The sequence below is a fragment of the Streptomyces sp. NBC_00647 genome, assembly GCF_045207245.1.
In the GTDB taxonomy this organism is placed as follows: Bacteria; Actinomycetota; Actinomycetes; order Streptomycetales; family Streptomycetaceae; genus Streptomyces.
Genome location: NZ_CP109040.1, coordinates 1,199,467 through 1,312,852, shown reverse-complemented (window position 1 = coordinate 1,312,852; position 113,386 = coordinate 1,199,467). Strand labels below are relative to the sequence as shown.

At 71.1% G+C, this 113,386-nt stretch carries 104 protein-coding genes, 2 tRNA genes, 3 pseudogenes and 1 riboswitch (2 of these 110 running past the window's edge); of the genes and pseudogenes, 61 read left to right on the top strand and 48 right to left on the bottom strand.

Going from position 1 to position 113,386, the window contains the following annotated elements:
• Window positions 1–652, bottom strand: partial view of a cation:proton antiporter gene (locus OG788_RS05840; RefSeq protein WP_406369390.1) — the 5' end (the start) only. It extends 1,106 nt beyond the left edge of the window; 652 of the gene's 1,758 nt are visible here — the first part of the coding sequence; it begins with the start codon at window positions 650–652; its stop codon lies beyond the left edge, outside the window.
• A 548-nt stretch (window positions 653–1,200) separates the two neighbouring features.
• Between OG788_RS05840 and OG788_RS05835 the strand changes: the two genes are divergently transcribed.
• Together OG788_RS05835 and cydB are read left to right on the top strand one after the other, a co-directional pair.
• On the top strand, window positions 1,201–2,721 hold the full coding sequence (locus OG788_RS05835) for a cytochrome ubiquinol oxidase subunit I (protein WP_406369389.1): 1,521 nt from the start codon (window positions 1,201–1,203) through the stop codon (window positions 2,719–2,721).
• A 27-nt stretch (window positions 2,722–2,748) separates the two neighbouring features.
• Entirely contained in the window at window positions 2,749–3,789 is a 1,041-nt protein-coding gene (gene cydB / locus OG788_RS05830; RefSeq protein ID WP_406369388.1) for a cytochrome d ubiquinol oxidase subunit II, read from the top strand.
• A 193-nt stretch (window positions 3,790–3,982) separates the two neighbouring features.
• Here the strand turns inward: cydB and OG788_RS05825 are convergent, their stop codons facing one another.
• The 3 genes from OG788_RS05825 to OG788_RS05815 form a co-directional block, all read right to left on the bottom strand.
• Window positions 3,983–5,347, bottom strand: a complete 1,365-nt coding sequence (locus OG788_RS05825; RefSeq protein ID WP_406369387.1) for a glutamate decarboxylase — start codon at window positions 5,345–5,347, stop codon at window positions 3,983–3,985.
• Between the two features lie 328 nt (window positions 5,348–5,675).
• Window positions 5,676–6,119, bottom strand: a complete 444-nt coding sequence (locus OG788_RS05820; RefSeq protein ID WP_351541952.1) for an SPW repeat protein — start codon at window positions 6,117–6,119, stop codon at window positions 5,676–5,678.
• 183 nt (window positions 6,120–6,302) lie between these two features.
• Window positions 6,303–6,905, bottom strand: a complete 603-nt coding sequence (locus OG788_RS05815) for a TetR/AcrR family transcriptional regulator (protein WP_406369386.1) — start codon at window positions 6,903–6,905, stop codon at window positions 6,303–6,305.
• Window positions 6,906–7,029: 124 nt separating this feature from the next.
• On the opposite strand from OG788_RS05815, the gene OG788_RS05810 reads away from it, so the two are divergent.
• The 6 genes from OG788_RS05810 to OG788_RS05785 all read left to right on the top strand — a co-directional run bounded on the left by OG788_RS05810 (window position 7,030) and on the right by OG788_RS05785 (window position 13,458).
• Window positions 7,030–7,866 carry an MBL fold metallo-hydrolase gene (locus OG788_RS05810; protein ID WP_406369385.1) on the top strand — a complete coding sequence of 279 codons (837 nt, stop codon included), beginning with the start codon at window positions 7,030–7,032 and terminating at the stop codon, window positions 7,864–7,866.
• Between the two features lie 199 nt (window positions 7,867–8,065).
• Complete coding sequence (locus OG788_RS05805; RefSeq protein WP_406376679.1) at window positions 8,066–9,346, top strand: NAD(P)/FAD-dependent oxidoreductase; 1,281 nt, start codon at window positions 8,066–8,068, stop codon at window positions 9,344–9,346.
• The gene (locus tag OG788_RS05800) at window positions 9,346–10,074 is read left to right on the top strand and encodes a DUF1365 domain-containing protein (RefSeq protein ID WP_406376678.1); all 729 of its coding nucleotides are present in this window, start codon (window positions 9,346–9,348) and stop codon (window positions 10,072–10,074) included. The genes OG788_RS05805 and OG788_RS05800 overlap by 1 nt, the downstream gene beginning before the upstream one ends.
• Complete coding sequence (locus tag OG788_RS05795; RefSeq protein WP_406369384.1) at window positions 10,071–11,339, top strand: class I SAM-dependent methyltransferase; 1,269 nt, start codon at window positions 10,071–10,073, stop codon at window positions 11,337–11,339. The genes OG788_RS05800 and OG788_RS05795 overlap by 4 nt, the downstream gene beginning before the upstream one ends.
• On the top strand, window positions 11,336–12,655 hold the full coding sequence (locus OG788_RS05790; RefSeq protein ID WP_406369383.1) for a class I SAM-dependent methyltransferase: 1,320 nt from the start codon (window positions 11,336–11,338) through the stop codon (window positions 12,653–12,655). Before OG788_RS05795 ends, OG788_RS05790 begins: the two co-directional genes overlap by 4 nt.
• On the top strand, window positions 12,652–13,458 hold the full coding sequence (locus OG788_RS05785; protein ID WP_406369382.1) for a DUF1295 domain-containing protein: 807 nt from the start codon (window positions 12,652–12,654) through the stop codon (window positions 13,456–13,458). Before OG788_RS05790 ends, OG788_RS05785 begins: the two co-directional genes overlap by 4 nt.
• A gap of 129 nt (window positions 13,459–13,587) precedes the next feature.
• Here the strand turns inward: OG788_RS05785 and OG788_RS05780 are convergent, their stop codons facing one another.
• The 3 genes from OG788_RS05780 to OG788_RS05770 form a co-directional block, all read right to left on the bottom strand.
• Complete coding sequence (locus tag OG788_RS05780) at window positions 13,588–14,343, bottom strand: anti-sigma factor domain-containing protein (protein ID WP_406369381.1); 756 nt, start codon at window positions 14,341–14,343, stop codon at window positions 13,588–13,590.
• Window positions 14,340–14,924, bottom strand: a complete 585-nt coding sequence (locus OG788_RS05775; RefSeq protein WP_406369380.1) for a sigma-70 family RNA polymerase sigma factor — start codon at window positions 14,922–14,924, stop codon at window positions 14,340–14,342. The genes OG788_RS05780 and OG788_RS05775 overlap by 4 nt, the downstream gene beginning before the upstream one ends.
• A 159-nt stretch (window positions 14,925–15,083) precedes the next feature.
• The gene (locus OG788_RS05770) at window positions 15,084–15,701 is read right to left on the bottom strand and encodes a sigma-70 family RNA polymerase sigma factor (RefSeq protein WP_351541942.1); all 618 of its coding nucleotides are present in this window, start codon (window positions 15,699–15,701) and stop codon (window positions 15,084–15,086) included.
• Between the two features lie 111 nt (window positions 15,702–15,812).
• Here OG788_RS05770 and OG788_RS05765 point away from each other — a divergent pair, with 111 nt between their 5' ends.
• Window positions 15,813–16,811 carry a MerR family transcriptional regulator gene (locus OG788_RS05765; protein WP_406369379.1) on the top strand — a complete coding sequence of 333 codons (999 nt, stop codon included), beginning with the start codon at window positions 15,813–15,815 and terminating at the stop codon, window positions 16,809–16,811.
• A 56-nt stretch (window positions 16,812–16,867) separates the two neighbouring features.
• Here OG788_RS05765 and OG788_RS05760 read toward each other — a convergent pair whose 3' ends face one another.
• From OG788_RS05760 to OG788_RS05750, 3 genes are all read right to left on the bottom strand, one after another.
• A complete protein-coding gene (locus OG788_RS05760) occupies window positions 16,868–17,617 on the bottom strand; it encodes a DUF4142 domain-containing protein (protein ID WP_406369378.1) in 750 nt (249 codons plus the stop codon).
• A gap of 231 nt (window positions 17,618–17,848) precedes the next feature.
• Window positions 17,849–19,222 carry a cryptochrome/photolyase family protein gene (locus OG788_RS05755; RefSeq protein ID WP_406369377.1) on the bottom strand — a complete coding sequence of 458 codons (1,374 nt, stop codon included), beginning with the start codon at window positions 19,220–19,222 and terminating at the stop codon, window positions 17,849–17,851.
• Window positions 19,223–19,300: 78 nt separating this feature from the next.
• Window positions 19,301–20,830 carry an SDR family oxidoreductase gene (locus OG788_RS05750; protein WP_406369376.1) on the bottom strand — a complete coding sequence of 510 codons (1,530 nt, stop codon included), beginning with the start codon at window positions 20,828–20,830 and terminating at the stop codon, window positions 19,301–19,303.
• Window positions 20,831–20,981: 151 nt separating this feature from the next.
• On the opposite strand from OG788_RS05750, the gene OG788_RS05745 reads away from it, so the two are divergent.
• The 3 genes from OG788_RS05745 to OG788_RS05735 all read left to right on the top strand — a co-directional run bounded on the left by OG788_RS05745 (window position 20,982) and on the right by OG788_RS05735 (window position 24,255).
• Entirely contained in the window at window positions 20,982–21,503 is a 522-nt protein-coding gene (locus tag OG788_RS05745; protein WP_406369375.1) for a MarR family winged helix-turn-helix transcriptional regulator, read from the top strand.
• A 148-nt stretch (window positions 21,504–21,651) separates the two neighbouring features.
• A complete protein-coding gene (locus tag OG788_RS05740) occupies window positions 21,652–23,775 on the top strand; it encodes an MMPL family transporter (protein ID WP_406369374.1) in 2,124 nt (707 codons plus the stop codon).
• Between the two features lie 312 nt (window positions 23,776–24,087).
• Window positions 24,088–24,255: a hypothetical protein gene (locus OG788_RS05735; RefSeq protein WP_266755282.1), complete on the top strand. Its 168-nt coding sequence runs from the start codon at window positions 24,088–24,090 to the stop codon at window positions 24,253–24,255.
• A 62-nt stretch (window positions 24,256–24,317) separates the two neighbouring features.
• Here OG788_RS05735 and OG788_RS05730 read toward each other — a convergent pair whose 3' ends face one another.
• Window positions 24,318–26,300, bottom strand: a complete 1,983-nt coding sequence (locus tag OG788_RS05730; protein ID WP_406369373.1) for a hypothetical protein — start codon at window positions 26,298–26,300, stop codon at window positions 24,318–24,320.
• A 285-nt stretch (window positions 26,301–26,585) separates the two neighbouring features.
• Window positions 26,586–27,513, bottom strand: a pseudogene (locus OG788_RS05725) (LysR family transcriptional regulator).
• A gap of 137 nt (window positions 27,514–27,650) precedes the next feature.
• Here OG788_RS05725 and OG788_RS05720 point away from each other — a divergent pair.
• The 5 genes from OG788_RS05720 (at window position 27,651) to OG788_RS05700 (ending at window position 32,103) form a co-directional block, all read left to right on the top strand.
• The gene (locus OG788_RS05720; protein ID WP_351542021.1) at window positions 27,651–27,734 is read left to right on the top strand and encodes a putative leader peptide; all 84 of its coding nucleotides are present in this window, start codon (window positions 27,651–27,653) and stop codon (window positions 27,732–27,734) included.
• Window positions 27,735–27,907: 173 nt separating this feature from the next.
• Window positions 27,908–29,032, top strand: a complete 1,125-nt coding sequence (sfnG, locus tag OG788_RS05715) for a dimethylsulfone monooxygenase SfnG (protein ID WP_406369372.1) — start codon at window positions 27,908–27,910, stop codon at window positions 29,030–29,032.
• An 87-nt stretch (window positions 29,033–29,119) separates the two neighbouring features.
• Complete coding sequence (gene ssuE / locus OG788_RS05710) at window positions 29,120–29,674, top strand: NADPH-dependent FMN reductase (RefSeq protein WP_351541931.1); 555 nt, start codon at window positions 29,120–29,122, stop codon at window positions 29,672–29,674.
• A gap of 4 nt (window positions 29,675–29,678) precedes the next feature.
• Complete coding sequence (locus OG788_RS05705; RefSeq protein ID WP_406369371.1) at window positions 29,679–30,863, top strand: SfnB family sulfur acquisition oxidoreductase; 1,185 nt, start codon at window positions 29,679–29,681, stop codon at window positions 30,861–30,863.
• A 97-nt stretch (window positions 30,864–30,960) separates the two neighbouring features.
• On the top strand, window positions 30,961–32,103 hold the full coding sequence (locus OG788_RS05700; protein ID WP_406376677.1) for an LLM class flavin-dependent oxidoreductase: 1,143 nt from the start codon (window positions 30,961–30,963) through the stop codon (window positions 32,101–32,103).
• On the opposite strand, the gene OG788_RS05695 is transcribed toward OG788_RS05700, so the two are convergent.
• Window positions 32,093–33,157, bottom strand: coding sequence for an acyl-CoA dehydrogenase family protein (locus OG788_RS05695; RefSeq protein ID WP_406369370.1), 1,065 nt, complete (start codon window positions 33,155–33,157; stop codon window positions 32,093–32,095). The two genes, OG788_RS05700 and OG788_RS05695, sit on opposite strands and share 11 nt — an antisense overlap.
• Before the next feature lie 103 nt (window positions 33,158–33,260).
• Here OG788_RS05695 and OG788_RS05690 point away from each other — a divergent pair, with 103 nt between their 5' ends.
• Entirely contained in the window at window positions 33,261–33,614 is a 354-nt protein-coding gene (locus OG788_RS05690) for a YciI family protein (RefSeq protein WP_356757956.1), read from the top strand.
• The gene (locus OG788_RS05685) at window positions 33,614–34,813 is read left to right on the top strand and encodes an RNA polymerase sigma factor (protein ID WP_406369369.1); all 1,200 of its coding nucleotides are present in this window, start codon (window positions 33,614–33,616) and stop codon (window positions 34,811–34,813) included. The genes OG788_RS05690 and OG788_RS05685 overlap by 1 nt, the downstream gene beginning before the upstream one ends.
• Before the next feature lie 99 nt (window positions 34,814–34,912).
• Here the strand turns inward: OG788_RS05685 and urtE are convergent, their stop codons facing one another.
• From urtE to OG788_RS05655, 6 genes and pseudogenes are all read right to left on the bottom strand, one after another.
• A complete protein-coding gene (gene urtE, locus OG788_RS05680) occupies window positions 34,913–35,605 on the bottom strand; it encodes an urea ABC transporter ATP-binding subunit UrtE (protein ID WP_406369368.1) in 693 nt (230 codons plus the stop codon).
• Window positions 35,605–36,408, bottom strand: coding sequence for an urea ABC transporter ATP-binding protein UrtD (gene urtD / locus OG788_RS05675; RefSeq protein ID WP_406369367.1), 804 nt, complete (start codon window positions 36,406–36,408; stop codon window positions 35,605–35,607). Before urtD ends, urtE begins: the two co-directional genes overlap by 1 nt.
• On the bottom strand, window positions 36,405–37,520 hold the full coding sequence (gene urtC / locus OG788_RS05670) for an urea ABC transporter permease subunit UrtC (protein WP_406369366.1): 1,116 nt from the start codon (window positions 37,518–37,520) through the stop codon (window positions 36,405–36,407). Before urtC ends, urtD begins: the two co-directional genes overlap by 4 nt.
• Window positions 37,517–38,413, bottom strand: coding sequence for an urea ABC transporter permease subunit UrtB (urtB, locus tag OG788_RS05665; protein ID WP_351557505.1), 897 nt, complete (start codon window positions 38,411–38,413; stop codon window positions 37,517–37,519). The genes urtC and urtB overlap by 4 nt, the downstream gene beginning before the upstream one ends.
• A 61-nt stretch (window positions 38,414–38,474) precedes the next feature.
• Window positions 38,475–39,731, bottom strand: a complete 1,257-nt coding sequence (gene urtA / locus OG788_RS05660; RefSeq protein ID WP_351557096.1) for an urea ABC transporter substrate-binding protein — start codon at window positions 39,729–39,731, stop codon at window positions 38,475–38,477.
• Window positions 39,732–39,979: 248 nt separating this feature from the next.
• Window positions 39,980–40,510, bottom strand: a pseudogene (locus tag OG788_RS05655) (ABC transporter substrate-binding protein); the annotation flags it as partial.
• A 151-nt stretch (window positions 40,511–40,661) separates the two neighbouring features.
• On the opposite strand from OG788_RS05655, the gene OG788_RS05650 reads away from it, so the two are divergent.
• The 3 genes from OG788_RS05650 to OG788_RS05640 all read left to right on the top strand — a co-directional run bounded on the left by OG788_RS05650 (window position 40,662) and on the right by OG788_RS05640 (window position 43,046).
• Complete coding sequence (locus tag OG788_RS05650; protein WP_406369365.1) at window positions 40,662–41,108, top strand: MarR family winged helix-turn-helix transcriptional regulator; 447 nt, start codon at window positions 40,662–40,664, stop codon at window positions 41,106–41,108.
• A gap of 155 nt (window positions 41,109–41,263) precedes the next feature.
• Entirely contained in the window at window positions 41,264–42,586 is a 1,323-nt protein-coding gene (locus tag OG788_RS05645; RefSeq protein ID WP_406369364.1) for an aldehyde dehydrogenase family protein, read from the top strand.
• An 85-nt stretch (window positions 42,587–42,671) separates the two neighbouring features.
• Entirely contained in the window at window positions 42,672–43,046 is a 375-nt protein-coding gene (locus OG788_RS05640; RefSeq protein WP_406369363.1) for a hypothetical protein, read from the top strand.
• On the opposite strand, the gene OG788_RS05635 is transcribed toward OG788_RS05640, so the two are convergent.
• On the bottom strand, window positions 43,043–43,801 hold the full coding sequence (locus OG788_RS05635) for a hypothetical protein (RefSeq protein ID WP_406369362.1): 759 nt from the start codon (window positions 43,799–43,801) through the stop codon (window positions 43,043–43,045). The genes OG788_RS05640 and OG788_RS05635 overlap by 4 nt on opposite strands.
• A 317-nt stretch (window positions 43,802–44,118) precedes the next feature.
• Here OG788_RS05635 and OG788_RS05630 point away from each other — a divergent pair, with 317 nt between their 5' ends.
• Window positions 44,119–44,385 carry a DUF6959 family protein gene (locus tag OG788_RS05630; protein ID WP_406369361.1) on the top strand — a complete coding sequence of 89 codons (267 nt, stop codon included), beginning with the start codon at window positions 44,119–44,121 and terminating at the stop codon, window positions 44,383–44,385.
• A 351-nt stretch (window positions 44,386–44,736) separates the two neighbouring features.
• Here OG788_RS05630 and OG788_RS05625 read toward each other — a convergent pair whose 3' ends face one another.
• The 4 genes from OG788_RS05625 to dhaM form a co-directional block, all read right to left on the bottom strand.
• Window positions 44,737–45,255, bottom strand: coding sequence for a hypothetical protein (locus tag OG788_RS05625; RefSeq protein ID WP_406369360.1), 519 nt, complete (start codon window positions 45,253–45,255; stop codon window positions 44,737–44,739).
• 304 nt (window positions 45,256–45,559) lie between these two features.
• Complete coding sequence (locus OG788_RS05620) at window positions 45,560–46,015, bottom strand: ATP-binding protein (RefSeq protein ID WP_406369359.1); 456 nt, start codon at window positions 46,013–46,015, stop codon at window positions 45,560–45,562.
• A gap of 75 nt (window positions 46,016–46,090) precedes the next feature.
• Complete coding sequence (locus OG788_RS05615) at window positions 46,091–46,390, bottom strand: HPr family phosphocarrier protein (protein WP_266760985.1); 300 nt, start codon at window positions 46,388–46,390, stop codon at window positions 46,091–46,093.
• Window positions 46,374–46,766, bottom strand: a complete 393-nt coding sequence (gene dhaM / locus OG788_RS05610) for a dihydroxyacetone kinase phosphoryl donor subunit DhaM (RefSeq protein WP_406369358.1) — start codon at window positions 46,764–46,766, stop codon at window positions 46,374–46,376. Before dhaM ends, OG788_RS05615 begins: the two co-directional genes overlap by 17 nt.
• Window positions 46,767–46,826: 60 nt before the next feature.
• On the opposite strand from dhaM, the gene OG788_RS05605 reads away from it, so the two are divergent.
• The 8 genes from OG788_RS05605 (at window position 46,827) to OG788_RS05570 (ending at window position 56,721) form a co-directional block, all read left to right on the top strand.
• Window positions 46,827–47,606, top strand: a complete 780-nt coding sequence (locus OG788_RS05605; RefSeq protein ID WP_351552173.1) for an IclR family transcriptional regulator — start codon at window positions 46,827–46,829, stop codon at window positions 47,604–47,606.
• 372 nt (window positions 47,607–47,978) lie between these two features.
• The gene (locus OG788_RS05600; RefSeq protein ID WP_406369357.1) at window positions 47,979–48,755 is read left to right on the top strand and encodes an MIP/aquaporin family protein; all 777 of its coding nucleotides are present in this window, start codon (window positions 47,979–47,981) and stop codon (window positions 48,753–48,755) included.
• Entirely contained in the window at window positions 48,752–49,750 is a 999-nt protein-coding gene (gene dhaK, locus OG788_RS05595; RefSeq protein ID WP_406369356.1) for a dihydroxyacetone kinase subunit DhaK, read from the top strand. The genes OG788_RS05600 and dhaK (OG788_RS05595) overlap by 4 nt, the downstream gene beginning before the upstream one ends.
• Before the next feature lie 168 nt (window positions 49,751–49,918).
• Window positions 49,919–50,542 (top strand): dihydroxyacetone kinase subunit DhaL, encoded by a 624-nt coding sequence (gene dhaL, locus OG788_RS05590; RefSeq protein ID WP_406369355.1) that lies wholly within the window; start codon window positions 49,919–49,921, stop codon window positions 50,540–50,542.
• Window positions 50,542–52,227, top strand: a complete 1,686-nt coding sequence (locus OG788_RS05585; RefSeq protein ID WP_406369354.1) for a phosphoenolpyruvate--protein phosphotransferase — start codon at window positions 50,542–50,544, stop codon at window positions 52,225–52,227. Before dhaL (OG788_RS05590) ends, OG788_RS05585 begins: the two co-directional genes overlap by 1 nt.
• 61 nt (window positions 52,228–52,288) lie before the next feature.
• Window positions 52,289–53,281 (top strand): dihydroxyacetone kinase subunit DhaK, encoded by a 993-nt coding sequence (dhaK, locus tag OG788_RS05580; RefSeq protein ID WP_406369353.1) that lies wholly within the window; start codon window positions 52,289–52,291, stop codon window positions 53,279–53,281.
• A 46-nt stretch (window positions 53,282–53,327) separates the two neighbouring features.
• Window positions 53,328–53,996, top strand: a complete 669-nt coding sequence (gene dhaL / locus OG788_RS05575; protein WP_406369352.1) for a dihydroxyacetone kinase subunit DhaL — start codon at window positions 53,328–53,330, stop codon at window positions 53,994–53,996.
• Window positions 53,997–54,456: 460 nt separating this feature from the next.
• Window positions 54,457–56,721 (top strand): nitrate- and nitrite sensing domain-containing protein, encoded by a 2,265-nt coding sequence (locus OG788_RS05570; protein ID WP_406369351.1) that lies wholly within the window; start codon window positions 54,457–54,459, stop codon window positions 56,719–56,721.
• Between the two features lie 254 nt (window positions 56,722–56,975).
• Here the strand turns inward: OG788_RS05570 and OG788_RS05565 are convergent.
• Both OG788_RS05565 and OG788_RS05560 read right to left on the bottom strand, forming a co-directional pair.
• Window positions 56,976–57,059 (bottom strand) — tRNA-Ser (locus OG788_RS05565).
• Between the two features lie 321 nt (window positions 57,060–57,380).
• A tRNA-Trp gene (locus OG788_RS05560) sits at window positions 57,381–57,455 on the bottom strand.
• Window positions 57,456–57,799: 344 nt separating this feature from the next.
• Between OG788_RS05560 and OG788_RS05555 the strand changes: the two are divergent.
• Window positions 57,800–58,314 (top strand): annotated as a pseudogene (locus tag OG788_RS05555) (DinB family protein).
• Between the two features lie 118 nt (window positions 58,315–58,432).
• Here the strand turns inward: OG788_RS05555 and OG788_RS05550 are convergent.
• A complete protein-coding gene (locus OG788_RS05550; protein WP_406369350.1) occupies window positions 58,433–58,849 on the bottom strand; it encodes a DUF6234 family protein in 417 nt (138 codons plus the stop codon).
• Between the two features lie 585 nt (window positions 58,850–59,434).
• Between OG788_RS05550 and OG788_RS05545 the strand changes: the two genes are divergently transcribed.
• Together OG788_RS05545 and OG788_RS05540 are read left to right on the top strand one after the other, a co-directional pair.
• Window positions 59,435–59,773 (top strand): cyclic-phosphate processing receiver domain-containing protein, encoded by a 339-nt coding sequence (locus tag OG788_RS05545; protein ID WP_406369349.1) that lies wholly within the window; start codon window positions 59,435–59,437, stop codon window positions 59,771–59,773.
• Between the two features lie 827 nt (window positions 59,774–60,600).
• Window positions 60,601–60,906 (top strand): hypothetical protein, encoded by a 306-nt coding sequence (locus OG788_RS05540; RefSeq protein WP_406369348.1) that lies wholly within the window; start codon window positions 60,601–60,603, stop codon window positions 60,904–60,906.
• Window positions 60,907–61,109: 203 nt separating this feature from the next.
• Here OG788_RS05540 and OG788_RS05535 read toward each other — a convergent pair whose 3' ends face one another.
• Window positions 61,110–61,376 (bottom strand): hypothetical protein, encoded by a 267-nt coding sequence (locus OG788_RS05535; protein WP_406369347.1) that lies wholly within the window; start codon window positions 61,374–61,376, stop codon window positions 61,110–61,112.
• 357 nt (window positions 61,377–61,733) lie between these two features.
• Between OG788_RS05535 and OG788_RS05530 the strand changes: the two genes are divergently transcribed.
• From OG788_RS05530 to OG788_RS05510, 5 genes are all read left to right on the top strand, one after another.
• On the top strand, window positions 61,734–62,066 hold the full coding sequence (locus OG788_RS05530; RefSeq protein ID WP_406376676.1) for a DUF6193 family natural product biosynthesis protein: 333 nt from the start codon (window positions 61,734–61,736) through the stop codon (window positions 62,064–62,066).
• Window positions 62,067–62,705: 639 nt separating this feature from the next.
• On the top strand, window positions 62,706–62,966 hold the full coding sequence (locus tag OG788_RS05525; RefSeq protein WP_406369346.1) for a hypothetical protein: 261 nt from the start codon (window positions 62,706–62,708) through the stop codon (window positions 62,964–62,966).
• A gap of 133 nt (window positions 62,967–63,099) precedes the next feature.
• Window positions 63,100–64,005 (top strand): universal stress protein, encoded by a 906-nt coding sequence (locus tag OG788_RS05520; protein WP_406369345.1) that lies wholly within the window; start codon window positions 63,100–63,102, stop codon window positions 64,003–64,005.
• Window positions 64,006–64,068: 63 nt separating this feature from the next.
• On the top strand, window positions 64,069–65,091 hold the full coding sequence (locus tag OG788_RS05515) for a zinc-dependent alcohol dehydrogenase (protein WP_351556096.1): 1,023 nt from the start codon (window positions 64,069–64,071) through the stop codon (window positions 65,089–65,091).
• Window positions 65,092–65,096: 5 nt separating this feature from the next.
• Window positions 65,097–65,984 (top strand): universal stress protein, encoded by an 888-nt coding sequence (locus OG788_RS05510; RefSeq protein ID WP_406369344.1) that lies wholly within the window; start codon window positions 65,097–65,099, stop codon window positions 65,982–65,984.
• 5 nt (window positions 65,985–65,989) lie between these two features.
• On the opposite strand, the gene ppk2 is transcribed toward OG788_RS05510, so the two are convergent.
• On the bottom strand, window positions 65,990–66,793 hold the full coding sequence (ppk2, locus tag OG788_RS05505; protein ID WP_351556102.1) for a polyphosphate kinase 2: 804 nt from the start codon (window positions 66,791–66,793) through the stop codon (window positions 65,990–65,992).
• A gap of 85 nt (window positions 66,794–66,878) precedes the next feature.
• Here ppk2 and OG788_RS05500 point away from each other — a divergent pair, with 85 nt between their 5' ends.
• Window positions 66,879–69,263 carry a phosphoketolase gene (locus tag OG788_RS05500; protein ID WP_406369343.1) on the top strand — a complete coding sequence of 795 codons (2,385 nt, stop codon included), beginning with the start codon at window positions 66,879–66,881 and terminating at the stop codon, window positions 69,261–69,263.
• 72 nt (window positions 69,264–69,335) lie between these two features.
• On the top strand, window positions 69,336–71,714 hold the full coding sequence (locus OG788_RS05495) for a glycoside hydrolase family 65 protein (RefSeq protein ID WP_406369342.1): 2,379 nt from the start codon (window positions 69,336–69,338) through the stop codon (window positions 71,712–71,714).
• A gap of 126 nt (window positions 71,715–71,840) precedes the next feature.
• Here the strand turns inward: OG788_RS05495 and OG788_RS05490 are convergent, their stop codons facing one another.
• The 3 genes from OG788_RS05490 to OG788_RS05480 form a co-directional block, all read right to left on the bottom strand.
• Window positions 71,841–72,296: a universal stress protein gene (locus tag OG788_RS05490; RefSeq protein ID WP_406369341.1), complete on the bottom strand. Its 456-nt coding sequence runs from the start codon at window positions 72,294–72,296 to the stop codon at window positions 71,841–71,843.
• 358 nt (window positions 72,297–72,654) lie between these two features.
• Window positions 72,655–73,359, bottom strand: coding sequence for a response regulator (locus OG788_RS05485; RefSeq protein ID WP_406369340.1), 705 nt, complete (start codon window positions 73,357–73,359; stop codon window positions 72,655–72,657).
• A 125-nt stretch (window positions 73,360–73,484) separates the two neighbouring features.
• Complete coding sequence (locus tag OG788_RS05480; RefSeq protein ID WP_406369339.1) at window positions 73,485–73,949, bottom strand: Crp/Fnr family transcriptional regulator; 465 nt, start codon at window positions 73,947–73,949, stop codon at window positions 73,485–73,487.
• A gap of 497 nt (window positions 73,950–74,446) precedes the next feature.
• On the opposite strand from OG788_RS05480, the gene OG788_RS05475 reads away from it, so the two are divergent.
• Both OG788_RS05475 and OG788_RS05470 read left to right on the top strand, forming a co-directional pair.
• Complete coding sequence (locus OG788_RS05475; RefSeq protein ID WP_406369338.1) at window positions 74,447–75,070, top strand: hypothetical protein; 624 nt, start codon at window positions 74,447–74,449, stop codon at window positions 75,068–75,070.
• A 449-nt stretch (window positions 75,071–75,519) separates the two neighbouring features.
• Entirely contained in the window at window positions 75,520–76,404 is an 885-nt protein-coding gene (locus tag OG788_RS05470) for a universal stress protein (RefSeq protein WP_406369337.1), read from the top strand.
• A 192-nt stretch (window positions 76,405–76,596) separates the two neighbouring features.
• On the opposite strand, the gene OG788_RS05465 is transcribed toward OG788_RS05470, so the two are convergent.
• Both OG788_RS05465 and OG788_RS05460 read right to left on the bottom strand, forming a co-directional pair.
• The gene (locus OG788_RS05465) at window positions 76,597–77,262 is read right to left on the bottom strand and encodes a DUF4389 domain-containing protein (protein WP_406376675.1); all 666 of its coding nucleotides are present in this window, start codon (window positions 77,260–77,262) and stop codon (window positions 76,597–76,599) included.
• Between the two features lie 58 nt (window positions 77,263–77,320).
• The gene (locus OG788_RS05460; RefSeq protein WP_406369336.1) at window positions 77,321–77,905 is read right to left on the bottom strand and encodes a hypothetical protein; all 585 of its coding nucleotides are present in this window, start codon (window positions 77,903–77,905) and stop codon (window positions 77,321–77,323) included.
• Window positions 77,906–78,074: 169 nt separating this feature from the next.
• Here OG788_RS05460 and OG788_RS05455 point away from each other — a divergent pair, with 169 nt between their 5' ends.
• The 5 genes from OG788_RS05455 to OG788_RS05435 all read left to right on the top strand — a co-directional run bounded on the left by OG788_RS05455 (window position 78,075) and on the right by OG788_RS05435 (window position 83,832).
• Entirely contained in the window at window positions 78,075–79,145 is a 1,071-nt protein-coding gene (locus OG788_RS05455) for a zinc-dependent alcohol dehydrogenase family protein (RefSeq protein WP_406369335.1), read from the top strand.
• 53 nt (window positions 79,146–79,198) lie between these two features.
• A complete protein-coding gene (locus OG788_RS05450) occupies window positions 79,199–80,179 on the top strand; it encodes a helix-turn-helix domain-containing protein (protein WP_406369334.1) in 981 nt (326 codons plus the stop codon).
• A gap of 214 nt (window positions 80,180–80,393) precedes the next feature.
• Complete coding sequence (locus OG788_RS05445) at window positions 80,394–80,837, top strand: pyridoxamine 5'-phosphate oxidase family protein (protein WP_406369333.1); 444 nt, start codon at window positions 80,394–80,396, stop codon at window positions 80,835–80,837.
• Window positions 80,838–80,872: 35 nt separating this feature from the next.
• Window positions 80,873–82,384, top strand: coding sequence for a hypothetical protein (locus OG788_RS05440; protein WP_406376674.1), 1,512 nt, complete (start codon window positions 80,873–80,875; stop codon window positions 82,382–82,384).
• A 281-nt stretch (window positions 82,385–82,665) separates the two neighbouring features.
• The gene (locus OG788_RS05435) at window positions 82,666–83,832 is read left to right on the top strand and encodes an ATP-binding protein (protein ID WP_406369332.1); all 1,167 of its coding nucleotides are present in this window, start codon (window positions 82,666–82,668) and stop codon (window positions 83,830–83,832) included.
• A gap of 190 nt (window positions 83,833–84,022) precedes the next feature.
• Here OG788_RS05435 and gndA read toward each other — a convergent pair whose 3' ends face one another.
• The 3 genes from gndA to OG788_RS05420 form a co-directional block, all read right to left on the bottom strand.
• Window positions 84,023–85,465 (bottom strand): NADP-dependent phosphogluconate dehydrogenase, encoded by a 1,443-nt coding sequence (gene gndA, locus OG788_RS05430; protein ID WP_351546566.1) that lies wholly within the window; start codon window positions 85,463–85,465, stop codon window positions 84,023–84,025.
• A gap of 526 nt (window positions 85,466–85,991) precedes the next feature.
• On the bottom strand, window positions 85,992–86,789 hold the full coding sequence (gene thiD, locus OG788_RS05425) for a bifunctional hydroxymethylpyrimidine kinase/phosphomethylpyrimidine kinase (RefSeq protein WP_406369331.1): 798 nt from the start codon (window positions 86,787–86,789) through the stop codon (window positions 85,992–85,994).
• A 108-nt stretch (window positions 86,790–86,897) separates the two neighbouring features.
• A complete protein-coding gene (locus tag OG788_RS05420) occupies window positions 86,898–88,298 on the bottom strand; it encodes a purine-cytosine permease family protein (protein ID WP_406369330.1) in 1,401 nt (466 codons plus the stop codon).
• A riboswitch (TPP riboswitch) is annotated at window positions 88,290–88,384 on the bottom strand. (Overlaps the previous gene by 9 nt.)
• A gap of 275 nt (window positions 88,385–88,659) precedes the next feature.
• Here OG788_RS05420 and OG788_RS05415 point away from each other — a divergent pair.
• Window positions 88,660–89,493, top strand: a complete 834-nt coding sequence (locus tag OG788_RS05415; RefSeq protein ID WP_351546558.1) for an alpha/beta hydrolase — start codon at window positions 88,660–88,662, stop codon at window positions 89,491–89,493.
• 333 nt (window positions 89,494–89,826) lie between these two features.
• Here the strand turns inward: OG788_RS05415 and OG788_RS05410 are convergent, their stop codons facing one another.
• A complete protein-coding gene (locus tag OG788_RS05410; RefSeq protein WP_406369329.1) occupies window positions 89,827–90,654 on the bottom strand; it encodes a hypothetical protein in 828 nt (275 codons plus the stop codon).
• A 308-nt stretch (window positions 90,655–90,962) separates the two neighbouring features.
• Between OG788_RS05410 and OG788_RS05405 the strand changes: the two genes are divergently transcribed.
• Window positions 90,963–92,339: a phospholipase gene (locus OG788_RS05405; protein WP_406369328.1), complete on the top strand. Its 1,377-nt coding sequence runs from the start codon at window positions 90,963–90,965 to the stop codon at window positions 92,337–92,339.
• 771 nt (window positions 92,340–93,110) lie between these two features.
• Window positions 93,111–93,506, top strand: coding sequence for a DUF5994 family protein (locus OG788_RS05400; RefSeq protein WP_406369327.1), 396 nt, complete (start codon window positions 93,111–93,113; stop codon window positions 93,504–93,506).
• A gap of 154 nt (window positions 93,507–93,660) precedes the next feature.
• On the opposite strand, the gene OG788_RS05395 is transcribed toward OG788_RS05400, so the two are convergent.
• Window positions 93,661–94,254 carry a hypothetical protein gene (locus tag OG788_RS05395; RefSeq protein ID WP_406369326.1) on the bottom strand — a complete coding sequence of 198 codons (594 nt, stop codon included), beginning with the start codon at window positions 94,252–94,254 and terminating at the stop codon, window positions 93,661–93,663.
• Between the two features lie 129 nt (window positions 94,255–94,383).
• Window positions 94,384–94,959, bottom strand: a complete 576-nt coding sequence (locus OG788_RS05390; RefSeq protein WP_406369325.1) for a DUF5994 family protein — start codon at window positions 94,957–94,959, stop codon at window positions 94,384–94,386.
• Window positions 94,960–96,020: 1,061 nt separating this feature from the next.
• On the opposite strand from OG788_RS05390, the gene OG788_RS05385 reads away from it, so the two are divergent.
• Window positions 96,021–96,944, top strand: coding sequence for an aldo/keto reductase (locus tag OG788_RS05385; RefSeq protein WP_406369324.1), 924 nt, complete (start codon window positions 96,021–96,023; stop codon window positions 96,942–96,944).
• Between the two features lie 41 nt (window positions 96,945–96,985).
• On the opposite strand, the gene sph is transcribed toward OG788_RS05385, so the two are convergent.
• A complete protein-coding gene (gene sph, locus OG788_RS05380; protein WP_406369323.1) occupies window positions 96,986–97,972 on the bottom strand; it encodes a sphingomyelin phosphodiesterase in 987 nt (328 codons plus the stop codon).
• 301 nt (window positions 97,973–98,273) lie between these two features.
• Window positions 98,274–99,074: a phosphatase PAP2 family protein gene (locus OG788_RS05375; RefSeq protein ID WP_406369322.1), complete on the bottom strand. Its 801-nt coding sequence runs from the start codon at window positions 99,072–99,074 to the stop codon at window positions 98,274–98,276.
• A gap of 420 nt (window positions 99,075–99,494) precedes the next feature.
• Here OG788_RS05375 and OG788_RS05370 point away from each other — a divergent pair, with 420 nt between their 5' ends.
• Both OG788_RS05370 and OG788_RS05365 read left to right on the top strand, forming a co-directional pair.
• Entirely contained in the window at window positions 99,495–99,887 is a 393-nt protein-coding gene (locus tag OG788_RS05370; RefSeq protein WP_406369321.1) for a VOC family protein, read from the top strand.
• 52 nt (window positions 99,888–99,939) lie between these two features.
• Window positions 99,940–101,004 carry an adenosine deaminase gene (locus OG788_RS05365; RefSeq protein ID WP_406369320.1) on the top strand — a complete coding sequence of 355 codons (1,065 nt, stop codon included), beginning with the start codon at window positions 99,940–99,942 and terminating at the stop codon, window positions 101,002–101,004.
• Window positions 101,005–101,028: 24 nt separating this feature from the next.
• Here OG788_RS05365 and OG788_RS05360 read toward each other — a convergent pair whose 3' ends face one another.
• Together OG788_RS05360 and OG788_RS05355 are read right to left on the bottom strand one after the other, a co-directional pair.
• Complete coding sequence (locus OG788_RS05360) at window positions 101,029–101,535, bottom strand: DinB family protein (RefSeq protein ID WP_406369319.1); 507 nt, start codon at window positions 101,533–101,535, stop codon at window positions 101,029–101,031.
• A gap of 218 nt (window positions 101,536–101,753) precedes the next feature.
• The gene (locus tag OG788_RS05355) at window positions 101,754–102,647 is read right to left on the bottom strand and encodes a LysR family transcriptional regulator (RefSeq protein WP_351546527.1); all 894 of its coding nucleotides are present in this window, start codon (window positions 102,645–102,647) and stop codon (window positions 101,754–101,756) included.
• Window positions 102,648–102,793: 146 nt separating this feature from the next.
• Between OG788_RS05355 and mgrA the strand changes: the two genes are divergently transcribed.
• A complete protein-coding gene (gene mgrA / locus OG788_RS05350) occupies window positions 102,794–103,786 on the top strand; it encodes an L-glyceraldehyde 3-phosphate reductase (RefSeq protein WP_406369318.1) in 993 nt (330 codons plus the stop codon).
• Window positions 103,787–103,989: 203 nt separating this feature from the next.
• Here the strand turns inward: mgrA and OG788_RS05345 are convergent, their stop codons facing one another.
• Window positions 103,990–104,277, bottom strand: coding sequence for a DUF1905 domain-containing protein (locus OG788_RS05345; RefSeq protein ID WP_351546522.1), 288 nt, complete (start codon window positions 104,275–104,277; stop codon window positions 103,990–103,992).
• A gap of 85 nt (window positions 104,278–104,362) precedes the next feature.
• Entirely contained in the window at window positions 104,363–104,740 is a 378-nt protein-coding gene (locus OG788_RS05340; RefSeq protein ID WP_406369317.1) for a nuclear transport factor 2 family protein, read from the bottom strand.
• 365 nt (window positions 104,741–105,105) lie between these two features.
• Between OG788_RS05340 and OG788_RS05335 the strand changes: the two genes are divergently transcribed.
• The 4 genes from OG788_RS05335 to OG788_RS05320 all read left to right on the top strand — a co-directional run bounded on the left by OG788_RS05335 (window position 105,106) and on the right by OG788_RS05320 (window position 109,761).
• A complete protein-coding gene (locus tag OG788_RS05335; RefSeq protein ID WP_351546517.1) occupies window positions 105,106–105,516 on the top strand; it encodes a hypothetical protein in 411 nt (136 codons plus the stop codon).
• Window positions 105,517–105,584: 68 nt separating this feature from the next.
• Window positions 105,585–107,927, top strand: a complete 2,343-nt coding sequence (locus OG788_RS05330) for an FHA domain-containing protein (protein ID WP_406369316.1) — start codon at window positions 105,585–105,587, stop codon at window positions 107,925–107,927.
• Between the two features lie 6 nt (window positions 107,928–107,933).
• Window positions 107,934–108,722, top strand: coding sequence for a hypothetical protein (locus tag OG788_RS05325; RefSeq protein WP_406369315.1), 789 nt, complete (start codon window positions 107,934–107,936; stop codon window positions 108,720–108,722).
• A gap of 34 nt (window positions 108,723–108,756) precedes the next feature.
• Entirely contained in the window at window positions 108,757–109,761 is a 1,005-nt protein-coding gene (locus OG788_RS05320; RefSeq protein WP_406369314.1) for a serine/threonine-protein kinase, read from the top strand.
• Between the two features lie 61 nt (window positions 109,762–109,822).
• On the opposite strand, the gene OG788_RS05315 is transcribed toward OG788_RS05320, so the two are convergent.
• Window positions 109,823–111,115: a streptophobe family protein gene (locus OG788_RS05315; RefSeq protein WP_406369313.1), complete on the bottom strand. Its 1,293-nt coding sequence runs from the start codon at window positions 111,113–111,115 to the stop codon at window positions 109,823–109,825.
• A gap of 162 nt (window positions 111,116–111,277) precedes the next feature.
• Here OG788_RS05315 and OG788_RS05310 point away from each other — a divergent pair, with 162 nt between their 5' ends.
• Together OG788_RS05310 and OG788_RS05305 are read left to right on the top strand one after the other, a co-directional pair.
• Window positions 111,278–112,651, top strand: a complete 1,374-nt coding sequence (locus tag OG788_RS05310; protein WP_406369312.1) for a DUF6777 domain-containing protein — start codon at window positions 111,278–111,280, stop codon at window positions 112,649–112,651.
• 126 nt (window positions 112,652–112,777) lie between these two features.
• The gene (locus tag OG788_RS05305) at window positions 112,778–113,260 is read left to right on the top strand and encodes a helix-turn-helix domain-containing protein (protein WP_406369311.1); all 483 of its coding nucleotides are present in this window, start codon (window positions 112,778–112,780) and stop codon (window positions 113,258–113,260) included.
• Between the two features lie 26 nt (window positions 113,261–113,286).
• On the opposite strand, the gene OG788_RS05300 is transcribed toward OG788_RS05305, so the two are convergent.
• Window positions 113,287–113,386 carry the final stretch of an ATP-dependent Clp protease proteolytic subunit gene (locus tag OG788_RS05300; RefSeq protein ID WP_351546496.1) on the bottom strand. 503 nt of this gene lie beyond the right edge of the window, so 100 of the gene's 603 nt are visible here — the last part of the coding sequence; its start codon lies beyond the right edge, outside the window; it ends in the stop codon at window positions 113,287–113,289.

Below are 113,386 nucleotides of genomic sequence, written 5' to 3'. Positions count from 1 at the left end.
GCAGCTTGTGCAGCGTCAGCCAGAGAATGGCGGTTCCCACCGCGCCGCCCACGAGACCGACTCCCACGCTGATGAGGAACTGTCCGATCTGGTAGCCCCGGCCGAGGTCGACCCGGTGGGAGGTCGAGACGGCGTGGAAGACGACGGCTCCGAGGATGGCGCCGATCGGGTCGGTCAGTGTTCCTTCCCAGATCAGGATGCGCCTCAGCCTGTCCGTCGGCCGGACGTACTCGAGCAGCGGGCCGACGACGGTGGGACCGGACACGACGAGGATCATGCCGATCATCGCCGCCACCCGCAGCGGGATGCCGAACAAGGCCGGCCCGATACCCCCGACGGCGAGGAAGGTGACCAGGATGCCGATGATCAGCAGCCGGACGACGATTCCGCGGGTGCGGCCCGTGAGGTTGCGCAGGTTCAGCCCGAGGCCCGCGTCGTAGAGGATCACGGCGACGGACAGCGAGACCAGCGCGGGGAAGTCCGGGCCGACGAGCCGCGCGGGGTGAATGACGTCGGTCAGGGCTCCCGCGGTGAACCCCACCGGCAGGAGGATGATCAGCGCGGGGACACGCAGCTTGTTCGCCAGGATCTGCGAGCCCGTGGCGAGCGCGACGGTCAGGGCGATGCCCAGGAGAATGTCCTCGTCCGTCATGGCGGTCGCCCTCCTCGTAAAACTTGTGGCCCGTGGGGTTCCAGCGCGTCCACAAGACCTGCCCCCGCCTACGGGGCTCTTGGAACCCGGCTGCGTCCGGCTCGACGCTGACGAGGGTCGCCTTCAGAACTCCGCCGAGCCCGCCCCGCGCCCAGGCCAACTTGGGCACGAGACGGGCTTCTCCGAGATCCAATCGACTACATCCACGTTCGGCACGCACCGCCACGGAGCCGTCCGGGTGACCCTGACCGTTTGCCCTGCCGTCCGGCAGGGGCGTCGAACGGCCCGGGCGACGGAGATGTCCTGCGCCCGTTCTGTTGCGCGGGCATCCCGACCTGCGAGCTGCCCCGGCGGGCACGCGCAAGATGCCATCGCCGCATGCGGTCGCCGTCCGCAAGCAACTCCGGGCGTTCCGGAACGAGCGAATACCCCGAACGGATGGCCACTGGCTTCCGGGAGTGCGTTTTGTCGGCCATCCGGGAACCAGTCTGTTTGTCTTGGGCGGCGAATCAGCCTGCGCTGCGGTGCGATGCGATGGATGAGGACAGATGAGTCAGCTGGACCTGGCGCGGCTGCAGTTCGCGATGACGTCGATCTACCACTTCCTGTTCGTCCCGGTGACCATCGGCCTCAGCCTGCTGACCGCGACGCTCCAGACCGCCTGGTACCGAGGCGGACAGGTCGCGTACCTGCGGCTGACGCGGTTCTTCGGGACCCTGCTGGTGATCAACGTCGCCGTCGGCGTGGTGACCGGCCTGGTCCAGGAGTTCCAGTTCGGCATGGACTGGTCGGGCTACTCCCGCACGGTCGGTGATGTGTTCGGGGCGCCTCTGGCGATGGAGGGCCTCGCCGCGTTCTTCCTGGAGTCGACGTTTCTCGGGCTGTGGATCTTCGGCTGGGACAAGCTGTCCAAGCGCGTCCATCTGGCGACGATCTGGGCGGTGGCAGGAGGCAGCGCGCTGTCCGCGCTGTTCATCATGGCCGCGAACTCGTGGATGCAGCACCCGGTCGGCTACCAGGTCGACCCGTCCACCGGCCGCCCGCAGCTCGATGACGTCTGGGCGCTTTTCACCAACCCCGTCTTCCTCCGCGGCTACCTGCACGTGCTGCTGGCCGCACTGGTCACCGGTTCGATGGTCATGCTCTCCGTTTCCGCCTGGCAACTGCGCAAGGCCCTTCGCGATGACAAGGGCGGCACCGAGGACGAGGCCAAGTCCCAAGCCCAGACCCAGTCCCAAGCCCAGTCCCAGTCCCAAGCCCAAGCCCAAGCCCAGTCCCAGTCCCAAGGCCAGGACGACCCGGCGGCGATGAAGGGGGAGGCCGCCGGCTTCCGGCTGTCAGCCCGTCTGTCGCTGTTCGTCCTCGTGCCGGCCCTGATGTTCGCCATGCTCGTCGGGAGTGAACTCGGCGTGACCGAGGGCAAGTACCAGCCGATGAAGATCGCGGCGGCCGAGGCGCAGTGGGAGACCTGCCAGCCCTGCTCCTTCTCCCTCTTCCAGATCGGCGGCGGCAACAACGACCAGACACCCACGCAGATCCTGGAAATCCCCCACCTGCTGTCCCTGTTGGCCACCAACCACTGGAACGGCAAGGTTCTCGGCCTCAACGAGGTCAACAGCCAGTACCAGCAGGCCTACGGTCCGGGCGACTACGTGCCCAACGTCTTCATCCAGTACTGGGCGATGCGCGTCATGGCCTACCTCGCCTCGCTCGCCCTCCTCCTCGGACTGTGGGGCCTGTGGCTGCTGCGCCGCGAACGGCTCACCCGCTCACGCTGGTTCCTGACCGCGGCGGTGTGGGCCGTAGTGCTGCCGTTCCTCATCAACACCTCCGGCTGGCTCCTGACCGAGAACGGGCGCCAGCCCTGGATCGTGCAAGGCATCCAGTTGACGAAGAACGGGGTCTCCTCCTCCGTCAGTACCGCCGAGGTCGCGATCAGCATCGTGGCCTTCTTCCTCCTCTACGCCGCGATGGCCGTGATCGCGGCCGTGCTGATGACGCGCCACACACGCAAGGGCACCGGCCCCCTGCACCAGGACGACCAGCCCGCAACCGAGATGACCTACTGAGGTCACGAGCCACCCGGAAGGCCCGCGATGGCATTCACCACCCTCTGGTTCATCCTCGTCGCCGTGCTGTGGACAGGCTTCTTCGTCCTGGAGGGCTTCGATCTCGGAGTCGGCATGCTCCACGGACTGCTCTCCCGCAAGGAATCGAGCCGCCAGGCCGTGCTTCACACCATCGGACCGGTATGGGACGGCAACGAGGTCTGGCTGGTCACCGCCGGTGCCGCGATGTTCGCCGCCTTCCCCGGCTGGTACGCCACCCTGTTCTCCGGCTTCTATCTCGCCCTTGTCCTGCTGCTGGCCGGACTCATCGTCCGCGGCATCGCCATCGAGTACCGCGGCCGGGTCGACAGCGTGCGATGGCGACGGAACTGGACGGTCCTGCTGACCGTCGGCAGTGTGACCGTGCCCCTGGTGCTCGGCATCGCCCTGGGCGACCTGCTGCACGGTGTACCCATCGGCCGCGACCAGGAGTACGAGGGCACCTTCGCCGACCTGTTCACCGGCTACGGCATCTTCACCGGCATCACCCTCACCGCGCTCTGCCTCCTGCACGGCGCGACCTTCCTCGCGCTGAAGACCAGCGGGGACGTCCGCGAGAAGGCCCGCAGGCTGGCCCGCCGCATCGCGGTGCCCGCCGGCCTGGTGGTCCTCGCCTTCGTCTTCTGGACACGCTCGCTCGCGGGCGGCGGCATCCTTCTCAATCTCGCCGAACTCGCCGCCGTCCTGGCCGTCGTCGCCGCGGCCTGGCTGATCAGCGGCGGCCACGACGGCTGGGCGTTCGGCGCCACGACTCTGGCGATGGCCGCGACCGTGGCGTCACTCTTTGCCGAGCTCTTTCCCAGGGTCATGGTCTCCAGCACGAGCGGCGCCTTCGACCTGACCGTCCACAACACCGCGTCCGGCCCTTACGCGCTCAAGGTCCTGACCGTGGTCGTCCTCGTCCTGCTCCCTGTCGTCCTCTGCTACCAGGGCTGGACCTATCACGTCTTCCGGCAGAGGATCTCCGCCGACCACTTCCCCACGCAGGGTCAGCCTGCTACGCCGTCCACGGCCCGGCCGGACCAGTGAGAACGGCGCGTTCGTGATGCGGAACGCCGAAACTCGGCTGATCCAGCCCGGCGACGTCGTGCTCGCGGGCAGGGACTGACTTTGTCGCTCGCCCCCAAGGTCCCATCAGGGGCCAGCCACGCATCGGACGCACCTGAGTCCCTTCCCGGTAAGGGAAGGGACTCAGAGGCCAAGCTGTTGACCGCCGCGTGCGTCAGTAGCCGGTGCCGCGCTTGACCTGGGCCCGCTCGACCTCGTGGGTCGCACCCTTGCTGTCCAGAGTCCGGCACGCGTCGGCGATGTCCTGGCCCAGGCGGTCGATCTGCTCGCGGCTGAGGGTCTCCTTGACCAGGGCGCGCATGATCTTCACCTTCTCCGCGTTGGGCGGGAGCGTGTACGCCGGCACCATCCAGCCGCGCTCGGCCGAGAGTTGCCAGGCGAGGTCGGACTCGTCGTAGGAGTGCTTGCCGGCGAGGCGGAAGGCGACCAGCGGCAGTTGCTCGAGGTCGCCGCCGATCACTTCGAAGCGGCCGCTGCTGCGCAGGTTGTCCGCCAGCGCGTGGGCGTTCTCCTGCATCATCTTCATGACGTAGGTGTAGCCCTGGCGGCCGAGCCGGACGAAGTTGTAGTACTGCGCGAGCACCATCGAGGCGCCGGTGGAGAAGTTCAGTGTGAAGGTCGCGTCGGTCTTGCCCAGGTAGTTCTCCTGGAACACGAGGTGCTGGGCCAGGTCGGACTCCTCGCGGAAGACCAGCCAGCCGATGCCGGGGTAGACCAGGCCGTACTTGTGTCCCGAGACGTTGATGGAGCGGACCTGCTCGAGCCGGAAGTCCCATTTGGAGTCCGGGTAGAGGAAGGGCCACACGAACGCCCCGCTGGCGCCGTCGACGTGGATCGGGATGTCGAGGTCCCGCTCCTTGCGGACCTCCCGCAGGAGCTTGTCGATCCCGACGACGTCGTCCTTGTGGCCGGTGAACGTGGTGCCGAGGACCGCGACGACCCCGATCGTGTTCTCGTCGAGGTGGGGCTCCACGTCCTCCGGGCCGATCGTGTACTTGCCCTCGGCGAGCGGCATGATCCGCGGTTCGACGTCGAAGTAGCGGCAGAACTTCTCCCACACGACGTGGACGTCTCCGCCGAAGACCAGGTTGGGCCGGTCGACCGGCAGATTGGCTGCCTGACGGCGCTCGCGCCACTTCCACTTCAGGGACAGCGCGCCGAGCATGATCGCCTCGGAGGAGCCCTGGGTCCGGCATCCGGTTGTCCTGCCCGGCGCGTGGAACAGGTCGGCGAGCATGCGTACGCAACGCTGCTCGATCTCGGCGGAGATGGGGTATTCCGCGTGATCGATGAAGTTGCGGTGGAGGTTCTCGGCGATGATCCGCTGAGCCTCCGGCTCCATCCAGGTGGTGACGAAGGTGGCGAGGTTGCGCTGCGGGTCACCCTCCATCGCGAGGTCCGCGTCCAGCAGTCGCATGGCGTCCGTCGCGGCCATGCCTCCCTCGGGGAAGCTCTCCGAGGGGGCCGGTGCGGTCAGGAATCGGTTACCGAACAGGGCCGCGTCGTCGCGCTTAGTCATGAGGCGATTCAAACAGTGCCGGAACCTGCCCCGGTGAGGGACACGCCGCACCCGTGCGGCTACGAGGGTGTTGCAAGCTCGGTCGTGATCCGGTCGCTCACCGAACTGCGACGCGCCCGCCGCATACGGCAGCCCTCCCACGGGGTTGCCGAAGAGCATGACCGCGATGACGGTCACGAGGTTCGGGGCGCCGAGGAGTTTTTTGCAGGACGGTCCGTAACGGAGCCCTGTCGCGTTTCTGGTGCGTGTAGACGGCGGGGCGAGCTCGCCAGGTCGCCCCGCCGTGCTACTTCTGTCGACACCGGGTGCCCGGACCTCGGCTCCGGGGCTACAACCGGTTGCCGCTGTTTCTGTTGGCCGTGAGCGCGCACAGGGCGCCGAGCACGACGGCCAGGGCGCCGATGATGATGCTGTTGAGCGCGACTCCGGTGTCCGGGCTGTTGCCGACGATCCACGGCGAGATGATCATCCAGGTGCCCATCGCGCAGATCGCCCAGCTCAGGCCGTACATTCTCCCCGGCGTGACGGTGAATCCCAGAGCCAGCACGCCGATGGCGATTCCCATGATGAGGTTGTGCGTCGCCAGGTCGGGCTGGCTCGTCGTGTAGTGGAGTACCCACGGGGACACGGCGCAGTACAGGCCGAGCAGGAACACCGGCCCGTCCACGAGCGCCACGTCGCGACCACCGATCACGCGCTCGTACCGCGCGCGCATCTCGGATGCATCCGGGTGGCTGGTGATGTCGCCACCGGCATGTGAGACGTCGGCCATGACTCGTCTCCTTCGATCTGGTCCGATCTCCACGGCCCGACCGCGCCCGAAGCGCTGCGCGGTCGGCGCCGCGCACGACCATTCTGCGCTTATTTCATCCTTATGTGTAGAGGCGTCGCTTACCTGACCATCGGGGCGACCGGACCGGCGGGCCCGTCGCTCCGCCGGGCCGGCGAGGCTGTGTCAGGGGGCGATGAGCAGGCGGGCGATGGCGCGGCGCGTCCGGGTCGGCGCCTGGGGGTCGCGGTGCAGCTGGATCGACTGGTCGGCCGCGAGGACCACTCCGCCCAGCTCGAAGACGAGCTGGTCCACATCGGTGCGCTCGGGGAGCTGGCCGGTCTCGACCGCCGTGGTCAGTTCCGCCGAGACGTACGCCGTCCACGCGTCCAGCGCGGCCAGGACCGCGTCGCGGACCGGGCCGGGGCGGCCGTCGAACTCGCTCGCCACCGAGGTGAGGAAGCAGCCCCCGTGCCCTTCGTCCTCGGCCATGTAGGCGATCCATTCGTCGAAGGCGCGCGCCAGCCGCTCCGTGCCGGGCCTGGCTCCGACGGCTCGCGCCGGAACCCGCAGCCTGAACCGCTCGACCGCCGCGTCCAGCACGGCGAGCTGGAGCGCCTCCTTGCTGCCGAAGTGGCCGATCACGCCGGCCTTGCTCATCGCCAGGTCGGTGGCGAGGCGTCCGATGGTGAGGCCTTCCAGGCCTTCGGCGGAGGCCAGCGAGAGGGCGCTCCCGATGATCCGGTCGCGGGTGGCTGCGGTTTCGGCGACGGACTTGCGCGGGCTCATGCGGCCAGCTTAACCTAACGACCGTTCGCTATTAGCTTACGAACGTTCGTTATCTATAGCGCACCCCAGTACAGCTCCGTGCCGGTGCCAGGGGGCATCCACGGACGCCCGAAGGGACTCACTCGTGAAGATCCACCACCTGAACTGCGGTTCCCTGCGAACGATCGACAGCGCGGAGGGGAGTCTCCCCGCGGTGTGCCACTGCCTGCTCGTCGAAACGGACCGCGACGGCCTCGTCCTGGTCGAGAGCGGCATCGGTACGGCCGATGTGGCACGGCCCGAGGAGAGCCTCGGCGCGGACTTCCTCGGCCGCGCCCAGCCGGTCCTGGACCTCGCCGAGACCGCGCTGCACCAGGTCACCGCCCTCGGCTTCCGGCCCGAGGACGTACGGCACATCGTGCTCAGCCATCTCGACCTCGACCACGCCGGCGGTCTGCCCGACTTCCCCTGGGCCAAGGTCCATCTGAGCGAGGCCGAGCACCGCGCGGCCATGGCGGCACCCGGCGCCCACCCCGAGGACCGCGTCCGCTACCGTCCGGCCCAGTGGGCGCACCGGCCGCACTGGGTCACGTACGCGGAGCCCTCGGGGGACCCCTGGTTCGGGTTCGACGCGGTCCGCCCGCTGGAGGGCCTGGACGCGGAGATCCTGCTCGTCCCGCTCGGCGGGCACACCCGGGGCCACAGCGCGACAGCCGTCCGGGACGCCGGGCGCTGGCTCCTGCACTGCGGTGACGCCTACTACTTCCACCGCGAGATCGACCCCGACCGCCCCCAGGGCCACCCCGGCATGGACATCCTCCAGCAGATCACCGAGGTGGACCGGCCCCTGCGGCTCGCCAACCACGCCCGGCTGCGCGAACTGGTCCGCCTGCACGGCGACGAGGTCGACGTCCTCAGCGCCCACGACCCCTGGGAACTGGCCCGGTACACGGGCGGGGCGGGGGGCACGGGCACCCGGTGAGGGGGCGACCCGGCGCCTGAGGTCCACCGGTCACGGCGTCCTCCGGCCGCCTCCTCACCCGATCGAAGGATGATCGCTCCCCGGCCAATCCGTCGAGGCCCCAGCTCCGGAATACCTCCGAGAGCTCCGGCAGGGAGCCGGCGGGAGGAAACCGATGAGGAACAGGTCCGCGGACGCTTCGGACGGCGGCGCCGGGCACATGGGGCGGGAACGGCAGGGGGCGCGCCGGCGTACGGCCGTCATCGGCGGGGGAGTGGCCGGTCTCACCGCCGCGCACGTGCTCAGCCGCGTGGGGCCCGTGGCGCTCTACGAGGCGGACGACCGGCTCGGCGGACACGCGCACACCCACGACCTGACCTCGTCCGACGGGCGCCTGCACCGCGTCGACTCGGGCTTCATCGTGCACAACCACCGCACCTACCCGAACCTGCTGCGGCTGTTCGCCGAACTCGGCGTCGCCACCCAGGAGTCCGAGATGAGCATGTCGGTGCGGTGCGAGGGATGCGGACTCGAATACGCGGGCGCGCGCGGCCCCGCAGGCCTGTTCGCCCGGCCGCGCAACGCGCTGCGCGGCTCCTATCTGCGGATGCTCGCCGAGGTGCCGGCCTTCCACCGCGCTGCCCGCCGCCTGCTGGCCGAGGGCCGCGAAGACACCCTCACCCTGGGCGAGTTCCTGGCCTGGCAGCGCTTCTCGCCCTATTTCATCCGGCACTTCATGACCCCGCTCGTCTCCGCTGTCTGGTCCTGCGACGCGGCCACCGCCCGCCGCTACCCCGCCGCCTATCTGTTCCGCTTCATGGAGCACCACGGCATGCTCTCGGTGGGCGACTCGCCGGTCTGGCGCACGGTGACGGGCGGCTCCCGCTCCTACGTCGACCAACTGGCCAAACAGCTCGACGCGGTGCACACCTCCACCCCGGTCCGGGCCGTGCGCCGCCACGCCGACGGGGTGGAGATCACCACCGAGGACGGCACCACCGCCTCGTACGGCTCCGTGGTGATCGCGGTCCATCCCGACCAGGCTCTGCGGCTGCTCGCGGACCCCGGCCCGGCCGAGCGCGAGGTGCTCGGAGCCTTCCGCTACTCACGCAACACCACCCTCCTGCACACCGACACGGCACTCCTGCCGCGCGCCACCGGGGCCCGCGCCTCCTGGAACTACCTGATGCCGGACTGCTGCACCGACGCGGACCGGGTCCGGGTCAGCTACGACATGAACCGCCTCCAGCGGCTGGACGCGCCCGAGACCTATGTCGTCACCCTGGGCGGCGAGGACCGCGTCGACCCGTCCCGGGTCCTGGCCCGCATGGAGTACGAACACCCCGTCTACACGCCCGAGTCCGTCGCGGCGCAACGCCGACTCCCGCAGCTCAACAGCCCGGTGACCGCGTACGCGGGCGCCTATCACGGATGGGGCTTCCACGAGGACGGCTGCCGGTCCGGCGTCGAGGCCGCCGCCGCGCTGGGGGTGACCTGGTGATCGACACCCCCGCCCTCTATCCCTGCACGGTCGCACACATACGCACCGCACCCACCCGGTACGGGCTGCGCCACCGGACCTACATGTGGCTGACGGACCCCGACCGTCCGCCCGAACTGCCCCGTCTCCTGCGCCCGTTGGCCAGATTCGATCCCCGCGACCACTTCGACGGCGACCAGCCGAGCATCCGGGCGGCCCTGGACCGCTTCCTCGCCTCGCACGGCATCGACCTGCGCGGCGGCCCGGTGGTGATGCTCGCCCACGCCCGGGTCCTCGGCCACGTCTTCAACCCGCTGACCCTGTACTGGTGTCACGACCCCGACGGCACGGCGCGATGCGTCGTCGCCGAGGTGCACAACACCTACGGCGAACGGCACTCCTATCTGCTGCGCCCCGACGACACCGGGACCGCGCGGACACGCAAGGAGTTCTACGTCTCGCCGTTCTTCCCCGTCGACGGCGCGTACCGGATGCGGCTGCCCAGGCCCGGCAGCCGACTCGACCTGACGGTCCATCTGGAACGCGAGGGCGCCCGGCCCTTCACCGCCACCGTCCGCGGGACCCGCCGGGCCGCGGGCGTCGGCGCGCTGCTGCGCCAGGCCCTGCGCAACCCGTGGTCCACCGCCGCCGTGTCCGCCGCCATCCGGCTGCACGGCATCCGCCTCTATCTGCGCGGACTGCCCGTCCAGCCCCGCACCCCTCACCGAGCCCAGGAGAACGTGAAATGAGGACTGCCGAGTCCTGCCCCGTCGCGGCACCACGACAGGACACCGACCCGGACCGCTGGCCGGACGTGCTGACGCCGCCGGACACCTCGCGGGCCCGCACCGCCGTCACCCGGGCCCTGCTGCGCCGGGCGCTGGAACGCCTGCCCCTGCAGGCCCGGTTCGCCGATGGCACCCGCGTCGGTACGGGCGGCCCCGTCATCGAGATCCACGACCCGGCAGCCTTCCACCGCCGCATCGGCGCCCAGGGCCTCATCGGCTTCGGCGAGTCCTACATGGCGGGGGAGTGGGACGCGCCCGACCTCGTCGCCGCGCTCACCGTGCTCGCAGGGAACGCGGCACAACTCGTCCCGGCCCCGCTCCAGAAGCTGCGGGGACTGTGGGCGATGAGCCGGCCCGACGTCCAGCGCAACACCCCTACGGGCGCCCGCGACAACATCAGCCGCCACTACGACCTCTCCAACGACCTGTTCGCGCTCTTCCTCGACGACACCCTCAGCTACTCGGCGGCCCTCTTCCGGGGCTTCCCCGCCACCTGGTCCCTCCTGGCCACCGCGCAACACCGCAAGATCGACCGCCTGCTGGACCTCGCCGAGGTCGGACCCGGCACCCGGCTCCTCGAGATCGGCACCGGCTGGGGAGAGTTGGCGATACGCGCCGCCGCGCGCGGGGCCCAGGTCACCTCGCTCACCCTCTCCCGGGAACAACGGGCCCTGGCCCGCGAGCGGGTACGAGCGGCAGGACTCGACGACCGGGTGAGCATCGAGCTGTGCGACTACCGCGAGGCCGGAGGCACGTACGACGCCGTGGTCAGCGTCGAGATGATCGAGGCGGTCGGCGAGGAGTTCTGGCCCGTCTACTTCGCCACCCTCGACGCACGCCTCGCCCCCGGCGGACGCGTCGCGCTCCAGGCGATCACCATGCCGCACGACCGCATGCTCGCCTCCCGCGACACCTTCACCTGGATCCAGAAGTACATCTTCCCCGGCGGACTGCTGCCCTCCGTGGATGCGGTGGACGAGGTGAGCCGAGCCCACACCTCCCTGCGCGTCACCCGCAGGGACGGCTTCGGGGCGCACTACGCGGAGACCCTGCGCCTGTGGCGCGAACGGTTCACCGAGCGGGCGGACGAGGTCGCCGCGCTCGGCTTCGACGAGACCTTCCGCCGCATGTGGACCTTCTACCTCGCCTACTCCGAAGCCGGGTTCCGCTCCGGCTATCTGGACGTCCAGCAGTACCTGTTCACGAAGGAGGACCCCACCCCATGAGCACCGCGCCCGCCGCCCGCACCGCTCGACGCGGCGCCGCCCACCGGCTCGCCGCACTGGCCGAGGACGCGCTCGGCGGACCGCTCCCGCTGCGGCTGCGCGCCTGGGACGGCAGCGAGTCCGGACCGCCCGGCACCCCCGTCGTGGTGGTGCGTTCACGACGTGCCCTCAGGCGGCTGCTCTGGCAGCCCGGGGAACTCGGCCTGGCCCAGGCCTACATCACACGCGAACTCGACGTCGAGGGCGACCTCGCACAGGCCCTCCGGGTGATGTGGGCCGCCGTACGCGAACGCGGTCTGCACACACCCCGCCTCACGCTCGCCGACCGGGCCCACGCCGCCGGGGCGGCCCTGCGCCTCGGGGCGGTCGGACCCCGGCCCGCGACCCCCGCCTCACAGGCACGCCTGCGCGGCGGCCTGCACAGCAGGTCCCGCGACCGGGCCGCCATCAGCCACCACTACGACCTGTCGAACGCGTTCTACCGCCTGCTCCTCGACGACACCATGGCCTACTCCAGCGGCTACTGGACGAGCGACGACCCCGCCTTCGGCCCCGCCGACGCCCAGCGCGCCAAGCTGGAGCTGATCTGCCGCAAGCTCGGTCTGGTACCGGGAGCCCGGCTCCTCGACATCGGATGCGGCTGGGGCTCCCTCACCCTGTACGCGGCCGAGGAGCACAAGACGCAGGCCACCGCGGTCACGTTGGCCGCGGAACAGGCGGCGTACCTGCGCGAGCAGGTGCGGGAGCGCCGACTGGAGCACCTGGTCGACGTGGTGTGCCAGGACTACCGGGACATCGAGGGAGGCGCCTACGACGCGGTCGCCACGGTCGAGATGGGCGAACACGTCGGCGACGCCGAGTACCCGGCCTTCGCCGCCTCCCTGCGCCGGCTGGTGCGTCCCCAGGGGCGCGTTCTCGTGCAGCAGATGTCCCGCGGATCCGTCGCCCCGGGCGGCGGCGCGTTCATCGAGGCGTACATCGCCCCCGACATGCACATGCGGCCCCTGGGCGAGACCGTCGGACTCCTGGAGGGCGCAGGTCTCGAGGTGCGCTCCGTGGAATCGCTGCGCGAGCACTACGTCCGGACGGTCGCGGCCTGGCACCGCACCCTGGAGGAGCGCTGGGACGACTTCGTGCGGCTCGTCGGGGAGGAGACGGCGCGCGTGTGGCGGCTCTACCTCGTCGGCGGGGCGCTCGCCTTCGAGGAGCGCCGCATGGGCCTCGACCAGATCCTGAGCGTGCGGCCCACCCCCGCCGGGATCAGCGGCATGCCCGCCGTCCCGCGCGCCTGGTACCCGGACACGGACGAGCGATGAGCGGCTTCCCCTGGGGCGCGTTCGCCCAGAACCTCGCTCTCGCGGCCGCCGCGGCTCTCGCCGTCATGCTCGCCACCTTCGTCGTCGCCGTACGCAAGGGCCTGCACCGGATCGTGGACGTCGCCTGGGGGGTCGGGTTCACCGCGGTCGCCCTCGTCACGTTCCTGGCATCCGCCGGGGAGGGCGACGACGCGCGGCGCGTGCTGGTCACGGTCCTCACCTCGGTGTGGGGACTGCGGCTGGCCGCGCACATCGCGCGGCGCGGCCGGGGGCACGGCGAGGACCCGCGCTACGAAGCCCTGCTGGCCAAGGCCCCCGGCAGCCGTGACCTCTACGCCCTGCGCGTGGTGTACCTCCTGCAAGGGGCACTGGTGTGGCTGGTGTCGCTGCCGGTCCAGGCCGCGCAGTACGTGCCGGGGCCGCTGACCGCCTTCGCCTGGGCGGGCACCGCGCTGTGGGCGGTCGGCCTGTTCTTCGAGGCGGTGGGCGACGCCCAGCTCGCCCGCTTCAAGGCCGACCCCGCCCACCGCGGCCGCGTCATGGACCGCGGACTGTGGAGCTGGACCCGCCACCCCAACTACTTCGGCGACTTCTGCGTGTGGTGGGGCCTGTTCCTGCTCGCCTGCGACAGCGCGCCGTCGGCGGCGGTGTCGGTGGTGTCGCCGCTGGTGATGAGTTACCTCCTCATCAGCGGAAGCGGAAAGCCGATGCTGGAGCGCCACATGGCCGAGCGTCCGGGCTTTCGCGAGTACGCGGCGCGCACCAGCGGCTTCTTTCCGCGGCCGCCGAGGCGTCACGGCTGACCCGCTCCGGAATTCCCTGCCCGGCACCGCGGCGTCGCCTGTGGGTCCCCTCCCGCCGGAGGGGACCCACAGGCGGTACGGCGAGCACCTCGTGCCCTTCACCGGTGCAGTGGGCGAGGGCACGAACGCTCAGGCGGGGAAACTCAGCAGAGCCACCGGATCGGAGGTGGGTTCGGCCGAACCGCCGGCCGGCTCCACCGTGATCCCCATGCCGGACGCGCCGTCGACGGAGCCCTCCATGAGCACCGCCTCGGTGGTGCGGCCGGGGTCCATCAGCCCGGCGGACCGCATGGAGCCGGCGTCGGCGAACCACAGCTGGTAGACCTTGCCGCTCGGCGGCCTCGCCATCCGCGACGCGATGAACACGGCCTGGTCCCGGCTCTTGGACACCACGACCGTTCCGCTCGCCCCGTCCCCCAGCGTCGCCGTACGCGACCTGGCGTCGGGGGCGGCGAGGACCGCGGCCACCTCGTTCGTGCGCCGCTCGGCCTGCCGGGCCTGCTCCTGGGCGTCCTGGGCGCGCTCGTGCTGCCATGCCGCCGTACCCCCCAACGCGGCAGCGGCGGCCAGGACGGCGGCCAGCGCCCACCGCGCGGGCCGACGCACGCGGCGGGTGCCGGCGCGTCGGGGCGCCGTCAGGGGAATCGTGCGCGGCCCCTCCTGGCGGACCGTGGTGATCCGTCGCATGACCTGGTCCTTGAGGGCCGGGCCCGGCGACGTGGTGACGGCCAGGCCCAGCCGCGCGGCCGTGGCGGTCAGTTCCCGGACCTCCTGCGCACAGGCCTCGCAGTCCGCGGCGTGCCGCTCGAACCGTTCCCGTTCGTCGTCGGCCAGCGCGTGCAGCGCGTACGCGCCGGTCAGCGTGTGCAGGTCCATCGTGGTCACGCCGTCACCCCCAGGCAGTCACGCAGTCGGATCAGGCCGTCGCGCAGGCGGGTCTTGACCGTGCCGAGGGGAAGCGTGAGCAGCTCCGCCACCTCCCGGTAGGTCAGTCCGCGGTAGTAGGCCAACGTCACCGTCTGGCGCTGGAGCTCCGTCAGGGTGCGCAGACAGCGCCGTACCTGCTCACGTTCCAGACGCGCCTCGACCTGCTCGATCACCTCGTCGAACTCGGGCGTCCGGTCGAGGAGAGCGGCCTTGTGCTCCCGCGCCGCCGAGGCCTCGACCGAGCGCACCCGGTCCACGGACCGCTGGTGGGCGAGGGTGAGGACCCAGTTCGTCACCGACCCGCGCTCGGGCCGGTAGCGGGCGGCGGTCCGCCACACCTCGACCAGCACCTCCTGGGTGACCTCCTCCGACTGCGCCCGGTCGCGCAGCACCCTGCGCACGACGCCGAGGACGGGACCCGCCACGACGTCGTAGAGCGAGGCGAACGCCTGCTGGTCGCCCCGGGCGACCCGGGCCATGAGATCCGGCAGGTCCGGCTCCGCAGACGGGTTTCTCCCGATCTCCACGGCTTCCTTCACGGTGTGAGTCCTCCAGGACGCGTTGACGGTTCGGAAGTGATCCGAAGCAGGTCGGGCGGCGGATTGGCCCGGGGCCGGAAAGATCCGGACGGGCCGGGACGCGTCACGACGGTGCGCCGGGGCACGGGCGGTCCGCGGAACACGGCGCGCGGTCGGCGTTCAGACCTCCGCGGCCGACCGCAGGCCGTCGCGCAACTGGTGCAGACCGCGTCGGGAGTGGCTCTTGACCGTGCCCAGCGGCAGGCCGGTGCGCTGCGCGATCTGCGTCTGCGTGAGGTCCTCGTAGAACGCGAGGTGCAGCACCCGGCGCTGCGGTGTGGGGAGCTTGGCCAGCTCGTGCCGGACCAGGACCCGGTCGAGCGCCGCTTCGGGCCGGGCCCGCGTGTCGTCGGCGAGGACCAGGAGGGCGCCGGCCGCACCGACCAGTTCGGTGCGCCGGGTCCGCGCGGACAGCGCGTCGGCGATCTTGCGCCGGGTGATGCCGACGAGCCAGCCGGCGAGTGTGCCGCGCTCCGGGCGATAGCCCCGCCCGCCCCGCCACACGGCGAGGAACACCTGCTGGGTGACGTCCTCGGCTTCGCGCGGGTCGCCCAGCGAGCGTCGGGCGAGCGTGTGGACGAGGGGGGCCCAGCGCCGGTACGCGGCGGCGATCGAGGCCTCGTCCCCGTCGATGATGCCCCGCGCCAGGTCCGCGTCCGCGATCGCGTCCGTGATCGTGTCCGGGATCGCGTCCGCGGGCTCTGCGGTCCGCTGTTCGACGGTCGGATCTGCGCTCATGGCCACGGCTCCTCGCTCCGGGCGCCTTCTGCGGCGGGCCCGTGAACCCATCGTGTGAACGAGGGGACAGAGGCGACAACTCGCATCGTTTCTGCGTCGTATAGTCGCCGTATGGGTGAGAGCCGGGCGGATCAGGGGCGGGGACCGGGCACGGGATCCGCCGAGGCCGGTGTCACCACCGGTGCGCTGGCCCGTCGCCTCGGAGTCTCACCCACCACCCTGCGGTCCTGGGACCGCCGGTACGGCGTGGGGCCCGCGGTCCGTTCCGACGGACGGCACCGCCGCTGGACGCCCCAGGACGTCGCGATGCTCGAGGAGATGTGCCGGCTGACCTCGGCGGGAGTGCCGCCCGCCGAGGCGGCCAGGGCGGCGAAGGGCGGGGCCGACCCGGTCGCGCCCGAGGCCGATGCCCCCGCCGGGCCGGACGATCCCCGTTCGAGGGCGGCCGGAGCGCTGCCCCTCGGTGACGCCCGGCAGGAGTGCAAGGGTCTCGCGCGCGCCGCCGTACGCCTCGACGCGCCCTCTGTGGACGACCAGTTGACCTCCCTCGTCACACGGCACGGCGTGGTCGTCGGCTGGGAGGAGGTGATGGTGCCGACCCTGCACGCGGTGGGGCGCAAGTGGGAGTCCGCCGGGGACCGTTACGTGGAGGTGGAGCACCTGCTGTCCTGGCACATCTCCCGAGTGCTGCACCGCGCCCCCGGACCGGCGGCGCCCGGAGTGCCGGCCGCCGGCGCGGGACCCGTGGTGCTGGCCTGCGTGCCGGGCGAACAGCACTGCCTGCCGCTCGAGGCGCTGCACGCGGGGCTCGTCGAACAGGGCCTGCCCACCCGGATGTTCGGCCCCGCGGTGCCCCCGGAGGCACTGACCGCGGCGGTGCGGCGGCTGGGGCCGGTCGCCGTCGTGCTGTGGTCCCAGACCCGTTCCACCGCCGACCGCCCGCTGGCCCGGCACATCGCCGCCACCGCCTGGGGCGTCAAGGGCGCCCGCAGTCATCCCGCCGTCCTCCTGGGCGGCCCCGGCTGGGCCGGACGCGCGGAGCCGGGCATGCTCCGGCCGCCGGGACTGCGGGACGCGCTCACCACGCTGGCGGGTCTGGCCGGCGGCTGAACCGGCCGCCGCTCACCGGGCCGCCCGCGTCACCGCCGTACCGTCGCCCTCGCCGATCAGCCCACCGTCGGCGTCGGTGAGGGCTTCGCGGAAACCGCTCCGCCACCCGCTCCGCCGCCCGCGGGCGGCGTCAGGACGACGACCGGCTCGCCGGGCTGCGGCGCGGGAGGCGTCAGATTGTCCTTGGGCACCTTCGGAAGGGTCGTCTCCTGGATGATCACCTGCTCGAAATCGACCAGTCCGGTCTTCTCCATCACGGTGATGTGGTCCAGCACGGTGTCGTTGGCCTGATCCGCGAGCTGACGTACCAGGGTGTTCTCGGTCGTGGCGCGGATCTTCGCGACGGTCGAGAAGATCTGTCCGTGCGTGATGCGCAGGATGTTGGCGAAGTCGGTGTCGAACTTCTTGCCGCTGTCCGCGCTCAACGTCGCCACGAAGCCCTGCTGTTGCGGGGACGGCTTGTTGGGCAGCGTGATGCCGAGCTGCGTGGCGATCTTGCGGCTCGTGTCGTCGAGCCCGGCATGCCCCGAGATCAGGTGCTCCCCCGCTGTACGGACCGCCGGTATGGTCCCCTTCTGCAGGGCCAGTTGCCCGACCGGGTACTCCCACAGTCCCGCCGCGCGCACCTTGACGACGAAGTCGCGGTCGGCCTCGGTCAGCGGCCCCGAGGACGGATTGGCGATGATGCGGGTCGAGGTGGTGGACGCGGTCGACACCCCCAGCATGGCCGGATAGGCGAGCGCGGCGAGGGTCAGGGTCAACGCGCCGGTCACGAAGAGTGTTCCCGCGTTCCGTGCAATGCGCATTGAGCAGCCTCCTGGGGGGCGGGGCGGCGCCCCGGAGCCGTTGACTCCGGTCGGCCGCGCGGTGGATCCGGTACGGACGGATCCGGTACGAGTGGTTCGGACGACCACATGTACGGTGCCGGGCCGCGAAGCAATCACCGCTCCGGGTAAAATCCCGGCAAGTTCTGCGCGGTCGCCGAGTCTCCCGAAGCACCTGGTCACGGCCGCGACGCCCGGTCACGGCGCCGAAGCTCAGTCGCGGCCCCGGGCCTTCCTGAACCGGGCCAGCCCCTCGGACAGATCGACGATCGGGTCCGGGTAGTCGAAGGCCGCGCGGTCAAGGCCCCGGAGCTTCCACGGCTCGTGCACGGCACGCCCCCCGAGCCCCGCCAACTCGGGCACCCAGCGCCGGACATATGCTCCGTCCGGGTCGTACTTCTTGGCCTGGGTCACCGGGTTCAGGACGCGGTTGGGCCGGCTGTCCGTGCCCGTTCCCGCCATCCACTGCCAGTTGAGCTGGTTGTTGGCGACATCGCCGTCCACCAGCAGGTCCAGGAAGTGCCGGGCCCCGACCCGCCAGTCCACGTACAGCGTCTTGGCCAGGAAGCTCGCGGTGAGCAGGCGGCCCCGGTTGTGCATCCAGCCCTCGTGCCGCAGCTGCCGCATCGCCGCGTCCACCACCGGATAGCCGGTCCGCCCCTCCCGCCACGCCTCGATGTCGTCCCGCGCCTCGGCGGCAGAGCGCCAACGGTCGTGCTGGGAGCGGTAGTCGGCGCCGGACGCGTTCGGCCGGGCGGCCAGCACCTGGTGGTGGAAGTCCCGCCACGCCAGCTGCCGTACGAACGCCTCGGCGCCCGGACCGCTCGCGGCGGCCGCCCGGTGGACCAGCTCGACCGGCGACAGAGTGCCGAAGTGCAGGTGGGGGGAGAGCCGGGAGGTCGCGTCGCCCGGCAGGTCGTCATGGCGGTCCTCGTACGCCCCGATCCCGCCCCGCAGCCAGGCCGTGACGCGCTTCCTGGCCTCCGTCTCACCGCCCGTGGCCAGCCCCGGCGACACTCCGGACACCTCCGAGCGGGACGGGATCTCCTCCGAGCCGACGGCCTCCGGCACCCGGACGGCCCGGGGAGCGGGGACCGCGTCCCGCAACGGCTGCCGCGCCCACTGGCGGTGATAGGGCGTGAAGACGGCGAAGTGGTCGGAGGACGCCGGGGTGACCGCGCCGGGAGCCAGTGCGGTGATCACCGTCTCGTGGACATGCAGACGGCACCCCTCCGCCTCCAGCGCGGCGCGCAGCCGCTCCTCCCGGCGGTGCGCGAAGGCGCTGACCCCCGCCGCCATGTGCACCTCGTCGGCGTCTGCCTCCGCGACCGTCTTGGCCACCTCGGCCACCACGTCGCCGGAACGCACCACGAGACGGCCGCCGCGCTCCCGCAGCCCGGCGTCCAGATCCGCCAGACAGTCGGCGAGGAAGGCCATCCGGTTGGGAACGGTGAACCCGGCCTCCACGACGGCCTCGTCGCGGACGAACAGCGGCACCACCGCGTCGGAACCGTCGAGGGCGGCACGCAGCGGCGGGTGGTCGTGCAGTCGCAGGTCCGAGGTGAACAGGACGACAGAGATGGTCATGGTGTGGCTCCGGGGCAGGTCCGCGAGGGGGCAGGGCGTCGGTCTGCTTCGGCCCGGCCGGGTCCCGCGGATGCGGGGTCAGCGGGTGAGCGCGGGTTCCTCCCGCCCGGCGGGCGCGTTCTTCACGGCGGCCTTCGCGATGTTGCGGGCCATACCGCCGAACACCACGGAGTGGAACGGCGAGACGCTCCACCAGTACAGGTGGCCGAGCAGCCCGTGCGGATGGAACAGGGCACGCTGGCGGTAGCGCGTACGCCCGTCGTCCGTCACCTCGGCGTACATCTCCAGCCAGGCCAGACCCGGCAGCCGCATCTCGGCGCGCAGCCGCAGCAGATGACCCGGCTCGATCTCCTCCACGCGCCAGAAGTCGAGCGAGTCGCCGACCCGCAGCCGGGCGGCGTCCCGGCGCCCGCGCCGCAGCCCCACCCCGCCCACCGCGCGGTCGAGCCAGCCGCGCACCGCCCAGGCCAGGGGGAAGGAGTACCAGCCGTTGTCACCGCCGATGCCCTCGATCACCCGCCACAGCGCCTCGGGCGACGCGTCCACCGTCAGCTCGCGGCGGTCGGTGTAGAGACTGCCGCCGGCCCAGTCGGGGTCGGTGGGCAGCGGATCACTGGACGTCCCCGGATACGAGGCCGACGACCAGCGCGTGGTCACCTGGGCGTCACGCACCCGCTGGAGCGCCAGGGACACCGACGCGTCGAAGCCGATCGGCCGTCCCGGGGGATCGGGGACGTACCGGACGATGTCGTGCTCGCGGCACACGACCTCGTGGCGCAGCGACTCGGTGAGCGGCCGCGCGATGGACGCGGGCACCGGGGTGACCAGTCCGACCCAGTGACTGGACAGCCGGGGCGTGAGCACCGGCACCGGGAAGATGAGTCTGCGGGGCAGCCCGGCGATGGCCGCGTACCGCCGCATCATCTCCAGGTAGGTGAGGACCTCGGGGCCGCCGATGTCGAAGGCGCGGTTGACCTCCGCGGGCATCCGGGCGCTGCCGACCAGGGTGCGCAGCACATCGCGTACGCCCATCGGCTGGATCCGGGTGTGCACCCAGCTCGGCGTCACCATCACCGGCAGCCGCTCGGTCAGATAGCGCAGCATCTCGAACGAGGCCGAGCCGGAGCCGATGATCACCGCGGCGCGCAGCACGGTGGTCGGTACCCCCGACTCCATCAGGATGCGGCCCACCTCGGCCCGCGACCTGAGGTGCGGTGACAACTCCGCCTCCGGTACGCCCGCAGGGGTGAGGCCGCCCAGGTAGACGATGCGCCGCACACCCGCCGCGCGGGCCTGCTCGCCGAAGATCCGGGCCGCCCTGCGGTCGGTCTCCTCGAAGTCGTGACCCGTGCCGAGCGCGTGCACGAGGTAGTAGGCGACCTCGCACCCGTCCATCGCGTCGGCGACGGAAGCGGCGTCCGTGACGTCTCCGCGCACCACCTCCGCCTCGCCCGCCCAGGGGTAGTCGCGCAGTTTGGCGGGGGAGCGGGCCAGACAGCGCACCCGGTACCCCTCGGCCAGCAGCTCGGGGACCAGCCGTCCGCCGATGTAGCCGGTCGCACCGGTCACCAGACACCTCGGTCCGGTGGGGGCGTCGTCGTCGCTCATGCATCCTCCGTCGTTCGCCGCCGTTGCCCCCGCCGTCCGCCCCCTCCTGATCCCTTCCCCGTCGGCGCCGCCCGCGGATGCGCCGAACGGGACGGCCTGGCGCGAGACGGCCGTACGAGGGACAGGCCGCGGACTTCTATAGGCTGATCGCGTGGCCAGACGAGACGACCGTGACGACCGGACGGGTGACCCGGACCCCGACCCGGGCCGGGAGCCGGAGCGCGTCCCGGTGACGGATCTCCAGGCCTTCGCGGTCCAGCTGCGCCGCATGAACGGCGAGATCAACCGGCTGGTCCACGGCTTCGCCGGGGAGCACGGTCTGCACGCCACGGACGTACAGGCGCTCGCCGCGATCCTCGACGCGCCCGAGCCGCTCACGCCCGGCCGGCTGCGCGAGCATCTCGGACTCACCTCGGGCGCGGTCACCGCGTGCCTGGACCGGCTGGAGCGCGCGGGCCACATCCGGCGCGTCCGGGAGAGTCCCGACCGCAGAGTGGTCCACCTCCACTACGTCCCGGATGCCAAGTCGGCCGCGCGCGCCCACTTCCGGCCGCTCGCCGAGGTCACCGCGAGCGTGCGGTCCGGTTTCAGCGAGGACGAACTGTCGGTGGTCCTCCGCTTCCTGACGGAGATGAACGAACACCTTTCCGGCGTGCGCTCCCCAGGACGCTGAACCCGTCCGGTCGCCGTCCGTGCATCCGGATGGGGGCCGGGTACGGAAGCGGGGGGCGTGGTCTACGATCTGGCCCAAGATATCTCAATGATTGAGATTCTTTATTATTGAGACACCTGTCCCGCCTGCCCGTGAAATCTGGAGAGCGATGTCCATCACCCCGCGACGGGCCCTGTGGCTGATCCCCGTCGTCCTGCTCGTGGCCTGGCTCGGCATCGGAGGCACCCTCGGCCCCTACGCCGGCAGACTCGGCGAGGTCGCCACCAACGACCAGGCCGCCTTCCTGCCGCGCAGCGCCGAATCCACGAAGGTGGTGGCCCAGCAGCGGGCCTTCCGACAGGACGAGACGCTGCCCGCGATCGTCGTCTGGACCGTGGACGGCGACGGTTCCGTCGCCGGGGCCCAGCGGTCCGCCGCGAGCGCTGCGCTCGCCTCGCTCACCGGCGCCCCCGGCGTGGTCGGCCGGGCGTCACCCGCCCTGCCGTCGCGGGACGGCACGGCGCTGGAGGGCGTCGTCCAGCTCAGGCCCGACCTCGGCAAGAAGCTCCCCGACGCCCTCGAGCGCGTCCGCACCGCCGCCGAACGCGTCCCGGGAACGACCGCGCAGGTCGCCGGACCCGCGGCCAGCCAGGCCGACCTCTCCGACGCCTTCGCCGGAATCGACGGCCTGCTCCTCGGGGTGGCCCTGGCGACGGTGCTCGTGATCCTGCTGCTGGTCTACCGCAGCCTGCTGCTGCCCTTCCTCATCATCCTCGGGGCCGTCTTCGCGCTGGGCCTGGCCTGCGCGATCGTCTACGTCCTCGCCGACCACGACGTCGTGCGCGTGGACGGTCAGGTGCAGGGCATCCTCTCGATCCTCGTGATCGGCGCCGCGACCGACTACGCCCTCCTGCTGACCGCCCGCTACCGCGAGGAACTCGCCCTGCGCAGCGACCGGTTCACGGCCGTCCGGGCCGCGCTGCGGCAGTCCTGGGGCGCGATCGTCGCCAGCGCCGGAACCGTCGCCCTCGGACTGCTCGCGCTGCTGCTCAGTGACCTGACGAACAACCGGGCGCTCGGCCCCGTGGGCGCCATCGGCGTCGTCTGCGCCGTCCTGAGCACGCTCACCTTCCTGCCCGCCGTCCTGGTGCTGCTCGGCCGCGCCGCCTACTGGCCCGCGGGACCCCGCCCGGCGGGGAACCCGCGGACGGGCAGCGGCATCTGGAACCGGGTCGCGGATCTGGTGGACCGCGCGCCGCGCAAGGTCTGGGCGATCGCCCTGGCCGGGCTCCTGGCCTGCGCCGCCTTCGCGCCCACCCTCACCGCGAAGGGCGTCCCCCTCGACGAGATCTTCGTCAACGACGCGCCGTCCGTCGCCGCGCAGGAGACCCTCGGACGCCACTTCCCCGGCGGTTCCGGGAACCCCGCCGTGATCATCGCGGACGCCGACCATGTCACGCGGGTCACGGCCGCGGCGCGCGCGACGGAGGGGGTCGCGTCGGCCGCCGCGGTGACGGCCTCCGGACTGCCCGGCGGGGGAGAGCCCCAGGCTGTCGACGGCCGGGTGCGTGTCGACGTCACCCTGCGGTCCGCCGCGGACAGCGACGCGGCCAAGGAGACCGTCGAGCGGCTGCGCCAGGCGGTGCACGCCGTGCCGGGCGCCGACGCGCTCGTCGGGGGCTACACGGCCCAGCAGTACGACACCCGGCAGACCGCCGAACGCGACCGCACGCTCATCGTGCCCGTGGTCCTCGCCATCATCCTGGTCATCCTGATCGGCCTGCTCCGCTCGCTGCTCATGCCGGTCCTGCTGGTGGCCACCGTGGCGCTCAACTTCCTCGCCACCCTGGGCATCTCGTCACTCGTGTTCCGGCACGGATTCGGCTTCACGGGCACCGACGCGTCCGTGCCGCTGTACGGCTTCGTGTTCCTGGTGGCCCTCGGAGTCGACTACAACATCTTCCTGATGTCCCGGGTCCGTGAGGAGTCGCTGCTCCACGGGGTGCGCCGGGGAGTGCTGCGCGGACTCGTCGCCACCGGCGGAGTGATCACCTCGGCGGGCGTGGTGCTGGCCGCGACTTTCGCCGCCCTCGGCGTGATTCCGTTGGCCTTCCTCGTGCAGATCGCCTTCATCGTCGCCTTCGGCGTCCTGCTCGACACCCTGGTGGTCCGCTCCTTGCTGGTGCCCGCCCTCGTCCGCGACATCGGCCGCCGCGCCTGGTGGCCGGGGAGGCTGAGCCGAGAACCGGAGCCCGACCCCGTGCCCCACGGGGTCGAGCGCGTCAAGGTGTGAGAGGGCCGGGTCACGGGAGCGGATGCGAGAGGCCCGAGCGCGACTGGCCCACGTGTGCCTGGGCCCGGGCAGAAGTGGGCCCGCCCGCGCGGTTTCGCGCGGGCGGGCCGCCCGTGTCCGTCGCCGAGTCCGAGTCCGAGTCCGAGTCCGAGTACAAGTCCGCGTCCGCGTCCGCGTCCATGTACGCGTCCATGTACGGCGCTGCCGAAGGACGGTGAACGGACCTGACATGTCTCGGAGAAACCCGGGCAAGCGGATTCCACGGGACTCGTCGCTCCGGGTCCGAGGTCAGAGCTGGAGGTGTCTGCCGCCATGGGCACAAAGGTGCTGGAACGATTTCCCGCAGGGGCTCCGCGTGGATCCTGGACCGCGGAGGAGTACGCGGCACGACGCCGGACCGAGGGACTGGCGGCGACGGTCGTGATGGACCTGAAGTCGGACGCCTTCCTCGTGGTCGTCCCGATCGGCGAAGAGGACTGATTCCGCGTCTCCGTCCCGCTCGGGGACGCGGACCGAGGCGGACCGCGCGCGGTCGGGTCGGCTCATCGGCTCGCCCCGCCGCCGACCGGGGCCAGTGGCGCGCCGTTCACCAGACGGGCCGTCACGCCGGGACGGGCGTCCTCCGGGGCCCGCACGGCGAGCGTACGGCCGTCCGTCCGGGCCGTGACGGCGCCGCTCACCTCGATACGGGTGACGGCCCGGCTGCCGGCGGCGAGCAGATACCAGTGACCCGCGCGTGAACGCCAGTGGGTGTCGGCCACCACATGCTGGCCGAACCGGCCGCAGGCCGCGGTGGACCCGGCCCGCGCGACCTCCCGAGCGGGTGCGGAGGGCGAGGAGGCGGGGGCGCGCAACAGCACCCGCACCTCGCCGGGACCGCGCCACGTGGCGGCCCGGGTGCACACCCACACGGCGTGTCCGCCCTTCTCCGGCAGATCCTGCTCGGCGAAGTCCCAGGCGTTGACAGCCCGGACCCCGGCGCCGCGCAGCCGATCCAGCCCGCACGCCAGGTGTGCCCAGGCGACCAGCGCGGCCGGGCCGGTCGCCTCCCTGGGCTGCCGCGCCGGAGGAGTCCCGTGCCCGGGCAGCGGTGTGTACGTCAGATGGACCGGCGACAACTCGCCCAGGTCGGTCAGCAGGAACGCGTGCTTCTCCGCGATGCGTTCCGAGGAGCGCAGCTGGAGCACCGGCCGACGGTCGCAGGCCGCGCCCGCGGCCGGGGTGGCGAGCGGCGCGGTGACCCCGTCCCGGGCGACGTCGACCGGCCGGGACGGAGAGTCGGGACGCGTCAGGTCGCGCGTCCGTGCCTCGGCGATCCAGGGGGCGAGGAGAAACCTCGTCACCCGGGCGCCGCGCCCGACGACCAGGGCGGCGGCGGTCGTCACATCCGCGTCGTCGGTCCGCGCGAGGGCGAGGGCGCCGTGCCCCGGCGCGTCGAGCGGCTCGCTGTAGCGCACCACGCGTAGGCCGTCGTGCAGCAGGACCACGGCGTCGCCGTCCACGTTCCCCGCGTAGAGGAGCTGGGGCGCGTGCGTCGGCGCGTCCATGGGGGTACCCGCCGTCGTGGTCACGTGCCCGGCGCGGGCCGGCCGGGCCCAGCCGGACAGGGCCCGGGCGAGCAGCTCCGGATCGTCGGCGCGGGCGCCACGCGCCGGCCAGGCGGTGAAGTCGACCCGCGCGGTGTCGGCCCAGGAGTCCCGGGGCGTGCGCACGAGGTCCGCGGGGCCGGGCAGGGTCGCGCCCGCGGGGGTGTCGCCGGCCGACGGCGGCGCGGAACCCGGGGCGGAGACCGCCAGCAGCACCCCGGTGAACACGAGGGCGGACAGCGCGCCCCACAGGAAACGGACGCGGCGTCGGCGGCGCAGCAGATCGGTGGGCCCGGTCTGCACCGTGCAGGCGTCGAACTCCCGTGACCCGAGCAGCGTCTGGGTGGCCCGGCCCGCCGACTCGGCGAGCCGGGTCGCGGCCCCTAGAGCGCCCTCGGGGTCGGCGACCCCGGCGGCGCGGAGGAGCGTCGCGATCGCCGCATCGGTTCGTTCGTCCACGCTGCGCAGGACGAAGGCGGCGCGCGCGGCGGCTGTCGAACCCGCCAGAGCCCGGCCCAGCGCGAGGTCGTCCGCACCGCCCGCGCGCGGGAACAGCCGCAACCCCCATACGACGGGCAGTACGGGCAGCAGGGTGCGGGGTGGCGGCAGCCGGTGGGGCCAGCCGCGCGGCGGACGCCCGTACGCGATCGCCGAGCGCAGGACATGGCCGCGCAGCCGGTCCTTCTGCGTGACGGAGGGGCGGCCGGTGCCGCGCGGTTTCGGCAGGCGAGGCCCGGGGTCCCGCTCGCGGGAGCCCGGCAGTGAGCGCTGCACGAGCGAATGGGCCAGGAGGATGCGCCGGTGCTTGCTCAGCGAGGGAGGCAGTGTGAGGTACGCGAGCCGCACCAGAGCGCCGTACTCCTCGAAGAGGGCGGTCTCGGCCCGGTCGAGCGCGGTCCTGCCGCGGCGGGCCGATCGCGGAAGCGAGGGGATGGGCATGGAACGAATGCCTTCCGAAGGAACTGACGTCGTGTCACGCCGATCCGTCAAACGAGTGACTCTTCGGATGGTCACAGGACGGGGCCGTGCCGGGGCCCGGAGCGGTCATCTGGTCGAGGTCCGGAGCGCGGGTCCCGTTCGGTCGGGTGAGAGAGGTTCCCGCCGGGGCCGGGACGCACGTCTCGCCGGGGTCCGGAGTACGGCTGCCGCCGGGGCCCGGAGCAGGGCGCTCGGCGGGGCGTGCCCCAGGGCCGGTTGCCCGCGGTTGCCTTTCCGCGCCCGCGATCACGCCCCGGACGTCAGCGCGCCGCCGAGCTCCCCGGCCCTGCGGACGAACGCCTCGTGCAGGTCCTGGGCCGCTCGCGGTACCGCGTCGGCCCGTCGGCGCCGCAGTATCAGCAGGACCCGTGTCGTCTCGTCGGTGAGCGGCCGGTGGGTGATCGCGCCGCACCTCTCCAGCGGATCGCCGATGACGCTGAAGTCGGGCAGCACGGTCGCGCCCAGTCCCTCGGCGACCATGAGCTTGCCCATCTCCGCGCCGTCGGGTGGAGTACGAGAAACCGGGGTCCCGGCCCTCCAGGAACCGGTGGACGTAGCGGTGCATGACGTACCCGGATCGCATGGCGATGAGCGGCTCATGATCGGCGAGCAGGTCCTCCGCCGACACCGACGGCAGGGAGGCCAGCGGGCTGTCCGGTCGCACACACAGCACCGGCCGTCCGCCGAGGAGCCGGGTGGACTCGAACTCCGCGGGCAGATCATCGCCGTCCAGATGGTTCACCAGGCCCAGATCGAGGCCGCCCTCGGACAGCGTGCGGTGGATCTCCGCCTGCTGGGCGCCGACCACCTCCACCTGCGTCAGCGGGTGCGACACGCGGAAAGCCCGGACCGTGGGGATGAGCAGCGGCACGGTGGCCGCGTTGACCGTGCCGACGCGGACCATCCGCCGGACGCGGTGCTGCTCGCCCGCCGCGCCGCGCAGCCGGTCCACGGCGTCCAGCACATCGACGATGTGCGGGAGCAGCTCCCGTCCCTCGGCGCTCATCCGCGCCCCCGACCGCTTGCGCTCCAGCAGGTCGACCCCCAGTTCGCGTTCCAGGTTCCGCACGGTCTCGCTCAACGCGGGCTGGGACAGGTGGAGTTCCTCGGCGGCCCGCCGCAAGGAGCCGAGCCGCGTGACCGCCGCGATGTATTCCAGCTGCTCTATTCGCACACCGGCAGAATGCCGCCGCCGCGCGAACCGGTTCAAGGGTTTCCCTGTCACGCCCTCGTGAATTGCGGCGGTCCGGGATACGAGACCGGTCCGCTGTTCCTTGACTGCCCGGGCCGGTGGCTGCGACGATCGACGACATGAAGATACGACTGGACCTCACGCGGCGACGCCACGTCGACCTCGCGCGTGTCTCCAGCTCCTTCTGTTGCCGCGAAGCCTGACGATCCCGACGGTAGGGTCCCCTTCGCACGGACCGGTCCGCCCCGGCTGATTCCCCTCGCCGCGCGCCAGGACGAACTCCCTGCCCGTCACTCGCATTTCGCAGCCCGAATTCCCGCTGAATTCCCGGGCCTTTCTTCGTCATGCCCGCGTACCGCACATCAGGAGTCGTTCCGTGTCCGCAACCGAACCCGTCCGCTTCGCCTACTGGGTGCCCAACGTCAGCGGCGGCCTGGTCACGAGCAAGATCGAACAGCGCACCGACTGGGGTTACGACTACAACCGCGAACTCGCCGTCCTCGCCGAGAACAACGGCTTCGACTACGCCCTCAGCCAGGTCCGCTACATGGCCGGCTACGGCGCCGAGTACCAGCACGAGTCGACCTCCTTCAGCCTCGCCCTGCTCCTCGCCACCGAGCGCCTGAAGGTCATCGCGGCCGTCCATCCCGGACTGTGGCATCCCGGCGTCCTCGCCAAGTTCGGCGCCACCGCCGACCACCTCTCGCACGGCCGCTTCGCCGTGAACGTCGTCAGCGGCTGGTTCAAGGCCGAGTTCACCGCACTCGGCGAACCCTGGCTGGAACACGACGAGCGGTACCGCCGATCCGAGGAATTCATCCGCGCGCTCCGCCAGATCTGGACCGAGGACCACACCGAACTGGCCGGCGACTTCTACCGGTTGCGTGACTTCTCGCTCAGGCCCAAGCCCCTGAACACCCCCGAGCGCCCGCACCCGGAGATCTTCCAGGGCGGCAACTCCACCGCCGCCCGCGCCATGGCGGGCCGTGTCTCGGACTGGTACTTCTCCAACGGCAAGGACTTCGACGGAGTCGTCGAGCAGCTCGAGGACGTCCGCGTCTCCGCCGACCGGGCCGGACGCACGCCGCCGAAGTTCGGCCTCAACGGATTCCTCATCGCCCGGGACACCGAGGCCGAGGCCCGCGCGACCCTCCGCGAGATCGTCGCGCAGGCCGACACCGAGGCCGTCGAAGGCTTCGGCGCCGCCGTGCAGCAGGCCGGAGCGTCCACCTCCGACGGCAAGGGCATGTGGCGGGACTCCAGCTTCGAGGACCTCGTCCAGTACAACGACGGCTTCCGCACGGGGCTCATCGGCACCCCGGAACAGATCGCCGAACGGATCGTCGCCTACAAGCGCCTCGGCGTCGACCTCTTCCTCCTCGGCTTCCTGCACTACCACGAGGAGGTCGAGTACTTCGGGCGCCGCGTGCTGCCCCTCGTACGCGAACTGGAGGCCCAACTGCCCGACAGGGAGAAGGAGTCCGCCGCGGCGCACGTGTGACGAGCGGTCCGCGCCCGTCTCCCCGCCCTTCCCCCCGTCCGATCCGGCAGCCCGCCCACTCAGAATCCCGCTCACGAAAGAGGACTCATGGCCACCGTCCTGTCCGTCTCCGGCAGCCCCTCCGTCTCCTCCCGCACCGCCAAACTCCTGCGGCACCTCGACACCCGGCTCGCCGCCCAGGGCCATGAGGTGATTCCCCTCGACGTCCGCACCATCCCCGCGGAGGCACTGCTCGGCGCGGACTTCCAGCACCCGGCCATCGTCGAGGCGACCGCGCTGTTCGCGCGCGCCGACGGGGTGGTCATCGGCACCCCCGTGTACAAGGCCGCCTACTCCGGCGTCCTCAAGGCCCTGCTCGACCTGCTCCCGCAGTACGCCCTGACCGGAAAGACCGTGCTGCCGCTGGTCACCGGCGGCAGCACCGCCCATGTGCTCGCTCTGGACTACGCGCTGCGCCCGGTGCTGAACTCCATGGGCGCGGCACACATCGTCCAAGGCTGGTTCACCCTCGACAAGGACATCACCACCGGGCAGGACGGGAGCGTCACCGTGGCCTCGGGCACCGCCGAGGCCCTGGCCCAGGTGGTGGACCAGTTCTCGGCCGCCCTCGGCCGTACGCCCCTGCTGGCCGCCGCGGGCTGACCTGATGACCGCCAAAGTGATCGCCGACGACGCCGAGGCCCTGGCCGTCGCCGCCGCCCTCGCCGACGACTTCCGCACCGGAGCCTCGGCGCGGGACGCCGAACGACGGCTTCCGTACGCGGAGTTGGAGCGGCTCTCCGCGTCGGGCCTGCTGGCCGTCACGGTGCCGGCCGAGCACGGCGGAGCGGACGTACGCCAGGAGACCCTGGCGGAGATCTTCCGGCTGCTGGCCTCGGCGGACGCCAGCCTCGCCCAGATCCCGCAGAACCACTTCGTGTACACGAACGTGATACGCCATCAGGGCAGCCTCGCCCAGAAGGAGTTCTTCTTCGCCGAAGTCCTGGCGGGGCGGCGTTTCGGCAACGCCCAGTCGGAGGCAGGCACTCGGCACGTCCAGGACATCCGCACCCGGCTCGAACCGCGGCCCGACGGCTCGTACCGGCTCAGCGGCGTGAAGCACTACTCCACCGGAGCGCTCTTCGCCGACTGGATCCCCGTCCTGGCCCGTGCCGAGGACGACAACCTGCACGTCGCCTATGTCCCACAGGGCGCCGACGGCGTCACGGTCGTCGACGACTGGGACGGCATGGGACAACGGACCACGGCCAGTGGCACCGTCCGTCTCGACGCCGTCGACGTGCCGGCCGACCGCGTGGTCCCGCACCATCTCACCTTCCGGGGGCCGCAACTGCACGGAGCGGTGGCGCAGTTGCTGCACGCGGCCATCGACGCCGGGATCGCGGCGGGCGCGCTCGCCGAGGCGGCGGAGTTCGTGCGCACCAAGAGCCGGCCCTGGTTCGAGAGCGGCGTGGAGACGGCGGCCGAGGATCCGTTGCTCATCCAGCGCTTCGGTGAACTCGCCCTCCAGGTGCGCGCATCCGAAGCGCTGCTCGGTGTCGCGGCCCGCGCGGTCGACACGGCTCGCGACGAGCTGACCGACACGTCGGCGGCCGAGGCATCCATCGCGGTGGCCGCCGCCAAGGCGCACACCGCCGCCACCGCCGTACTGGTGGCGGACGCCCTGTTCGAGGTGTCAGGCACCCGTGCGGCCCTGAACTCCCTCAACCTGCACCGGCATTGGCGCGACGCCCGCACCCACACCCTGCACGACCCGGCCCGCTGGAAGATCCAGCACATCGGCCGATACGTCCTGAGCGGCACCAAACCGCCGCGACACGGCCTGCTCTAGCCCCCGGGATCAGGTCCCGCTCGCCAGGAAGGGCACGTCGGCCCCCGTCCGACGGGCCTCCTCGCCCGTCATGCCCCCACGATCGGAGAACCCCGCCGTGTCCCTCACCTTCCACTGGTTCCTGCCCACCAACGGAGACAGCCGCGATGTCGTCGGCGGTGGCCACGGCACACCCGCCACCGCCTCCGGACGGGACCGGCCGCCGACGGTCGCCTACCTGAGCCAGATCGCCCGTGCCGCGGAGGACCTCGGCTTCGTCGGTGCCCTCACCCCGACGGGTGCCTGGTGCGAGGACGCGTGGCTGACCACCGCGATGGTCAGCCAGCACACCGAGCGGCTGAAGTTCCTCGTCGCCTTCCGGCCGGGCTTCGTATCGCCCACACTCGCCGCGCAGATGGCCTCCACCTTCCAGCGCCGGACCGGCGGACGGCTGCTCCTCAACGTGGTGACCGGCGGCGAGAGCCACGAGCAGCGCGCCTACGGCGACTTCCTCGACAAGGACGCCCGATACCGGCGTACGGGCGAATTCCTGCAGATCGTCCGGGACTTGTGGGACGGCAAGACCGTCGACCTGGCCGGCGAGCACCTCCGGGTCGAGGACGCCCGGCTCGCCCGGGTCCCCGACCCGGTCCCCGAGGTCTACTTCGGCGGCTCCTCGCCCGCCGCCGGTGAGGTCGCCGCCCGCCACGCCGACGTCTACCTCACCTGGGGCGAACCACCGGCCAAGGTCGCCGAGAAGATCGCCTGGATCCGCGGGCTCGCGGCGAAGGAGGGGCGGACCCTGCGGTTCGGCATCCGGCTGCACGTCATCACCCGGGACACCTCCGAACAGGCGTGGGCCGAGGCCCGCAGGCTCCTCGACGGCTTCGACCCGGACACCGTGCGGTCCGTCCAGGCAGGGCTCGCCCGCAGCGAGTCGCAGGGCCAGCAGCGGATGCTCGCGCTGCACGGCGGCGGCCGGGACGGCCTGGAGATCCACCCCAACCTCTGGGCCGGCATCGGTCTGGTGCGCGGCGGAGCCGGCACCGCCCTGGTCGGCAGCCACGAGGAGGTCGCCGAGCGGATCAGGGAGTACCACGCCCTCGGCATCGACGAGTTCGTGCTCTCCGGCTACCCCCACCTGGAAGAGGCCTACTGGTTCGGCGAGGGCGTCCTGCCCCGACTCGCCGAGCGGGGCCTGTGGCAGCACCCGTTCGCGGCCCCACCGGCCCCGGCCCCGCAGGTGCCCTTCACCGGCTGAGCGGACCGGGCGACCCCAGCGACCCCAGGTGCGCGGCGCGCACCTGGGCCGTCTGCCCCTGCACCAGCAGGAACATCCCCTCCCGCGCCAGCCGCTGTGCCGGGCTGCGCACGTCCATCGCCCGTCCGCCCCCGGCAACCACCGCCGCGGTGGTGGCCGCGCGCATCACGTCGTACGCCCGTGTCTTGCACACCAGCCGCTCCTCGATCCGCTCCGTCGGCACCGGGTGGTCGGCGAGGTCGTACGCCTGCCGCCTGACGGCGTCGAGGCGCGCCCGCAGTCTGCCCGCGGTCTCCTTCGCGGAGGGATCTTCCTCCAGCAGGCCGATCGCCGTCTCCGTCACACCGAACACGGCCGGTGAGGCATTGGTGTTCTTGGGGCGGTCGGTGACCGCCCAGGACTCGTACGGGGTGCGCAGCGCCACCGCTTCCTCGGGCAGCCACAGCCCGTCCAGTTCCAGCGAGACCGTCCGGGACGCCGTGAGCGCGGCCAGCCGCATCGGCGGGGAGGGGCGCAGTCCCGGCTGTTCGCGCGCCTCGGTGAACGCGAAGAGTGCCTCGTCCGCGTCCGTCACGCCCGCGAGCAGCATGACGTCGTTCAGCCCCCAGCCCGTGTACCAGGGGACCCTCCCGTCGAAGCGCCAGCCGCCGCGCTCGCGGGTGACCCGCACCGGGACCCGCGGGTGGGCGCGCAACTGGGCGTACGCGACGCCGGACAGCAGTTCTCCGCGCGCGAGGGGACCGAGCAGGCGCTCCCGCACCGGAAGGTCACTCCTCGCCAGGGTCGTCACCGGCGTGTGGTGCTGTGTCTGCACGAACCACGTCGAGCAGCAGGCCCCGGCCAGGATCTCCGCCGTCTCCCGGACCACCGCGGCGGGCGCCGCCGACCCGCCGTACGCGAGCGGGGCGGCGATCCCGAGCAGACCCGACCGCTTGACCGCCTCGACGCTGCTCGCGGGCATGCCGTCCTGGTCCACGCGCTCCGCCCGGGGCGCCAGCACCTCGGTCGCCAGCCTCCGGGCCGCGGTGACGAGCGGATGCGGTGGAATGGTCATCGAAGGATTCTCCCGCTGTCGTCGTGGCGTGTGTCGATCCGGCGCCCTCTCGTTCGTGTAGTCAGTGAGACGCCGGGTGAACGACCACCGAGGAGGACACATCATGAAGTACTACCTGCTGAGCGTGATGCAGCCGCAGGGCGAACCGCCCGCGCCCGAGGTCCTGGAAGAGATCATGCACAATCTCGACGTGTTCCACGCGGAGCTGCGCGAGGCCGGAGCCTGGGTCTTCGCCGGCGGACTGCACGGGCCGGACACGGCCACCGTGCTGCGGGCCCAGGACGGTGACGTGCTGGTCACCGACGGGCCGTACACCGAGAGCAAGGAGTACCTGGGCGGGATCTGTCTGATCAAGGCGCCCGACCTCGACGCGGCGCTCACATGGGGGCGCAAGGCGACGGTGGCGACCACGCTTCCCATCGAGGTGAGGCCGTTCCTGCACGAGGCCGAGGACTGATGTCCGTCGGCGGAGCCGGGATCGAGGCCGTCTTCCGCGCCGAGTACGGCCGGGCGGTCGCCGTCCTCATCCGCTTCCTGGGCGACATCGACCTCGCCGAGGAAGCGGTCCAGGACGCGTTCACCACGGCCGTGGCGAAGTGGCCGGAGACCGGCGTACCGCCGAGCCCGGCCGGCTGGATCATCACGACCGCCCGCAACCGGGCCGTCGACCGGCTGCGCCGCGAGTCCACCCGCGCGGCCCGGCACGCCGAAGCGGCCCGGCTGCACGCCCCGGACGAACCCGTGGAGGAGGGCCCCGTGCGCGACGACCGGCTCCGTCTGATCTTCACCTGCTGCCACCCCGCGCTCGCCCCGCAGGCACAGGTCGCCCTCACCCTGCGGCTCCTCGGAGGCCTGACCACCCCGCAGATCGCCCGCGCCTTCCTCGTCCCCGAATCGACCATGGCCCAGCGGATCGTCCGCGCCAAGGCCAAGATCCGCGACGCGGGCATCCCCTACCGCATCCCGCGCGACGCCGACCTGCCGGACCGCGTCAGGGGTGTGCTGGCCGTCGTCTACCTCGTCTTCAACGAGGGGTACGGCGGCCGCGAGGACCTCTGCGCCGAGGCCGTGCGCCTCGGACGGCTCCTCGTCGAGCTCATGCCGGACGAACCCGAAGCCCTCGGCCTGCTCGCGCTGATGCTGCTCATCGAGGCCCGCCGGCCGGCCCGCGCGACGGCGGACGGCGACCTGGTCCTCCTCGCCGACCAGGACCGTACGCGGTGGGACCCGGACCTGATCACCGAGGGGCAGACCCTCGTACGCCGCTGTCTGCGCCGCAACCGGCCGGGGCCGTACCAGATCCAGGCGGCCGTCAACGCCGTCCACAGCGACGCGCCGACCGCGGCCGCCACCGACTGGGGCCAGATCCGCCGGCTGTACGACCAGCTCATGGACCTCGCCCCCAGCCCGGTCGTGGCCCTCAACCGAGCCGTCGCCGTGGCCGAGGTCGAGGGACCGGAGACCGCCCTCGCCGTCGTCGACAAGCTCGACCTCGACGGGTACCACGCCTTCCACGCCGTACGGGCGGACCTGCTGCGCCGGCTCGGACGGCACACCGAGGCCGTACAGGCGTACGACGCCGCCATCACGCTGTCCGTGAGCGCGCCGGAACGCGCTCACCTCGAACGGGCCCGAGCATCCCTCGCGGAGACCTGACGGCCGCGGCCGTACGCAACGTCTTCCTCCCTGCACTGATCGATCGGACAACCTGGCCGACCTCGCCGACCGTCGGCGTTCCGACGGACCGCACGCGGGTCACACGCTGAGCGCCTCCCGCACCGCCCGTTCGGCGTCCCGGCCGCCCTCGCCCGACGACGTGACCCGGCCCGCCTCCAGGACGTAGTAGCGCCGCGCCGCCCGCATCGCGAAGCCGACGTGCTGCTCGACCAGGAGCACCGACAGACCGCCCCGGGCGGCCAGGGCGAGGATCGTCTCCTCGATCTCGGCCACCACCGACGGCTGGATGCCCTCGGTCGGCTCGTCCAGGAGGAGAACCCGAGGCTCCGTCACCAGGGCCCGTGCGAGGGCCAGTTGCTGACGCTGGCCCCCCGAGAGCAGCCCCGCGCGGCGGCCCGACAGGGCCCGCAACGCCGGGAACAGGTCCAGCGCCTCGGCGATCGCCGCCCTGCCGCGGCGCCGCCCGTCCGCGACCAACTGGAGATTCTCGGCCGTCGTGAGGTGCGGGAAGGCCTGCTGACCCTGCGGGACGTACGCCATGCCGCGCGCCACCCGCTCATGGGGCCTCAGACGGGTGATGTCCTCGCCGTCCAGGCGGACCGAGCCGCTCCGCGGGCCGAGCAGTCCGACGGCGGCCCGCAGCAGGGTGCTCTTGCCCGCGCCGTTGTGCCCGAGCACCGCCGCCACCCCGTCCCTCGGCACCTCGACGGAGACACCGTGCAGGACGAGACTGCGGTGGTAGCCGACGTGGACGGTGTCGATCTCCAGCATCACGCCTCCTGAGCGGCGGTCGGTCCGGGCACGGTCGCCGTGGTGTCCTCGGCTGCCGCGTGCCCGAGATACACCTGCTGCACCTTCGGGTCGGCCTGCACCTCGGCCACCGTCCCCTCGCTGAGCACCCGGCCCGCGTGCAGCACACTGACGCTGCGCGCGAAGGAGCGCATGAAGTCCATGTCGTGCTCGATCACGACGACGGTCCGCTCCCGGCTGATGCGCTCCAACAGCTCGCCGGTGGCCTGCCGTTCGTCATGGCTCATGCCCGCGACCGGCTCGTCGAGCAGCAGCAGCCGGACGTCCTGCACGAGCAGCATGCCGATCTCCAGCCACTGCTTCTGCCCGTGCGCGAGCGTGCCGGCCGGGCTGTCGGCGCGGCCGGTCAGACCCACCGTCTCCAGGGCACGCGCCACGGGCTCGGGCACACCCCTGCGGCGCCGCAGCATCGTCAGCGCGCCCCGCCCGGCACCCGCCGCGATGTCAAGATTCTGAAGGACCGTCAACTCCTCGAAGACGGTGGCCGTCTGGAAGGTGCGGCCGATCCCCGAGCGCGCGATGCGGTGCACGCTCCGGCCGAGGATGTCGGCGCCCGCGAACCGCACCGATCCCGTCGCCCTCACCAGTCCGGTGACCGCGTCGACCAGCGTCGTCTTGCCCGCGCCGTTCGGCCCGATCAGGAAGCGCAGATCACCGGGTCGCACGTCGAGATCCACCCCGTCGACGGCGGTGAAGCCGTCGAACGTCACCCGCAGCCGGCGTATCTCCAGCCCCGCGGGCCCACTGTCCGTAAACTCCGTCATGCCGTGTCTCCAGCGAGTCCTCGGTTCGCCCGGCGCCGCCGCACGATGCCGGCCAGCGAGGCGAGTCCGCCCGGCAGGAACGCCAGGGCGACGATGAACAGCAGCCCCTGGAAGTAGGTCCAGGCCGCGGGGAACTCCTCCGACAGGGCCGTCCTGGCCCAGGCGACGCCGATCGCCCCGAGCACCGCGCCCACCAGGCTGGCGCGGCCGCCGACCGCGGCGCCGATGACGAGTTCGATGGACGGCACGATGCCGACCAGCGCGGGGGAGATGATGCCGACGGCCGGCACGAACAGCGCGCCCGCGAGTCCGGCCATGCCGGCCGCGACGACGTACGCGACGAGCTTCACGTTCGCCGGGTCGTACCCGAGGAATCGCACCCGCTCCTCCGAGTCCCGTACGGCGACGAGGAGTTCGCCGTAGCGGCTGTGCATCAGCTGACGGGCCAGCGCGATCAGCAGGAGCAGCACCGCGGCGATGACGAAGTACACCATCCGCTGGTTGACCGGGTCGTTCAGGTCGTAGCCGAAGAAGCCCTGGATGTCGGTCAGCCCGTTGGTGCCGCCCGTCGTCTCCTGCTGGCCGATCAGCCAGATCGCGAAGGCCGCGGCGAGCGCCTGGCTGAGGATCGCGAAGTAGGCGCCCTTGACCCGGCGCCGGAAGATGAACGAGCCGAGGATCGCGGCGACGACCATCGGCAGCAGGACCGTCGCGGCGATCGCGAACACCGGATTCGCGAACGGCCGCCACCACCAGGGGAGTTCGGTGGCGGACCCGTACAACTGCATGAAGTCGGGGAGGTTGCCGGGCCCCGCGTCCGCGATCTTCAGGTGCATGGCCATGGCATAGCCGCCGAGCCCGAAGAACACCCCTTGGCCGAGTGTCAGCAGTCCGCCCCGCCCCCAGGCCAGACAGATGCCGACCGCGACCATGGCCGTGCACAGATACTTGGCGAGCAGCCCGAGCCGGAAGTCGGACAGGGCGAGCGGGGCGACGGCGAAGAGCGCGACGCCGGCGGCGACGAAGCCCGCTGCGGGCCGAGCCGCCTCGAACCGGCGCCGTGGGCCGGGCCGTTGCTCCGCCTTCGGGGCGAGGGGAGTGGTGGTGGTCAAACGAGGCTCCTGGTGCGCAGCGTGTACAGGCCTTGCGGCCGCCACTGGAGGAACGCGACGATGGCCACGAGGACCAGCACCTTCGCGACGCTGACGGTGGTGGAGTACTCCAGGACCGACTGCAGCGCGCCCAGCACGAAGGCCACGATCACGCTGCCCTTGAGCTGCCCGATGCCGCCGACCACGATCACCAGGAAGGCGTCGATGATGACGTTGGTGCCCATCGTCGGCCCGATCGGGCCGACGAGTGTCAGCGCGACCCCGGCGACCCCGGCGAGCCCGGAGCCGATGAAGAAGGCGGTGCGGTCCACGCGGCCGGTGGAGATGCCGGACACCTCCGCCAGGTCCCGGTTCTGTACGACCGCGCGGATACGCCGCCCGAGCGGGGTCAGCCGCAGCGTCAGGGACAGCGCCACGACCGCCGCGATCGCCAGCCCGAGAATGAACAGCCGGCTGTTGGCGAACGTGAGCGGGTCGTCGCCTCCGATGACCGTGATGTTCCCGGTGAGGACATCGGGTGCGCGGGTCTGCACATTCGGCGCTCCGAAAATGTCACGGGCGAGCTGTTGAAGCATCAGCGAGACACCCCATGTGACAAGAAGGGTGTCGAGGGGACGGAGGTAAAGGCGGCGAATCAACAGCCATTCCAGCAGCGCGCCGAGCGTCCCCGACACAAGAAATGCCACGGGCAGCGCGACGATGAGTGAAATTCCTGCGTCGGAAATGGACTTCTGCAGTACGTACGTGGTGTAGGCGCCGGCCATGATGAACTCGCCGTGGGCCATGTTGATGACATTCATCTGGCCGAAGGTGAGCGAGAGGCCGAGCGCGATGAGGAGCAGGACGGCACCGATGCTGACGCCGGTGAACAACTGCCCGAGGATCACGGTCATGCGGCGGCTCCGGGGAGTCGGGACGCGGGGCCTGTGCGCACAGGCCCCGCGCGACGGGTGATCAGGAGAGGCCGGAGGCCCAGTCGTAACCCTTCAGGTAGGGATCCGGCTCGATCGGCTTGCCGGAGTCCCAGACCTGCTTGATCAGCCCGTCGGAGCCGATCTTGCCGATGCGGGCGGTCTTGTAGATGTGCTGGGTCGGGCCGTCCACGGTGACCTTGCCCTCCGGCGCGTCGAAGGTGATGCCGTCGGAGGCCGCCTTGACCTTCTCGGGGTCGAACGACTTCGCCTTCTCGACCATCGCCTTCCACAGGTAGACCGAGGTGTACGCGGCCTCCATCGGGTCACTGGTCGGCTTGTCCTGGCCGTACTTGGCCTTGTAGGCCTTCACGAACTCGGTGTTCGCGGCCCCCGGGGTGGTCTGGTAGTAGTTCCAGGCGGTCAACTGGCCCGCCAGGTACTGCGCCCCGATCGACTTGACCTCCTCCTCGGCGATCGACACCGAGACCACCGGCATCCCCTTGGCGGTGAGCCCGGCGGACTTGTACTCCTTGAAGAACGCCACGTTCGAGTCGCCGTTGAGGGTGTTGAAGACCGCGTCCGCCTTCGAGGCCTTCACCTTGTTGGCGATCGTGCTGAACTCCGTGGAGCCGAGCGGCGCGTAGTCCTCGCCGAGCACCGTCATGCCGTTGGCCTTCGCGTACGCCTTGATCTCCTTGTTGGCGGTGCGCGGGAAGACGTAGTCGCTGCCGACCAGGTAGATCCGCTTCTTGCCCTGGGACTTGAGGTAGTCGAGGGCCGGGATGATCTGCTGGTTGGTGGTGGCGCCGGTGTAGAAGATGTACGGGGACTGCTCGAGGCCCTCGTACTGCACGGGGTAGAAGAGCAGCGACTTGTTCTTCTCGAAGACCGGTTTGACGGCCTTGCGGCTCGCGGAGGTCCAGCAGCCGAACGTGGCCGCCACCCGGTCCTCCCTGATCAGCTTGCTCGCCTTCTCGGCGAACGTCGGCCAGTCGGAGGCGCCGTCCTCGCTGATCGGCTTGATCTGCTTGCCGAGCACTCCGCCCGAGGCGTTGATCTCGCCGATGGCCAGTTTCAGCGAGTCGCGCACGGTGACCTCGCTGATCGCCATCGTGCCCGACAGTGAGTTGAGCAGGCCCACCTTGACGGTGTCGCCGCTCACGTCCGCCTTCGCGGCCTTGTCGGACGTACCGCCCGCGTCGGTCTTGGCGCCGCACGCGGAGAGTGCGACGACGGTCGCGAGCGCGGCGGCACCGGCTGCGATCCGGCGTCGGAGAATTCGGGAACCGCTGGACAATAGAACCCCCTCGGGCTGTGGAGGATACGACCTCCTGGAGTGCGGTCCACAGCCTCAAGTCACGCTGTTTCCAAGGTGTTTCGCGGTACTTTCCCGGCCGTATCTTCCCGCTCTCATGACGGATTCGTCGGCGGGACGACCAGGCAACAAAAAATGCCCGGGGCGGAATTCGGCATCCGAATTCATGACACGCCCAAGGCATTCTGATTACTTCCTGCGGGAAGTATCTTGGCGCGGGAGAGCCGCTGTCAAGAGCGCGGTCCGCGAAGGTCGAGCTCGGCGACCACGTCGAAGTCCATGCCCTCCGCCCGCGCCAGGTAGATGCGTTGGCGCACATGGCCGCCGCGCAGATGGAGCAGCCCGCGCGGCCCCTCGTACGACACGGTCTCGGCCGCCGCGCCGATCGCGGTCACGTCGATGGCCTTGGCGCGCCGGATCAGGGCTGCCAGCAACAGCACGCCCTCGTAACAGGATTCACCGAGACTGCCGAGGGCCGGCGCCTCGACTCCGTACCGTCGGGCGTACTGGCCGTGGAAGTCGAGGGTGTCCTGGTTGGCGAGGGAGGCGAAGAAGCCGGCCGTGCTGTAGAGGTCCGCCGTGGCCGAAGGCCCGCTCGCCATCAGCATATTCTCGTCCATGAGCGTGCTCAGCCTGAGGCAGCGGGCGTCGAGACCGGCCGCGGCGAACGCCCGGTTGAAGCGCACCGCGTCACTGCCCACCAGCAGCATGATGACCGCGTCCGCCTCCGTGTGCTCGATCCGGCGCAGCACCGCCCCGAAGTACGAGAGCCACGCCGAACACGGAGTCGTCCGCCGTGAACCAGTCGGGCGGAGGTGAAGGGGGCCGGAACATGGCGTCATGATTCCGGGTCCTGCCGGCGAACTCCAATCCGTCTCGTAGCATGTACACCCCCCGGGAGCGAGGAGCAGGATGCCGACCCCATCGCCGCGTCAGCCCCAGGATCTGATGCAGTTGCTGACGCGGGCCGAGCGCCTCGCCGCGCGTCGGCTCCAGGCCGTCCTGGACGAGGACGGCTGCTCCCTCGACGCCTGGCGGGTGCTCGCGCTGCTCTCCGACGGCGAGGGCCACTCCATGACCGCGATCGCCGAAGCCGTCTTCCTCCCGCCGGCCACGCTCACCAAACTGGTCGACCACCTCGTCGACCAGAACCTCCTCTACCGCCGGGTCGACCCGAACGACCGGCGCCGCATCCTCGCCCACCTCACCCCGCGCGGTCGGACGTACTGGCGCCGACTGGACCGAGAGGTCCGCGCCGGTTGGCCGGTGCTGAGCGACGGGGACGACGCATTGCTGCGGTCCCTGCTGGAGCGGCTGGCGGACACGCTCGGCGTGGCGGGCGCGCGCTCCACGCTCTGAAGCCAAGGGATCGCGGAAAGTAGCGGCGCGGGCCTGGAATGCACCGGACCCCCGGAAAGGTTGGCATATACATCCAGTGCGGTCGGTCCAGGCGCCCGACCGCAGAGCATGCTCGCGCGGCCGGCCCCCGTCCGCGCCCCGACCAGCGAGGCACCGTGAACCACTCGACCCCCGAAGAGCCCGCCGACGTCGTCTCCCGGCTGCGCGCCGGTTTCCGTTCCGGCCGCACCAAGCCCGTCGCCTGGCGCGTCGACCAGCTGCGACGGCTGCGCGAACTGCTCACCTCGCACGGCGAGGAGCTGGCCGCCGCCCTCCACGAGGACCTCGGCAAGAGCTCCACGGAAGCCTTCCGCACCGAGATCGACTTCACCGTGCGCGAGATCGACCACACCCTGGAGCACCTCGACGGCTGGCTGCGCCCCGAGTCCGCCCCGGTCCCGGCACACCTCGGCGAGGACGCCACAGCCTGGACGCAGTACGACCCGCTCGGCGTCGTGCTCGTCATCGCGCCCTGGAACTATCCCCTCCAGCTCCTGCTCACCCCGATACTGGGCGCGCTGGCCGCCGGCAACGCGGTGGTCGCCAAGCCCAGTGAACTGGCCCCCGCGACCTCCGCCGCCGTCGCCCGGCTGATCCCTCGCTACCTCGACACCGACGCGGTCGCCGTCGTCGAGGGCGGCATCCCGGAGACGACGGCCCTGCTGGCCGAGCGTTTCGACCACATCTTCTACACCGGCAACGGCACGGTCGGACGCGTCGTGATGCGGGCCGCCGCCGAGCACCTCACCCCCGTCGCCCTCGAACTCGGCGGCAAGTCACCGGCGTTCGTCGACCGCGACGCCGACCTGTCCGTCGTCGCCGACCGGCTCGCACGCGGCAAGTTCCTCAACGCCGGGCAGACCTGCGTCGCGCCCGACTACGTCCTGACCGACCCCGGGACCGCCCGCGCCCTGGAGCCGAAACTCGCCGAGGCCGTCGAGGCGCTGTTCGGTGCCGAGCCGCGGCAGTCCGCCGCGTACGGTCGGATCGTCAACGAGCGGCATTTCGACCGTCTTTCCGGGCTGCTGGCCTCCGGCCGTACCGTCGTCGGCGGCGACAGCGACCGCGGCGCCAAGTACATCGCGCCGACCGTGCTCGCCGACGTCGACCCGAAGTCGCCCGTCATGGGGGAGGAGATCTTCGGCCCGATCCTGCCGATCGTCACCGTCGCGGACCTCGACGAGGCCATCGGCTTCATCAACGACCGCGACAAGCCGCTCGCGCTGTACGTCTTCACCGAGTCGGACACCACAAGGGAGCGGATCGCCTCCGAGACCTCGTCCGGCGGCCTGGGATTCGGCCTGCCGCTCGCCCATCTGACCGTCTCCGACCTGCCGTTCGGCGGCGTCGGGGAGAGCGGCATGGGCAGCTACCACGGCCGCTACTCGATCGAGACGTTCAGCCACCGCAAGGCGGTCCTGGAGAAGCCGCTCGGCTGAGCGGCCGACGGGCGTGGGCCACCAGAAGCCGACATGGTTCACGGGCCGGTCGGCCGACGACCGACTGAGGGGGCAGGATGGCCTCATGACAAAGCTGTCCGTACGGTCGATTCCTGGTACGTCCTCTGGTTCGGTGCTGTCGTTGTGGTCACAGGACTCCGTGCTGTCGATCGGCTCCGTGGGCTCGGTGCTGTCCGTGGGGTCCGTCGGCTCGGCCTTGTCGGTCGGCTCGATCGGCAGTGCCCTGTCGGTCGGCTCGATCGGTTCCGCCCTGTCACTGATCTCGACCGGTTCGTGGCTGAGTACAGGATCGTTGTTCTCCGCGCAGTCGCGGTGGTCGGTACTGTCCTGGCGCTCCTCCCGCGCTTTCCTGGCCGCGGGAGCGGTAGGGGCGGCGGCGACCGGAGGCGCCCTGCTGGTGTCCCGGATGCTGCACCAGGCCGGAACCGGCACGGACTAGCCGAACCCGCGCGCTCGGTCGGCGCCTCCCCGCCACGCGCACTCGATGGAAATTCCCCGAGTACACCGCCGAGGCCGCGAAACCGGAGGCCCCGGCGACGCCTCCCTGGGCATGCTGTTTCGCAGGCTGAGCCGGCTGCCGGCCGTCACCATGGCCAAGCTGCCCGGCCGTGCCCGGGGAGCGGGCAGCGACTTCCTCCTCGCCTGCGACATGCGCTTCGCCTGTACACGAGGGCGCGGGTACAACGACTCGTCGTTGCCGAGTTCCCGCCGAACGACGGACGCGAACACTCCGACCCGGACGGCACGCCTCGCCTTCAGGAGCTCAACACGGAGCACGTCCACGTTCTGCTGGAAACCGGACTCGATGCTGGAGAACCACTCCGTGCCGGCGGTATCCATCGCGTGCAGCTGCGCCAACAACTGGTCGGCAGCCTCCGCGACCTCCGTCGGCCCGGCGATCGCCGCCCGGCTGTGTGCAGCCGTCACCTCGGCCCACAGGGCGGCGGTACCGTCGAACAGTTCCCGATCGGCGTTTCCCTTGCCCAACATGGAGTTGAGGTGCCACCAGTGCATCCGGTACTGGTGAGCAGCGTTGGCCAAGGCGTCGCACGCTTCGCGTCGTAGGCCGTCTCTGCGTCGCCGCTCTTCGAACTCAAGCTGGGCTCGTGCCTGTCGGCCTTGGACGAAGGCGGTGAAGAGCCCACCGGCCAGTCCGCCGACCGTACCGATGGTGGTACCGATCAGAGTTGCCACGGTTGCGTCCATAGGGGGATTACACCAGCGGGGCCGAGCAAAGGGCTGCGGGGAACGGTCGTTGACGGCTTACCAGGCCGGGGCTACGTACTCAAGAACCAGTGGAAGCAGCAGCAAGGTCCAGCCGGCCCAAGGCGAAAGCTGCTGCCCGGGGTTGAACCCACGACCTCTTTCGTCCTGGAGCAACTCGGGCGGGGGACTCCACCTGGAGGCGGGGCACCACTGGGCTGTGGTGACCGTCCGGCGATCATGGTCCTCAAGGCCGCTTGCGCGCTCCGTCGTTGAGGTCTGCCGGCGACGTCAGGTTGGATGGCGCGATGAAGCGCATTGAGGCAGAGCTGTTCAGTGATGGCGGCAACGATGCTGTGGTTCGCATGCCTGGCCGACGGTTCCCCGGGGTGCTGGTGCAGGGCGACTCCCTTCACATCCTCCGCGGCGACATGGCTGAGGTGGTGGAGTCGTGTGAGCGCGGGGACCTGGAGGAAGCGCGGGGCTCCGCCGGCCTTCTTCTGATGCACCTGGACGCTCTGCTGGCCCGGTACGAGGCTGCGTTGGGCGAGCATGAGATTCCGCGGCCTTACTGAATTGGCGGGCCATCAGCTGGGGAAGCTGCGGGCATTTTCGGCCCGCCTGGGCGCTGTCCTGGGTGAATGGTCGGGAGGACCCGTGACCACGCCGAGGGCGGGCGCCTCCAACATGCTTTCCAACTGTGGTGGCGTGGCGGTGTGCTGCGTGCGGGGGCGTTCACCTGCGTTCGTGGGCGGCTCGCCATCAACCCGGTCTCGGCTCCCGGTCTCGTCCGAGCGATCGTGAACGGGGCTGAATGAGACGGAAACTGAGACGGGCTGGGCCCGAGTTCCGAGGTGCCAAACGTGCACGCATGAGGTCTGACCGGCCGACTGGCGGCCCGGAGCGGTCGCGTGAAGCACCGTCCCTCAGAGCTTGCCTCCCACCAGGACCGTGCGATGGCCGCCCAGCACGCGTGCGAAGCGTTCGAGAAAGCTGGGGCTGAACTCGGGCCAGTCCCAGAACTCGAAGCCCAGGTAGCCGAACGCGTAGTAGTCGTTGTCCCACGTCCACGCGGTCAGGTCACCGGCTCGACTGCAGCGTGGACAGGTGACGGCAGCTCGGCCCGAGTCGTACCAGGTGTCGATGGCCTTGTTGAAGGGCTCCCAGGCGCCCTCGATCGTGTCCCACTCATCGGTATACAGGTGCACGTGGGCGGCGCAGTGAGGGCAGGCGGCGTACATGGCATCGCCCTGCCCGCCGTGGAAGACGGTTCGGCCAATCTCGACCTTGAGTCCGTCGCTCGGCTCCCAGTCGACTTGTCCGACCGCCTTGGCCCAGAGGGGACCCGGTGGGTGTCCCAGAACATCGTCGCCCGGGAACATCGGCGCCGCCAGACCGTGCCCCGGCACCCGCCTGAGCTGCACCGGCTCACTGATCACGCCCATGAGCCGACGGCGGACCCGCGTCAGGCTCAGCCTGGTGCACGTCTGCCCAGCGCGCCGGGCGCAGTTTGTGCCGTTCCCCGCCGGCGACCACGGTTCCCCACCCGTAGCTCGCCTCGCAGCAACGGGCCAGCTTCTGAGCGACGACCGCAGCGGTGCACGCTGCCCGGGTCGATGAACCGGGCACGCCCAGTGCTGGTGTCTGACGGATGGCGTCGCGGCACCATCCCTGCACATCGGGGGTTCGGCCGTCCCTCGTGCCTGCCGTGACGTCCGTCAGGGACGTGCGGCCGCTGCGCCACGGCGGTCAAGTCCCCATGTGGAAATCGGCCCATCGAGTGGTCCTCTCTGGGCGGCGGGATGTTCCGTGTCGTGTGGAGAGGGCCGCGACGATGCCGGTCCCGCGACCGTTTTCCTTGTGTTCGGCGGGGTGGGGACCGTCGGGCAACGTGCGCCGTAGAGGTACCGGCCCCGCGTCGGTGACCTCGATGCGGAGGGCGCGGCGGCTGCCGACCTCGGGCATGGACAACCGCAGCACTGCTGGAGGCAGGGCGTGGACGATCGCGTTGGTGGTCAGCTCCGAGATCACCAGGAGGGCGTCGTCGGCTGTCGGGGTGGGCACGCGCCATTGGGCGAGGACGGCGCGTGCGCGCCGGCGTACGGCGGAGACGGCCTCGGGGATGTGCGACAGCGCGCAGACGAGCTCGGCCCGCGTGGGCGCGGCGATATCGGCGTGAGACGTGCTCGTGGCGGGGACGCTCATCCTCGGCCACCTCCACTGGTCTTTGCTTCTCATGTCAAAGCGGCGACTGGATCCGTGCCGCTGGTGGCGGTCGGGTTACTCGGCGGCGGCGAGGATCTGGGCCAATGCCGTGACGGCCTGTTCGGCGTCGTGGCCTTCGGCGCGGACGGTCACGGTGCTTCCGGCGGTGGCACCGAGGCCCATCACGGCGAGGACGCCGGTCGGATTGACCGTCCGGTCGGCGTACTCCAGCTGTATGGCACTGGTGAATCCCGCTGCGGCCCGGGCGAGTTGACCTGCGGGGCGGGCGTGGAGGTTGGCGGGCAGGACGACGGCCGTCTCGTGTTTGGGCGTGGTCGTGGCGGTCGTGGTGGTGGGGTCAGAGCTTGGGGACATGGCGTGCCTCCTTGGCGGCGTCGGCGACGGTCTTCAGGTCGGCGCCGGATGCGGCGGTGACGACGGCTGCGACAGCTCCTTCGACGAAGGGTGCGTCGACGATCAGCACGTCGGGGCGTGGATGGTCTTCCAGGACGGTGCGGGCGGTCAGGACGGAGCTGCCGAGGTCAGGAAGGACGACGACGCCGGCTCCGCGGTCGGCATGGCGGATGGCGGCCAGGACGAGGTCGTAGCTGGTGCCGATCCGGCCGTCGTCGGTGCCACCGGCAGTGGCGAGGGGGACCGTGTCAGAGCCGATCTGCTCCACCAGCAGGCGAAGGCCCGCGGCGAGCTCGGCGCTGTGGGACACGAGTACGATGCCGACAGATGTGCTCATGAACAATTACCTTAGATCTCGGAACGTTGTTCATCAATACTGAACAAGGAGAAATTTTCGATGGTTCAGGCGGTACAGCGGGCGGTGCAGATCCTGCGGGAGCTCGCATCCACCGGGCCCCGGCTGGGCGTGACCGAGCTGGCCGACCGCCTGGGCGTGGCCAAGCCGACTGTGCATGCGCTGCTGCGCACGCTGGAGGCCGAGGGGCTGGTGGTGCAGGACCGGCACAGCTCGAAGTACCAGCTCGGCCCGAACCTGGTGCAGCTGGGCAACGCCTACCTGGACACCCAAGAGCTGCGGACCCGCTCGCTGACCTGGGCGGACCAGCTCGCGAACCGGACGAACGAGGCGGTCTGGGTGGCCGTGCTCACCGGCGACCACGTCCTGGTGGTGCACCATGCCTTCCGGCCGGAGGGCGCGGTGCAGATCCTCGAGGTGGGCGCCAGCATCCCGTGGAGCACGTGTGCCCTGGGCAAGGCCATCGTGGCCTTCGTTCCGGCTGACGAACGCGAGCGGCTGCTCGCGGGCGAGCCGGCCGTGCTCACCGGCGCCAGCATCACCGACCCGGAGGAGCTGGCAGGCCACCTGAAAGAGGTCCTCAGGACGGGGTACGCGATCGAGGACCAGGAATCCGCCATCGGGGACGCGGGTATCGCGTCTCCTGTCTTCGACCGCTCCGGTGAGGTGGTTGGCGCTCTCGGCATCGTCGGCCCCGTCGAGCGACTGCTGGCCGAATCAGCACGTCAGGAGCTTGCGGTAGCCGTCCGGGAGACCGCCCGCAACCTCTCCCGCGACCTGGGCGCCCCCAGAGGGGCGGCCGCACGCACCACGATGACCTGACCTGACCTGACCTGACCTGACCTGACCTGACCTGACCTGACCTACTCCTCCACGCGGGTAGCGGCTGCCCTCCTTCCCGCGCCCCACCCTCTGATCCAGGCCCCTCGGCACGCCGCCGGGGGGCCTTCCCCTTGTCTAGGGAACGCGATGGCCGCCGAACCTCTTGACAGGCAGGAAACGCGGGCTTAACTTCCGGAACAACGTTCATCCATGATGAACGTTCTTGCAGCCGGTTGCTTAAGCTGTCCGGTTTCCCCTGAGCCGGCCGCCAGGTTGTTCCCGACCCTGACCACCTGGCGGCCACCTCCCTTCACAGCCCGCTCCACGCGGAGGAGGTGAGACGCCCACACCGCTTGGTGTTGGGCGCCATCAATGGAAGAAAACACCTACCCACAGAAGCTTCTCGCCGAGATGCTGGGCACCGCGGTGCTGGTGTTCATCGGCGTCGGTTCGGTCCCCGCCACGCTCATCGTCGGCGGCGACGCCCCCTTCACCATGGCGCAGCTGGGAATGATCTCGCTGGCCTTCGCCACCGCGGTCATCGCCATGGTCTACGCGATCGGCCATATCTCCGGCTGCCAGATCAACCCGGCCATCACCCTGGCGCTCGCTGCCACGAAGAAGATGCCCTGGCGGGACGTCCCTGGCTACATCGCGGCGCAGGTGGCCGGGGCGGTGCTGGGCGCGCTTGCGATCGTCGGGGTACTGGGGAAGAAGGCGGTCGACGTCGGCCTCGGTATCGCCGCCTACGGCACCGGTGTCGGTGCCGGCCAGGCCTTCTTCGCCGAAGCCATCGGCACGTTCATCCTCGCCTTCGTCGTCTTCGGGGCCATCGACCGGCGCGCGGCCGGCGGCTTCGCGGGCCTGGCCATCGGCCTCGGCGTGTTCGCGATCATCATCCCGGTGGCGCCCGCCACCGCCGCGTCCATCAACCCGGCCAGGACGCTCGGCCCGATGATCACCGGCGAGCTTTTCGACGGCACGGTCCACTGGGATCAGCTGCCCGTCTACCTGGCCGCCGAGGTGGTCGGCGCCCTCGCCGCCGGCGTCCTTTACACCGCTCTCAACGCCCACCGCAACGCAGCTTCCGCAACCGCAGCCGAGAACCGGGCCGCCCAGCCCGCCAATGCCGAAGGAGCCCTGTCATGAAGAAGCTCATCAACGATCCTGGGGCGGTGCTGGACGAGGCCCTGGCCGGGATCGCCGCTGCCCACCGGGACCTGAAGGTCGACGGCGAGAACAAGGTGATCGCCCGAGCGGGCGGCACCAGAGTCGGCAAGGTGGCCCTCATCTCCGGCGGCGGTTCCGGGCACGAGCCCTTGCACGGCGGTTTCGTGGGGCTGGGCATGCTGGACGCGGCCTGCCCAGGGGAGGTGTTCACCTCGCCGGTCCCCGGCCAGATGCTCGCCGCCGCCCAGGCCGTCGACGGCGGCGCGGGCGTGCTGTTCATCGTGAAGAACTACACCGGTGACGTCCTCAACTTCCAGATGGCCGCCGAGCTGGCTGCCGAGGAGGACATCACGGTGGAGACCGTGCTGGTCGACGACGATGTGGCGGTCCAGGACTCCACCTGGACCGCCGGGCGCCGGGGCACCGGCGCCACCGTCCTCGTCGAGAAGATCGCCGGCGCTGTCGCCGAGCAGGGCGCCGACCTCGCTGCCGTCGCCGAGATGGCCAAGCGCGTGAACGCCGCTTCCCGGTCCTTCGCCGTCGCCCTGACCGCCTGCACCACCCCCGCCTCCGGCAAGCCCGGATTCGACCTGCCCGAGGACGAGATAGAGGTCGGCGTCGGCATCCACGGCGAACCCGGCCGCAGCAGGGAAAAGCTCCGCCCGGCCAAGGAGATCGTGGCCACCGCCCTGGATGCCATCCTCGCGGACCAGCCGCTGGCCGCCGGAGACGAGACCATCGTCATGGTCAATGGCCTGGGCGGCACACCGCTCATCGAGTTGTACGTCGTCTTCCACGAAGTCGCCACCGCACTCGCCGACAAGGGCATCGTCATCGCCCGCAACCTGGTGGGGAACTACGTCACCAGCTTGGACATGGCCGGTGTTTCCCTCACCGTGTGCAAGGCCGATACCGACATGCTCTCCCTGTGGGACGCACCTGTGAACACCCCGGCCCTGCGCTGGGGCATCTGAACCGAGCCGGGGGCGGGGCCGCGCAATACGCGGGGCCGGGACGGAGCCTTCCCGTGCCAGCTCTCCCCGGACCGCATCCCCGCGCATCCGCCCCCGCCCCCGGCTCACCCAACCGCCAGCCAGCCAGCCAGCCAGCCAAGCCCCAACCCAACCAGGAACGGAGACTCCGTGGACACCGACCTCGCCCGTACGTGGGTGCAGGCCATCGCCGCCGCGGTGGAGAAGCACAAGGACCACCTCACCCAGCTCGACTCTGCCATCGGCGACGCCGACCACGGCGTCAACATGCACCGCGGCTTCTCCGCCACCAGGATGGCACTCGCCGACTACGAGGCAGAAACCCCCGGGGCAGTGCTGGTCAAGACGGGCAGCACCCTGATCTCCAGCGTCGGGGGTGCCTCCGGCCCGCTCTACGGCGGCGCCTTCCGCGCCATCGGCAAAGCCCTGGAAACGCCCACCACCGACACACGGCAGTTCGCCGCCGCACTCGCCGCAGGCCTGGCGAGCGTCCAGAAGCTCGGCGCGGCCGCACCCGGCGACAAGACCATGATCGACGCCTACGCGCCCGCACTGGCAGCCTTCCAGCAACAGGCCGATGTCGGAGCCGACTTCGCAGCCGCAGCCGTGGCCGCCGCCGACGCCGCCGAAGAGGGCATGCGCGCCACAACCCCGATGCAGGCCCGCAAGGGCCGCGCTTCGTATCTCGGCGCCCGCAGCATCGGACACCAGGACCCGGGCGCCACGTCCACCGCCCTCATCTTCCGCGCCCTCGCCGAGACGGTGGGGGCCTGATGACCGACCGCCGTACCTACACCGGCCACACCGCCGCACCCGGCATAGCCCTCGGCTTCGTCCACCGTACCGACCGGCCACCCACCAGAACGGTGCTCCCTCAACGCACCAGCGGCGACCCCACGCAGCAGATCACCGACGCCTTCGACGCCATCGCCACCAGCCTGCTCGACCTGTCCTCCTCACTGCGCGAACAGGGCAAGGACGAACAGGCCGACATCATGGAAGTCAACAGCTACATCGCGCAGGACCCGGATCTGCGCGACCAGGCCATCAAACGGGCGAACGACGGCCAGCCGGTGCCCGTCGCCGTCCGGCAGGCCGTCGACACCTACGCCGGAACCATCGCTGCCCTGGACGATCCAACCCTTGCCGAACGCGCCGCGGACGTCCGGCAGGTCGGCCGCCGTGTCCTGGCCCATCTGCACGGCGACACCGGCCCTGCCCCCGACCAGCCTCTCGTCCTGGTCGCCCACGAGATCGGCGCCGCCGACCTGCTGGAACCCGGCCAGACGGTGACAGCCGCCATCTCCGTGACCGGCGGCCCGAATTCCCACGCTGCGATCGTTGCGCGCTCGATGGGCATCCCCTTTCTCTTGGCCGTCGACCCCCAACTGCTCGAGCTGCCGGACGGGCAGGAGATCCTGCTCGACGCCGACCTGGCCAGTGCGGTCAACCACCCCGACGACGACGAACGCACCAGGGCTCTGCGCGCAATGGAGAACGCCCGAACCCGCAGGCTCGCCCTCGCCGAAGAGCGCCACCTGCCCGCCGAGACACTGGACGAGCACCGCATCGTTCTGCGGGCCAACGTGGCCACCCCGGCCGAGGCCCGCGCAGCCCTGACCACGGGCGCCGAGGGTATCGGCCTGCTCCGCACCGAGCTGCCCTTCCTCAACCATCCCGCCTGGCCCAGCCGCGATCAACACGCGGCCACCCTCGTCCCCGTCCTGCGTGCGCTCACCGGGCAGGTCGTCACGGCCCGCACCCTCGACTTCGCCGACGACAAACTGCCGCCGTTCCTCGCCCGCCTCCAGGGCGGGCGGATCGGCCGCGGCCTGCCCCTCATGCTCGCCCAACCCAATGCTTTCGCCGACCAGTTCCGCAGCCTGCTCAGTGCGGGAGCCGACACCGACCTGCGCATCATGATCCCCATGGTCGCGAGCATCGACGAGCTACGCGCCTGCCGACGCCTCCTCCAGGCCGCAGCCGACGAAGTCGGCGTCCCGACGCCACCGCTGGGCATCATGGTGGAACTCCCCGAAGCCGTCGCCGCGGCCGACGACCTCGCCCGCGAAGCCTCCTTCTTCTCCATCGGCAGCAACGACCTCACCTGCCAGATCCTGGGCCTGGACCGGCGCGACCCCACTGCCACCCCCGCAATGGCGGCACATCCCGCCGTACTCGACGCCATCACCCGCGTCGTCGACGCCGCCCACCGCCACCATCGTCAGGTCTCCGTCTGCGGCGACGCCGCCGCACACCCCCTCGTGACCCCCCTCCTCATCGGTGTCGGCTGCGACAGCCTCTCGGTCGGCCCCGCCGCCCTCGACGAGGTCCGGGCCCGTATCCGCCGGCTCCGCCACGACACCTGTGCCTCCCTGGCTGCCGTCGCCCTCACCCGGGGAACCCCCGAAGAGGTCTGGCGACTTGTCGAGCAGTGCTGCCGGCCGTCGATGTCCTGACCAGAGCCACGCACAGCGATTTCCGCTGATGTTCCTGTCCAGTTGTGAAGGGACCTGAATCGTGAAGAAGCTCATCAACTCGCCCGACGAGGTGCTTGCCGATGCCCTCGTCGGTGTGGCCGCCGCGCATCCTTCGCTGACGGTCAACACGTCCGAGCGCTACATCGTCCGCGCGGGTGGGCCGACCCCCGGGAAGGTCGGCCTGGTGTCAGGTGGCGGGTCCGGGCACGAGCCGCTGCACGGCGGGTTCGTCGGGTACGGGATGCTGGATGCGGCCTGTCCCGGTGAGGTGTTCACATCTCCCGTGCCGGACCAGATCCTCGCCGCCACGCGGGCCGTCGATGGCGGCGCGGGGGTGCTGCACATCGTGAAGAACTACACCGGCGACGTGCTGAACTTCCAGATGGCCGCCGAGTTGGCCGCCGACGACGGCCTGCGGGTGGAGGGCGTCGTGGTCAATGACGACGTCGCCGTGGAGAACAGCACGTGGACGGCGGGCCGACGGGGTACCGGGGCGACCGTGTTCGTGGAGAAGATCGTCGGTGCGGCCTCCGAGGTCGGTGCGGACCTGGGCACGACCGCGGCTTTGGGCCAGGAGGTCAACGACCGGTCCCGTTCGTTCGGGGTGGCGCTCACGCCGTGCACGGTGCCCGCGTCGGGCAAACCCGGTTTCGAGCTGGGCGAGGACGAGATCGAGCTGGGCGTCGGCATTCACGGCGAGCCCGGTCGCGCCCGCGGCAGGCTCGTCTCCGCCAGGGAGATCGTCGGTGTCGCGTTGGACGCCATCCACACCGACATGCCGCTCTCGGGCGAAGTGCTCGTGATGGTGAACGGCCTGGGTGGCACCCCGCTGCTCGAGCTGTACGTGGTGTATGCCGCGGTTGCCGAGTGGCTAGCCGGCCATGGCGTGTGGATCACTCGCAACCTGGTCGGCAACTACGTGACCAGCCTGGAGATGGCCGGTTGCACGATCACGGTGTGCCGGCTCACGCCACAGCTCACCTATCTGTGGGATGCCCCGGTCGTGACCCCCGCGCTGCGGTGGGGACGCTGAGCGGCCTCGGACACCGACGACAAACTCCAAGAGGGGAGAAGCGACGATGGACGCGAGCATGTTCCGGGCCTGGATCCATGAGGCCGCCCGACTGGTGGCCGAGAACGCCGATCATCTGACCCGCCTCGACTCCGCTGTCGGCGACGCCGACCACGGCATCAACATGCGCCGTGGCCTGCAGGCGGCGGTGGCAATGCTGGACGAAACTGACCCGTCCACCCCCGCTGCGGTGCTCGCCACGGTCGGCCGGGCATTGATCAGCAAGACCGGCGGGGCGTCGGGACCGCTGTACGGCACCGGGTTCCGGCAGGCCGCGGGAACCCTCGGCGAGGATCCCGACGTCTCCGCGGCACAACTCGGGGCGGCGTTGGCGGCTGCGCTCACCGGCATCCAGCGGATCGGCGCGGCGCTCGAGGGCGACAAGACGATGATCGACGCCCTCAGCCCGGCCGTGACCGCCTACCAGGCTGTCATCGACACAGGCGGCGACCTGGCCAATGCCACCCGAGCGGCGTCCGACGCCGCCGTGCGGGGGCTGAAGCAGACCGCCGGTATGCAGGCCCGGAAGGGCCGCGCGAGCTATCTCGGCGCTCGCACCATCGGCCACGAGGACCCTGGCGCGGCGTCGACCGTGCTCATTCTGTCTGCTCTCGCGACCGTCAGCTCGGCGGGCGAGCGGAGGAACGAGTGGCCAGGCGCAGGGGCGGCGACGTGAGGGCGGTATCCAGCCGGCGGACCGGCACCGAGAGGGGCGAGTGCCCGCTATCCGCCGGTACCTGGTCCTCGACCGCGTACTCCCGTTCGTACTTGGCGATGCGGACGCTCCGCAGCCACTCGGGGTCGGTCATGGCCGTGTCGGTCGGGCGTTGGGTCGGCGTGGACCCTCATCAGTAATCCCGCCTCATGCATGTTCGGTTGGCCCGCGGCGCCGCGGGCGACCTCGCCGGCGATGCCAGACCCTGCCCGTCGGCGGGCACAGACGACGGACGGCTGAGCCGCCCCCCATACAGGGCGGATCGCCGCAGCGACCACCGTCCACGAAATGGTCGCGACCTCGAACAGATCCGGGACCAACGCGTAGTTCTCGTCCGCAGGCACCTGCCAGGGACGCACGAGGCCGTGGCCTCATTCATCACCACGACAAGCGCACTCGCGCGATGAGCGGAGCGTCAACGATGCGCGGACACTCCCCTGAATCGCGCACGTGCAATGGCGGGAAGAAGCGAGGGCACGTGCAAACACAACCCGCGGTGCATGGCCACGGGGCGGAACCGGTGCAGTCGCCTGGGGCGAGGGACAACGGTTCCGACAACGGCAGAACCGATCCGAGCCCCGTGCATGCGGGTGGAGGCCGTCGCCCGCACCGGGGCAGCAGCCAGGCGGCGTTCGCCCCGAGTAATTGGAGCGTACGCACCCAGCTGCTGGCTGTGGTGATCATCCCGATCTTCACCGCGCTCGTACTGGGCGGACTGCGGATCGGCTCGGCCGTGCAGAACGCACAGGACATCGACAACGTCCGTCAGCTCGTCCGTATCGTCGACAAGGGCACAGGGCTGTTGGAGGAGCTCGAGGACGAACGCGATGTCACCGCCCTCTACGTTGCGGCCGGGCGTGCGGGCGACACGAGCCGACTGGACACTCAGCGCTCCAAGGTGGACGCGGCGGTCGCCCGAGTCCGTACCGAGGCCGCCCATGTCCACCGCGGGACGAATCCCGCTCTGGCCACCCGGCTCGCGGTGCTCAACGCCTTTGGCGGGAAGGTGGCGTCACTGCGCCACACGGCGGCCCACTCGAAAATGCCCTTGCTGTCCCTGGTCGACGCCTACACGGCGCTGATCGCCCAGCTCGGCGACGCCCTTGACCTTCTCACGCCGGACATCGCCCACCCAACCCTTGCCGCGAGGGCCAGTACGCTCGCGACCTTCGCACAGGCCACGGAGGAAGTGTCCCGGCAACGCGCGCTGCTGGGCGGGGCGCTGACGCAGGGACACGTCGATGCGAATGAGGCCCAGGGCCTGACCCTCGCCAGTCGGCAGCAACGGACGTTGATCGACCAGTTCCGGTCCAGTGCGCCGCCGGCCCAGCGTCAGTTCTACGAGCGCACCCTCACCGGAAACGTCGTGAACAGGGCTGAGACGCTCGAGAAGCAGGCGCTGACGGGGCAGGGCACCAGTCGGCTCCGCCTCGACGCCGACGAGTGGTTCGACACCATGACGAGCAAGATTCAGCTGATGCGTCTGGTAGAGAAGCGGCTCGTCGGATCGGTCGAAGACGAGAGCGCGCGCGAGCAGCACCAGGCCGAGCGCTCAGAGTTCGTCTCCTCGCTCGTCGTGCTCTTGATTCTTCTGCTCACGTGCGGTGCGACGCACGTCCTCGTGCAGTCGATTGTCGGCCCGCTGCACACACTGCGCGCCTCCGCGCTCGACATCACGGAACGTCGCCTGCCCGAGGTGGTCCGGCTACTGCAGGGCTCCGGCGCCGCGCCACTGGAGGCCATCGAGGTCGAGCCCACGGCCATCAACTCGACCGACGAGATCGGCGGTGTCGCCCGCGCGTTCGACGACGTCCATCGCGACTCGGTACGGCTGGCGTTTGAGCAGGCGCAACTGCGAGGCCGCATCAACAGGACGTTCGTCAATCTCTCGCAGCGCAGCCAGAACCTCGTGGAACGGCAGCTGGAGCTGATCGACCGCTTGGAGAACGGCGAGCAGGACTCCGACCTGCTCGCCAGCCTCTTCAAGATCGACCACCTGGCCACCCGCATGCGCCGCAATGGTGAGAATCTACTTGTCCTCGCCGGCGAGGAGGCGGGCCGCCGCTGGAGCGCCCCGGTCCGGCTCATCGATGTCCTCCGGGCCGCCATCAGCGAGATCGAACAGTACCAGCGTGTGCAACTACGCGGACTGGTGACCGCGGACGTCGACGGCCGGGCGGTGAACGACATCGTCCACCTCATCGCGGAGCTGGTGGAGAACGCGACCACGTTCTCGTCGCCGGACACCGACGTGCTCGTCACGAGCCAGCTGCTGTCCGGCGGCGGCGCGAAAATCGAAATCCAGGACAGCGGCATCGGCATGACCACAAAGGACCTCGAGGAAGCCAACCACAGGCTCCTGAACCCGCCAGTCGTCGACGTCTCGGTGGCGCGGCGCATGGGTATGTTCGTCGTCGGCCGGCTCTCCGGCCGCCACGGCATCCGCGTCCAGCTCCGCAGGTCATCTCCCCACGGCGTCACAGCAGTGGTAGTGCTGCCCCAGAAATTGGTCCGGGAACACGGAGATCACATGGATCCTCCTGGACTGTCAGCCAGGTACAACTCCGAAGGGCGCCTCACCGGCTGGTGCAACTACGACACGACCGAGCAACTCGACGAGGGCACGCTGGCCAAACGCGCGTACCGGGCACGCCGTCACGGCGCCCGCTCGGCCGGCAAGGAGTAGCCGCTGTCGCGATCTTCGCCCAGCCATGGGGCCCCAGGACGGAGTCAGGGATCGCCGCTGCAGTCCTCGGGGCGGCGGACGCAGGTCTGCCTTCCCACCGCCGGGCAACTCGACCAAGACCGCACTGCTCCCTGAGTGGGTTCGACCTTCAGTTCGCATCACGCACCGCTCACGCAAACGGCCCCGGACGAGCAGTCCGAGGCTGAATAGAGCGCTTCCATGGGGGTGAAACCCCAGGTCAGGCGGGTAATCCATGGTGCCCCCGGCAGGATTCGAACCTGCGACACCCGCTTTAGGACTTCGATCCGGGCCCGCTGCGGCTGGTGTTGTCACCTGGCGTGGCGGCCGAACAGAGATGCCGGCGTACGCCCTCGTCCGGCGTCGTTGATGTCAGCGGAACAGTTCGGCACGGGGCAGATCTCCAACGGCTCGTCAGGCCGATCTGCTCAGCGCCACCAGACGTGCCGGCCGGCACACCTCCACAGCGATCGGCAGGTCCGCCGACCGTCGCCCTCGCGCTTGGAGAGCACGAGTCCACCACACCTCATCGGCTGGCTGCACTCAGGACAGGCCAGGACATCGCTGATCATGCGGCGCACCCTCTGACGGGCCTCTTGGTGCCCTTGGGACGTGTTCATGGACGCCGCAGCTGGGGCGGACGAAGCCGACCGGATTCGAACCGGCGTCCTCGCGATTTTGGAGACCGCGCGCGACTACCTCTGCGCTACGACTTCGCCCGACTGGGATCCTAGTCCCGTCGGCCATGCGCGAGGCATACGGGCGCTCTTCGGCAGGACCCCCACACGCTTTCCAACTGTGTTGGCGGGGCGGCGGGCTGTGTACGGGAGCGTTCACCTGCGTTCATCGGCGGCTGGGCTTCGGTCGGCCTTCAGGCCTTGGTCCTGTCTGAACGACCGTGAACGTTGCTGAATGAGACGGAAACTGAGACGGCGGCACACGGTTTAGGGTTTGTCCGGCGGATCTTGCCGGGCTCTCCCTGAGCACAGCCGGTGGCACGTGACGGTGCTTCCGATCAAATTGAGTCGACACCCGTTCCGAGCTGCGGGAAACTCCCGTGATGCTTCAACGAACCGACACGCCTCCCTCGTGGGACGAGCGTACGCAGCTGGCCACCTTCCTGGACTACTCCCGTGACACCGCGCGAGCCAAGTGTGAGGGCGTGTCCGCCGAAGACGCCCGCAAGGCCCCACTCCCGAGTTCACCGCTGATGACGTTGTGCGGGCTGATCAGCCATCTGCGGTGGGTCGAGTACCACTGGTTCCAAGTGATGTTCCTGGGCGAGGAGCCTGCGGGACCGCTCACCGAGGCGACGACGACGATCCCGACCCTGAGATGCGGACAGCAGTCGACATCCCGCTGTCCCAGCTTCTCGCCGAGTACGAGGAGCAGAGTGCCCGCTACCGTCGCCTGGTGTCCGACCACGAGCTGAACTCGACGGCCAAGCGTCCCATCAGCGACGGCCGACACGTCGATCTCCGCTGGGTGATCCTCCACCTCATTGAGGAGACGTCCCGCCACAACGGCCACCTCGACGTCGTGCGTGAGCTCGTCGACGGGCGGACCGGCGCCTGAGACCTGTCGTGCGGGTCACGAGCGGAGCAAGAGCCGGATCGAGGCGAGGGTGACGGTGCCGTGGAGCACATAGGCGCGCTTGTCGAACCTGGTGGTCACATGATCCGCCGGACAGGCCCTAGCCACTGTCCTTGCAACTGGCTGCTGACGGCACGTCGTGGCACAACTGATCCTGGTGAGACTGGACCTCACCCCCTCCTAGGAAGATCATGAAGATCAAGACGGCCATAACAGCTTGGGTGACAACCGTCACGACGGCGTCGACCCATGCGGCTGTCACGGCCGCCGCAACGGCGAGGACTCCGACTCCGCCGGCGGCGACCAGATAGCCCCACAGGGGATCGGTCGTGACGGTCTTTTCCGGGTCGAGATCGAAACCGGACAGGAACCAGAGTCCGAAGATCACCGCCAGGGCGATCAGCTCCAGGAGCATGAGACCGCACCCGGCTGCGATGTCGGCACCCCGGTCCACACGGCGCCGCTGCCTGGAGCCGGTGGTGGCATCGAAGGCCGGAGGGGCAACGGGTAATTCCATACTCGCCACCTTGCCCACGTGCCCAAGGCGGCACATGAGTACGGGTACTCAGTTCCGCACCAGATGGGTCCCGTGATTCGCCAGACACCTTCCCATCGATCCTGCGGCAGCTCCTCTGGAGCGGTTGCCGTCAACCACTGCCGTCAACACAAAGGCCAGAGGCCCGTGGATTCCTCCGCGGGGCCTCTGGCCAGCTGTGCACTCGGCAGGATTCGAACCTGCAACCTTCTGATCCGTAGCTCTACAGAAGTCGGGCACCTGCCGTCGTTGCGGTCGCGTCATGTCTCCGAAGGGCGTTGCGGGACGTGATCGGTTGCTGTGGTTGCTGTACTTCGTGGCTGTACCGCACCTCGCGAAGGGGGAGTGTCAAAGGTTGGACACGAAGCCCGTCTGTGCCTCGGCCGACGGCGGGCTTGGCGACTGAGCGGGCGCGCCGTGCCATGCGCTCATCGCTGCGTCTCGTAGCCACAGCTCACCTCCATATCGGCCGCTGACGCCGAGGGTGCCACCGTCGAGAGCTGCACCGACCTAGTTCGGCGATCACGCCCCCTGAGCCGGTCGCGGCCGTGCCGTGATAATGGTCGGGTGAAAGAAGAGTCGCCCGCACCAACGCCCGTCATCCTCGGCATAGATGACCTCCGGCCGCTGCCCTGGACCACGCGGATCGCGCGCAGCAGCCGCGAAGGTGTCAAGCTCCTGCAAGAGCACAGCGACAGCTTCATCGACGAACTCTGGCTCGACCACGACCTCGGCGGTGACGACAGCATCTTGCCCGTGGTGACCCTCATGGAAGAAGCCGCTTTCAACGGGCGGCCCTTCCGAATCGGCACGGTCTTCGTACACAGCGCCAACCCCATTGGCGCCGAGACCGTCGTCCGGTCACTCACACGCTGGGACTATCAGGTCCGGCGGGCAACGGTCTAGGAATCTGATTTTGAGGTCTGGCCTCATCCTCATCAGGTCGATCAAGGGGAGACGTCGACCTTGGCCAACTCGCTTTGTGCCTCGACTGGTTGTCTAGTGAGGCCCAGCATCGGCCGCCGCTGTTCGCGCCCGTTGATGTCAGCTGCTGAAGTCAGGAACCGGGGCGCTCGACGAGTTCGGCGTACTTGTACGTCGGATCATCTCGGTGCTCGACTCTTGGCCCTGGCCCTGTCCATGTGTGGGCGGGCGTCGGCGCAGCCGGGGCGGAGCGGGAAAGCCCGCCCGGCGGAGCGGGGCGCAGCCGGGTGCTTGATGAAGTAGGGAAAGTTCTATCCCGCAGGCATGCGGGACTCGTGTGCAACTGACGATCACCGATTACGCCTGGGCCGTGGTCTTTTGCTTGAGGCGTTCGTAGGGGGTCTGGCCGCCGAGGCGGCCGTGGGGGCGATGGTAGTTGTCGTAGTCCAACCGCGGCCACCTCGAAGGAGACGCACAAGGTTCTCCGCACGGCTCTCTCGGCCGCCTGCCGTGAGGAGCTCTGTGTCGATCAGTCAGTGACGGGTCATGCGGGTTGTGCCGAGGCGCTACAGGCACGCCGCCCGGCCGGGGGGGGGTGCTCGGTTCTGCCTGCGGCGACGGTGGTCGGCATGGGAGCCCACGACGATCGCTCACGGATCCCGGCACCACTGACTTCTGGTTGGCCGTCGTGTCCTGGGCGTCCTCGCTTCGCTTCTGAGTACGTGTACTCATGCGTGGCACGTACCGGGTCGGCATGCTGGGCCGCGGGCGATCGGCGGACCGGTGACTGCGAACAGACCGGAGTGAGCGTGGAGCGCGGGAGTGAGCCGTACATCGGCGCGCAGGTGATGGTCGGCGTACTGCTGCTCGCCGTCGACCTCGTGTACATCGTCGGGCTGTGGTACGTCCATGGGTTCGCGGGGTGGACCGACGACGGCAGCATCGCACCCGAGGCGCAGAAGTTCGCGGGGCGGGCCATGTGGTACCTGGCCGGTGGCGTCGTGGTCACGGGTGGTGGCCTTCTGGCCTTGCGATGGCGCATCCCCGGCGTGGTGCAGTTCATCGTCCTGGGGATCGGAGCGCTCGAGTTCCACTCCCTCGCCGCCCGTCACTAGCGCGCAGCGTCCGGCCCTTCGGGCGGCGGAACCGGTCGGGACGGATGTCGGCCCGGACGCGGCCCAGACATGGACCGGAGTCATTGCCCTGGCCTACCCGCTGAGCGGCCCAGCCGTGTGATCCCGGAAAGGTGACGTCCCTCGGCGCCAGAGCCCCGCTTTAAGAGCGAGGTTGGGCGGTCCGTTCTGGGGCCCGTCGATGATCAGTAATCGAACGTCGGCTTCTTGACATATCCGAGGGTGATGAGTCCGGCTCCGATGAGCGCGACCGTCCTGGAGAAGAACACGCCAGCTAGTAGCAACAGGGCGCCGGCCCCCCAGACCCTTGGGTGCTCGACGTTGCGCTGTAGCCGTCGGCCGGGTACTCGCCCGAGGGCTAGCGCGTACATGCCGACAGCGGTGCCCGCGAGTAGGAGCGCAATTCCCGCGCACCAAAAACCCAGCAGCACGATCAACATAGCCAATGCCATGCCCTCTCCCCCCTCACAAGGCCGCGCCCTGACGGCTGGCGGAAGTGTGACACAGGGGCGAAAGGCTGATGACGTGAGCCCTGCGGAAACGCGATGACTTGGCCGCCCCAACAGGTCCGCAGCCGAGGGTCCCGCGAAGGCCCTGGCCCCTGGCCTCTCGATGCGCACTATGGGCATGAGGGTCGATGAGGTCTGCCGAGCTGATCAGGCGGCCCTCAAAGGTCAAGGGCGTTCACGGACGGTCGCCGCGGTTGCGGTACGGCGCTGCTGTACCGACGGGGAGACCTTGCCAAGCGTCTGTCGGATGCAAGATCGTACGTCCATGCCCGAGGCCCCTGATGCTGAGACCGCGTGGACATGGCTGCTGGAGCGTCGGCCAATGACCCGAGGCTGGTTCGACGACACGTTGCCGCCCATCGCGGCTGCCGCGTACGCGGAGCCCGTGCTCCGCACCCTCTTCCATTTCACACCCACGGCACGCTCAAGTTCATCCGCGATGCTCCCCCGTGGCACGAGCCTCCGATTGATGATCTGCCGTTCGTCGTGCTGGGTGAGCCGCCATACAGCGTCTACACGGGCGGTCGCGCGACCCGCCTCGGAGAGGTAGCGACGGCTGAGGATGCCATCAGTCTGGTGGTGGCTCACCTGCCTGCGGACCTGAGCGCCGATGCAGCCGGCCAACAAGCTTGAGAACCGTCGTGACGCGAGTCACCGTGGGTTCACATCCCACACCCACCGCAGGTGAACGGCCCCTGATCAAGTGTCCCGGTCGGGGGCCGTTCCCGTGTCCACCCCACCCGCGATCGACCGGTGTTCCCCGTGGTTCCCTGCTCGATCGGGCACGCCCTGGGCACGGTTACCGGCCTTCCTCGGTCATGGCGCCTGGGAGTTGCCTCGCCCCGCCGGGCCGGGGCGGCGGGGCGGCTGGCAGGCGTGCGGCGGCCACGTCTGGCGTGGCAGCCCTGCTCAGCGTCTCCGCCTGGTGCTGCACCTGCCCGTGAGGGGCAGTTGATTCGCTCGCGCCCCGCCGCCCGTCGGGGCAGGACCCGTTCGGCACGGGCTCCGAGTGAGGCCGAGGCCTTGTCGCCCCCAGCGGACCGCTCGTAGGCCCGCCGCACCAGGTGGCCGGACGTGCCCACTCGGCGACGGGCTCGTGCAGCGTCCGCGCCGCCTTGGCATGTGCTGACGATGTTCGCCCTCCTCTGGGTCGTCCTCGACAAGGACTTCTTCGATTGCGGTGGCCGTGCACCCGTCCGGAATGAGCCAGAGCGACGGTGACTCGCCCGCCAAGGGTTTCCGATCCGGCGGGGTCGCTGCCCGATCGATGGGGTGGCGTGGATCCGCCGCCCCCGGGCCGGGCCGGTGACACCAGGGTCCACAGGCTCGTCACGGCCGGGCAGCCGGGCAGCCGGGTCGCTCGGCCGGGGCCTCGCCCTGATCGGCGGATTCGTGCTGCGCATCTGCGAGGTTGCGGGCACGGTGAAGGTGGGGCTGATGCGGGTCGCCGAGTGGGTGCCCGCCCCGTACCTGGCCGACGGGTCACAGGTCGACGGCCGCACCGGCCCCCGGGCGGGAAGCGGGACCCCGTGAGGGTTCCGCCTCCCGTGCGGCCGGGTGCGCCGACTTGGGCCGAACGGCCCCCATCGGGGACCTGCGGCCCCTGCCCCCCACATCCGTCTCGACCCGACGCTGGAATCCGGCCCCCGATCAGGAGGTGGACACCATGCCCCGCACTGTCACCGTAGGTCTCGACGGTTCGTCCGAGAGCCTTGCCGCCGCCGAATGGGCCGCCCGCGAGGCGCGGCTGCGCGCTCTGCAGGTCAGGTTGGTCAACGTCTGGGAACCGGCACCCGACCCCATGGCCCAGGCGCCGTTGCTCGGTGACGAGACCCATCAGCACTGGAGCGAGCGGATCCCGCGAGAAGCGGCCGAAGGAGTACGGGCACGCCACCCCGGGATCGACGTCACGACGGAACAGCTCACCGGCCGGCCCGCGGAGGCGCTGCTCAAGGCGGCGGACGACGCCGAACTCCTGGTCCTCGGCACCCGTGGGCTGAGTGGCGTGGGCGGCTTCATGGTCGGCTCGGTCGGCCTGGCCGTCGTGGCGCACGCCGGGCGCCCCGTCGTGTTCGTACGCGCCGGAGAACAGGCCGCGGACGAGCACCTGATGGATCCCTCGGGCATACCGTCCGCCGTGGCGCCCTTCCGTCCCGTCGTGGTGGGCCTCGACACCACCGGCCCGGACGCCACGCTGATCGGCTTCGCCTTCGAGGCGGCGTCCTTGCGGGCCACGGCGCTGCGGGTCGTGCACTCCTGGAACGAGCCGCCCTACATCGCGTACGGACTGCCCCCGGACCTCGAGATGAACGCCGCTCTCGCCGCGCGGGAGGCCGCCGCCGTGACGGACGTGCTGCGCCCCTGGCGGGAGAAGTACCCGGCCGTGGAGGTCGTCGAGGACACCCTGTCCGGAAAGGCCGCCAACCACCTCGTGGACGCGTCCCGGGAGGCGTCGCTCGTCGTCGTGGGCCGGCGTGCCCGGCGCGCCACGCTCGGAGCCCACATCGGACCGGTCACCCACGCCGTACTGCACCACTCCACCGCACCCGTCGCCGTCGTCCCGCACCCCTGATCACCACGGGCCGCCCTCGACCGAGCACCGATCGCGGCCCGACCGCGCAAGGAGAGTCATTCCATGAAGGCAGCAGTCGTACGAGCGTTCGGTGAGCCGCTGGTCATCGAGGAGCGTCCCGACCCCGAGCCCGGACCCGGCCAGGTCCGCATCCGGGTGGAGGCCTCCGGGCTGTGCCACACCGACATCCACGCAGCCCACGGCGACTGGCCGGTCAAGCCGACCCCGCCGTTCGTCCCCGGGCACGAGGGCGTCGGCCTGGTCGAGGCGCTCGGCGACGGCGTCACCCACCTGGCCGTGGGACAGCGGGTCGCCGTGCCCTGGCTGGGCAGTGCGTGCGGACGCTGCGAGCACTGTCTCTCCGGCTGGGAGACACTCTGCGAGCAGCAGATCAACACCGGCTACGGGTGCGACGGCGGCTACGCCGAGAAGATGCTCGCCCGGGCCGACTTCGCCCAGCCCGTGCCCGAGGGGATCTCCCCGCTCGACGCGGCCCCGCTCACCTGCGCCGGCGTCACCACGTACAAGGCCCTGAAGGTCGCCGACGTCAGGCCCAGCCAGTTGGTCGCCATCTCCGGAGTGGGCGGACTCGGCCACCTGGCCGTGCAGTACGCGAAGATCGCCGGGGCGACCGTGGCGGCGATCGACGTCACCGACGACAAACTCGAACTCGCCGCGGAACTCGGCGCCGACATCGTGATCGACGCCCGCAAGGAGGACCCCGGCGAGGTCCTCAAGCGCCACGGCGGCGCGCACGCCGCGCTCGCCCTCGCGGTGAACGAGGCCGCCTTCTCCGCGGTCTACACCGGGCTGCGGCGCGGCGGAAAGCTCGTCATGGTCGCGATGCCGGCGCACGGCACCATCCCGGTCCCGATCTTCGAGACCGTGCTGAACGGCACCTCCGTGATCGGCTCCATCGTCGGGACCCGGCAGGACCTGGCCGAGGTCTTCGAACTGCACGCCGCGGGCAGGACCAGAGTCATCCGCGAGTCCCGGCCCCTCGCCTCCGTCAACGAGTCCATCGACGAGGTGCTGCAGGGCCGGATCCAGGCCCGGATCGTCTTCGACTTCGGCGAAGGGAGCTGACCGCCGTGGATCTGCCCCTCGTCGTGGGTGTCGACGGGTCCGAGCCCGGCATGCGCGCCGTGGACTGGGCCACGGACGAGGCAGCCCTGCGTGGTCTGCCGCTCCGTCTGGTCTACGCCTCGCTCTGGGAACGCTACGAAGGCGCCGCCCTCGCCGAGGGGCTGGGCCGCTCCTCGGAGCAGATCATGGCCGACAGGATCGTCGAGGCCGCCGCCGAGCGCGCCCACCGTCGCGACGCCGGGGTGAAGGTCACCACCGACGTGCTGCCCGAGGACGCGGTGAGCATGCTGCTGACGGAGGGCTTCGGCGCCACCGCGCTCGTGCTCGGGTCGCGGGGTCGCAGCGGTATCGCCGAAAGGCTCCTGGGGTCGGTGAGCCTCACGGTCGCCGCCCGCGCCCACTGCCCGGTGATCGTGCTGCGCGGCGGTCACGGCAACCAGGTCGGGGCCGGCCGGCACCGGCGGGTCGTCCTCGGGGTCGGGGACCCCTCGCAAGGCGACGCGGCCACCCGCTTCGCCTTCCGGGAGGCGGCGGAACGCGGGGTCCCGCTGGAAGCCGTACGGGCCTGGCGGAGCCCCGCGCACGAGACGACCGACCACCCGCCGATGAAGGGCGAGCCCGTCCGGACGCACGAACAGCGCGCGGCGGACATCCTGGACGAGGCACTGAGCGGGGCCTCGGGCGACCGTCCGGCCGTGGACGTGCACCGGCGCACCGTCGAGGGGACCGCCCGCAAAGTGCTGCTGGAGGCCTCCGCCGAGGCCGATCTGCTCGTCGTGGGGGTCCGGCGGCACGACAGTCACGGGCACATCGGGATGCAGCTCGGCCGGGTCGCCCACGCGGCCCTGCACCACGCGGCCTGCCCGGTCGCCGTCGTGCCTCTCCGGGGATGAGCGGCTCAGAGGCTCGCCGCGTGATCGGGGACGAAGGTCTGCAGATCGCGCGGCGGGCGCTCGTAGCCCCTCGACGGCGGCCGGCGGGGCAGCTCCAGTACCGGCGGCGGCACCTCGTGGTAGGGAACGGAGTCGAGCAGATGGGCGATCATGTTCAGCCGGGCGCGGCGCTTGTCGTCGCTCTCGACCACGAACCACGGCGCCTCCGAGATGTCCGTGTGCACCAGCATCTCGTCCTTCGCCCGGGAGTACGCCTCCCACCGGGTGATCGACTCCAGGTCCATGGGGGAGAGCTTCCAGCGCCGCGTCGGGTCCTTCAGCCTGCGCCGGAACCGCTTCTGCTGCTCCGCGTCGCTCACCGAGAACCAGTACTTGCGCAGCAGTACGCCCTCCTCCACCAGCATCCGCTCGAAGATCGGGCACTGCCGCAGGAAGAGCTGGTACTCCTCCTTCGTACAGAAGCCCATGACGTGCTCGACCCCGGCGCGGTTGTACCAGCTGCGGTCGAACAGCACGATCTCCCCGGCGGCCGGAAGATGTTCCACGTACCGCTGGAAGTACCACTGGGTGCGCTCGCGCTCGGTCGGCTTGGGCAGCGCCACGATCTGTGCGACGCGCGGGTTCAGATGTTCCGCCACACGCTTGATCGTGCCGCCCTTGCCCGCGGCGTCCCGGCCCTCGAAGACCACCACCACGCGGGCGCCCTCGGTCCGCACCCACTCCTGAAGCTTGACCAGTTCCGTCTGCAGTCGCAGCAGCTCCCGCTCGTACGCCGCAAGCGGCACCTTCGCCGTCTTCTTGCCGGCCATGCCGCCTCCTCGCCCGAGGACGCCTCACGCGAAGCGTCCCGTTGACCTGCCTCGCCGACGTACCCCGATGACTTACGGAGTCACCATGACCAAGGTCGAACACCAGGACAGCACCGTACTGACCGACGAGGAACTGCGCACCCTGGACGCCCACTGGCGGGCCGCCAACTACCTTGCCGTGGGCCAGATCTACCTGCTCGCCAACCCCCTGCTCACCGAGCCCCTGACCCCCGCGCACATCAAGCCCCGGCTACTCGGCCACTGGGGTACCTCGCCCGGCCTCAACCTGGTCCACACCCACCTGAACCGTGTCGTGACGGCCCGCGGCCTGGACGCGCTGTGCGTCTGGGGCCCCGGGCACGGGGGCCCTGCCGTGCTGGCGAACTCCTGGCTCGAGGGCACCTACAGCGAGACGTATCCCACCGTGTCCCGCGACACCGAGGGCATGGGGAAACTGTTCCGGCAGTTCTCCTTCCCCGGCGGGGTGCCCAGCCATGTCGCGCCGGAGACGCCCGGCTCCATCCACGAGGGCGGCGAACTCGGCTACTCCCTCGCCCACGCCTACGGCGCCGCCTTCGACAACCCGGACCTGCTCGTCGCCTGTGTGATCGGCGACGGCGAGGCGGAGACCGGACCCCTCGCCGCGTCCTGGCACTCCAACAAGTTCCTCGACCCGGTCTACGACGGCGCCGTCCTGCCGATCCTGCACCTCAACGGCTACAAGATCGCCAACCCGACGGTGCTCTCCCGGATCCCGGAGTCCGAACTCGACGAACTGCTGCGAGGGTACGGTCACGACCCGATCCATGTGACCGGCGACGACCCGCTGCGGGTGCACCGTGCCATGGCCGCCGCGTTCGACCAGGCCCTGGACCGGATCGCACTGCTCCAGCGCACCGCCCGCGAGGACGGCGTGGCCGAGCGGGCACGCTGGCCCATGATCGTGCTGCGTACCCCGAAGGGCTGGACCGGCCCCGCGGAGGTCGACGGCGAGCCCGTCGAAGGTACCTGGCGCGCCCACCAGGTGCCGCTGGCAGGAGTCCGCGAGAACCCCGAGCACCTGCGGCAGTTGGAGACCTGGCTGCGCTCCTACCGCCCCGAGGAGCTCTTCGACGCCGAGGGACGGCCGGTGGCCGACGTGCTGGCCTGCGTGCCCGACGGCTCCCGGCGGCTGGGCGCCACCCCGCACGCCAACGGCGGCCTCCTCGTCCGCGATCTGCCGCTTCCGCCCCTGGAGCGGTTCGCCGTGCCCGTCGACAAGCCGGGCGTCACCCTGCACGAGCCGACCCGCGTGCTGGGCGACCTCCTCGAACACGTCATGCGGGAGACCTCGCAGCGCCGCGACTTCCGGCTGGTCGGCCCCGACGAGACGGCCTCCAACCGGCTGGACGCCGTCTTCGGCGCCAGCGGCAAGGCCTGGCAGGCACAGACCCTTCCGGTGGACGAACACCTCGACCGGCACGGCCGCGTCATGGAGATCCTCTCCGAACACCTCTGCCAGGGCTGGCTGGAGGGCTATCTCCTCACCGGCCGGCACGGACTGTTCTCCTGCTACGAGGCGTTCGTGCACATCGTCGACTCCATGGTCAACCAGCACATCAAGTGGCTGAGGACCTCACGCGAACTGCCCTGGCGCGCCCCGATCGCCTCCCTCAACTACCTGCTGACCTCGCACGTGTGGCGCCAGGACCACAACGGCTTCTCCCACCAGGACCCCGGCTTCGTCGACCACGTCCTCAACAAGAGCCCCGAGGTCGTACGGGTCTACCTCCCGCCGGACGCCAACACCCTGCTGTCCGTGGCGGATCACGTGCTGCGCAGCCGCGACTACGTGAACGTCGTCGTCGCGGGCAAACAGCCCTGCTTCGACTGGCTGTCCATGGACCAGGCCCGCGCCCACTGCGCCCGCGGGGCCGGCATCTGGGACTGGGCGGGCTCGGTGACCGGGGACCGGGAGCCCGACGTCGTCCTCGCCTGCGCCGGTGACGTCCCCACCCAGGAGATCCTGGCCGCCTGCGACCTGCTGCGCCGCCATCTGCCGGAGGTCGCCGTCCGGGTCGTCAACGTCGTCGACATGACCCGGCTGCTGCCGCGCGAGGAACACCCGCACGGGATGAGCGACTTCGAGTACGACGGACTGTTCACCACGGACAAGCCGGTGATCTTCGCGTACCACGGCTATCCCTGGCTCATCCACCGCCTCGCCTACCGACGCACCGGCCACCGGCACCTCCACGTACGCGGCTACAAGGAGATGGGCACCACCACGACCCCCTTCGACATGGTCGTCCGCAACGACATGGACCGCTACCGCCTCGTCATGGACGTCATCGACCGCGTCCCCGGCCTCGGCGTCCGTGCCGCCGCCGTGCGCCAGAAGATGGCCGACGCCCGCTCCCGCCACCACGACTGGATCCGCGAGCACGGCACCGACCTCCCCGAGGTCGCGGACTGGACCTGGACCGGCTGACGAGCGCCGTCCGCCGTCCCCCGGAGCATGCCCCCGGGGGACGGCACGGCACCCGTACCGGAGGATGGAGACATGCGCGACGGCACCTGGGAGTACGAGGGCTACGACCCGGCACAGGAACGCCTGCGCGAGTCGCTGTGCACCCTCGGCAACGGCTACTTCGCGACCCGCGGCGCCGCCCCGGAGTGCGCCGCGGACGCCGTCCACTACCCCGGCACATACGCGGCGGGCTGCTACGACCGCCTCACCTCCGACGTGGCCGGACGCCGGGTCGAGAACGAGGACATGGTCAACCTCCCCAACTGGCTGCCGCTCCGGCTGCGGACCGCCACCGGGACCTGGCTCACCCCCGACTCCCACCGACTGCTCGACCACCACCTGCGCCTCGACCTTGGCGCGGGCACCCTGGAGCGCACCGCGCGCTACCAGGACGAGGAGGGCCGGCGCCTCGCCGTGCGGCAGCTGCGCCTGGTCCACATGGCCGATCCCCACCTCGCCCTGCTGCGCACCGAGGTGACGGCCGAGGGCTGGTCAGGTCCCGTCGAGATCGAATCGGCGCTCGACGGAACGGTCACCAACAGCGGAGTCGAGCGCTACCGCGAACTCGCCTCCCGCCACCTCACGCACCCGCGCACCGGCACCCGCCCACCGGACACGGACTGGCTGCGCTGCCGCACCACCACCTCCGGCATCCGGATCGCGCTGGCCGCCCGGACGGTCGTCGACGCGCCCGCCCGGGCCACCGACGCGCACACACCGGGACGCGCCGCCCGGCTGCTCCGGCTCTCCCTGACCGACGGCCGGACGGTGACCGTGGACAAGACGGTCGCTCTGCACACCTCCCGCGACCGGGCGATCAAGAACCCGCTGCACGCGGCGCTCGAACGGGTGGGCCGCGCCGCCGACTTCGGGACGCTGCTGGACACGCATCGCACCGCCTGGCGACAGCTGTGGCGCACCGCGGACCTGGACATCCCGAACAGTGCCGGTCCGATCCTGCGTCTGCATCTGTTCCATGTGCTGCAGACACTCTCCCCGCACACCGCGGAGCTGGACGTCGGTGTCCCGGCCCGCGGGCTGCACGGCGAGGCCTACCGGGGGCACGTCTTCTGGGACGAACTGTTCGTGCTGCCGTATCTGAACCTCCATTTCCCCGAGGTCGCGCGCGCCCTGCTCACCTATCGCCACCGCCGCCTGGAACGGGCCCGCCGGGCGGCCCAGGACGCCGGACGCACCGGGGCGATGTACCCGTGGCAGAGCGGCAGCGACGGGCGCGAGGAGACCCAGCAGCTGCACCTGAACCCGCGCTCCGGGCGCTGGCTGCCCGACCACTCTCGGCTCCAGCATCACGTCGGATCGGCGATCGCGTACAACGTGTGGCAGTACTGCGAGGCGAGCGGAGACACCGAGTTCCTGCACACCAAGGGCATCGAGATGCTCGTGCAGATCGCCCGCTTCTGGGCCGGCTTCGCCGCCTACGACGGCTCGCTCGGCCGTTATCGCATCCGCGGTGTCGTCGGACCCGACGAGTACCACGACGCCTACCCGGGTGCCGACGAACCAGGGCTCGACGACAACGCGTACACCAATGTCACGGCTGCCTGGGTGCTCGCCCGCACCCTCGACGCGCTGCGCGAGCTGCCCGAACTCGTCCGCCGGGACCTCGTCGAGCGGACCGGCCTCGACTCCGCGGAACTCGGCCTCTGGGACGACGTGTCGCGCGGACTGCACGTACCCTTCCACGCCGGTGTCATCAGCCAGTTCGAGGGCTACGGCGACCTCGCGGAACTCGACTGGGCGGGATACCGCGAACGGTACGGCGACATCCGGCGGCTCGACCGGATCCTGGAGTCCGAGGGCGACAGCGTCAACCGCTACCAGGCCTCGAAGCAGGCCGACGTGCTGATGCTGGGCCAGCTCTTCTCGCCCGCCGAACTCGGCGGCCTGTTCCGCCGACTCGGACACGAGATGGACGACACCCTCTGGAACCGCACCGTCGACCACTACCTCGGCCGTACGAGCCACGGCTCGACGCTGAGCAGCCTGGTGCACGGCTGGGTGCTGGCCCGGGCCCGGCGCGCCGACGCCTGGACGTACGTTCACGAAGCCCTGCTGGGCGACATCGCCGACCTGCAGGGCGGCACCACGGGAGAGGGCATCCACCTGGGCGCCATGGCGGGCACCCTCGATCTCGTCCAGCGCGGCCTGACCGGCCTCGAGACCCGCGGCGGAGTGCTCCGGCTCGACCCGGTTCCGCTGCCGGAGCTGTCCGAGTACCACTTCACGATCCGCTACCGAGGCCATCGGGGCGTACAACTGCGCCTGAGCGCAGGGAGGTTGAGCGTCAGCGTCCCGGACTCGGGCGAGTCCCCGATCGACATCGCACTGCCGGACCGAACCGTCTCGGTCGCTCCGGGGGAGTCCTGCACCCTCACCTTGCCGGAACGGTGATCCCCGACCCGCGACGCGTGGCCCGCTATCGGTGGCCCGCGACGCGTGGCCCGCGATCGGAGGCCCGCGACCGTGCTCCGGTGACGTGCGACCGGTGGCCGGACGCACGGCCACCGCCCGCCCGCGTCAGTGCGGGACCACCGTCACAGGGCACCTGGCGTGGCTCAGTACGGCCATGAGCGTGGGCCCGAGCGTCGCGCCACCGCGGCCCACGACGACAAGCCCGGCTGTGTCCGAGGCGTGGACGAGGGCGGTCGGGGGGCTCTGGAGACGGACGTCCTCGTAGACACGTACACGCGGACACTTCTCGCGCCACGGCCGTAGGGCATCCGCCAGTAGCTGGACCTCCTCGTCCTCCCAGGCGCCCCGGTCCTCCTCCGGCGGAGCGACCGGCAGCGACGGTCCCGCGGGAGCGGGAAGGCGCCAGGCGTGGACGGCGTGCAGCGGGGCACCGCGTCGCAGCGCGGCCTCGAAGGCGAAGCCCGTGACGGCGTCGCACGGACGGCGGGCATCGATGCCGAGCACCACCGGCCGGACCCTCTCCTGCCCGGGGTCGTGACCGACAGCGATCGGCTGCGCCATGGCGGTTCACCCTTCATCGTCCGTGAGCAACGCCTTCGTGCGGGAAGCGCGCCTTCACCGTCCACCCGCTCCACCCCTCGCGCACAGGGGTCGGACGGATCCGGTGAGGGCCGGGAGCGGGGCCGATCGGCCCATGCGGCGTACCCGGTCAGCCCCTGGGACGGACCCCGAGCCCGGCTGACCGTCGGCCGATCCGCGACAGGGCACGTGGGGGACGGTTCGCGTACCTTCGGGAGGGCGGTCCCGCGCATCGGGACTCGGCCGGGATGGTGGTCCGCCGCTCCGGGACTCGTCGCGTGACGTGGTGGTCGACCGGGCCGGCCTCAGCGGGTGTGGTGGTGATCGGCCGATTCGGGGCTCAGCGGGTGTGGTAGTGGTCGGCCGATTCGGGGTGTTCGAGGTGGTTGGCCATCACCGCGGCCTGGACACGGCGCTGGACGCCGAGTTTGGCCAGCAGCCGGGAGATGTGGTTCTTCACCGTCTTCTCGGACAGGTAGAGCTTCTTGCCGATCTCGCGGTTGGTGAGTCCGTCCCCGATCAGCGCGAGGATGTCCCGTTCACGCGGCGAGAGACTGGCGAGTTCGGGCGAGAGGGCCGGTTCCTCGGCGGGGTCCGTGCGCAGCTTGCGCATGAGCCGGGCGGTCGTCGTGGGGTCCAGCATCGACTGGCCCGACGCGACGGTGCGGACCGCCGAGACCAGATCGGATCCCTTGATCTGCTTCAGCACATAGCCCGACGCGCCGGCCATGATCGCGTCGAGCAGGGCTTCCTCGTCGTCGAACGACGTCAGCATCAGACAGGACAGCTCGGGCATCTGGCTGCGCAGTTCCCGGCAGACGCTGATGCCGTCGCCGTCCGGCAGCCGTACGTCGAGGACGGCCACGTCCGGGCGCAGCGCCGGGCCGCGCACCAGGGCGTGCTCGACGTTGCCCGCGTCGCCCACCACCGAGATGTCCGGCTCCGCGTCCAGGAGATCCGTCAGACCGCGGCGCACCACCTCGTGGTCGTCCAGCAGGAAGACCCGGATCGGGTTCTGCTCGGAGAAGGTACCCGCCTCGGCCATGACGACCCCTCGTTCAGTGATGGTTGACCACGGACCGTGAGCCCGCTCACGACGATCATCACGCGTCGGGACCGAACGCACTAGGGCCGACCGGCCCAATGCGAGCCTCAGCGTGACGATCGCGGTCAGCGTGCGTCGCCGCTGCCGTAGGGGGCGTACAGGTCGAGCAACCGGGTGCGGGCCGACTGGAGCCGGTGGGCGACGATCTCGCCCGCCCACTGCGTCACGGCCATCCCGAGCACGGGATCGGCCTCGCACATCGCCCGAACCACGTCGGCGTCGAACTCGTAGGCGCGTACCGGGCTGGTCGTCTCGGCGCCCAGATGCCAGGTGTGCGGCGCGAACAGCCAGGACCAGCCGACGAGTTCGTTGTGTCCGAGGATCTCGATGACGGCCGCGCGGCGACCCGGCACCCGCAGGTCGAGGGCCACCGTGCCGGTCCGGATGATCCAGAACCGGTCGGCGTGCCGGCCTTCCTCGAACAGTCGGGTGCCCTCCGGGAACGACACCTCGCGGGCGAGCGGCAGCAGTCGTTCCCGGTGCTCGACGGGCAGCGCCCGCAGCATGGTGGACGTGGTGGAAGTGTTCATGATCTGCCTCTTCCTGGTGCGCGACGCTTCCACCCCCCAATGTCTTCCCGCGCCCCGCCCGCCGCCATGGGCCACCCGGCCCCGACCGCGGGCCGCATGGCACCGGCCGCGGCCGAAGGGCCCGGCGCCTCCGCGGGCGACGCCCCGATCGTGTGGGGCACAGGGAACCGGAGGCCCGCACCCGCCTCGGTCCGGTGGCCCACGCGGTGCCGCACCACGCCGACTGTTCGGTGGCCGTCGTCCCGCACGCCTACAAGATGCGCCGGGCCGCCGCGCGCAGGCCGATGCGAGTCGGCGCATTCGGCGCAGGAACGAACTCCTTGATGGAGAAGCCTGGTTGGTGACGGCGTGCGGCCCGGCCGGTCCTCGCAGAGGGACCTTCGGCCCTGCCGCCAGGGACCCGAGGCCCCTCCGAACTCCCTTGCCACCACGAGACATTGAAAGCGCAACAGACGCCACCGCGAACTCGTCGAACACCCCTCGGAGGGATGAGCATCATGGCAGTCCACGAGCAACCCCACCGGCACGCAGGGTTCCGCTTCCCGTCGCTGCGCAGGACCCGTTCGGCACAGGCACCCGGTGAGGCCGTGACCTCGTCGGCCACGGTGGCCGCCTCCTACGCCTTCGCGGGTCTGCGGCTGCTGACGGGGTTCGTGTTCCTGTGGGCCTTCCTCGACAAGACCTTCGGCTTCGGCTACGCCACCCCGTCCGGCAAGGGCTGGATCGACGGCGGCTCGCCCACCAAGGGATTCCTCGGTGGTGTCGCGGCCGGCCCGATGGACTCGACGTTCCATTCCTGGGCCGGGGACACCTGGGCCGACTGGCTGTTCATGGCCGGGCTGCTGGGCGTCGGTGTCGCCCTGATCGCCGGTGTCGCCCTGCGGCTCGCCGCGGTCGCGGGCACGGTGATGATGGCGCTGATGTGGGTCGCCGAGTGGCCGCCCGTCCGGCATCTGTCCGACGGTTCGCCCAGCATGTCGACGAACCCCTTCGCCGACTACCACGTGATCTACGCGGTCGTGCTGATCGCCCTCGCCGCGGCGGGCGCGGGTGCCACCTGGGGCCTGGGCCGGCTCTGGGAGCGGCTCCCCGTCGTGAGCCGCAACCCCTGGCTGCGGTGACCGCAGGGCCAGGGCAAGCACCGGGGCGCCCCCGTGCGTGTGCGGGGGCGCCCCGCCGCGTGCGGTGGCCTCTTCGCGGTGCTCCGCCGCGCGGGGGCGGAGCGTTCTGCCGACGCGGTCGAGGTCTGTCCGTCTGCGAGGGCCTCGGCGATGACGGTCTGCCGGGCGCCGCCCGCCCGTGAACAGCAATCGCCGGCCCATATGAACAGCAATCGGCGGCACACATGAACAGCCGTCGCCGGAACACGTGAGTGGACGCATCTCCGTCCGGGAGCGGCAGGTCGCCCCGCAGGGCCGGCCCAGGGGGCGCCGTCCTGGCAGGAACGCGACGTCCGGTTCGAAGTCCTGTGCCGCATGGGCCGGTTGGCCCCTGTCGAGGACCAGCGGCCCCTCTTCCCGCACCCGTGCGGACACAAGACTGATCACGCATCCCTCAAGGAGGTCCTCACATGTCCCGCACCATCGTCGTCGGTCTCGACGGCTCGCCCGAGAGTCTCGCGGCAGCCGAGTGGGCGGCCCGCGAAGCCCGGCTCACGGACACGCGGCTGCGTCTCGTGCACGCCTGGTTGTGGCACCCCTCCGTGTACGGCCCCCTGGCCGGCGTCTCGGTTCCGCCGCCGGCGGAGGACCCGCAGCGCGCGTGGGCCGAACGACTGCCGCACGAGACAGCAACGAAGCTCACCGCGGACCACCCGGGTCTGTCCGTCGTCGCCGAGCGCGTCGCCGAACAGCCTGTCACGGCTCTGCTCGCCGCCGCCGAGGACGCCGAGCTGCTGGTCCTCGGGTCCAGGGGCCTGAGCGGGATCGCCGGATTCCTGACGGGATCCGTCGCGCAATCGGTGGTGGCCCGGAGCCGGACGCCTGTCGTTCTCGTACGAGCCGGAGCGGGGCCGGAGGAAGCGTCCGGGAGGGAGGACGTCGTCCTCGGTCTCGACCTGGAGCACCCGGACGCCTCGGTGCTCGGGTTCGCCTTCCGGGCCGCGGCCCACAGAGCCGCCGACCTGCGCGTCGTCCACGGCTGGAGTCTGCCGCCCTACTACGGCTACAGCGGAGCCACCGACACGGCGGTCAACGCGCAGCTGATCGCCGCGGCGCAAGAGCGGCTGACGGAAGTCCTGAGCCCCTGGCGCGAGAAGTTCCCCGGCGTCGAGGTGCGGGAGCAGGCCGTGATCGGCGGCGCGGCTCCGCACCTCGTGGACGCCTCGCGGAACGCGGCGCTGGTCGTGGTCGGGCGCCGCAACCGGCAGACCCCGGTCGGCACCCACATCGGACCGGTGACCCAAGCGGTACTGCACCACTCCACCGCACCGGTCGCGGTGATCCCGCACGACTGACCCGCACGACTGCCCACGCTGTTCACGGCGCGTGACCGGGTGACCAGGTGACCAGGTGACCCGGTGACCGCACGGTCGCCGACAGGCGGCCAAGGGCCCGGAGGTCTACGACCCCGGGCCCTCGGCCGCCTGGCCGCCCGGACGGATCCACGGCCGCGCCCCGTCGCCCACCGGCTTGCCGTCCGGTACCGGTCAGCGGTCCTGCCGCGGTCCGAATTCGGCCGCGCTCTCCTCCGAGCCGCCCATGTCCAGGCGGAACGGTGGATAGACGTCGGTCATCAGGGCGGCGTAGGCGGCCACACGCAGCACCCACCGGTTGAGGCCCATGATCAGGGCGTACAGATCCTTCGGGTACTTCTCGGTGAAGGCCAGTGCGAAGCCCGCGAAGATGGTCAGCACGCCGATGAGACCGCCTTCCCACCAGCCGAGGTGGGAGCCGCCGAGGAAGAAGCCGACGACGATGTACTGCGGAATCACCAGCAGCCACCACTTCACGAGCACCAGGCCACGGGAGAGCCGTTCCGGGTAGACGATGTCGAGCCGTGCCGGGTAGTCCCGTTCCTCACCGAGGCTGAACGGTGGATAGCGGTCGGTGCCGAGCGCGCCGTACGAGTAGTAGGCGACGCGCCAACTCCAGCGCAGCACGCCGACGTTGAACTCGAAGAGCCCACGTGGGTAGCGCTCGGTGAAGAGAATGGCGAAGAACGCGATCACGCTCACCACGGTGAAGGCGATCCAGAGGAAGAACAGCACCACGTAGTGCGGAATGGCGAGGATCCACTTCACCAGCCACAGCCAGCGGGACAGCGGTGTGTCGAGACGGGCGTTCACCCTCACGGGGTGATCCGGTGGTCTCATCGGATATGTCGGAGTCGTCAAGGTGATCTGCTCCTTCCGCGTGCGTCGGCGCGCTGAGTCACGGCGTCTTGTGCCCCCACTGCGGTCCGAGTCGTTCCCACTCGCGCGCCCAGCGGTCATAGCGCCGCTGGTCGAGCCGCCACCGTGCGAGGCTGCCCGCCCCGAAGACCAGGCCGCCGAGAGACACCGCGGCGCCGATGCCCAGCAGGCTCGCCTCGGCCGTCGCCGCGCCCGCGGTCGGCGGCGCGCCGGCGAGCCGGCCCTTCGTGTCCATCCAGATCACGACGCGCGCTCCGGCCTTGTGCCCGGATTCCACCAGGGCGCGGCCGGTACGGGCGGAACCGTCCGGCGCGGTCCACCGGACCTTAGCCCGGACCTGGTCGTAGACCGCGCCCTCTCCGGCCGGTACCGCCGCACCCGAACTCTCGACCAGGACGGCCGGGATGGCGTGGCGGTCGTGGCGCAGCCGGGTGAAGGACGTGTCGGCGGCATGGGCCGTCACCAGGCCGGCCACGGTGCCGCCGAGCACCATGACCATCCAGACGATCAGCACGATCCACGCCTCGAAGACGTCGTCACGGCGGCGCAGCGGATTCCTCCGCCAGCGCCAGCACCACTGCCTCGCACCCTGTGCTCCGCGCATGGCACCGCACCTCCTCGTTACACCCCAACAGTGCAAGGGGATCGCGGTGCGCGCGAGCGGTGGCAGGGGCCGCCCGGTCCCGCGGTGGGGACCGATCGGCCCATGCGGGAGACATCTGCCCCGGTCAGGCTGTAAATGCCAGGTCAAGTCACGACGTGAAGGGGTCGTCATGAAGGCACTCGTGTTCCACGCTCCGGGAAGGTCCGCGTGGGAGGACGTGGCCGATCCCGCCATCCAGGACGCCACCGACGCGATCGTGCGCGTGGACACCGTCACCATCTGCGGGACCGACCTGCACATCCTCAAGGGCGACGTCCCGGAGGTCGCCCCCGGCACGGTCCTCGGCCACGAGGCCGTCGGCGAGATCGTCGAGGTGGGCGGCGATGTGCGGACGGTCCGGCCGGGCGATCGTGTTCTGATGTCCTGCATCACGGCGTGCGGCCGCTGCCGCTTCTGCCGAGAGGGCGCCTACGGCCAGTGCCGCGGCGGCGGTGGCTGGATCCTCGGCCATCTGATCAACGGCACACAGGCCGAATACGTCCGCGTTCCGCACGCCGACCTGTCCACGCATCTCCTGCCCGGGGCCGTGGACAGCAAGGACGCGGTCCTGCTGGCCGACATCTTCCCGACCGCGTACGAGGTCGGCGTGCTGAACGGGCGGGTGCGCCCCGGAGACACCGTCGCCGTCGTCGGAGCCGGGCCGGTCGGACTCGCCGCGATAGCGACGGCGAGCCTCTACTCGCCGGAGAGGATCATCGCCGTCGATCTCGCCACCGCCCGCCTCGACGCCGCCAAGCGTCTCGGTGCCGACGCGGTCGCGATGGCCGGAGAGGAGGCCGAGCAGCTCGTCTCCGACCTCACCGACGGGCTCGGAGCCGATGTCGTCGTCGAGGCGGTCGGCGTCCCGGAGAGCTTCGAGATGTGCACGCGCATGGTCCGGCCCGGCGGACACGTCGCCAACGTCGGCGTGCACGGCAGGTCCGCGACCCTGCACCTCGAAAGCCTGTGGAGCAAGAACCTGACGATCACCACGGGCCTGGTGGACACGTACTCCACCCCCACCCTGCTGCGCATGATGGCCGCGGGCCGGCTCCCGGCGGCCTCCCTCGTGACCCACACGTTCCCGCTGGACCGCATGGAGGAGGCGTACGACGTCTTCGCACGGGCCGCCGACACGGGGGCGCTCAAGGTGGTCCTCGGCGAGCCGCAGCACGACGTCCTGACGGTCAGGACGCCCTGACCGTCAGACCGCCCCGGTCGCCGTCACGTCCCGACGGAAGGAAGCGATGGGTCATGTCCGAACCGACACGACGGGCCATGTCCGAACAACCGCGACGGGCCATGTCCGGCGGGAGCCCGAGGAGCGAGGACGGGCCCGAGGGTCCGCCGGGCGCGAGGCCGGAGGCCGACGAGAAGCCCGGCGCCGACACGGAGCGGGGCGGCGACAGGGAGCGGAGCGGCGGGGCGGAACCGGGCGCCGACGTGCCACGGGGCGCCGGCACGGAACCGGGCGCCGACATGCAACGGGACGCCAACATGCGACGGGACGCCGACGCGGAACCGGGTGCTCACATGAGAGCGTGCGTCGAGGAGGTGCCGCGGCGCGCGCCTTTGGCGGCTTCGGCCGCGACCGCACCGGGCGACGTGGGGCGGCGTATCGCCGCCCGACGCGAGGAACTCGGTCTGACCCGGGAGGACACGGCCGACCGCGCGGGTATGGCCGCCGGCTATCTCTGTTACCTGGAGGAGCAGTCCACCGCGATGCCCGGGACGAGTGTCCTGATCCGGCTCGCCGACGCCCTGGACACCAGCGTCGCCGCCCTGCACGGCGGCGAGGCCGACCTCCCGCCGGGCCTCGGGCAGGCGGCCGACCACTCCGAACTCGTCGAACTCGGCCCTGACGAGTGCCAGGCACGGCTGTCCACGCACGGCGTCGGAAGGATCGCCACCGACACCCCGGACGGAATCGTCGTCCTTCCCGTCAACTACAGCGTCATCGACGGAGCGGTCACTTACAGGACGGCGCCCGGCGCGGCGCCCGCCAGGGCGGTCGGCTCCCGGGTCGCCTTCGAGGTCGATCACGTCGACGAGGCACTCAGCCAGGGCTGGAGCGTGCTCGTCCAGGGCCGCGCCCGGGCCGTGACCGATCCCGAGGTCGTTCGCCGCCTCGGCGCTCTCGCCTACAGCGGCCCCTGGGCCGGCGGCGAGGATCGCGACGTGTGGGTACGTGTCGATCAGGACAGGATCACCGGTCGCCGGATCGCCGTGCGGTGATCCGTGCGGTGATCCGGAGTGATCCGGAAGGTGATCCGGAGACCGGTGGATCGCGGCGGGGATCGGGACGTCGTACGCTCCGGCGCCGGGAAGCGGACACTCTCCGTTCACCGGGGACCAATGGCCCTTGTCCCGCTTCCCCGTCCGTACGCAGCCTGAACCAAATGTCGCTCTGTCCCTGTGTCGCCTTATCGCGTGAGAGTTGGCTCCGGTGATGAATCCCAACGACGGATTTCGTGAACTCGGCAGGCAGGAATGCCTGGACCGGCTCGTCGAGGCGCCCATCGGCAGGGTCGTCCACACCCGCAACGCCCTGCCCGCCGTACTGCCGGTCAACTTCAGTCTCGACGCCGAGTTCTCCGTCGTGCTGCGGACTTCGGCGGACTCGGAACTGGCGCGCGCCATCGACGGCGTGGTGGTGGCGTTCGAGGCCGACGCCGTGGACGCGGTCGCGCACTCCGGCTGGAGCGTCGTGGTGACGGGCCGCGCCCTGGTCGTGAACGATCCCGCCGAGCACGCTCACCTGGCCCGGACAGGACCCCGATCGTGGGTGACCTCGCCCAGCGACGTCTTCATCCGCATCGCGTCCGAACTGGTCACCGGCCGGGAGCTCGTCGGCGGCCGCACGCTGTACGGGGTCGACCTGCCCTCCTCCTGAAACCGATCGGTCGCGGTGCGGGCAGGATGCTCCCTGTGAACCATGTCCTGCGCGGGCTCGCCACCAACGCCGCCTTGTCGTCCGAGTCGCTGGACCGGCTGATCGCGGTCGCCGACGCCGACCTGGCCGGGGACCTCGCCGGTCGGGCGGACCTCCGCCGCGCGCAGGCGGTCGCCCTGCTCTCGCGGGTCGAGGAGTGCGGTGTCCAGCTCGCGTACGCGGGACTGTTGACCACCGCCGACATCGACCCCGCGGCACAGCCGCACGCGGCCCTCGCCCTGCTCGACGAGGGATCCGGCAGCCCGGAGTGGGCTCGCCTCTTCGCGGTGGATCCGGTGGTGGAGCACCGGGAGAAGCTGGCCGCCTGCCCCGGCCTCCCGCCCGACGTGGTGGAGACGCTCGCGGCGGACCCGGAGGTCCGCGTCGTCACCGAGCTCGCGCTGTGGACCACACCGGATATGGCCGCCAGGCTCGCGGAGCATCCGCACGCCGAGGTCCGCCGCGCGGTGGCGGCCAACGAGGCGACGCCCCCAGGCGTACTGGCCGCGCTCATCACCGGTGAGGGGCTTCCTCCCGCGCGGCGATGTCTGGTCTGCGACCGCGAGGAAACCCCCTTCGTCCACGACCCGTTCTGCCCGCGGCCCGACTGCGATCTGCTGCCTGGCGCCTCCTGCGACGGCTCCCACGAGTCCACCGTCCACGCGATGCGGCAGTCGGCACTCGGCAACCCCGCCACTCCCACAGAAGCCGTTGTCGGCTTCGCGGACCATCCTTCGACGCTGCTGCGCCGGGCGCTCGCCGTCCGCCCGGACCTGCCCCCGCAGGTGTGCGCACGGCTCGCCTCGGACCCGGCTCCCGGCGTCCGCGCCGACCTCGCCGAGAACCCCGCCACCGACGACGCGCTGATCCGCGAGCTGGCCGACGACCCCGACTCCGACGTGCGCCGCAGGCTCGCCCACCATCCTCGGGTACCGCTCGACGTGCTCACCCGCCTGGCCCGAACGGCCAGGATCGGCGCCACCCTGCTGCCACGGATCGCCGCCGCGTCCTCCGCCGAGGTGCAGGAACTGGCCCGGTCGCGGGACCCGGCAGCGCGCATGCTCCTGGCGCAACGGCGCGATCTGCCGCCGGCGGTCCGCGACGTGCTGGCCGCCGACCCCGACGCCAAGGTCGTGAAGTCCATCGCTCCTCATCCGGGCCTCACCGAGGGGCAGTTGCGCGCCATGGTCGACCGACACGGCGTCCGGGTCCTCGCCCAAGCGGCGAAGAACCCGGACGGGAGTGCGGCACTGCTGCAACACCTGACCCGGCACGAACCGCCCGTGCCGCAGGCGTTCCGCGTGATCGCCCGGCACCGGAACGCGACGGCCCCGACTCTGCTCGCCTGCCTGGCGGACGAACGGGCGAGACCGATCGCAGCCGACCATCCGGCACTTCCGCCGTCGGTCATCGTGGAGTTGCTCACCGACGCCGACGGCGCAGTGGTGGAAGCGGCGGCCGGCAACCCGTCGCTGCCCCTTGCCGTGCTCTCGGAGCTGGTGCCGTAGCCGTACGGACGGACGCCCTTTCAGGACGGGGCGCCCCCAATTTCCGTACGGGTGCCCGCCATCGGAATCTGAGGCCCCAGGGCCGTCGAGAACGGGCTTGTGCGCGGTCTCGACGGGCCCCCGGCCGCGCTGTCACCGCGGTTCCGGCCCCCCGGGTCGACGACCTCCGCGCAGGTCGGTACCTGCCCGTACGGACCTTCGGTGAAGGGGCTCTGACCTGGTGTTTTTCGAGTATTTGCGTAATCTGGGGGCACTGCCGGACACGCTCGGAGGGGGACCGCATGCATGAGGAAGCCGGCCAGTACGACGCTTCCCACATCCAGGTGCTGGAGGGGCTGGAGGCCATCCGGAACCGGCCCGGAATGTACGTCGGCTCGACCGGTGTACGCGGCCTGCATCAGGTGGTGTTCGAGGTCGCCGGACGGGCGGTGAACGAGGTCCTGGCGGGCCGCGCCGGCGCCGTCGACATCGCGCTCACGTCCGACGGCGGCGTGCGGGTCGCCGACGACGGCCCGGGCATCCCGGTCGAGGCCGACGCGGACGACGGCAGTGCCGGGCTCGAAGCCCTGCTGACCCGTCCGTTCGCCTGGACGGACCTCGGTGGCCGTCACAACGCGGCCATGAGCGCCTTCGGTATGGGGCCTTGTGTCACCAACGCCCTCTCGAGCCGCCTGACGGTCGAGGTGCGGCGCGCGGGCGTCCGCTGGGTGCAGGAGTACACACGCGGTGTCTCACCCACCCCGCCCACCGACACCGGGCCGGCGGCCGGAAGCGGGACCACCATCGTCTTCTGGCCCGACCCCGAGATCTTCGAGACGACGGAGTGCTCGTTCGACGTACTGGCCCAGCGCTTCAGGGAACTGGCCCATCTGCACGGGGGCTTGGACATCTCGCTCCGTGACGAGCGCTCGCCGGGCGGGCCCCGGTCGGAGCGGTTCCGGTATCCGGGCGGAGCACGGGACCTTGTCGCCTTCCACGGCGCGCGGGCGGGGGTGCCCGTTCACCCGGACGTCATCGCCTTCGAACGGGAGGACCCACGGATGGAGGGGACGGTGGAGGTGGCCCTCCAGTGGAGCGAATCCCGTCAGGAGGGTGTCCGGGGCTTCGCCAACAGCCTGCCCACCCCCGAAGGCGGCGCGCACGTGGCGGGCTTCCGCCGGGGGATGACAGCCGCGGTCAACGCGTACGCACGCGAGATGAGGCAACGGGCGGCGGCGGACCCCGACCTCGACGCCGACCGGATCGGCCAGGGCCTGACAGCGGTCGTGTCCGTCAAGTTGGACCGTCCCGAGTTCCGGGGCGCCACGCGTGGCCGGCTCGTCGGTGACACCGTGCGCTTCTGCGTCGCCGACGCCGTCCGGGAACACCTCGGCGCCTGGCTCAAGGGACACCCGGACCAGGGCGCGGCCATCATCGGCCGGATGTGCCAGGGCACCGGCCGGAACTGAGGGCCTCGACGGATCACCCGCCGGGCCCCGACCGGTTGCTCGCGACCGTGTGCGCGCCGACAGGGCCGAGGACCTCCTCCCGGCCTGCCGACGTGCTGTGTCTCCGCGTCTGCGTTCACGTGGGGCGGGCCGGACATCCGTCGCCGCGGATGTCCGGCCCGCCCCTCACCGGCTCATCGCCGGGCGGAGGTCACAGGACCTCGGTCTCACTCCGGGCGGCCTCGCCCCACAGCGTGTGGAAGCTGCCCTGACGGTCGGTGCGCCGGTAGGTGTGGGCGCCGAAGAAGTCGCGCTGGCCCTGGGTGAGGGCGGCCGGCAGACGGTCGGCGCGCAGGGTGTCGTAGTACGACAGGGCCGCGGAGAAGGCGGGCACCGGGACGCCTCGGCGGGTGGCCGTGGAGATGACCTCGCGCCACGGGACCTGGGCGTCCTTGATCTCGGTCGCGAACCCGGCGTCCGAGAGCAGGCTGATCAGGCCGGGATCGACGGCGTACGCGGCGCGGATGCGGTCGAGGAACGCCGCGCGGACGATGCAGCCGCCGCGCCAGATCTTCGCCACCTCGCCGAGGTCGATGTCCCAGCCGTACTCGGCGGCGGCGTCCAGGATCATCTTCCAGCCCTGGTCGTACGCGATCAACTTCGATGCGTACAGGGCGTGTTCGACCTGGCTGGTGAACCGCTCGGCCTCCGTTCCCGACAGGTCCCAGTGGGTGCCGCCGGGCAGGCCTTGGTAGGCGGCGCGCAGTCCGGCCTGGCTGGAGGCGGCGCGGGCGAAGGTCGCCTGCGCGATGGCGGTGACCGGGGAGCCGAGATCGAGGGCGGTCTGCACGGTCCAGCGGCCGGTGCCCTTCTGTCCGGCGGCGTCGACCACGACGTCCACGAACGGCTCCCCGGTCGCGGCGTCCGTGTGCGCGAGGACCTCGGCGGTGATCTCGATCAGGTACGAGTCGAGACGGCCCTTGTTCCAGCGCCGGAAGATCTCCGCGATCTGCGCCGGCGTGTAGCCGCCGACGCGGCGGAGCAGGTCGTAGGCCTCGCCGATCAGCTGCATGTCGGCGTACTCGATGCCGTTGTGCACCATCTTGACGAAGTGCCCGGCACCGTCCGTGCCGATGTGCGTGGCACAGGGCTCGCCGTCCACCTTGGCGCTGATCGACTCGAACATCGGGCCGAGCGAGGCGTACGACTCCGGGGAGCCGCCGGGCATGATGCTCGGCCCGTGCAGGGCGCCCTCCTCGCCGCCGGACACACCCGCGCCGACGAAGTGGATGCCGCGCTCGCGCAGCGACTGTTCACGACGCCGGGTGTCGGTGAAGTGGGCGTTGCCGCCGTCGATGATCATGTCGCCGGTCTCCAGCAGCGGCGCGAACTCCTCGATGACGGCGTCGGTGGCCGCACCCGCCTGCACCATGATCATCAGGCGGCGGGGGCGCTCCAGCGCCGCCACGAACTCCTCGGCCGACTCGGCCGCCACGAAGGCGCCCTCATGCCCGAACTCCTCGACGAGTGCCTTGGTGCGAGCGGGGGTGCGGTTGTGGACGGCGACGGTGTAGCCGTTCCGGGCGAAGTTGCGGGCCAGATTGCGGCCCATCACCGCGAGCCCTGTGACGCCGATCTGCGCGGTCGCCTTCATGGTGTGCTCCTTGGATCCGGATCTGCCTCCCCGCGTACCTGACGGGCGAGCAGACGACTGTCGCTGTGCCGATCAGTACGCACGACAGGGGGCGGGGTGTTCACCGTCGGAGGCAGGTGGTGCGGCGCAGCGGGCGCTCGGTTCTCCGGGCGGCACCCGGACCCGACCGCTCCGGTCTTCCGGGTGGCACCCGGACCCGGCCGTTCCGGGCTTTCGGGTGGCACCAGGACCCGACCGTTCCGGTCTTTCGGGCGGTATCCGGACTCGACCGCTCCGGTGTTCTGGACGAAACCCGGGCCCGACCTTTCCGGTCTTCTGGATGGCACCCGGACCCGACTGCTCCGGTGTTCGGGACGGCACTCGCACCTGCCGATCCGGACCCAGGGCAGGGAACTGCCTCGGCCGCTCCGCGCGCCGGAGAGCGACCGGCCCAGGCGCGCCGGAGAGCGACCGGACCCAGACATTGCGCGCCGTCGGGAAGGCGCCGGACGAGACGGGTGCCGCGCCGGCGGGAAAGCGCCCGGACTCAGACGCTGCGGCGCAGGCGCCACCCGTGGTCCACCGGCCCGATACCGGCGCCGAGCGCGAACCCTGCCTCGATGGCGGCGGTCACGTACTCCTTGGCCCGCCGAACGGCGTCCGGCACCGACAGGCCCTCGGCCAGGCCCACCGCGACGGCCGAGGCGAGCGTGCACCCGGTGCCGTGCGTGTGGCGGTTGTCGTGGCGCGGGGCCCGCAGCCAGTGCTCCGCCGTTCCGTCGGTGAGCAGATCGACGGCCTGTCCCGGCAGATGACCGCCCTTCACCAGCACCCACCGGGGACCGTAGGCGAGCATCCGGTCGGCGGCCCTGCGCATGCCCTCCTCGTCCTTCACCTTCACCCCGGTGAGTTGGGCGACCTCGTCGAGATTCGGGGTGGCCACCGTCGCCCGCGGCAGCAACCGGGTCCGTACGGCGTCCAGCGCGTCGTCGGCCAGCAGCCGGTCCCCGTGCTTGGAGACGCTCACCGGGTCCACGACCACCGGGGCGGCCAGGTCGGACAGCAACGTGGCGACCGTGGTGACGAGTCCGGGCGACGACAGCATTCCGGTCTTCACGGCCTGGACGCCGATGTCGTCGACGACGCTGCGGTACTGGGCGCGCACCGCCTCCTCGGACAGTTCCCAAGCACCCTGCACACCCACGGAGTTCTGCGCCGTCACCGCGGTGAGCACGCTCATCCCATGGGCGCCCAGCGCCAGCATCGTCTTCAGGTCGGCCTGGATGCCGGCGCCTCCGCCGGAGTCGGATCCGGCGATGGTCAGGACGCGGGGCGGCGTGGTCATACGAGATGTTCCTCTCGGATTCGGCTTCGGGCGCGAGTCCCTTCCGGCCGGCGGAGCGACGAACGGGCGCGTCGGACAGGCCCGTCGGAAAGGCCTGTCCGACGGTTCCTAGGCGCGGCGGCGCAGCCGCAGCGGGGCGTAGAGGGCGAGGGCGACGAGGAACGCCACGTAGTAGGAGAGGTCGGCGCCGTGCAGCGCGTCGGCGACGGGACCGACGTACAGGCTGGTGTCCATGAACGGCACGGCCGCGCCGAACGCCCCGACGAAGGCGACCAGTGACACCCGTCCGGAGCGCGGGCGGGCGGTCTCGACGGCGAGGTCCACCGGGGCGCCGCCGCGCTCCCGCCCGCGGGCGATCCAGTCGACGACGACGATCGCGACGAACCCGGGGATCCAATAGCCCACGAACAGCAGCACGTTCTGGAAGCGGGCCGTGGTGTCGGCAGCGTGCATCCACAGCACCAGGGGGAAGCCGAGCCCGGCGGCCAGCGCGGCGGCCACCGGACGCGGTATCCGCACGCCCAGGGTCTGCAGGGCCAGCGAACCGCTGTAGTCGTTCATCGCGTTGCTGCACACCGCCGCCAGCGCCACGGCCAGCAGCCCGAACGCGCCCGCCGCCCCGCCGCCCAGCAACACGTCGACGCCCGCCGCCGTCTGGTCGGTCAGCACGGACGCGCCCCACAGCCCGAGTACCTGAACAGCCACGAAGGACACCACGAGGCCGAGCAGGGTGTACCAGAACATCCGCGGACGGGAGGTGGCACGCGGCAGATAGCGGCTGAAGTCACTGGCGTACGGCGCCCAGGACAGCGAGAGGCTGAGCGCGATGGTGCTGGTCAGGACGAACGCGCCCGCGCGGTCGGCTCCGGTGGCGGCTCCCGTCGCGGCGGGGTGGACGCCGTCGAGCATGCGCCAGGCGATCACCGCGAAGGCGGCGGCGAGCACGAACGTCATGACGATCTGGAGGCGGTGGATCGCTTCGTAGCCGAGGACACCCAGGGCCCCCTGGGCAACCATCATGACCAGCACGCCGAGCCAGAACGGCCAGCCGCACAGCCGGGCCAGCGCGTCCCCGCCGAACAGGCCGATCAGCGCGTCCCAGGCGACCGAGGACAGCCACTGGAGCATCCCGGGCAGCACCACCGCCCGGCCGAACGCGAGCCGTGCGAGGGGAAGTTGGCCGGTGCCGGTGAGGCCGCCCCAGGTGCTGAGGTAGGCGGTGGGCAGCGCGCCGAGCACGGTACCCAGGACGACCGCCGCGAGGGCGGCGGTGAAGTCCAGGCCGAGCGCGATGCCGATGGTGCCGGTGAACACGCCCGTCATCGTCAGGTTCGGGGCGAACCACACGGTGAACAGGCGCCCGGCCCCGCCGTAGCGGTTGTTCTCCGGGACCGGCTCGATGCCGTGCCCCTCCACCCGCAGGTCCCCGGGTGCGGCAGGCATCCGTCCGTCGAAGACGGCGGGCCGGCTGTCGACGGGCAGCCCGTCGGAAACATGCGCCAATGGCATGGAAGACATCCCTCCGCCAGTACGAACTGGTTCAGGTTCGACGGGTGTGATCTCAGCCCCCGGAGGGGGCACCCCGTGTCCGGTACGACGGACACAGTAACCTCATCCCCCCGCTCCTGTGTACGGCGGAGGCGCCGGCCCCGGGACACGGATCCCCGCAGGGGAGCCACCCCCTCGGCCCTTCGCGCCACCCACCTGGAGCAGGACGCGACCGAACACATCCGATTCATCCGGGTGGCCCGGCCGCACCTTCCCGCAGCGCGGTGCGTGCCGCCCCTCGGTACTGTCGGAAGTGATCGCCGCTCGCTCTCCGCTCCCGGGTTCCCGGACCCGGTGGCCGGGCGGAAGGAGGCAGGGTGCCGTGACCGTGATCTCCCTGAAGTCCGCGCAGGTGCGGGAAGGGCTCACCCTCCCGTACGCCGAAGCCGGTTATCCCAGCGGTACACCGGTCGTCTTCGTGCACGGTCTGGCCGACTCCTGGTGGTCCTTCGAGCCCCTCCTGAGGCGCCTTCCGGCATCCCTGCACGGCTACGCGCCCACACAGCGCGGACACGGCGATGCGGACCGGCCTCCCGAGGGCTACACTCCCGACGATTTCGCCGCCGACCTGGTGGCCTTCCTCGACGCGGCCGACATCCCTCGCACGATTCTGGTCGGGGCGTCCAGCGGTGGCGTACCGGCCCGGATCGTCGCCGGCAGCCACCCCGACCGCATCGCCGGCCTGGTTCTGCTCGGCGTCCCCGGAACCCTGGCGGACAAGCCGGCGGCGGCCGAGACGCGGGAGGCGGCGGAAGGCCTCGCCGATCCCGTACCCCGCGCGTTCGTCGAGGACTTCATGGCGGGCACGGCGGCCCGCCCGATCGCCCGCGGGTTCATCGAGACCATGGTCGAGGAGAGCCTCAAACTCCCCGCGTACGTCTGGAAGGAGACCGTGGGCGGACTCCTCGACGCCGATCTGGGCGCGACCCTCGCGGGCATCCTGGTGCCCACGCTCGTCATCTGGGGCGACCAGGACGAGTATCTGCCCCGCGAGGACCAGCAGACCATCCTGAACGCCGTGCACGGCGCCGACTTCCTCGCCTACGAGGGCACCGGCCATGTCGTCCACTGGGAAGAGCCCGAACGCGTGGTCGCCGACATCGCCGCCTTCGCCGCGCGGATCGCGCACCCCGGCACTCCCTCCGGCACCACCTGACGTCGCCCGACGGTACGGATGACATCGTCCGACGGGCACTGCCCGGCGTAGCCGGGAGCGTGAACGGCGGCGCGCCGCAACCGCGTTGGACGGTCCGTGGGTGACTTCACCGGGCGGGGCCGCGAGCAGCGAAGGCGGCCGTCGGGTGGGGGCATCCGCCGGCCGTGGGGCTCCCGCCGGAGCCCGGCCGAGGGCGGCGCGGGGGAGCACCGGCGGAGGCACGAGGCGGCCCGGGGGTGGGCGGCGCGAGGTGCGGTGCGAGGGTCGCCGCGGGGCCCGGCGGAAGGGCGGGTGGTCGGGTCGACCGTGCCCGCTCTCCCACCGGGCTCCGGGTCAGCCGAGCTTGGCCGTCTGCGCCTCGATGAGCGCGGCCGGCACGCTGTAGGCAGCCGCCTTGCCGTCGCCGGCCAGGGCCGCGAGGCTGAGCGAGTAGTACGTCGCGACGGTGTTGCCGTGACGCGCGACCTCGGCGTGCACGGTCAGCGGGGATCCCTCCGCGTCAGCGGTCGTTGCGAACGCCACCGACTCGTCACCGTTCCCGGAGGCCTTCTCCCCCGCGACCTTCGAGAACTTCTGCGGCCCGTCCTTGCCTGTGGCGGTGAACCCGCCGCCACAGCCCTCGATCGCCTCGGAGACCGACGACATGGTCTCCTTCGCGCCGTCCCCCTCGTACGAGGAGAGCGAGACGATGGTCATCGTCGAACCGAGCGCGTCGGTGACGGAGCCCAGGGCCTTCTCGAGCTCCTCCGGCGACATGTCCTCCATGTCCTTGGTGGGGGACGCGCTCGCCTTGGCCGCCGGGTCTTCCTGGGCCATGCGGTTCACGTAGGAGACCGAGTCGCCCGGCGCGAAGCCGGTGAGGACGTACGCGAGCGGTGCGCACTTCTCGTCGACGACCTTGACGTCCTTCTTGGAGTCGGCGAACGCGTCGGCCTTGTCGGCCGGACTGACCTTGAAGCCCTTGGCGTCGGCCGCCGTGATGATCAGTTTGCCCAGCTCGCTGTCGCTGAGGGGCTTCGCGGCGGCGGCCGAGTCCTTGCCGCTGCCCTTGTCGTCGGAACCCGACCCGGAGCCGCTGTCGGAGCAGCCGGTGACCAGGGCGAGGGAGAGAACGGACACAACCGCTGCGGCGCCGGTACGGGGCCGCGCGAATCTCTTCATTATTTCGAAAATTCCTTCGATGGTGGGGAGTTGCAGGGGGAGTCTGAGGTCAAGGTCAAAGGATCGTCAAGTCGGTTCGCCGGGAGAGGTCCGCTGTTCGTCCGACGCGGTGGCGGTGCGGGCGACGATCGGCCGGGGGAAGGGCACCGCGCAGTCCGACCACAAGCCCCAAGTGGCGTCAAAACAAACCGACATCGCGGACTCGGTCGGATGATGACGCCCGAGACCGACGGTTGACGCGATCCGTACCGTCGGCACTCGTCGGCACATGGCATGCTCATGCTCCCCACAGGAAGGGATCACGTGCCATGAGACCGAGCCCACGCTCCCTGCTCGCCGCCACCGCCGTACTGGGCACCGTCCTCGCCGTCCCGGCGCCCGCCGATGCCGTCGGTGCGGCAGAAGTTCCGGCCGCGGGCGCCTATTTCGTCCAGAGCGCGACCACGGGACTGAACGCCGCCGACAGTGCCGGCGCGGTCGTCCAGCACAACCCCAAGGGCAACGAGGACCACCAGCAGTGGACCCTGCGCGCGAATGGTTCCTCGACCGTTCTCGAAAGCGCTGACAGTGCGGGCAGTTGTCTGGGCCGCGCGGGCGACCAGGCCCGGACCGTGGCCTGTTCGAGCGCCGACGCCGCGTGGGAGGTGGCCCCCAGCGGCGCCGACCAGTACACGCTCAAGGTCCCTGGAACGGACCGCTACCTGACGGTCGGCGCCAAGCCGTCCGGCTCCAACTACCCCGCCCAGCTGGCGGTCGGCGCGCGGGGTGGCCTCGCCACCTGGTATCTGACCCCGGTCGCGCCTGAGACCCGGTCCATGCCGTCCCCGGATCAACGCACCCTGGACCAGGTCACGTTCCTCACGGCCCACAACGCCTACGCCAACGGAGTGGACGGAGGATTCGCGCCGCCCTTCGTCAATCTGGTGCCCAATCAGACGCGCGGCATCAGCCGGCAACTCGCCGACGGGGTGCGCGGGTTCATGCTCGACCTGCACCAGACCCCGGACGGTGCGATCCTCTGTCACAACAGCTGCACCCTTGTCAGCAGGCCGGTCGCGCTGTGGGTCGACCTCCAGCGCATGGTCGACTTCCTCAAGCAGCACCCCGACCAGTTCGTCACCGTGTTCCTGGAGGACTACGTCGATCCGGGCGTCCTGCGCGCCGAACTCGCCCGGGTGAACGGCCTGTCCGACGTTCTCTACCGCCCCGACCTGACCGGAGTGCGCGAGAACGGCTGGCCGAAGCTCGCCGACCTGACCGCCGCCGGCCGGCGCCTGCTGATCTTCACCGACCACAGCCGTTCCTCCGACGAGTCCGCCGGACTCACCCGGGACAGCTTCGGCGTCATGTACCAGCGCGAATGGACCGTCGAGAACTACTGGTCCATGGGCTCGGGCATCGGTTCCTCCGACTGGTCCTGCTACAGCCGCTGGTACGACACGGGCACGAACGTCCCGCTCACCCGCACCGAGCCGGGCTTCCGCCCCCTCTTCGTCATGAACCACTTTCGCGACGCCGCACTCTCCGGAACCGCCGCCACGGACAACACCAAACTCGCCGACCGGGCCCGCCGCTTCTGCCAGCCGGCCGCCCGCAAGAAGCCCAACTTCCTCGCCGTCGACCGCTACGACCTGGGCGACCCCGCGTCCGCGGTGAATACGCTGAACACCTACACCTATCCGTAGCCCAGTTGAGGCCGTGCGTCATGCGGCGGCCTCGGCTGCGGAGGAGTGGTCCACGCGTGGCCCGCCGGCAGTGCCGGCGGGGTCGGGGCTGTCCGGGAGCGCTCGGCTCCCGGACGGCCCGTTCCACGGCGGCCGGGCGGACCGGCCCGGAACGGTGTCCTCGGCAGGGCCCTCCACGGCTACCGGAAGCCGGGCGATCTGCGAGAAGGCCGCCAGGGAAGGGCGTGCGCAGCGGTTCCGCAAGACGTGCGGTCTGCGAAGTCCCGTTTCCCGGTGGGCGGGGTACGGTGGGTGAACCGAGGGCACGTCGTACGCCGGTGATCGGGCCGGTCTCGTCCCCGGCGCAGGACGACGCCGGGTGGCTCATGGCCCGGGGCAGGTTCCGCCCTATGACGGCCCAAGGCGTTCGCCCCGTGCCCGGGTATGCGGCGGCCGAAGTCCCCTTGCCGGTCCAGCCGGTGGATCCGGGCCGGCGACGCAGGGACCGAACCGCCGGCGAACGCTCCGAGGCCGAGCGTGGTGCCGCCCGCGCAGTGACCCGGTGCCTCGTCCATGACGAGCGGAGTGACGACGGGGGCGGAGCCGTCGACTGAGGGTCCGCGCACCCACACACGAAGCCGGCCCGAGTCCCCGGCCGCCGGTTCGCACCCCGGCCACCGAGTTCCACGAGCCCTGCCCGTCGCCCGCTCGACCGAGCCGTCCCGCTCACCGCCGGGTCACGGCACGCGAGTCATCGGCACGCCGAAGGCGTGCCCCCAGACAGGAGCTTCCATGGCCGTCGTCCTCGAACCCCTGCCCTCCCCGCCCCTCGCCCGCGTGCGGCTGGCGCCGCACAGCGCCCTGCCGCGCCGCATCGACGGGGCGTGGTGGCCCCGGTCGCGCGATCTCCTCGTCGAACTCCCGCTTCTGATCGGCATGTTGCCCCGTATGTGGGGACACATCACCGCCGTCGGCGTCAACACGGAGATGTGGCCGATGTCGCCGGGACGCATGCTCGTCGCCAACCACGTCGTTCTGCTGCGCAGGTCGGCCGGGTCGCGTGGCCGGCACACCATCTCCCTGCTCAGCGACGGCCGGGACCGTAGGGACCTGCTGGTCGTGCCGCCGGAGCTCGACGCCGCGGATGCCGAGCCGCTGATGGCGGCCGCGGCGGTCGGCGCCCGCTGACGAGACCCGGTCCCGGAGGCCCGCACCACACGTTCGGTTCGTCCGTCCGGGGACCGAGGCGGGCGTCTCTCCGCCTGCGTGCAGGACGACGCGGGCGGCACGATCCATGCACGGCCCCGGAGAGCGACGCCGCGCTCCCCGGGGCGGCACGGGATCACCGCGGCGGTCTCCGGACCCACACCTCTCGAGCGGCCCCTGCCCGGCCGGGACCGGCATCGGATCCGGAGTCGGAAGGGGCGTGGGAGCCGAGTACGCCGAGCTTCGTCCAGCCCCAGGCGTGCAAGGTCCCTGCCGCCGCGTTCTCCTGGCCGTCGTCGCCGGACGGGTCCACGGCCGCGACGACCAGATCGGTGTCGAGGCGGGCCAGCAACCACTCACCCAGGCGTGTCGCGACGCCACCGCGGCGGTGGGCGGGCAGCACCATCAACTCGGCCAGCAGAAACGTACGGCCGGAGGCGGTGAGTTCCTCGATGTCGGTGGGAAGCTCTCCTCGCAAGCCTGACCACCAGTCACCGGTTCGAGGGATCCGGTACCCGTAGGCGCAGCCGACCAGGCCACCCATGTCGGCGACCACCATGTCGAAGGCCGGGCGCTGCACATGCTGCTCGAAGCGGCTCAGAAAGCCCTGACGGTCGCGATATTCGGCGCCGGCGGCCCCGTGGTAGGCCGCGACATGGACGTCCGCGACGGCGTCCCGCTGCTGCTCGGCCTGCCATCGGGACAGCCTGCGCAAGTACACCTCTGGCATCTGAGCCTCTCCCCCCGGGGGCCGCGGGATGTTCATCCCCGGACTCGGCATCGTGGCAGCAGGAGTCGACGGGGTAAACCAGGCGTCAGACCCGAGAGTTGCCGGAGGCCACGCCGGTGACCATGGCGCTCACCGCGCCGTGATCAGGCGGCCTCGCCGGGCAGTGTCCGCCTGGTAGGAGGGGGCGTCATCCCCGTCCCCCCAGGTTTCCTCGGAATCCTGCGGCCGGTCGGCCCGGGAACCGCCGTGAAGGGTGTGTTCCGCAGCCATGAGCGCGCTCGCGGTCATCGGAGGGCCGGAGCCGTCGCTTGCGGCGGCCATCAGGCGGTCGGCTGCCGGGGTACTGGTCTCCGGGGGGATCACCAGCAGGTTCCAGCTGCCCGTTGTGTGGGAAAGCAGCAGGATCTTGTGGGGGTCCAGCTCCCTCGTGAACCAGCCGACCTTCACCACGCGACCGTTGACGGGCACACTGTCCGGGATGGCCGGCCAGTACGTCGGGTTGACGGCGATCCGGGTGATCCGTCCGGACAAGGGGTCCAATACGTCGGCCAAGGCGGAGAGTTCGTCAGCCAGGTCCCGGGAGCGGGGCCACCAGGCTCCGTCGAGAGGTCCTCGGGACGTGCTGACGGTCTTCAGCGCGAGACGAGCGGTCGGAGCCCTGAAGGGCACGATCCGCAGTGGGGTGTGGCTGGTGGTCGCGGACATCGCGCGTACCTGTCTTCCGGCTGCTGCTCGGGGCGGCGGCCCGGTGTCGTCACTCGCCGAGAACGACACCGGCATGGCGGCCGGTGTGCGAAGTACTCTCGATGCCTCCACGGTACTCCCGCGGAAGGTCGGACGGGCCTCGTCAGGACACCGGTACCGAACACCGGCCGGGACGACCGCATGCCTGTCACATGCTGCCGCCGGGATCCGCACACGGCCGACGGCGGCCTCCGCGTCGGCGGTGAGAAGCACGATGCGGATGATCAGCGGACATCCCCGGTCCTGGCTGCGACCTGCAACGGCTCCGGCGCAAACACGCCGGAGCCGCCCTTCCGGGCGGTTGCACGTGAGAGTGAACCAACCCAAAACCAACCATACTGCGGCGAGAACGGCTCGGGCATGATCCGGGCCGTTCTCTTGGCGGTCCGGATCGCGGCTCGGAGGGAGAGCCGGACGGCTTCCGCGCTCGCGGGGGCCGGGATCAGCCGCGTCGGCGGCGTCGTCGCTTGGGGAGAACGCGTACGTGAGGCCCTGTTCCGTTCGTCCTGCGACTGCTCTACTCTCCCAACAGGGCAGGCGGGACTTCGTCCGTGTCGGAATCGACGGCGCCGACGAGTCCCCTCCCCAGGCTCCCAGCCCCCGAGTCGCAATCGAGGCCGGCCGGAGCCGCATCACCGGAGAACGCGGCTCCAGCTTCCGTCCTCCCGGCGTTTCCACTCGGGGTGCTCCCGCAACCCCGCCGTCGCGGAGGGCAGCGCGCGCGGACACGATGGCCGGGGGGCCTCGCGTCCTCGCGACCACGGCCGCCGTCGTGCACCAGCGGCGGCGGCCGTCCGACGCGTGAGTCGGAGGGCCGAGGCGTTGTGGCATGCGTATGTCCCGTGCGCCGCACGGTACTTGGGAGGTCCACCTCGCGGAGCTCCGAGCCCGGTGGCCCTCATCGCTCGTGCACGCGCCGTGATCGCCTCCGCGGGAGCCGGACACGCGAACGCATCCGGTTTCGCCTCCAGGGCCGAGCAGCCGGTCGACGCGTTCCGCGGACCCCATGCGAAACTGCCCCGATGACCGCAGAAACGATCACCGCGGCAGCCGCGGGCACCTGGAGACTCGGCGAACTCACCGTCAACCGCATCGGATTCGGCGCGATGCGGCTGACGGGAAGCGCGGCCTTCCACCACGGGACGCCGAGCGACCGCGCCCGCTCGATCGCCGTGCTGCGGCGCGCGGTGGAGCTGGGCGTCGACCACATCGACACCGCCGCCTTCTACTTCTCCTCGCTGCGTTCCGCGAACGAGCTGATCAACAGCGCGCTCGCGCCGTACGCCGATGAGCTCGTCATCGCCACGAAGGTCGGGCCCTTCCGCGACTACGCGGGGGAGTGGGGCGCCGCAGCCCGGCCCGACCAACTGCGCTCCCACGTCGAGGAGAACCTGCGCCAGCTCGGCCGCGACCACCTGGACCTGGTCTACCTCCGCCGCATGGGCCAGGACTCGATCGCCGAGCACTTCGGAGCGCTCGCCGACCTGCGTGACGCGGGGCTGATCCGGCACCTCGGCATCTCCGACGTCAGGACCCGGCACCTCGACGAAGCCCGGGGCATCGCTCCGGTGGTGTCCGTGCAGAACCGGTACGGCCTCGACTTTCCGTCCCCCGAAGGCGATGCCGTCCTGCGGGCCTGCGGCGAACACGGCATCGCCTTCGTTCCGTTCTTCGCCATCGCGGGCAACGGCGGCGCGCTGGGACCGGGGGAGGGCGACGAGGCCGAGGTGACCGCCGTCGCCGAGGCGCACGACGCGACGCCCGCGCAGATCCGCCTCGCCTGGACCCTCCGGCAGGGCCCGCACGTGCTCGCCATCCCCGGCACCGGCAACCCGGACCACCTGGCCGAGAACATCGCGGCCGGCGCCCTGCGTCTGACGGACGCGCAGCTCACCCGCCTCGACGCGCTGCACACCCGGGAACCCGAGGGCACTGGGGACGAGTGAGACCGAGGGCCCCCGCCCGCCCGGGCAGGGGCCCATTGTGCTCAGCCCGCGGACGCGCTCAGCGGGTAGTGGTCGGAGAGATTCGTGTAGGTGTAGTCGGTACCCCAGCTGGACACCGTCCAGGGCGCGCACTCCTCCTTGACGACCTCGTTCTTCCAGACCGCCGGGCGCGCGTGACCGGCTCGGTGGAGGACGTAGTCGAGATCCTCGCGGGGGTCGGTCGGGTAGCGGTCCAGGGCGATCGAGTTCTCCTTCGTGTCGAAGGAGTACGGGTGCCCGGTCCGCGCGTTCGCCCCCACCAGGTCCGCGTCCGCGAGCATCGAGGCGTACTCGGTGCTTCGCGAATCGACGTTGAGGTCGCCGGCGACCAGGACCTGTTCGTCCGCCGGGATGTTCCTGGCGTCCAGGAACGCGTCGACGGCCTTGAACTGGCGGCTGCGCATCGACGCCGCCTCCCCGGTGCCACACCCGGAGTCGGTGGACTGCGCATGGGTTCCGATCACATGGACCTTGGCGCCGTTCACGTTCAACACCACATAGGCGAAGCCCTTGTTGGACCACCAGTCCGCGCCGCACGCGTCCTTGTACACGTACTGCTCCTTGTGCACGATCGGCCACTTGCTCAGCACGGTCACCCCGCCGTCCTCCGGCGTGGTCGACGAGTACGCCCCGCCCGTCGCGTCCCAGCCGCTCTTGCTGCGCCCGACGACCGGGGTCTGGTACGGGTACTCGGCCGCCGCCGCGTTCTTCAGGGCGTCCGACGCCGCGTTGTCGAACGCCTCTTGCAGGACGACGACGTCGTTCCCACGGAAGAACGAGGTCTTCGGTATCTCGGCGGCCCGGTGGTCCTGTCCCCAGTTCGGGTACAGGTTCTTGCTCATGAGGAAGACGTTGTACGTCAGCACCCTCATGGAAGGCGTCGTCGCTTCGGCCGCCGAGGCGGGTGAGGCTCCGACGAGCCCCGCTGCGGTCAGCGACAGAACAAGCATGGCTGCGCCCTGCGTACGGCGCGGTGAGGAGAGCGGCACTGGGTCTCCATGTGATTGAGGGGGGTTGAGTGGCGCCGCACATCAAATCACCCGCGATTACTGTCTGGTAACTCCCGTGCACGGATAAGGATGTCGCCGACAAGTACGTCCGGCGTCGGACCCGGTGCGATCTTCCGCAACAGGCCGCATGCCGATGCCGACGCTGGCCCCGACACCGACACCGACACCGACACCGACACCGGCACTGGCCCCGGTACGGTCCCGGCGGCCGACCAGCGGCAGGAAATGCGCCCGCTCTGGCGGCGCCGCCGTGATCAGGCGGCCTCGGCGCTGCCGCCGTTCATCCCGTGGGCCGGGGTGATCGAGGTGCCCGCGCGTTCCTCGAAGCGGAGTCGGGGGGGAGGTCACGACGGTCGTCGGGTTCGTCGTGGCGCTCCTCCGCGGTGGGTCCCGGGCGGAGGCGGGGCGCCGACGCCGGGGGGTGGACGCCGGGGAGGAAGCGTGCGCCGACGTACGCGAACAGGCTCAGCCAGCAGATCGCGAACAGCCAGCCGCCCAGGACGTCGGAGAACCAGTGAACGCCCAGGTAGACGCGTGAGAGCCCGACCAGCACGGCCCAGCCGACGCTGAGCAGGACGAGGGTCCTCTCGCACCGCGGGGCCCGGGCGAGCACCGCGAGGACGAGCAGTCCGCCGGTGACGGCGGAGGTGGTGGTGTGTCCGGAGGGGAAGGACCAGCCCGAGGCGTGGGTGGCCCAGTCCGCCATGGGAGGACGGGGGCGGGCGACCAGCGACATCACGGCGAACCGGACGGCCTGCGCGACGGCCAGACAGCAGACGCACGCGGTGACGGTGCGGACCCGCTCCCGCGCCGTCCGCCCGAGGACGAGGCCCGCCACCACGACCAGCGCGTACGGGACGACTCCCGTGCCGGTGTACGTCACGCCGCGTGCCAGGGCCAACGCCACGTCCGGGCGGTGGGCGAGGCACCAGGAGGTGATTGCCGTGTCACCGGACAAAGGGGCACCGTCGTGGCCGGTCACGATCAGCGTCAGGAGGACGAACGCGACCAGGCTTCCCGCCGCCACCACACGCACCACCGCCGTCGAACCGGCGACCTGGCCGGTGTCCGCGGGCTTCACGACGGGGTCCGAGCGGCATCGGCCTCGCGTGTGGGCGCGGGGCCCGGGGCTGCGGACATGGGTGTTGCCCCTTTCGGTGGCGGACGCGCAGGCGTCAGGAGACCTCACCCGCGGCGACCGCGATGGTGCAGTCGGTCTACACAACTGTAGACGAATCGAGGCTGGGGACGACTCCGGTGTCGCGCGCGGGTCCGGGAGCGGTTCTGCGTCGCCCGGCGGTCCGTGGTTCCCGTGTCGTGCAGGGGCCCGGGGGCACGCCTGTGTCGCCCGGCGGTCCGTGGCGGTTCCCGTGTCGTGCGGGGGCCCGGGGACGCGCCCGTGCCGCCCGGCGGAGATCGTCTTCACCGGGCGGTGATCGTCACCGAGCCGCTTGACGGGATGCCGTACGCTACGTGTTACGTATAACCCTGGAGAGGCCCGATGAGACGCATCGCCCTGGTCACCCTCGTCGTCGACGACTACGACGAGGCGATCCGCCACTACACCGAAGCCCTCGGTTTCCGCCTCGTCGAGGACACCCCGAGGCCCGACGGATCCCGCTGGGTCGTCGTCGATCCGGGCACGGACGGCGGCGGGACCGGACTGCTGCTGGCCCGGGCCAAGAACGACGCGCAACGCGGCCGGGTCGGCGACCAGACGGGCGGACGCGTCGGCTTCTTCCTGCACACCGACGACTTCGCCCGCGACCACGCCCGGATGCGCGCCGCGGGCGTGACCTTCCTGGAGGAGCCCCGCCACGAGCCGTACGGCTCGGTCGTCGTCTTCCAGGATCTGTACGGCAACCGCTGGGATCTGCTCCAGCCCGCCGAATGACCCGCCTTCCCACACCTTTCCGACCCGAACGACCTGCCGAGGAACTCCGCACATGACCGCGCCCCGCATCGACATCGACACGATCCGCCGCCTGCCGAAGGCGGTCCTGCACGACCACCTCGACGGCGGTCTGCGCCCGGCCACCCTGGTCGAGCTCGCGGAGTCGGTCGGCCACACCCTGCCCACCACGGACCCGCAGGCCCTGGCCGACTGGTACTACGAAGCCGCCAACTCCGGTGACCTGGTGCGCTACATAGCCACCTTCGAGCACACCCTCGCCGTGATGCAGTCCCGCGAGGGACTGCTGCGCACGGCCGAGGAGTACGTCCTCGACCTCGCCGAGGACGGTGTCGTCTACGGCGAGGTGCGGTATGCGCCCGAGCTGATGGTGAACGGCGGGCTGAACCTGCCCGAGGTCGTCGAGACCGTGCAGGAGGGCCTCGCCGCGGGCATGGCCAAGGCGGCCGCGGCGGGGACCCCGGTGCGCGTCGGCACCCTGCTGTGCGGCATGCGGATGTTCGACCGGACCCGGGAGATCGCCGACCTCGCGGTGGCGTTCCGGGACGGTGGAGTGGTCGGCTTCGACATCGCGGGCGCCGAGGACGGCTTCCCGCCCGCCGACCACCTGGCCGCCTTCGAGCACCTGCGGATCGAGAACGTCCCGTTCACCATCCACGCCGGTGAGGCCCACGGTCTGCCCAGCATCCACCAGGCCCTCCAGGTCTGCGGCGCCCAGCGCATCGGCCATGGCGTCCGGCTCACCGAGGACATCGTGGACGGCAAGCTCGGCCGCCTCGCGGGCTGGGTGCGCGACCGACGCATCGCCCTGGAGATGTGCCCGACCTCCAACCTCCAGACCGGCGCGGCGACCTCCATCGCCGAGCACCCCATCACCGCCCTGCGCGACCTCGGCTTCCGTGTCACCCTCAACACCGACAACCGCCTGGTGTCGGGTACGACGATGACCCGGGAGATGTCGCTCCTCGTCGAGGAGGCGGGCTGGGGCATCGAGGACCTGCGCACCGTCACGGTGAACGCGGTCAAGAGCGCGTTCATCCCCTTCGACGAGCGCAAGGCCCTCATCGAGGACGTCGTGCTTCCGGGCTACGCCTCCTGAAGTCCAGGACGCCGTGCTTCCGGGCTACGCCCGCTGGAGTCCGCGTACGTAGGCGGCCTGTCCGACGTGCTGGAGATCGTCGGACAGGACGCTGACCAGGCGTACGCCCAGGGTGACCGGCGGGTCCCAGCGTTCGTCCACGACGCGCTCGAAGTCCTGGGCGGTCAGTCCGCCGATGAACGCGAGGGTCCGCTCGTGAACGGCGTCGTAGTAGCCGATCAGCAGGTCACCCGACTCCACCCGTACCCGGGCGACCTGCGCGGACGTGTGGCCGTACCCGGTGTCGCGCAGCGGCAGGTCGAGCCCGAAGCGCTTCGCCCAGTCCTCGGTGAGCCAGACCTGCTCGGTGCCGGCGGCGTCGGCGACATGGTCGTCCTGGATACGGGTGAGATGCCAGACCAGCCAGGAGATCGGGTTGGCGGTCTCGCTGGGGCGGGTGTTGAGGTCGTCCGGCGGGAGGCCGTCGACGGCGGCATGGACTTCTTCCCGGATGCGGCCGAACGCGTCGCTGAGGATGTCCTTGGCAAGCATGGATCCACCATCGCGCATCGGGCCCGTCCCTGCGTCCGGAATCCCGCACCGTCGTGCCCGCCGACGCGTCCGCGACACCTGCCCCGCGGCGATCACGTACCCGCGACACCTCGCCCGGTGATCGCGCACCCATGCGCCTCCGCCGTGTCGCGGGCAGCCCACGGAACCGGGGTGGTACCGCGCCGGCGCCGGGTGGTCCCGTGGACACGCGGGTGGTGTCAGACGCCTTCACGGGACGTGTCGAGAAGCGTCATCAGGGCCCGCGCGGCCGGGCTCGTGGTCTCCGGCGGCGGGAGCATGGCCACCGTGTCGTACGACGCTTCCGAGACGCCCTTGAAGGGGAGAGCGGTGAGGTCGCGGGCCTCGGGCTTGAGGCCGAAGTGGCGTGGTACGACGGCGATTCCGAGGCCCTCGTGGACGAGCTCCAGAAGACTGTGGACGTCGTTGACCTCCAGGGTCACCGTCCGCTGCACGCCCGCCGCCGCGAACGCCGCGTCGGTGGTGCGCCGCGGGCCCCAGTCGGGGTGGAAGTCGACGAAGGCCTCCCCGCCCAGCTCCTCGGGCGTCACCACGGCGGCGGTCGCGAGAGGGTGCTCCGGGTGGCACAGCACGGTCAGCGGTTCACTCGTCAGCGGAACCGACCGCAGCTGCTCGGAGTCGGCCCGGGTCCGCACCGCGAAGGCCAGGTCGAGACGGCCCGCCGCGACCTCCTCCGCCAGCGCCTCGGAGCCCGCCTGCCGCAACCGGATCTCGACGTCCGGGTGACGCCGCCGGAACGCGGCCAGCAGTTTGGCGCAATGCACGCCGGCGATGCACTGTTCGGTGCCGAGGGAGAGAGTGCCGCGCAGCACACCCTGTACGGCTGCCACGGCGTCGTGCGCCGAGCGCACCTGGGCGAGGATCCGCTCCGCCTCGACGAGCAGGGCGCGACCGGCCTCCGTGAGGGTGACCCGGCGGGTCGTACGGACGAACAGCGGCGCCTGAAGCTCCCGCTCCAGCGCGCGGATCGACGACGACAGGCCCGACTGCGACACCATCAGCCGCTCCGCCGCCCGGGTGAAGTGCCGGTCCTGGGCGACGGCGACGAAGTGCTGAAGATGGCGGAGTTCCATGAGGCACAAGCCTAGACGCCGAGGTGGGGGCGTCGGCACCGATTGAGAAGCGGGAGCGCTCAATGCCATCCGATCCTCCCGTTGGACCGCCGCCCCCGGGCGCGCGAGAGTGGAGGCCTGATCCCCCGGCCTCCCAGGAGCACGCGTTGTACACCGCACACCCCGACCGCTACGCGGACATGCCCTACCGGCGCACCGGACGCAGCGGCCTGAAGCTCCCCGCGCTGTCGCTCGGCCTGTGGCACAACTTCGGCCCCGACCGGCCCGTGGACATCCAGCGCGCGATCCTGCGCCGCGCCTTCGACCTGGGCGTCACCCACTTCGACCTGGCCAACAACTACGGCCCGCCGCCCGGCGCCGCCGAGTCCGCCCTCGGTGACGCGCTGAAGGCCGACTTCGCGCACCACCGCGACGAGCTCATCGTCTCCACCAAGGCCGGATACCTGATGTGGCCGGGCCCGTACGGCGAATGGGGCTCGCGCAAGTACCTGCTGTCCTCGCTCGACCAGAGCCTGGGCCGCCTGGGCCTCGACTACGTCGACATCTTCTATTCGCACCGTCCCGACCCGGAGACTCCCCTCGAGGAGACGATGGGCGCCCTGCACTCGGCGGTCCAGCAGGGCAAGGCGCTGTACGTCGGCGTCTCCAACTACTCGGCGGAGCAGACCCGCGACGCCGCCCGCATCCTGGCCGAGCTGGGCACCCCACTGCTCATTCACCAGCCGCGCTACTCGATGCTCGACCGCCGCCCGGAGGACGAGGGCCTGCTGGACACGCTCGACGAGCTCCAGGTGGGTTCCATCGCGTACTCGCCGCTGGAGCAGGGCCTTCTCACCGGCCGCTACCTCGACGGCATCCCGGAGGACTCGCGGGCCGCGAGCGACAGCCCGTTCCTGAGCGCGGACACGGTCACCGAGGACCTCGTGGGCCGTCTGCGGACCCTCGACGAGATCGCCAAGTCCCGCGGCCAGTCGCTGGCCCAGCTGGCACTCGCCTGGGTGCTGCGCGGCGGCCGGGTCACCTCCGCCCTGATCGGCGCGAGCAGCCCGCGGCAGCTGGAGGACAGCGTCGCGGCGATCGGCAACCTGGAGTTCACCGCGGACGAGCTCGCCCGGATCGACGCGGTGGTCAAGGCGTAGGCCTACGGCGGTAGGGCGGTAGGGCGGTAGGGCGGTAGGGCGGCACGGCGGACCGACGGCTGGTCAGGCTTTCACCCATACCCCGCGGGGGCGGTCGCCCGCCTCCGTGGGGCATGGCGGCGCCCGGCGCCGGGCCTCGCGAGCCGCGGCCTTCCGCGCGGCCACGCGTGTCGCCACCGGTTCGGACACCGCCGTCCGCACCGCTACGCGGTGAGCCGTTCCTCCAGGCGTACGGTCACCGTGTCGCCCTCCTCCTTCCCGATGGCCTTGCGCACGTCGGCCTTGACCGGCAGCTTGTGGGTGCCGTCGCCGAGTGCCATGAACGAACTGCGGAAGGGCCGGCCGTCGATCGTGCCGCTGACCTTGACCAGTCCCCGGGTGCCGAAGAACGCGACGGACTCCGGCCAGACGACGTAGGTCCAGCCGCCCTTCTCGGGGCTCTTCCGCAGCACCGCCGTGAATTCCGCGTCGACCTTGCCCGCCGTGCTCATCTCGTCCTCCCGGTCCGGTGATCGTCCCTTCAAGAGACCACCGGGAGCGGGAAAACTCATCGCGAGAGGCCGGGTGCGGCGCGAGTCAGGCTGGAACGCGGTCCAGGAAGCCGTACACGCTCCGGATCCGGCCCTCGCCGTCCAGGACGATCACGTCGAATCCGGCGACGGGCGCCGAGCCGTCCGCCTCGCTGACCAGCTCCCAGCCGAAGCGGGCCGTGTCGTGGTGCCCGTCGACAGGGCCCAGCAGGCGGAAGGCGAAGCCCGGGAACTGCTCGTGCGCCGCGGTGATCGTGGCCGCGATCTGCTCGTGCCCGCGGATATCGGCGAGCGGGTCGGTGTACCTGCCGTCCGGGGCCCAGGCGGCGGCCACCGCTTTCGCCAGCGTGTCCTGCCCGCCCGCGTTCCAGGCCTCGAAGTAGCGGGTGACGGCGGTCTCGTAGCGGTCGGTGTTCGCGGACATGGTGAACCAGCCTCCATCGAGGGACGTATTCATGGTCGGGGTCCGTATCCCGGGCCGTCGTGCCGCTCCGGGATGCGTTACGACCACCCTGCCGGGCAGCGCGCGGAGCGTCGATTACCCCGCGGGTAATGCCCCGGACCCGGCCTCTCGGGGCCCGGTACGCCGTCGGTGCCGTTTCGGCCAAAGCCCGCGGTGAATATGCCAAGAGACTGGCTGGAATCACATGGTGACAGTGTGTCAGTAGTGACGATACTCAATCACTAGGGCAATTCAGCCACGCCCGGGCACCAGTACGGTGCACTGCACATGAGCCGCAGGGAAAGTGAGGCCGGACCGGCGACGAGCGACGCCAATGGGGGAAGATCGTGCACGACGAATTCCTGTGCCACGTCACCGCGTACGGCATCTGCGGCGGTCAGCGAGTCGGCGTACCCCTGGGCACCTATCGCGCGCCGACCCTCGCGCTGGCCCTGTGGTGGATGCGGGACCGGGCGATCTGGATGGCCGAACGGCTCGATCCGCAGCCCGAGGATCCCACCTTTCCGCCCAACTCCATCGCACCGGTGGGGGAGAGCGTCCCCGACGTGCCGACGATGTTGCGCGCCTGGTGCGGTGACTCGGCGCAACAAGAGCTGGTGGCGGACGAATTGGCCGCGGGAAGACTCGTCCGCGTCTCCACCAACGACGACACCACCGAATACGAACTGCTCGCGGAATCGGTGGACGCGGTGCGCATGCACCGCACCGCCGCGGTGCTGGGCATCTCCGCCGCCTGACCGTTGGCGCGCTGCGGCCGCTGGCCGCTGATCAGGCGCGTATGTGGGCGAATCGTTAGAATTCTGGCATGGCAGAGAGGCAGATCGCGGCGACTGCACCCGAGCTCGTCCTCGAAACCGAGACGGGCTCGACGGTGATGAGTCCGAACCACGACTACCGCGTCGGGCGCGATCCGCTGTGCGATGTCGTGATCGACGACGTCCGGGTCTCCTGGCACCACGCGGTGCTGCGGCCCGACGCCGATCACTGGACGCTGGAGGACGAGAACAGCACGAACGGCACGTACGCCGACGGCCGGCGCGTCCACGAATGGGGCGTCGGACCCGGGAGCGTCATCCGCTTCGGCAGTCCCGCCGACGGCCCGCGCGCCGTCCTCGTGCGCCGCCCGCCACCCGCGGCCGAGCGCCCCTCGGCCGTCTCCGTGCCGGCCGCCACCGGCACCTTCAGACAGCCGACCACCGTACGGCCGCTGCCCACCCGGACCGTACGGATCGGGCGCGGCGTCGACAACGACCTGGTCATCGACGACCTGATCGCCTCCCGGCACCACGCCGAACTTCTGGCCCGGCCCGACGGGACGTACGAGATCGTCGACCTGGGCAGCCACAACGGCACGTTCCTCAACGGCCAGCCTGTCGAGCGTGCCCCGGTCACACCGGGTGACATCGTCGGCATCGGGCACTCCGCGTTCTGTCTCGTCGGCGACCAGCTGCAGGAGTACGTCGACAGCGGCGAGGTCTCCCTCGATGTCCAGGGCCTCGTGGTCGAGGTCGACCGGGGCCGCAAGACTCTCCTGGACCAGGTGTCCTTTCCCGTCGGCGAGAAATGTCTGCTCGCCGTCGTCGGACCGAGCGGCGCCGGGAAGTCCACACTCCTGAACGCGCTCACCGGCCAGCGGCCCGCCGACCACGGCACCGTGCTCTACGACGGGCGTGATCTCTACCGCGACTACGCCGAACTGCGCCAGCGCATCGGACTCGTCCCGCAGGACGACATCCTGCACGCCCAGCTCACCGTCCGCCGCGCTCTCACCTACGCCGCGGAACTGCGCTTTCCGCAGGACACGGCCAAGGCGGAGCGCAAGGCCCGGGTCGACGAGGTGATCGGTGAGCTGGGCCTCGAGCAGCGCGCCGACCAGCCCATCCACAGCCTGTCGGGCGGACAGCGCAAGCGCGTCAGCGTGGCCCTGGAACTGCTGACCAAGCCGTCCCTGCTCTTCCTCGACGAGCCGACCTCCGGACTCGACCCGGGGATGGACCGCTCCGTGATGCACATGCTGCGCGGCCTCGCCGACGACGGCCGGACCGTCATCGTGGTCACCCACAGTGTGCTCAGCCTGGACGTCTGCGACCGGCTCCTGGTCCTCGCACCGGGCGGCAAGGTCGCCTACTACGGGCCGCCCGACGACACCCTCGCCTTCTTCGGCTACCGGCAGTGGCCCGAGGCGTTCGAGGCCTTCGAGCGCGACAAGGACCGGGACTGGGCGACGGAGTACCAGGACTCGCCGTTCCACCGCCAGTACATCGACAACTCCAGCTCACAGCCGAGGATGGCGGACGACGCCACCGGCAGGCTCGTCGGACCGCCGCCCAAGGCCCAGAGCTGGGGCTCCCAGCTGCGCACCCTGGTCCGCCGCTACGCCGCCGCGCTGAGCGCCGACCGGACCTTCCTCGCCATCATGATCGCCCTGCCGTTCGTCATGGGCGTGATGGCGCGGGCGCTGGCGGGCAGCAAGCTGACCCAGGAGACGGCGATGAACGCGCTGCTCATCCTGTGTGTCGGCGGCGTCCTGACCGGCGCGGCCAACGCCGTGCGCGAACTGGTCAAGGAACGGACGATCTACCAGCGAGAACGGGCCGTCGGCCTGTCCAGATCGGCGTACCTGATGTCCAAGGTCGTCGTCCTCGGCGCCATCACGGTGCTCCAGGCCGTCGTGCTCACCCTCGTCGCCCTGTTCGGCGTCGACCTCAACGCGCCCGGCGGCGAAGGGGTTCTGATGCCGCCGCTCGTGGAGATCACCGTGGCGGTGGCGCTGCTCTCGTTCACCGCGATGATGCTCGGCCTCCTCGTCTCCGCCGTGGTGCGCAAGGAGGAGGTGACGATGCCGCTGCTGGTGCTGCTGGCCATCGTCCAGGTGGTGTTCTGCGGCGCCCTGCTGAAGCTGCACGGCGTGCCCGGCGTCGAGCAACTGTCCTGGCTGGTGCCCTCCCGCTGGGCCCTGGGCGCGATGGCCGGGACCGTCGGCCTCTCCCGGATCGTCCCCGGCGAGCTGACCGGTGACCCGCTGTTCCGGCACTCGACCGGCGTCTGGCTGCTCAACATGGGGATGCTGATCGTGCTCTCCGTCGTGTTCGGCTGGCTGGTCGCCAGGCTGCTGCGCCGGCACGAGCCCGCGGTCATGCGGAAGTAGGCGCCGATGACGAGCCCCGGCTTCCGCCCCACGCACGTGGTTCCGCAGGACGGGCTGCCCGCCTGGGAGACGCCGGACCCGTCCCGGCCCACCGTTCCCCTCGACGCGCTGCTGCCGGTCGAGCTCGTCGACCGGCTGGGGGACTGGGGGCGGGTGCTCTGCGCGAACGGCTGGTCGGCCTGGGTCGACGGACGGCTGCTCATCGCCGTACCGCAGGGACCGCCCGCGGCGAGCAGCCCCCTCGCCCGCACGGCCGATCCGCGCCCGCTGCTGGCCCGTGTCGAGGAGGCCCTCGCCTCGTACCGGAAGGCGGTCGAGGAACTGGCGTCCGGGCAGCTCGACGGGGAGGCCTTCGCCGTCCGCACGGAGGGCCACCGGATCGGGGTGGTCGTCGACGGCGAGTCGCTGTGGCTGTACGACAGCGAGCACGAGCGGTGGGTGTACTGCGACGGGACGCGGCTGAGCACCTTCGCGGCCGAGCGCATGCCCGCGAGACCGCACAAGGTCGGGCAGCCGCAGCCGCAGCCGCAGCCGCAGCCGCAGGGCCAGGAGCAGGACCAGGACCAGGGCCCGCCCCAGGACCAAGGTCAGGAGCACAAGCAGCAGAGCCAGGGCCCGCCCCAGCGCCGGGAGCAGGACCAGGGCCCGGACCGGGAGCGAGAGCCGGAACAGGTGCCGAGGAAGGCGCACGAGCACGAGCAGGACCCCACGAGGATCGTGAAGGAAGTCGCCTCCGGCGGACACGAACCCACCCGCCTGGTCACCTTCGACGGCGACGAGCGGGGCGAGGACTGATGGACGGCGCCGGGCGCGACCGGGGTGACGGCTGATGGACGAAGGGGCCCGGCGCGACACCAGTCTGTTCTCGGGGCGGCCCTCCGATCTGATCGGACGGCAGATCGCGGACTACCGGATCGAGCGGGAGATCGGCCGCGGCGGCATGGCCGTCGTCTACCAGGCCAAGGACCTGCGCCTGGACCGTACCGTCGCCCTCAAACTGCTCGCCCCGGAACTCGCCCGTAACGACACCTTCCGCGGCCGCTTCACCCACGAGTCGCGGGTGGCCGCCGCCATCGACCACCCGCACATCGTGCCGGTCTTCGAGGCGGGCGAGACGGACGGCGTCCTGTACATCGCCATGCGCTACGTCGCCGGGCGCGATCTGCGCCATCTGCTCGACCGCGAGGGACCGTTGCCGGTCGCGGTGGCCGCCCGGATCGGTCTCCAGGTGGCCTCCGCCCTCGACGCGGCCCACGACCACGGCCTGGTGCACCGGGACGTGAAACCCGGCAACATCCTGGTCGCCCAGGGCACCGACAGCGACCACCCCGAACACGTCTATCTCACGGACTTCGGCCTGACCAAGAAGTCCCTGTCGCTGACCGGGTTCACCAGCGTCGGGCAGTTCGTGGGCACCCTCGACTACGTGGCACCGGAGCAGATCTCCGGCAAGCCGGTCGACGGCCGCTGCGACGTCTACAGCCTCGGCTGCGTCGTCTACGAGACGATGGCGGGCAAGCCCCCCTTCCAGCGCGACGACGACATGGCGCTGCTGTGGGCCCACCAGTACGACCAGCCACCGGCCCTGACCACGAAGCGCCCCGACATCCCGGACGCGGTCGACGCCGTGCTCGCGAAGGCGCTGGCCAAGAGCCCCGACGACCGGTACGACTCGTGCCTGGCCTTCGTGAGCGCGCTGCGGATCGCCGCACGGGGTCCGCTGACCGGAGGCGGCACCGGGTCGCGGACGGACGCCGGGGCCGCCCCGGCACCCGGACGGCCCGGGCCGCCGCCGGAGCCCCCGGGGTGGGCCCGGCCGGTGTTCAGGCGCTGAGTTCAGGCGCGGAGGAGACCCCGCCGCCCGCCGACGGCACGGCTGCCCGCCGCGGCCGGGATCAGCGGGACTCCACCTCACCCTTTCGGCGGACGCCCTTGGCCAACAGAGCGCCGAGGAAACCGGTGACGAGCCCCCACAGCACGGCGAGGCCGAGGGCGCCCCACACCTGGGGTTTCAGGAAGAGCTCCCCGTTCAGGCCGCCGCCGATGTCGCCGAGGCCGAGGATCGACAGGCCGTAGTGCGCCGAGATCCGGCCGAGGAGACAGATCATGAGCACCGTCAGCGCGAGCGCGACCGCCATGTGGAGGGCGTGCTGCCAGGCGCGCGTCCGGGCGGGTGAACGGGCCGCCATCAGGAACGCCGCCCCGAGGAGCAGGACGGCGTCGACGGCCAGCAGCCACCAGATCCTGCCGTCGTAGTCGCCCAGGGTGCGGAGATTGACCGCGGAGACGTCCGGCGTGCGCAGCACCTCGTCGAGCACACGCGGCATCGGCAACCCGAACGGCCCATCCACCCGTCCGTTCCAGGTCGCGCCCAGACCGACGGTGAACGCGAGCCAGACGAGGTTGGGCAGACCGAGGAGCATCACGGCGAAGGTCTCGGACACATGCCCGCGGGTCGCCGCCACCGCGAGCCCGATGACCACACCGAGGCCGACGCATGTGAGCAGGAGGACCACCATGGCGTACGCGGCCGGTCGCACCGACTCCTGGAAGCGCAGCAGTCGGGCGGGGAGCGGCGCGCCCCGCGCGACGAGCAGGGCGATCACGAGCACGCCCAGGAGCCACAGCACTCCGAAGACCAGGGTCTGCGCCACGTCGGCTTTGAACCCCACCTCGGGCGTTGCGCCGAACAGGTCGCCGATGGCGCTGATGGTGCCGTCCCCGAGGTCGACGGTGAAGTTCTGGCGGGCCGCGACGGCAGGCCCGATCAGGGCGAGCAGCCACAGGACGGCGATCCGGCCGGCCCACCCGGCCAGTTCCGGCGCGCCGGCCACGGCGCGGTGCCGCAGTGGCCGCAGGAATCCCGCGCCGAGCACCAGCGCACCGGCCAGGGTCACCGACAGGGGAATCACCGTCAGGCCCGCCTTGGTCTCGGCGATCGCTCCCGCGTCGCCGGTGAACTCGATCGTGCCGCCGACCGCCGTCACGACGGTGGCCGCGACCACGCGCGGATAGGCGTTGTCGGGGAGGTCCATGGCGCCGGACGCCCACAGCCCGAGGGCGGCGACCACCCCCATGAGGAGCAGCCCGGCCAGAACGGTCACGAGGGCCTGGAGCCAGCCGTGACGGGCGGCCGGACGCGCACCGCTGCGGTGGGCCGGCTGGTCGGACGGTGTCTGGGGACTCACGCTGCCACGCTAAGCAGCACCGACGGGCTCCGCCCCTCGGGAGGGCCGACCGCGTCGGCTTGCGGGCATCGCCGGACCGGAGCACACAATGGGTTCGTTATGGAAGAAAGCGTCGCAAAACACCTGAGCGGCGTGGCATCCCTCCGTCGGGAAGAAGAGCTCGTGAGTGTCGAACCGCCGTCCTCCGGCCGCCCCACCGGACCGCCTTCGGGCCCGCTGTCGGGTCCGACCCAGCCGAGCCCGACCCAGCCCGTCGGACGCCCGCCCGCCGGACCGCCCGGCGGCGCGTCCGGCGCGGGCGGCGGAGCCGGAGGCACGGGAGGCGGTGGCACGGGTGGCCCCTCCGGGCCCGGCGGTGGAGCCGATGGGCCCGGAGGTGGAGCCGGCGGGCCCGGAGGGGCGGGCGGCGGACCCGAGCGACCCTGGTGGCGGTCGGCGCCGCGCGTCGCGCTGATCACCGGTGTCGTGGCGGCGGCGGTGATCCTGGGCCTGGTCTTCACCACCGGCAACGGCGGCAGCAAGAACACCGGCGGTGAGGTGTTCCTGCAGTCCGCGAGCAAGACCGGGCCCGATCCGTTCACCGAGTCGACCGCCAACGACAGTTCCACCGAACCCCAGACCCCCTCGACTCCGGCCGCGTCGGCACCCGCCAACGCGACCCGGGCCGTGACCGGCTCCGCGCCCGGCCTCTACGGCGGCACCCGCAACGTCGCCAGCTGCGATGTGGAGAAGCAGATCAGCGCGCTCCAGGCGGACCCGGCGAAGAACAAGGCGTTCGCCTCGGTGGAGGGCATCCAGCCGGACGCGGTCCCCGCGTACCTGCGCTCCCTGACCCCCGTACAGCTGCGCATGGACACCCGCGTCACCAACCACGGCTACCGCAACGGTGCCGCCACGAGCTACCAGGCCGTCCTCCAGGCCGGCACCGCCGTCCTCGTGGACGCCCGCGGTGTGCCCCGGGTGCGCTGCGCGTGCGGCAATCCGCTGCTGACGCCGGTCCCGCAGAAGGGCACCCCCAAGCCGACCGGCGACTCGTGGCCGTCGTACCGCTCGCAGAACGTCGTGGTCGTCGCGCCCTCGACGACGATCATCAACGTGTTCGTCATCTTCGACCCGGACAACGACGAGTGGATCGCCCGGAACAGGGGTGACGACGGCAAGCACGACAAGAAGACGCATCCGCCGGTGAACCCCTCGCCGTCGGTGAGTGTCTCGAACTCCCCGTCGCCGTGCGCCTCCTCGCCCGGCGGTACGCCGTCGGCACCCGGAAGCTGCTCGCCGAGCTCGCCGTCGTCCGACAGCTCGTCGCCGTCCTCGTCCTCGTCTTCTCCTTCCTCGTCCTCTTCCTCGCCGTCCTCCGTGAAGCCGGAGAGTCCGTCCAGCGAGCCTCCGTCGACCGTCACGGAGTCGGCCCCGTCGTCCGGTTCGGCGTCCGAGAGTCTGACGACACAGTCGTCGGCGGCGTCCTCGGCCGGTTCCTCTCCCGCGTCGGCCAACGGCGCGCCGTGGTACTCGGCGACGGCCCCCGAACTCTGAGGAGCGGCCGTCGGGATGCCGGGAGCACCGGCAGGTCGCGCCCGCGCCCCGCGGCGTTCCGCCGGATTCACCGAGAGCGCAATGCCGGTCCCTTCCCGTACGGCCCGGCGCTTCTAGGCTGAAGGGGTGAGCAACCACATGCCGAACGAAGCCCGCGTCATCCCGCTGCGCCGGGCAGCAGCACCGCCGGCGCCGTCCCGGACCCCCGCGGCGGCCGACGCCCCGGGACGGGTACCGCAGCGGCCCCGGCCGGTCCTCGCGCCGGGCCGGGGACCGGCGCCTGCCGCTCCCACGGGCAAGGAGCCGTTGTGGCGCGACCTCGTCGGTGACGTCCTGCGTCGCGAGCGCCTGGCCCAGGAGCGGACGCTCAAGGATGTGGCCGACGCGGCCCGTATCTCCATGCCCTACCTCTCCGAGGTGGAGCGCGGCCGCAAGGAGGCCTCCTCGGAAGTCCTCGCGGCCGCCGCGCGCGCCCTCGGCCTCGGCCTCACCGAGCTGCTGTCGCTGGCCCAGCACGAGCTGGCCCGCCACACCCGGGCGGTGTCCGGCCGGGGCCGCTCCGCCACGACCTCGGCCTCGCGGTACGACGGCATGTGCCTCGCCGCCTGACCCGGCAGGCCCGGTGACGCCACGGCTCAGATCAGGGCGAGACGGCGGCTCAGGATCTCGTCCGCGAGCCCGTACGCCACGGCCTCCTGCGCGGTGAAGATCTTGTCGCGGTCCATGTCCGCGCGC

Coding starts and splice junctions, on each gene's coding strand:
- OG788_RS05835 (WP_406369389.1), top strand. CDS start 1,201: ATGAGTCAGCTGGACCTGGCGCGGCTGCAGTTCGCGATGACGTCGATC.
- cydB (WP_406369388.1), top strand. CDS start 2,749: ATGGCATTCACCACCCTCTGGTTCATCCTCGTCGCCGTGCTGTGGACA.
- OG788_RS05825 (WP_406369387.1), bottom strand. CDS start 5,347: ATGACTAAGCGCGACGACGCGGCCCTGTTCGGTAACCGATTCCTGACC.
- OG788_RS05820 (WP_351541952.1), bottom strand. CDS start 6,119: ATGGCCGACGTCTCACATGCCGGTGGCGACATCACCAGCCACCCGGAT.
- OG788_RS05815 (WP_406369386.1), bottom strand. CDS start 6,905: ATGAGCCCGCGCAAGTCCGTCGCCGAAACCGCAGCCACCCGCGACCGG.
- OG788_RS05805 (WP_406376679.1), top strand. CDS start 8,066: ATGGGGCGGGAACGGCAGGGGGCGCGCCGGCGTACGGCCGTCATCGGC.
- OG788_RS05795 (WP_406369384.1), top strand. CDS start 10,071: ATGAGGACTGCCGAGTCCTGCCCCGTCGCGGCACCACGACAGGACACC.
- OG788_RS05790 (WP_406369383.1), top strand. CDS start 11,336: ATGAGCACCGCGCCCGCCGCCCGCACCGCTCGACGCGGCGCCGCCCAC.
- OG788_RS05785 (WP_406369382.1), top strand. CDS start 12,652: ATGAGCGGCTTCCCCTGGGGCGCGTTCGCCCAGAACCTCGCTCTCGCG.
- OG788_RS05770 (WP_351541942.1), bottom strand. CDS start 15,701: ATGAGCGCAGATCCGACCGTCGAACAGCGGACCGCAGAGCCCGCGGAC.
- OG788_RS05765 (WP_406369379.1), top strand. CDS start 15,813: ATGGGTGAGAGCCGGGCGGATCAGGGGCGGGGACCGGGCACGGGATCC.
- OG788_RS05760 (WP_406369378.1), bottom strand. CDS start 17,617: ATGCGCATTGCACGGAACGCGGGAACACTCTTCGTGACCGGCGCGTTG.
- OG788_RS05755 (WP_406369377.1), bottom strand. CDS start 19,222: ATGACCATCTCTGTCGTCCTGTTCACCTCGGACCTGCGACTGCACGAC.
- OG788_RS05750 (WP_406369376.1), bottom strand. CDS start 20,830: ATGAGCGACGACGACGCCCCCACCGGACCGAGGTGTCTGGTGACCGGT.
- OG788_RS05740 (WP_406369374.1), top strand. CDS start 21,652: ATGTCCATCACCCCGCGACGGGCCCTGTGGCTGATCCCCGTCGTCCTG.
- OG788_RS05735 (WP_266755282.1), top strand. CDS start 24,088: ATGGGCACAAAGGTGCTGGAACGATTTCCCGCAGGGGCTCCGCGTGGA.
- OG788_RS05730 (WP_406369373.1), bottom strand. CDS start 26,300: ATGCCCATCCCCTCGCTTCCGCGATCGGCCCGCCGCGGCAGGACCGCG.
- OG788_RS05720 (WP_351542021.1), top strand. CDS start 27,651: ATGAAGATACGACTGGACCTCACGCGGCGACGCCACGTCGACCTCGCG.
- ssuE (WP_351541931.1), top strand. CDS start 29,120: ATGGCCACCGTCCTGTCCGTCTCCGGCAGCCCCTCCGTCTCCTCCCGC.
- OG788_RS05705 (WP_406369371.1), top strand. CDS start 29,679: ATGACCGCCAAAGTGATCGCCGACGACGCCGAGGCCCTGGCCGTCGCC.
- OG788_RS05695 (WP_406369370.1), bottom strand. CDS start 33,157: ATGACCATTCCACCGCATCCGCTCGTCACCGCGGCCCGGAGGCTGGCG.
- OG788_RS05690 (WP_356757956.1), top strand. CDS start 33,261: ATGAAGTACTACCTGCTGAGCGTGATGCAGCCGCAGGGCGAACCGCCC.
- OG788_RS05685 (WP_406369369.1), top strand. CDS start 33,614: ATGTCCGTCGGCGGAGCCGGGATCGAGGCCGTCTTCCGCGCCGAGTAC.
- urtE (WP_406369368.1), bottom strand. CDS start 35,605: ATGCTGGAGATCGACACCGTCCACGTCGGCTACCACCGCAGTCTCGTC.
- urtD (WP_406369367.1), bottom strand. CDS start 36,408: ATGACGGAGTTTACGGACAGTGGGCCCGCGGGGCTGGAGATACGCCGG.
- urtB (WP_351557505.1), bottom strand. CDS start 38,413: ATGACCGTGATCCTCGGGCAGTTGTTCACCGGCGTCAGCATCGGTGCC.
- OG788_RS05650 (WP_406369365.1), top strand. CDS start 40,662: ATGCCGACCCCATCGCCGCGTCAGCCCCAGGATCTGATGCAGTTGCTG.
- OG788_RS05640 (WP_406369363.1), top strand. CDS start 42,672: ATGACAAAGCTGTCCGTACGGTCGATTCCTGGTACGTCCTCTGGTTCG.
- OG788_RS05630 (WP_406369361.1), top strand. CDS start 44,119: ATGAAGCGCATTGAGGCAGAGCTGTTCAGTGATGGCGGCAACGATGCT.
- OG788_RS05625 (WP_406369360.1), bottom strand. CDS start 45,255: ATGGGCGTGATCAGTGAGCCGGTGCAGCTCAGGCGGGTGCCGGGGCAC.
- OG788_RS05620 (WP_406369359.1), bottom strand. CDS start 46,015: ATGAGCGTCCCCGCCACGAGCACGTCTCACGCCGATATCGCCGCGCCC.
- OG788_RS05615 (WP_266760985.1), bottom strand. CDS start 46,390: ATGTCCCCAAGCTCTGACCCCACCACCACGACCGCCACGACCACGCCC.
- dhaM (WP_406369358.1), bottom strand. CDS start 46,766: ATGAGCACATCTGTCGGCATCGTACTCGTGTCCCACAGCGCCGAGCTC.
- OG788_RS05605 (WP_351552173.1), top strand. CDS start 46,827: ATGGTTCAGGCGGTACAGCGGGCGGTGCAGATCCTGCGGGAGCTCGCA.
- OG788_RS05600 (WP_406369357.1), top strand. CDS start 47,979: ATGGAAGAAAACACCTACCCACAGAAGCTTCTCGCCGAGATGCTGGGC.
- dhaK (WP_406369356.1), top strand. CDS start 48,752: ATGAAGAAGCTCATCAACGATCCTGGGGCGGTGCTGGACGAGGCCCTG.
- OG788_RS05585 (WP_406369354.1), top strand. CDS start 50,542: ATGACCGACCGCCGTACCTACACCGGCCACACCGCCGCACCCGGCATA.
- dhaL (WP_406369352.1), top strand. CDS start 53,328: ATGGACGCGAGCATGTTCCGGGCCTGGATCCATGAGGCCGCCCGACTG.
- OG788_RS05570 (WP_406369351.1), top strand. CDS start 54,457: ATGCGCGGACACTCCCCTGAATCGCGCACGTGCAATGGCGGGAAGAAG.
- OG788_RS05550 (WP_406369350.1), bottom strand. CDS start 58,849: ATGGAATTACCCGTTGCCCCTCCGGCCTTCGATGCCACCACCGGCTCC.
- OG788_RS05535 (WP_406369347.1), bottom strand. CDS start 61,376: ATGGCATTGGCTATGTTGATCGTGCTGCTGGGTTTTTGGTGCGCGGGA.
- OG788_RS05530 (WP_406376676.1), top strand. CDS start 61,734: ATGGCTGCTGGAGCGTCGGCCAATGACCCGAGGCTGGTTCGACGACAC.
- OG788_RS05520 (WP_406369345.1), top strand. CDS start 63,100: ATGCCCCGCACTGTCACCGTAGGTCTCGACGGTTCGTCCGAGAGCCTT.
- OG788_RS05515 (WP_351556096.1), top strand. CDS start 64,069: ATGAAGGCAGCAGTCGTACGAGCGTTCGGTGAGCCGCTGGTCATCGAG.
- ppk2 (WP_351556102.1), bottom strand. CDS start 66,793: ATGGCCGGCAAGAAGACGGCGAAGGTGCCGCTTGCGGCGTACGAGCGG.
- OG788_RS05500 (WP_406369343.1), top strand. CDS start 66,879: ATGACCAAGGTCGAACACCAGGACAGCACCGTACTGACCGACGAGGAA.
- OG788_RS05495 (WP_406369342.1), top strand. CDS start 69,336: ATGCGCGACGGCACCTGGGAGTACGAGGGCTACGACCCGGCACAGGAA.
- OG788_RS05490 (WP_406369341.1), bottom strand. CDS start 72,296: ATGGCGCAGCCGATCGCTGTCGGTCACGACCCCGGGCAGGAGAGGGTC.
- OG788_RS05485 (WP_406369340.1), bottom strand. CDS start 73,359: ATGGCCGAGGCGGGTACCTTCTCCGAGCAGAACCCGATCCGGGTCTTC.
- OG788_RS05480 (WP_406369339.1), bottom strand. CDS start 73,949: ATGAACACTTCCACCACGTCCACCATGCTGCGGGCGCTGCCCGTCGAG.
- OG788_RS05475 (WP_406369338.1), top strand. CDS start 74,447: ATGGCAGTCCACGAGCAACCCCACCGGCACGCAGGGTTCCGCTTCCCG.
- OG788_RS05470 (WP_406369337.1), top strand. CDS start 75,520: ATGTCCCGCACCATCGTCGTCGGTCTCGACGGCTCGCCCGAGAGTCTC.
- OG788_RS05465 (WP_406376675.1), bottom strand. CDS start 77,262: ATGAGACCACCGGATCACCCCGTGAGGGTGAACGCCCGTCTCGACACA.
- OG788_RS05460 (WP_406369336.1), bottom strand. CDS start 77,905: ATGCGCGGAGCACAGGGTGCGAGGCAGTGGTGCTGGCGCTGGCGGAGG.
- OG788_RS05455 (WP_406369335.1), top strand. CDS start 78,075: ATGAAGGCACTCGTGTTCCACGCTCCGGGAAGGTCCGCGTGGGAGGAC.
- OG788_RS05450 (WP_406369334.1), top strand. CDS start 79,199: ATGTCCGAACCGACACGACGGGCCATGTCCGAACAACCGCGACGGGCC.
- OG788_RS05445 (WP_406369333.1), top strand. CDS start 80,394: ATGAATCCCAACGACGGATTTCGTGAACTCGGCAGGCAGGAATGCCTG.
- OG788_RS05435 (WP_406369332.1), top strand. CDS start 82,666: ATGCATGAGGAAGCCGGCCAGTACGACGCTTCCCACATCCAGGTGCTG.
- gndA (WP_351546566.1), bottom strand. CDS start 85,465: ATGAAGGCGACCGCGCAGATCGGCGTCACAGGGCTCGCGGTGATGGGC.
- thiD (WP_406369331.1), bottom strand. CDS start 86,789: ATGACCACGCCGCCCCGCGTCCTGACCATCGCCGGATCCGACTCCGGC.
- OG788_RS05420 (WP_406369330.1), bottom strand. CDS start 88,298: ATGCCATTGGCGCATGTTTCCGACGGGCTGCCCGTCGACAGCCGGCCC.
- OG788_RS05410 (WP_406369329.1), bottom strand. CDS start 90,654: ATGAAGAGATTCGCGCGGCCCCGTACCGGCGCCGCAGCGGTTGTGTCC.
- OG788_RS05405 (WP_406369328.1), top strand. CDS start 90,963: ATGAGACCGAGCCCACGCTCCCTGCTCGCCGCCACCGCCGTACTGGGC.
- OG788_RS05400 (WP_406369327.1), top strand. CDS start 93,111: ATGGCCGTCGTCCTCGAACCCCTGCCCTCCCCGCCCCTCGCCCGCGTG.
- OG788_RS05395 (WP_406369326.1), bottom strand. CDS start 94,254: ATGCCAGAGGTGTACTTGCGCAGGCTGTCCCGATGGCAGGCCGAGCAG.
- OG788_RS05390 (WP_406369325.1), bottom strand. CDS start 94,959: ATGTCCGCGACCACCAGCCACACCCCACTGCGGATCGTGCCCTTCAGG.
- OG788_RS05385 (WP_406369324.1), top strand. CDS start 96,021: ATGACCGCAGAAACGATCACCGCGGCAGCCGCGGGCACCTGGAGACTC.
- OG788_RS05370 (WP_406369321.1), top strand. CDS start 99,495: ATGAGACGCATCGCCCTGGTCACCCTCGTCGTCGACGACTACGACGAG.
- OG788_RS05365 (WP_406369320.1), top strand. CDS start 99,940: ATGACCGCGCCCCGCATCGACATCGACACGATCCGCCGCCTGCCGAAG.
- OG788_RS05360 (WP_406369319.1), bottom strand. CDS start 101,535: ATGCTTGCCAAGGACATCCTCAGCGACGCGTTCGGCCGCATCCGGGAA.
- OG788_RS05355 (WP_351546527.1), bottom strand. CDS start 102,647: ATGGAACTCCGCCATCTTCAGCACTTCGTCGCCGTCGCCCAGGACCGG.
- OG788_RS05345 (WP_351546522.1), bottom strand. CDS start 104,277: ATGAGCACGGCGGGCAAGGTCGACGCGGAATTCACGGCGGTGCTGCGG.
- OG788_RS05340 (WP_406369317.1), bottom strand. CDS start 104,740: ATGTCCGCGAACACCGACCGCTACGAGACCGCCGTCACCCGCTACTTC.
- OG788_RS05330 (WP_406369316.1), top strand. CDS start 105,585: ATGGCAGAGAGGCAGATCGCGGCGACTGCACCCGAGCTCGTCCTCGAA.
- OG788_RS05325 (WP_406369315.1), top strand. CDS start 107,934: ATGACGAGCCCCGGCTTCCGCCCCACGCACGTGGTTCCGCAGGACGGG.
- OG788_RS05320 (WP_406369314.1), top strand. CDS start 108,757: ATGGACGAAGGGGCCCGGCGCGACACCAGTCTGTTCTCGGGGCGGCCC.